The following is a 115,343-nucleotide window of genomic DNA, read 5'->3' as shown; positions in this document are numbered from 1 at the left end:
CATATCCGTATGTACCAGGTGCATTCCATACACTCTGGCTTGTAATATCGTATGGTAATTCACTTTGATACATATAACATTTTCCGCCGTTACCATTCCATACAGTCTGGTATTTCTGGAAATGCTCAACCATTAATCCATAAGTTGTAATGTTATCACCATTGAAGATTACACCTGTATCTGCAGTATTCTTGTCCCACGCTACGCCTGTACCATGGTCAGCTCTCCAAATCCAGAAGTTATCACCGATAACATTATTGCTGTTAATTACAACACAATTTGTTGTTTTACCTGGTGTGCTGTCAGCTCCACCAACTCTATAGAAAGTATCAATTAAGCAAATTGGATTATCAGAATTATCATTAGTATTCTTTTCTGTACCAACTGTTAATAAAGTACTTGATTTATTTCTTCCTGCATCAAATAAAACACCTGCAACCTTAACGCCTTTAACGTCAGCAATAGTCATACACTGATTTCCTTTAGTTGGTTTGAGAGTTGCATAACCAAGACCTAATACAACTGTATTTTCATTTGTAATTGTAATAGGTTCACTGATTTCATAAATACCAGGTGTTAAAATTAAATTCTTTCCGTCTTTAATTTCAGCATTAATTTTTGCTGCTGTATCACCAGGTTTTGCAACATAAAATTTATCTAAGCTAATTGTTTCACCTTTGATTTCATCTCCATCCCATGAAACACCTGTTGCATCCTTGCGTAACTCAGGAACAAATACTCTATATTCACCGTTTTTGTCAACAGTTAAGAATGGTTTTTCCTGAACTTCCGGAGTCTTTGTAACTTTTGTGTAAGCTAAATATGGCCATTCACCATCAGGACCGTTTTTAACTTCTGCGTTTGTACCAAGTAATGGCTTAACTTCACAACCAACGAAAACATAGTTCCAAACGCTTCCATCCCACTTGTTCATTTCAACGTTTCTTGATAACCATTGCTGCTGTGATCCACCTGCTACACCAGCTTCTGCAACTACATCTTTTCCTGTTTTACGGTCTTTATATGTGTACTTTCTACCTGCGATTTTTGAATCTGCAAGAAAACCACCACTGGCATATCCACCTTCATGATGTAAGTTTAAATTGCCTTTAATATTCATTCTTCTCATTGATGTTGCCTGAGAAACAGCCCACATTGTTGTCTGATTTGTAGTTGTTAAGTTTTCAACAGATCTCCAGAAATTACATAAAGCATTGTAATTAACTGAACCATCATATTTCTTGCCCTTCATCCATTCAGCTTTACATGTAATGTTGCCTAAAGTTGTATCTTTGGGTGATATTCCCATACCTGCAACCTGTGTGTAAAAACCTACATTAACATTAAGATTGTCGCTGTATGTTCCAGGTGCAAACATCATTGCATATCTGTCAGAGATAAACTGACCTGCCTCTGTTGTCTTATAAACGTTATCAATATATTTTTGAACTTCTGTTGTATTATCAGTGTCCTCAAATATTGCTGTGTTATATCCAAACGTCTCAATTTCATAAGATGTTGGATTAGACAAAGTATATTCTTTTCCATCTTTTACAAATGAAACCTTGTAATATTCACCATTATAATCTTTGTCATTGTAACTTGAATCAGAAGATGTTCCTACTTTTTCATATTTGGCAAATCTACTGCTTGCCTTGTAAATATTATAAGAACCACCATCTAATTTGTTCCATGTAATTGTACATGAACCGTCATCATTTTTTGCAAATTTCAAATTTGAAATAGTTGTAACATTAGTTGCTCCGCTAACCGGCATAACCGTTACACTTGTTAATACTAATGCCATAACTAAAACAAACGAAATTACATTTTTCTTAATTGTGTTCATTCTCTTCGCTCCTTTTTCCAAAATTTAATGTAATTTTATCATAATAGTTTTACTATTCCAAACAAAAAAACGTTTTTAAACAATGTGTACAAATAATGTTTTTTATATTATTAAAAATCACCAAAAATTTTTATCTATTTTCGAAAAAGATCACATATACTCTTTTTAATTTGGATTATTAAAGTTGGTAAAAACGCTAAAGCTAAAATCTTCACTAATTCCATTATATCTAAATTTTCAATCATAAACATTGTCTTTAATGGCGGAATAGTTAAAACTCCCAGTAGTAAAATTACACCTATTGCAAATGCTCCAATAATCCATTTATTTGTTCCTAATTTTATTTTTACAATTGATAAATCACTTCTACAGTTAAACCCATGAAATAATCTTGCCAATGTTAATACTGCAAATGCCATTGTACTTGCCTTTAACGACGAAGTCCTATCCCCCATTAAAAAGCCAGCAAAAGTTACTATAGAAATTAAACAACCATAAAGTAAAAGTTCCTTTGTAAATTTCTGCGTAAAAATTCCCTTTTTAGGATTTCTTGGTTTACTTTTTAATAATGATTCATCTACTTTTTCCATACCAATTGCCAATGCCGGTAGGGAATCTGTCAACAAATTAATAAACAATAAATGAACCGGCTTAAATGGTACATCTAAATTAAGCAATGAACATATTAATACAACAATAATTGCAGCTAAGTTTCCTGACAAAAGGAACAATATTGAATTAATAATATTTCTATAAACACTTCTACCATTAGAAACAGCTTTGATAATTGTGGCAAAGTTATCATCTGCAAGAATCATTGATGATGCATCTTTTGAAACTTCAGTGCCGGTAATTCCCATTGCAATTCCGATATCTGCTTTTTTTAACGCAGGTGCGTCATTTACACCGTCACCTGTCATTGCCACAATATTCCCCTGTCTTTGCCAAGCGTCAACAATTCTGATTTTATTTTCAGGTGATACCCTTGCATATACTGATACTTTTTTGATTTTATCATTTAGTTCTTTGTCATTAATTCTGTCAAGTTCTTCCCCTGTCATAACCAAATCATTTTCATTATAAATACCGATTTTCTCTGCAATGGCTCTTGCTGTTTCTTTATGGTCACCGGTAATCATTATTGGTTGTATGCCGGCTTCTTTTGCATGCTTTACAGCTTCCTTTGATTCTGTTCTTGGTGGATCCATCATTGAAATCAAACCTAAAAATACAAAATCTTCTTCATTCTCAAAACTTAAGTTCTCTTCCTTGTAAATTTCTTTATATCCAAAAGCTAAAACTCTGTAACCATTTTTTGAAAAATTATAATTAGTTTCCATTATATTTTTTATGTCTGAATCTTTTATTTCTCTTACTTCACCATTCAAACTTATACTTTTAATTTTATTAATCAAAACATCTACAGCACCTTTTGTAAAAACAATCTTTTTATTATCAATCTCATACTGAGAACTCATTATTTTTCTTGTAGAGTCAAAAGGATTTTCTTCTTCTCTTAGAAATTTTTTTCTAAGATTTACATAAGTTTCATTTTTTAAAACATTAGCTCTTTCAACCATTTCTAATAAACAGGTTTCTGTTGGATCACCAATATTTTTTTCAGTTGAAATTTCTGAGTCATTGTTAAGTATTGCATTATAAATTAAAAATCTTTCTGTTAAATTATCACAGGAACAATTTTCAGGTTTTAGGATTTTATTATTTACATAAATATCTTCTACTGTCATTTTATTCTGTGTTAAAGTACCTGTTTTATCTGAACAGATAACAGACACGCAACCTAAACTTTCAACAGCTTTTAAATCCTTTATTATTGCATTTTCTTTTGCCATTCTGCTTGTTCCCATTGCCTGAACAATTGTAATAATAGATGTTAGTGCCTCTGGAATCGCTGCTACTGCAAGTGCTACAGCAAACATAAGCGAGTCAAGTAATGCCTGCCCTCTAATTAAACTAAGAAGTAAAACAAAACCACATATTCCCATAATTACAAGTGCTAGTTTTTTGCTAAAATTATCCATGCTTATCTGTAAAGGCGTTTTCTTATTTTTGGTGTCATTCATAAGGGAAGCAATGTTACCAATTTCTGTGTCCATGGCTGTATTTGTGACAATAACTTTTGCCCTACCATAAGTTACCAATGTTCCTGAATACACCATGTTCACTCTATCTGCAAGTGGAGTTTCATCCTGTAAAACTATATCTGCCTTATCCACATTTAAAGATTCGCCTGTAAGAGAACTTTCATTTACCTGTAAAGAATAATTCTCTATTATTCTGCCATCAGCAGGCACCATATCTCCTGCTTCCAATATTAAAATATCACCAGGCACAATCTTTTTTGATGGAATTTCCATTTTCGCACCATTTCTAATTACTTTAGACACAGGTGATGATAATTCTCGTAAGGCATCAAGAGATTTCTCAGCTTTAAAATATTGAACAGTACCTAAAATTGCATTTAAAATTATTACTACCAAAATTACAATAGTGCTTTCCACATTACCCGATGCTAATGAAATAAGCGCCGAAATAATCAGAATAATAACAAGTAAATCTTTAAACTGGTCGAAAAATATTTGAAAAAATGTTTTCTTTTCTGTTTGTTCTAAAATATTTTCTCCGAAAGAGTTTAATTTTTCTTCTGCTTCTTTTGATGTTAGACCATTTAGAGTTCCAAATTGTTCTTTTAGCTGTTGTTTTGTTTTTTTATAATTTTCCATGGGAACCTCCTTGCTAATATTTGCATTTTTCTTTTTTATTTACAATGAATTCCCTTGGAATTCATTGTAAATAAAAAAGAACGAGATTTTTGTGCATCAAAAATAATGCACAAAAAGTCTCGTTCAACTAAATCTTGTTAGTTCTCTGGTCTCCGGTTCAATTATGAACGTACTGACGAAAACCAGAACATGTAAAACATGCAACTACTCCCCTTTTGTTGTAAAGGTTTATAATTTTTGATTATTATATCACACTGCAATCGAAAATACTAGTACAATTTCTAATAAAAATTCCAGACCTAAAATTTTCAGGGGCAAATTTCACAAATTACATGCCCATTCCCATACCAGGGTTAGCTGGCATAGCAGGAACATCTTCTTTTATGTTTGCAACAACGGATTCTGTTGTAAGTAATGTACTTGCCACACTTGTTGCGTTCTGTAAAGCGCTTCTTGTAACCTTAGCAGGATCAAGGATTCCGGCATCAACCATCTTAACGTATTTTCCGTTAAGTGCATCAAAACCTATTCCTGGTTCAGATTCTCTTACTTTATTTACAATAACTGAACCTTCAAGTCCTGCATTCTTTGAAATTGTAAATAATGGCGCTTCAAGAGCCTTAAGAATAATTGAAGCTCCTGTCTTTTCATCACCTTCAAGTGAATCAACTAATTCTGCTACTTTCTTTGAAGCGTGGATATAAGCAGATCCGCCACCTGCAATAATTCCTTCTTCTACAGCTGCTCTTGTTGCGTTTAAAGCATCTTCCATTCTTAACTTGTTTTCCTGCATTTCTGGTTCTGTAGCAGCACCTACTCTTATTACTGCAACACCACCGGCTAATTTTGCAAGTCTTTCCTGTAATTTCTCTTTATCGAAATCCGATGTTGTTTCTTCAAGCTGAGCCTTAATCTGACCAACTCTTCCTTCGATTTCTTCTGATGCTCCAAGGCCATCAACAATAATTGTATTTTCTTTTGTTACCTTAACAGATTTTGCTCTACCTAAATCTTCAATTTTAGTTTCTGCAAGAGATAAACCAAGTTCATCTGAAATAACCTGACCACCTGTTAAAATAGCAATATCTTTTAACATTTCCTTACGTCTGTCACCATATCCAGGTGCCTTAACAGCTACTACATTAAATGTACCACGTAACTTGTTTACGATAAGTGTTGTAAGAGCTTCACCTTCAACATCTTCAGCAATAATTAAAAGTTTTGCACCAGACTGTACAATCTGTTCAAGTACAGGAAGGATTTCCTGAATGTTAGAAATCTTCTTATCTGTAATTAAAATATAAGGATCTTCTAATGTTGCTTCCATCTTTTCCATATCTGTTGCCATGTAAGCTGAAATATATCCTCTGTCAAACTGCATACCTTCAACTAAATCAAGTTCAGTTTTCATTGTCTTTGACTCTTCAATTGTAATAACACCGTCGTTTGAAACTTTTTCCATTGCATCTGCAACCATGTTACCAACTTCTTCGTCACCTGCTGAAATTGCAGCAACCTTTGCAATCTGTTCTTTTCCTGTTACAACACTGCTCATGTCAGCGATTGCTTCAACTGCACAATTTGTAGCTTTCTTCATTCCTTTTCTAAGAATAATTGGGTTAGCACCTGCAGCTAAATTCTTCATACCTGCGTTAATCATTGCCTGTGCTAAAACTGTAGCTGTTGTTGTACCATCACCTGCAACATCATTTGTCTTTGTTGCAACTTCTTTTACAATCTGTGCTCCCATATTTTCAAAAGCATCTTCTAATTCAACTTCTTTTGCAATTGTTACACCATCGTTTGTAATAAGTGGTGCCCCAAATGATTTATCTAAAACTACGTTTCTTCCTTTTGGTCCAAGTGTTACCTTTACTGTATCTGCTAACTGATTTACACCTGCTTCAAGAGCCTTTCTTGCTTCTGCTCCATATTTAATTTCCTTTGCCATAATAAATGCCTCCTATAAAAATTATTCAACTATTGCAAGTATGTCTGACTGTTTTACAATAATGTATTCTTCATCATCTAATTTAACTTCATTGCCTGCATATTTTGAAAAGATAACAACATCCCCAACTTTAACATGCATTGTTACTTCTTTTCCATCAACTAATCCACCGGGACCAACTGCAACAACTTCTGCCTGCTGTGGTTTTTCCTGTGTCTGACTTGTTAAAATAATTCCTGACTTTGTTTTTTCTTCAGGAGTAGACTGTTTTAATACTACTCTGTCTGCTAATGGTACTAATTTCATTTTGTTACCTCCATATGTTATATTCATAGGTTCTAGACCTGCTTTTTTATATTTTGTTAGCACTCTTTAATTATGAGTGCTAATCACTAATACATATATTATCACTTTTCTTATTAAATGCAACCCAAATAATAAAAAATTAACAAAACTGTTACATTTTTATTTTCCTACCTTGTTATCTCTGCCAAAACAGAATAAATATTGTTGGGCATAGCCACCGTATTCTCCGTATTTTTCTCTGGCAAATTCAGCAATCCTTTCCTTAGATGTATCTTCACCATTGAAATAAACTGACTCCATAATTCTTTTTATCCATACATCAATTGGAAAAGCATCTCTGTAGCCAAGTGAGAAAAGCATTACACAATTGGCGACCTTTTCACCAACACCTTTAATTTCTATTAGTTTTTTTCGTGCCTGCTCTTCATTTAAATTCTTAAAAGTTTTCTCACATAAATAGCCACTACTAAGTTTTTCCACTGCATCAGCCAAATATGGTGCCCTGAAACCTGTTTTCATTTCTCTAAATCTTTCTTCCGTTATTGTTCCAAGAACCTTTGGTGATGGGAATGAATAATATTTTTCATTGTTTATAGTACCCAGATAATTTCCATATTTTTCGCTAATTTTTTTTACAAGCTGTTTAATATGGGGGATTTGTTTATTTTGGGAAATAATAAAAGATATAAGCATTTCATGAAACTGTTGATTTAAAATTCTAACGCCATATTTTTCCTTTATTGCAGGTTCCAGTTTTTTGTCATTTCGCAATAAAAAATTTTTAATTTTTCCATAATCACGTTTTAAATCAAAATAATGAATCCAAATATTTTCGACTTCTTCTATAGAATTATTGAAGAAAATCAAATTATCATCTTCCTGTTTTACATGTATTAATTTCTCATAGGCAACAACTACATATTCATTATCATTTTGCTTATAAAATCTAAAACACTGACCACATTCTAAAGTCTGTTCCAAATTAAAATCATTTATTCCCTCTATAATTGTATTATTTTTTTGCTGGTATATTCTCATTTTTTTCTCCTATTGTATTTCATAATAACACTAGCCTAACATTTTTAATTATCAGATTCAATAGAATCATTTGCCAATTAATATATCATGAAAAAAAGCTTATACTAAATATATATTCTTACTTTATTTTATAGCAGTTTCGTATTATAATTAAAGAAAATTTGTAACGACTAATACAAATATATTTAGAATAATAATTGGAGGTTTAGATATGGGATTTTTAAAAAAATTATTTGGAACAGCAGCAGTTACCGGAGCCGCTGTTGGTGGTGCATTATATGTGAAGAAACGCAAGGAAGAAAAAGATATTGACGAAGATATTTTTGAAGATTTTGACGATTCAAAAGCATTTGATGTTGCAACTGATGACAACGGAGATTCTACTAAGGTTATAATTACAATTAACAAACGAAAAGTTAAGAATTTTGCTGATAGTGCAGCAGATAAGATTATTGACACTTCTGAAAAGATTAAGGATACCGTATCTGAAAAGCTTGGAGAAGACAATGTTAATATTATTAAAGATAAAGCTAGTCAGGTAAAGGAAAAAGCTTACGAAGCTGCTGACATTGCAAGTGAAAAGGCAAAAGATTTTCGCGAAATGGCTGTAAGCAAAGTTGGCGAAGATAAAATCGATGCTACAAAAGAAAAGATTAGCAATGTTGCAACTAAAGTAACAGATACAATTAACAATACAATCGACAAGATGACTTCTACTTCTTCATCACATCTCAACGATATTGATGATAATCTTTTTGATGAAGACGATTTGGAAGATGCCTTTACTGATCAGGATGTAACAGAAGACGATTTCGTTACTGAAGATGATGTTACAGTTGACTCAAAAGAACAGGGCGACTTATATGAAGAAGATTCTGATGGCGATGATTTAGATGATGATTTGCTTACAGATGAATTAAATGATCTATAAAACATAATTAGAAAATTTGTTTTTAGATTCACCTGCTTTTTCTTTTTATTTTTGATACTTTTTAAGGTTTCAGACTTTTATATAAAGTTTGGAACCTTTCCTATTACACAAAAAGAAGTCTTTATTGATATACGATTTTTGCTTTCCAAATATCTATCTTAATAAAAACTTCTTTTTAATTTATATTCTTTTTATATTAATCTTAATACCAATTCCATTCTATTTCTTTGGCAACTTAAATGAGCTCTTAAGTGATACAATTCTGTTAAATACAGGATGCTCAGCTGTATAGTCTTTTAAATCTGCACAGAAATATCCCTGTCTTACAAACTGGAATTTATCTTCAGGCTTAACATCTGCAATGTTTGGTTCAACATAACAATCTGTTAATACTGTCTTTGAGTTAGGATTTAAGTTAAGAGTTCCATCTTCATTTAACTTACCTTTTTCTTCATCAACAATGTTTTCATAAAGACGTACTTCTGACTTAACACCATGACGTGCTGAAACCCAATGGATAGTTCCTTTTACTTTTCTACCTGTAAATCCACTGCCACTTCTTGTTTCAGGATCGTAAGTTACATGTATTTCTGTTACCTTACCGTTCTCATCCTTCTTGTAATCCACACATTTAACAAAGTAAGCATTCATTAATCTTACTTCATTACCAGGGAATAATCTAAAATATTTCTTAGGTGGCTCTTCCATAAAATCATCGCGGTCAATATAAATTTCCTTACAGAATGGTACTTTTCTTGTTCCAAGTTCAGGACATTCAACATTATTTGCAACGTCAAACCATTCAACCTGATCTTCAGGATAGTTGTCAATTATAACTTTAATTGGATCTAAAACAGCCATTAATCTTGGTTTCTTAGCTTTTAAATCTTCTCTGATGCAGTATTCTAACATTGCATAGTCAACTGAGCTGTTACTCTTTGAAATACCACATAATTCAACAAACATCTTAATTGATTCAGGTGTAAAACCTCTTCTACGCAAAGCTGCAATAGAAACAAGTCTTGGATCATCCCAACCGTCAACAATTCCATCTTCAACTAACTGTTTAATATATCTCTTACCTGTTACAACATTTGTAACATATAACTTAGCAAACTCAATCTGTCTAGGTGGATTTGGATACTCTAATTCTCTTACTACCCAGTCATATAATGGTCTATGGTCTTCGAATTCCAATGTACAAATTGAATGAGTAACCCCTTCGATTGCATCTTCAATTGGATGAGCAAAATCATACATAGGATAAATGCACCATTTATCTCCTGTGTTATGGTGTGTCATGTGAGCAACCCTATAAATAATAGGATCTCTCATATTAATATTAGGGCTTGCCATGTCAATTTTGGCTCTTAATACTTTTTCACCATCTTTATATACACCGTTCTTCATGTTTTCAAACAGTTCAAGATTCTCTTCGACAGTTCTGTCTCTGTAAGGGCTGTCCTTACCGGGTTCTGTTAAAGTACCTCTGTATTCTCTAATTTCTTCAGGTGACAAATCACAAACATAAGCCTTGCCTTTTTTTATAAGCTTAACTGCAGCTTCATACATTTGTTCAAAATAATTTGACGCAAAAAATAGTCTGTCTTCCCAATCTGCACCTAACCACTTTATATCTTTTAATATTGATTCAACAAACTCTTCCTTCTCTTTTGTAGGGTTTGTGTCATCAAATCTCATATTAAACTTTCCGTTATATTCTTTTGCTAATCCGTAATTTAATAATATTGATTTAGCATGTCCTATATGAAGATATCCATTTGGTTCAGGTGGAAATCTTGTCTGAACATGGTCGAATCTTCCTTCTTCTAAATCTTTGTCAATAATCATTTCAATGAAGTTTCTTGACTCAACTTTTTCATTATTTTCTGTATTAATGTGTTCCTTATCCATTTTTGCCTCCAGTATTATTACTTCATCATATCCATTTAATAAAATATGTAATTAATTAGAATATAATTGTTTTTAACCCATAGTGTAGAAAATTATACACTAAATACAATATGTTTTCAAGAATAAATGGGCTGTGCATAATAAAAAGTTTATCTTCACCTTGTTTACTAATTTAACCGAAATTTGAGAAAATACTCACTCAACAGTTAATTATGTATTCAATGTAAAAATAAACTTTTTATAATTATATATTTAGTGTTCTATCTTGCAACAAATACTTCTACGTATCTAACGCCCCACTGTAATGCAGCTGAATGTGAGCTGAAGAACATATCAATATGATTCCCTCTTACTCCACCACCTACATCTTCAACAGTGTAAGTATGACCGTTAATAACTACCTTTGTTCCCATTGGTAACTTTGATGTATCAGCGGCAATTGTTCTGCCTGCTGTTGCTCTCTTACCTGATGCAGTAATACCATTGCTCTTACCGCAACATGATGAACATGGGCAGTAACCTGTAATTTTAAAAGTACCTAAACTTCTTAATTTTGTTTTCTTCTTTGTTACCTTTTTCTTTGCTTTAAGCTTCTTAGCCTTCTTAGCTTTTAATCTATTAGCCTTAGCTCTCTTTGCTTTAAGTTTTTTAGCCTTTTTAGCTTTCTTCGCCTGTGCTTTAGTAGCTGTCTGTTTGCTAACACCTGTATTTGGTGAAATAATAACCTTTTCTGTTTCCTGTGTATTTAAAAATAGTTTTGTTTCTTGTGTGTTTAAGAAATTTGCAGAAAGTTTTGAGTTTTCATTTAATTCTTTAACAACTTTCCCCTCTTCGTTCTGTGTAATTACTTCAGTATGGTTATTTGCCTGCTTATCACTTTTATTACCTGTTAATGTCGGTGCCTGTATTGCTACAATTGCCAAACTAAATATTATAAGTGCTGTACAAGTAACAACTTTTACTCTGTTCATAATATAACTCCTTTTCTGCGCAATTTGGTTGCGCAAGGAGTATATTACAGCATTTGTTACAGTTTGTCAATAAAATATTACATTTTTATTACAAACTCTTTTCTCTTTTTAACTTTTTTGACGTTTTTTGTACTTTATTTATTACATTTTGTAAATATGGATTTTATAATATATTTTCTAAAATTCTCTGAATAATTGTCTCATAACCACATACAACAACCGTATTTTCATTAATTATTACAAAAGCTGTTTTTCTAAAGTTAAGACCTACTCCCAATTCCATACCAGCTGACATTTCTGCCCTTCTGACAATTTTATCTATTTCCCTTTTATTGTCCTTTTTTAACTTGTTTTTTTCGAATTCAATCATAGGAAAACCACCTCGGTAACCTACAAGTTTCAAATCCTTTAGTTCAAATTCTTTCTTCCACTGTTCAATCTTCTCGTCCATAATTTATCTCCATTATCAATTTTCTTTGCTTTATAATACAACATTTTTATATTTTTTTCACTTTATTTTTTAATCTGCATAGTTTATACCATGGAGGTGAATATGAAACCTATTGCTGTTTTATCCGGTGACAAACGTCAAAAGTATATTTTAAATTACCTTAAAACTCATGGCTATAACGCCTATTTAAAAAGTACAATGGATTTTAATAACGATGATATACTTGTATGTTCTACTCCTTTTTGCAAAAACAAAAAATTCATTAACTGTGACTTTTACTCCAGCTTTCCACTAAGAACATTTTTATCACTTTTAAAACCGAACCAAATTGTTTTTGGTGGAAATATTCCTACAGCCTGTAAAAAAATAACCAGCATCAAATTCGTAGACACACTTCAATTAGATGATATAGTTTGGAAAAATGCTATTTTAACGGCTGAAGGACTAATAATGCATATCATAAAAAATACTGATTTTGCCATTGAGAATTCCGAAATTCTTGTTCTAGGTTACGGTAACTGTGGTACAAATATTGGCAAAAAATTAAATGCCTTAGGTGGCAAAGTCACCTTTTATGACCATACGGAAATTCACTTAATTGGTGCTAGGGCTAATGGTTTTAAAACTGTACAATTAGAGGATTTTGATACACATCTAAATAAATTTGACATAATAATAAATACAGTTCCACAGCCTATACTTTCAGATAAACATTACTCTTTACTTTCAAAAAACACCGTTCTTTTCGATGTTTCTTCTCAGCCTTTTGGGTTTAATAAAGATTTAGCATGTAAAAATCATTTATCTTTAATTACATGCCCTGGCATTCCAGGTGTTACAGCGTCAAAGAATGCCGGGGAATTAATTGCAAAAAGCATTATTTCATATTTAGAAAGGACTGAGATAAATGAGTCATAACTTTGTTGGTAAAAACATTGGTATAGGTATTACCGGTTCTTACTGCACTTACAAAAAAGTTTTTGAAGAACTTAGAAGGCTTGCCGACACTAAAGCCAATATTTTTACAATTTTTTCTGATAACGCTTCAACTACAGACACCCGCTTTGGAAAATCAAAGGATTTTCTTAAACTTGCAAAAGAAATCAGCAATAAAGAACCAATTACAACCATCCCCGCTGCCGAACCAATCGGACCAAAATCAATGCTTGATATACTTGTAATTGCCCCTTGTACCGGTAATACACTATCAAAACTTGCAAACGGTATTAGCGATACACCGGTTTTAATGGCAGCTAAAGCACATCTTAGAAACAACAGACCTTTAGTTATTTTCTTAAGCACTAACGATGCTCTTGGTATGAATTTGAAAAACATAGGAATATTATTAAATACGAAAAATATTTATTTTGTGCCTTTTGGCCAGGATGATTATATAAAGAAACCAAATTCAATGATTGCGCATGTGGACTTAATTGAAGACACAATTGAAAAGGCATTAATTGGACGCCAAATCCAGCCTGTTATCAAAAGTCCACATGTTACTATTTTATAAAAAGGGAGAATTATATGTGCGGTATTGCTGGTTTTTATCAACTAAAGCATAATGTTTTTAAAGACTATTCTTACAAGCTTCTCACAGGTAAGCTAAAAAACATGAGGGACTCCATCAAACATAGAGGTCCTAATGATGATGAAATATTTATGGAAGGTTTTTGCGGTTTGGCTCATACCCGTTTATCCATTCGTGATATTAAAGGTGGTGCCCAGCCTATGACGAGAAAATATAACGGAAAACGTGCAACCATAGCTTATAACGGAGAAATCTATAACACTGATCAATTAAAAAATAAACTGGCTGCTTATGACATTGACTTAAGAACAACTAGCGATACCGAAATAATTCTTTACTGCTATCTTGTATTTGGGCCCAAGATTTTCAAAGAATTAAACGGCATTTTCGCCTTTGCAATATATGAAAACAATAAACTAACCATTGTAAGAGATCATGTTGGTGTTAAGCCATTATTCTATTATTTTGACGGTTCTCAGTTTGTTTTTTCATCAGAAATAAAAGGGATTTTCGCCTATGGTATCACACCCCGTTTAAATAAAAGCAGTTGGTGTGAGATTATCGGTTTAGGTCCGGCTCATACTCCGGGCAATGGTGTTTTTGAAAATATACATGAGGTATTATCAGGACATTATTTAACCATAAATTTAACACCAGATAAAAAGATTATTCTTGAAGATTATTGTTACTGGAAACTTAGAAGCAAAATCCATAAGGATGACTACAATGCCACTGTTATGCATACAAACTTTTTAATAGAAGACAGTATAAAAAATCAAATGGTTTCTGATATACCTATTTGTACTTTTTTGTCAGGTGGCTTGGACTCCAGCTTAGTTTCTTCTATTGTAAGTAAACATCTTGGTGAAAAAAGCCTTGCTACTTACTCATTTGATTTTGTAGACAACAACATTAATTTCAAGGCAAATTCTTTCCAAACAACAAGAGACAGACCTTATGTGGATATTATGAAGGACTATCTTCACAGTAAACACCACTATTTAGAATGTAATAATAAGAATCAGATAGAATGTCTTTTTAAAGCAGTTGATGCCAGAGATATGCCTTGTATGGCTGATGTGGAATCTTCCATGTTATATTTTTGTAATCTTGTTTCCAGAGAATGTAAAGTTACCTTAACCGGTGAATGTGCTGACGAAATATTTGGTGGCTATCCCTGGTTTCACCGTAAAGAAATGCTTGAGCAAAATTCTTTCCCATGGTCATACGATTTGTCTGCACGAACTTTTTTATTTAAAGATGATTTTATAAATGAGCTTAATATTGATGAATATGTGGCAACCGCCTACCAAAATTCAGTAAATGAATGTGAATTTTTAGAAGAAGAAAACGAAACAGAAACTTTAAGACGAAAGGTAACTTGGCTTAATATTAAATGGTTTATGATGACACTTCTTAACCGAATGGACAGATGTAGCATGTATTCAGGTCTTGAGGCAAGAGTTCCTTTTGCTGATTACCGAATACTTGAATATGTATTCAATGTTCCATGGGAATATAAATGTTACAAAAATCAGCCTAAAAGTCTGTTAGTAGAATGTGGAAAAAAATATCTACCTAACGAAATTCTTTACAGGAAAAAAACACCTTACCCTAAAACCTATGATCCTAATTACGAAAAACTCTTAGGGCAAATGGTAATGGAGGAGTTTGATTCTAATTCAGCTCTTCGTGATATTATTGACAAAGAAAAGCTTTCTTCTTTCATTAAAAGTCCAAAGGACTACGGCAAACCTTGGTACGGTCAGTTAATGGCAGGTCCACAGATGCTTGCTTACGTTCTACAAATTGGCTACTGGTTACGAAAATATAGTATGCAGCCGTAATGCATGTTGCCGCGTAACTATTTTCATTTCGTGGGAGCATGCGTTCCTAGTTGAACTTTTTAATAAGAAATTCTAAAGTCTTTTCTTATTAAAATATAAAGAGATAAATCAATCCAAAATCGGTGATTTATCTCTTTTGTCAAACTTTACTTAATCACTATAACTTTACTTAATCAATATTAATGTCTTTCAGCAAATAATTGTCTAACTTTGATTCTTTATTAATGCTCTCAGAAATCTTCTTATTTACCAAGTCTACTTCTTCCTTAAAATTCATAGCTGACATTCTAAGGGCGCCATGCCCCATAATAATTAACTGTTCTAAGGCATCAGAAGTTGCAACTGTAACCCTGTATTTATTAGCCATTTTATGGGTAGTTTTCGCAATATACATATCTGCAGTTTCAGCAGCTTTTGTAAAGATAACATAAACATTATTATGTTTATAAACTGTTTCCTTGTGTCTGTTCACATTATATGCGTCAAATACAACAATAACCGTATTATCCTTATAGCCCTGATAGTTTGACATAATATCAAGGAGTCTGTCTCTGGCACCATCTATGTTTTTCGAGGCAATATTTTTCAGTTCATCCCATGCAAAAATAATATTATAGCCGTCAACCAAAACACATTCAGGCAAATTATTATTTTCCTTGCCCTTATATTTTTTTGTATGTTTATTGTATGTTTTAACTTTGGTTTCTGAATATTTTTTACGTTTAATCGGCCCAAAAGTTTTCTCGAAAATAGCCTCTAATTCCTTATCAGTTGCATAGGAATCTGACTTTTTCCTGTGTGTAACATTTACTTTGACGTTATCTTCTACCTGATTACTTTCATCTAAAACGTCATTTAAGTTAATTGAAGATTTTACGTGCATGTAATTTTCAACTTCATTCCAAGGCACATTAAAACCTGCACCATGGGCACAAAAGACTGAACCTGTAGGATTTGCCAAGTCACTTTCACTATCATAGCCTATGTTTTCAATTGCTTCATCTGCATTATGACATGGTGCATAACCTTTAAATTTCAATGTTAAAGAACCTAAACCATGAGTATATTCATTTACATCATTTATATAGTTCCACATTGTAGATACCGGTCCATAACCTGTAAGAATACACTTATCTCCCTTGGTTTCAGGGGGATTTACGTTGCCTTCCATATTGCTAATATCAGTCATGGCTTTACCTACATTCTCCTGTGGAACTGTTAAAACAAAATCATAATATGGTTCTAACAAAACTGATTTTGCCTTCTTTAAGCCCTGTCTCACAGCCCTGTAAGTTGCCTGTCTGAAATCGCCACCTTCTGTGTGTTTTAAATGAGCTTTTCCACCTATTAAAGTAATGGAAATATCTGTTATTGGTGAACCTGTTAAAACACCTCTATGATTCTTTTCCTGTAAATGTGTAAGAATTAATCTTTGCCAGTTTTTACTTAATAAATTTTCACTTACGGCTGTGTTAAAGGCTAAACCACTACCTGGAAGTCCCGGCTCTAATAGAAGATGTACTTCTGCATAATGCTTCAGTGGTTCAAAATGACCAATTCCCTCTACAGCTTCCATAATTGTTTCTTTATACAAAATACTGCCGGCACCAAATTCTATGTCTAAGTCGAAACGCTCTTTTACTATATTTTTCAGAACCTCTATTTGAATTGCTCCCATTACATTAGCTGTTAATTCCTGTTTTTCTTCATTCCAAGTGATTTTTAAAGTTGGCTCTTCTTCCTCAATTTCCTTAAGCTGTTTATAAACCTGATTAATGTTTATTCCACTTGGTACTATTATTTTATAAGCCAATACGGGTATAAGACTTGGTTCAATAAACTCATGTTCAAAGCCTAATCCCTCTCCCTGATATGTTTCATTAAGACCTGTAACGGCAACAATATCACCCGGTAAAGCCTCTCCTATTGCGTCATATTTTTCTCCTGAGTAAACACGAATTTCATTTACTTTTTCACTCCACTCTTTTGCACCGTTTTGCCCTGTCAAAAGATCCTTTACCTTTAAACTACCACCTGTTATCTTCATGTGGGTAAGTCTGTTATTATTGTTGTCTTTGGTTATTTTATAAATTTTTGCCCCAAAGCTTTCATTATATATAGGCTCATAAGTGTAACTATATAAGCCTTCCATCAACTGCTCTATACCGTCAAGTTGCAGGGCCGAGCCAAAATAGCATGGAAACAACTCTCTGTTACAAACAAGCTCAGATATAGTATTGTCTGTAAATTCCACTCCATTCATGTAATCTTCCAGCAAATCTTCATTGCACATTGCTATGTCTTCGTATGTTCCCACACCTATTGGAAATCTTACAATTTCATCTCCAAATTTATCTTTTAACTCGTGCAAAAGAAAATCTCCACTTACATTTGGCATGTCCATCTTGTTTACAAAAATAAAGGTAGGCACTTGATACTTGTCCAATAATTTCCATAAGGTTTCAGTATGTCCCTGAACACCCTCGCTTCCACTAACAACTAAAACTGCATAATCAAGAACAGATAAAGTTCTCTCCATTTCCGCTGAAAAGTCCACATGCCCCGGTGTATCAAGGAGAACCAGTCTCATGTCTTTGTATTCCATAACTGCCTGCTTAGAAAAAATAGTAATCCCTCTGTCACGTTCCATTTGAAATGTATCAAGATACGCGTCCTTATGGTCTACTCTTCCAAGCTTGCGGATTTTTCCTGTTGTATATAAAAGTGCCTCCGACAATGTTGTTTTTCCACCATCTACGTGAGCCACAATTCCAATTGTAATTTTTTTCATGTATTAATTCCTCGTTTTATTTTTCATATAATTATTTGTGCTATTTTTCTATATGATTCTTATTTACTTTTTTATATTTCAGTATTTTTTAATATTTCAGTATTTTCTGATATTTTCCTATAACATTTTAGCATAAAAACTTTGTTTTTTGCATATTTTTACTTTGTTTAGTTTTGCATTGACTTAATTTATTTAACAAATTTCCCAATAGAAACTTTAAATGTAAAATTTATGATAGTATATTGAAAACTAAAAAATATAAGGGGGAGATAATTTGACAATTTACATTATTTTTGTAGCCATAATTCTATTTCTATGTATTTTAGCAGATAAATTTTCAGGGTGTTTTGGCTTACCGGCACTTATTCTTTTTATGGGAATAGGAATGTTGTTTGGTTGCGATGGGTTATTTAAAATTCAGTTTTCTAATTACACTGTAGTTGAAGGGATTTGTACAGTGGCTCTTAGTTTTATAATGTTTTACGGTGGTTTTAACAATAGGCATAACTTTGCTTAATTCTAATGGATTATCTAAAATTCCAAGTTTATTATTTTCACAACTTATTTTTGGTATTTTAATTGGTGTTGGCACTTCTATATTTGCCATATATATTTTGTCAAAAACTAATTTTGTCTCAAAAAATTTCTATGCTGTATTTATTATAAGTATTATTGCTTTTACATTAGGCATATCTCTATTGGTAAACGGCAACGGATTTTTAAGTGTCTATTTACTTGGAATTATTTTAGGAAATGCAAAAATCGAAAACAAAAAAATCCTCATACACTTTTTTGATGGTATAACAGGTCTAGCTCAAATACTTATTTTCTTTTTGTTAGGGCTACTGTCATTCCCACATAATTTCCCACAAATAGTTATTCCTGCTCTTTTAATAGCACTTTTTATTACTTTAATTGCCAGACCTATAGCAGTTTTTGCAGTTTTAAAACCTTTTAAATGTAAGTTAAATCAGTGTATGTTAATTTCCTTTGCCGGTTTAAGAGGTGCAGCTTCCATTGTATTCTCAATAATGGTTGTTGCGAATAGTCGGGATATATCTTTTGATATTTTTCATATAGTTTTCATGGTTGCTCTCTTTTCTGTGTCAATTCAGGGAAGCTTGCTTCCTTTGGTAGCAAATAAACTAAATATGGTGGACAACAGGGAAGATGTAAGAAAAACCTTCAACGACTATCAGGAAGAGTCTTCCATTACCTTAATGAGATTTTTTATTCCTGAAGGTCATAATTGGATTGGCAAAAAAATAAGTGATGTACATATGCCAACCAATTCTTTGGCTATAATGATAAAACGTGCCGGCGATACTATTGTTCCAAATGGAGATACTGTAATCTGTGTACAGGATAGCGTTATACTAAGCGTGCCATCTTACGAACCATCAGGCAATGAGAATCTAATGGAAATATTAATTACGAATTCTAATAAATGGAGTAATAAAAAAATTTAAACATTGAATCTACCTAATAATGTTTTGATTGCTCTAATTAAACGTGGCAGCGAAAATTTAATTCCTGACGGTGAAACCATGCTTCTTCCCGGAGATAAAATTGTATTATTTAAATAAATAACAAAAGCCGATTCATACTGTACCGACCTCCAATCGTTAGATTTTTAGGTCTAACTTTTGGGGGTCGGTACACATACTGTCATCGGCTTTTACTATTTATATTATATAATTATTTAGTGTATCTAAAATTATGCAATTATTTGCTGTATCTTAAATTATGTAATTATTTAGTGTATCCAATAATGTCTACACCTTCATCATATTTAAAAATTTCTAATTTAGTATTGTTAGTTACATCAATTGAGCTTAATTTATTGTTATTACAATATAAAGTTGTTAAGTCCTTGCTATTTGAAACATTAATATTTGTCAGCTGGTTGTTGTAACAATAAACCTCTGTTAAATTACTATTATTGCTCAAATGTAAATTAGTTAATTGATTGTCATTTATAACAAGCATTGCCAACTCTCCATTCTTTGACAAATCAATTTGATTTAACTGATTATTGTAGCAGACTAACTTTGTCAATTTTTCATTGTTTGTAACATCTAAAACTGTTAAATTATTATTGCCTAAATCAATGTACTCTAACTGCTTATTATTTGAAATATCCAACGCTGCCAATTTATTATTGTTACAATACAAATGAGTTAATTTCACAAGATTACCTATGTTAAGGGTTGTAATCTGGTTATTATAACAATAAAACTCTGTTAAATTCTCACTGTCAGTAATATCAAGAGTTTCTATTTTGTTGTCACCACAGCTTAATTTTGATAAATTCTTGTTTCCTGAAATTTTCAAATCTGTAATTTCATTATTTGAACAGGATAACTCTTTTAAATTTTCATTGTTTGAAACATCTAATTTTTCTAATTTGTTAGAATCACAAGATAGTTCTTCTAAACTTGCATTTCCTGAAACCTTAATATCTGTCAACTGATTATTGTTACAATTAACGTCTTTAAGGGAATCTAAACCTGATAAATCTAATGTGCCCTTTAACTCTTTGTCTGTCCAATCTATACCAACCAGATTGCCACTTTCATCCCATGTGTAATCACTATCACCCATATTGTCGCTAACATCTACACCATTTGATTTGATATTATCAATTATATTCTTTAAAGCGTTTTTATCTTTTTCATTAAGCTTTGCCTCATCAATTGTAGGCTGTTCCGGTTTTGTTGTAGGTTCAGAAGTTGTTGTTTCCGGAACTGTTGTTGTAGTCTGCTCCGATTTTGTTGTAGGTTCAACTGTAGTCTCAGACTCTGCTGGCTTAATAACAGGCTTCTTGATATTAGATTTTTTGTTTGTCTTTTTCTTTACTGTGATTTTGCACTTATAAGCTTTCTTACCAACTTTAGCGGTAATTGTTGCTTTTCCTGCCTTAATTCCTTTTACTTTACCTTTTTTACTTACCTTTGCTACTTTCTTGTTTGATGTTGACCACTTAACCTTTTTCTTATTATTTTTCACTTTCAATTTAATTGTTTTGCCAACATAAATTGTTGCCTTTGTTTTGCTAATTTTTGCTTTTTTTGCTGCAAAAACACTGTCAGGTGTAACAGAAAATGCCAAAACAATCACCAAAACAATAGCACATAGTTTCTTTAGCTTAACCATTTTACTTCCCTCCGTTTTTTATTAATAGCATAATGCCCTGTTTATTATGATAGTAAATTGCTATTATAGGTGTAAAGTGTCATTTTTATAGAGGTTTCAGAATTTTATAGGGGTTCTTACATTGGGATATGAATTACAAATTGTAAAAAAAATCTGTATAATTTAACAAATATTAAAGTATACTCAAAAAGCATCTAACAATAGCTAGATGCTTTTACTTTTCTGCAACATCTGTCTTAAATCATCAAATGTTTCAGCTATTGGTGCTGTTCTTTTATTATTTACGTCATTCTCGGCTTCTGCAAGAATTTCCTAAAGTTCAATTCTAGATTTCATTCTTTTATATTCTTCATAGAAAAAAAATAATATTATCACCTTGTTCATTTAACATTGTCGGATTATATATTAATTTTCATTAATATCAATTATAATCTTGTTACACTCTCTACACATATATGCTTCAACATATGTTTTTGTTAGTAAACTGGTAAGTTTTACACTTTTCACACTACGATTTTCAGATTTCCATTTCAAAGGATATCTGTCTTGATTTATTTCACCTTTCTCCATTTTTGAATTACAATAAGGACATTTCATTTTTTTTACTCCTTGTATTTAAATAGTATCTAGTTTCATCTTTTAAAATGTTTATTAGTAATTATAGCATCATTTTACCACTTGTAAAAGATAACAAAAAAAGAGGTATCCGAAGATACCTCTAATAATAAACATTATTTATGTTGATTTGCTAGAAACCCTTTATTTATGGACTATTCTAACTAAAACTTACCTTCATCAGCAGCCTGCTGTACACTAACTGCAACAGCAACTGTCATACCAACCATTGGGTTGTTTCCAGCACCGATTAAGCCCATCATTTCTACGTGAGCTGGTACTGATGATGAACCTGCGAACTGTGCATCTGAGTGCATACGTCCTAATGTATCTGTCATACCATATGAAGCAGGACCTGCAGCCATGTTATCTGGATGAAGTGTACGTCCTGTACCACCACCTGATGCTACTGAGAAGTACTTCTTACCCTGTTCGATACATTCTTTCTTGTATGTACCTGCAACTGGATGCTGGAATCTTGTAGGGTTAGTTGAGTTACCTGTAATAGATACACCAACGTTTTCGTGATGCATGATTGCAACACCTTCCTGAACATCATCAGCACCGTAGCACTTAACTGTTGCACGAAGACCATCTGAGTAAGCCTTTTCGTATACGATGTTTAATTTTGCTTCTTTATAATCATACTTTGTTTCAACATATGTGAAACCGTTGATTCTTGAAATAATCTGAGCTGCATCTTTTCCAAGACCGTTTAAGATAACTCTTAAAGGTTTCTTACGAACCTTGTTAGCCTTTTCAGCGATACCGATAGCACCTTCAGCAGCAGCGAATGATTCGTGTCCTGCAAGGAAAGCAAAACATTCTGTTTCTTCTTCAAGTAACATCTTTCCAAGGTTACCATGTCCTAAACCTACTTTTCTGTGGTCAGCAACAGAACCTGGAATACAGAAAGCCTGAAGACCTTCACCAATTGCAGCAGCAGCGTCAGCAGCCCTTCTACAACCTTTCTTAATAGCAATTGCAGCACCTACAGTGTAAGCCCAGCATGCATTTTCAAAACAAATTGGCTGAATTCCCTTAATCATATCATATACATTAAGCCCAGCGTCCTTTGTAATCTTTTCAGCTTCTTCAATAGAAGCAATACCATAACTATTTAAAACAGAATTAATCTGATCAATTCTTCTTTCATATGATTCAAATAATGCCATTGTTGTTACCTCCTATTCCTTTCTTGGGTCGATAATCTTAACAGCGTCATCAACACGACCATACTGACCTTTTGCCTTTTCCCAAGCTGTTGTAGGATCATCACCATTTTTGATAAAGTCTGTCATCTTTCCTAAGCTAACAAACTGGTAACCAATAACTTCATTATCAGCATCAAGAGCGATACCTGTAACATAACCTTCTGCCATTTCAAGGTATCTAACACCTTTTGCCTTTGTAGCGTACATTGTACCAACCTGTGAACGAAGACCTTTTCCTAAATCTTCAAGTCCGGCACCTACTACTAAACCATCATCTGAGAAAGCACTCTGCGTTCTACCATAAACAATCTGTAAGAATAATTCTCTCATAGCTGTGTTGATAGCATCACATACTAAGTCAGTGTTTAAAGCTTCAAGAATTGTCTTTCCCTGAAGGATTTCAGCTGCCATAGCTGCTGAATGTGTCATACCTGAACATCCAATTGTTTCGATTAATGCTTCTTCAATGATACCTTCTTTAACATTTAATGTAAGCTTACAAGCACCCTGCTGTGGAGCACACCAGCCAACACCATGTGTAAAACCTGAAATATCTTTGATTTCTTTTGAGTGAACCCATTTTCCTTCTTCTGGAATTGGAGCAGGTTCATGCTTTGCACCCTTAGCTACTGGGCACATCATTTCAACTTCTTTTGAATAAATCATTTGAATAAATACTCCTTTCGAAATATAAACTATGGAATATTTCCATGTTATTGCAGTTGTAATATTAGAATTACTTCTGCTTGCCCTGTGGGTTGATAGTATTACCCACACTTGTTTTTATTCTCTCATAAAATAACAAAATAGTCCATACTTTAATTTAAATTTAACAAAAAAAATACAAGAACTACGAACTGCCGACAATTTAACCGACAGTCCATAGTTTTTGTAAAAATTATATTTTATTATTTAATTTTAACTTTCTTTGCTGAAGAATATGCACCCTACACTTTTGTCTTTCCATTCATTGAGAATGCTCTGATTTCCATGTAATTCCTTTGTTTGCTGTATTAGAAGGATTTAATTTTCAGTTATTTTGACGAAAATCGTAATGTGAATTTAAAAATTCACCCTTCTATATTAAACTCACAATTAATTATACATAAAAAAATAGAAGCATTCTGATATATTTATCTCATACCAAAATACTTCTATCTTTCATATTTCTCTTAAATGATTTTCTAAGAATCTATATTATTTTGCTTCAATATATCCTTTTGCAACTAAAAGCTCTGCTGATAAAACAGCTCCACCTGCAGCGCCTCTAAGAGTATTATGTGATAAGCCTACAAACTTGTAGTCATATACTGTATCTTCTCTTAAACGTCCTACAGATACGCCCATACCGTTTTCAAAATTAACATCTAATGAAACCTGTGGTCTGTTATCTTCTTCTAAGTACTGGATAAACTGCTTTGGAGCACTTGGAAGTTCTAATTTCTGTGGTTCGCCACTGAAGTTTTCTAATGCTTCAATAAGCTGTTCCTTAGTTGGCTTCTTAGCAAACTTAACAAATACAGCTGCTGTATGTCCATCTAAAACAGGTACTCTGATGCACTGTGTTGTAATAACAGGTGATGTAGCCTTAACGATTTCTCCGTTTTCAACTTTACCCCAAAGTCTAAGTGGTTCCTGTTCTGACTTTTCTTCTTCACCACCAATAAAAGGAATAATATTTCCTACCATTTCAGGCCAGTCTTTAAATGTCTTTCCTGCACCTGAAATTGCCTGGTATGTTGTTGCAACAACTTCTGTTGGTTCAAATTTCTTCCAAGCTGTAAGTACAGGAGCATAACTCTGAATTGAACAGTTAGGTTTTACTGCAACGAAGCCTTTCTTTGTTCCAAGTCTCTTCTTCTGTGACTCAATTACTTCATAATGTTCAGGGTTAATTTCAGGAACAACCATAGGAACATCAGGTGTCCATCTGTGTGCGCTGTTATTTGAAACAACAGGTGTTTCAGTTTTTGCGTAATCTTCTTCTATTTTCTTAATTTCTTCCTTTGTCATATCAACTGCACTGAAAACAAAATCAACAGTTTCAGCAACTGCTTCAACTTCATTTACATTGTGTACAATCATTTTCTTAACTTTTTCAGGCATTGGAACAGTCATTTTCCATCTGTCACCAACTGCTTCTTCATAAGTTTTTCCAGCAGAACGTGGACTAGCTGCTAATGTAACAACTTCAAACCATGGATGGTTATCTAATAAAGTAATAAATCTCTGTCCTACCATACCTGTTGCTCCAAGTACGCCTACTTTTAACTTTTTGTCTAATTTAATCATTTTTCTATCCTCTCTATATAATTAAAATAAATTGTTAACTAATTAATTATCGGACTGTGCCGAAATGGTAGTTTCTACAACGGTAACCGTTTCAGTAACTGACTCTTTCGCCTTATTCTTTTTTATATTTTCTTCTCTTTCAAGTTGTATCTGCTTAGTATATACATCTCTACTTTGTACCCATGTATCGGACATATTCATAATGCACACCTGAGCCATAAAGTAACAAAACATCCATACAATTATCATTCCTGACAAAGAAGAACCAAATGTATGCTTCTTAAAAAAAGGCAACTTTTCTCGATATTTAAAGTCTGATAAAAAAAGCAACGGACTAAAAAATAAAATTGCAAAGAACAGATATTTTTCAATCATTAATATATAATCTATTGTTTCAAACTTATAATGAAGTAATTCTCCTACAATAGATGCGCCAATAAAATAAGCCATGGCAGCATAATACAAAAGTGCCGGAATCATTTTATACGCCTTTGCAGACCTTAATCCGAATATTTTTACACCATCTTTCATGAAGTTTCTCCTTTTCAAAGCTTCTGGCGCGACTCGAACGCGTGACCCATTGCTTACGAGGCAATTGCTCTACCAACTGAGCTACAGAAGCATATTGATAATAAATCAATAAATGTATCATTCAACTATATTTATATAATGTAGTTAATTCACATCAAAACTGTCATTTATTATAATCTAAAATAAACATTATTGCAATTAGCAATTACTAACTATTATTCATTGAACATATAAATTTACTTTGTTATAATATACATTATGATAAGTTTAAAAATAAATGATATAAATAATTTTATGCAAAAACTATTAATTGGCAATGCTTTTGACAGTTTTTTACTTTGCGAAGGCGAAGTTGATACGTCTAATACTTTTGCAATTAACGGACGTATTAATCAAAAGTTTTACAATGCTGATGAGCTGGAAGCAATTCCTGATGAATTTGTATATTGGAGGGACATTAAGCACATATTCTTCGAAATGATAAAAGGACACAAAGTTCCCAGCAAGATGAAACTTGTTTTTGCATTATCCAAAACTAAATATTCTGATATTTTAATGAAATCCCAGATGGCTATATCTGAAAGTGAAATTGGTGGGCTATACATACATGTTATGTTCGAAGACAACTCCCTACATATTATAACAGGAACTTCAATTAACACTTTCACCATGGACAAAACCCTTGATAAATATTGGGATAAGACTATCAGCAACTTCCTTAGCGAACATTTTAACTGTGATTTACTATAAGTTTTAATGATTTTTTATTAAAATATGAACAAATAGTAAATTTTTAGCACTCTTCTCTGTAGAGTGCTAATTTTTTATTGACTTTTGTTTTTTGTGCGTTAAAATTAATTTTGTTGATAAAAAATCAATGTATAAATACAAAATTTAATTTTCTACAGTAGTTTTATTATTTTAAGACTACTTATTTTAAAATAATTAATTTAAAGGAGTGATTTTGTTATGGCAAAAAACGGAAGTTTATCAATTAACAGCGAAAATATTTTTCCAATTATAAAGAAATGGTTATATTCAGACCACGATATTTTCTTTAGAGAATTGGTTTCTAATGGATGTGATGCTATCACTAAATTAAAGAAGTTAGACATGATTGGCGAAGCTAACGTCCCTAGCGATGAAGAATTCAAAATACAGGTATTAGCAAACCCTGAACTAAAAACTCTTACATTCATTGATAATGGTATCGGTATGACTGAAGATGAAGTTGACGAATACATTAACCAGATTGCTTTTTCAGGTGCTGAAGCCTTTTTAGAGCAGTACAAAGATAAAACATCTGAAGACCAGATTATCGGTCATTTTGGTTTAGGTTTCTACTCTGCCTTTATGGTTGCTGACAGAGTAACAATTAACACTTTATCATACAAAGATGGTGCTAAGGCTGTTCTTTGGGATTGTGAAGACGGCATGGACTTTACAATGTCTGATTCAGACAAAACTACAAGAGGTACAGAAATTACTCTTTATTTAAATGAAGACAGCGTTGAGTTCTGTAACTTATATCGAGCTGAAGAAGTTTTAAATAAATACTGCTCATTTATGCCTATAGAAATTTTCTTATCAGATCCAACTAAGGAACCTGAATACGAAACAATTTTAGAGGAAGAAGTTACAGACAAAGATACTGTTGTTGAACATATTGTAGAACCTGCAAAAACTGAAGAAAAAGAAAACGAAGACGGCACAAAGGAAACTGTTGAAGTTGAGCCTGAAAAGAAAAAAGCCAAAGTATTAAAACGTCCTGTAAGCATTAGTGACACTACTCCTCTTTGGACTAAACATCCTAATGAATGTTCAGATGAAGAATACAAAGCTTTTTATCATAAAGTATTTATGGACTATAAGGAACCTTTATTCTGGATTCATTTAAATATGGATTATCCATTTAACTTAAAAGGTATTCTTTACTTCCCTAAAATTAATACAGAATACGAATCAATCGAAGGAACAATTAAATTATATAACAATCAGGTATTTATTGCCGATAACATCAAGGAAGTTATACCTGAATTCCTTATGTTATTAAAGGGTGTTATTGATTGTCCTGATTTACCTTTAAACGTATCACGTTCTGCTCTTCAGAATGATGGTTTTGTTAAAAAGATTTCTGATTACATTACTAAAAAGGTTGCTGATAAATTATCAGGCATGTGTAAGACAGACAAAGAAAACTACGAGAAATATTGGGATGATATTAGCCCATTCATCAAGTTTGGTTGCTTAAAAGATGAAAAGTTCTGCGATAAAATGTCAGACTATGTTCTCTTTAAGAATTTAGACAATAAATATCTTACATTTAAAGAAGCTTTAGAAGAAAATAAGGAAAAACACGAAAACACTATTTTCTACACAAATGATCCTGTACAGCAAAGCCAGTATGTAAATATGTTTAAGGATCAGGGTATTGATGCTATTATTTTAAAAGACAACATCGACCAGCCTTTCATTTCACAGCTTGAAGCCAAAAATGAAGGTGTTAAGTTTAAACGTATTGATGATGAACTTAATGATTCTTTCACAGAAGAATTAAGCGAAGATGAGTCAAAAGATTTAACAGACAAGCTTACTGATGCATTCAAGAAAGCACTTGGACGTGATATTACTATTAAGGTTCAGAAATTAAAAGACGAAAATATTTCTTCAATGATTACTGTTTCTGAAGAAACACGTCGTATGCAGGATATGATGAAAATGTATGGTATGGCAGGTATGGATCCTTCAATGTTTGGCGGTGCCGGAGAAACATTAACTCTTAACGCTAACAACGATTTAGTTAAATACATTGTTGCAAATCCTGAAGGTGAGAACACTGAACTTATTTGCAAGCAGCTTTATGATTTAGCTTTAATCAGTCATACTCCATTAAATCCTGACAGCATGACAGCATTTATTGAACGTAGCAATAAAATTCTTAAGATTTTAACTAAATAATTTGAGTCAGATAATTTGGGATGAATAAAATTTATACCAAATAATTTGAGTCGAATAATTTGGGCTGAATAAAATTTATATCAAATAATTTGAGTCGAATAATTTTAGCTAAATAAAATTTATATATTAATTTATACAACAAAAAATCCATTACTTCCATTTGTTAAGTAATGGATTTTTTATTATGTCTATACTATTAAATCTTTATTTTTTGATTTCTATTGCATTTACGGTTCTTTAACAAATATAGAAATCCAATATTATTTTTAATTAATCGTTTTTTATATTCTATACCACATACTCATTAAAAATCTGTTCTACTGCCTTCTCGTATTTAAATGTACTTTGAGACTTTCTTATCATTTTGGCTGTTTTATGTGGGTCTGTTGTTGCATAGGACAAATAGTTCCACATTTCAATCATCTTATTTAACAGATGTTTGTCAGCACTCATTTCCGCAGCAAAATCCCCGTACAACTTATCGTGAAACTGGCGTAAAGTTTCTTTGGAAATCTTCTCTCCACCTTTGATTTCATTAACAAGATTTGGATTTCTCAACAACCCTCTTCCTAACATTACAGAATCAACATCATAATTTGATACAATATCATTATAATCTTCCACCGAAAATACATTTCCGTTGTAACATAATTTATTTTTGCTTACTTTGTAGGCATAATCAAAACTCTCCATGTTGGGAAGTCCGTTATAAAGCTGAACTCTGGTCCTTGGATGCACAATTACTTCCTCAAAAGGAAACTTATTGTACACTTCCATTATCTCAGGAAATTCACTTTCATCAAAGATTCCAATTCTTGTTTTTACAGAAATTTTCATATCAAGCTTGATAAAAACTTCATCAAAAAACTTTTCCATTAAATGTGTGTCTTTTAAGAAGCCTGCTCCTCTTCCTTTTGGCACAACCGTCCCTGAGGGACAGCCGGCATTTAAGTTAACTTCGTTATAGCCCATTTCCTGAAGCTGCTTTGCCCCTTTTATAAAATATTCAGGATTATTTGCCATAATTTGTGGGACAAGATTAATATTTTCATTGTTTTCGGGAAGTAACTCACGAATTTCTTTTCCTTTTAATTTTGGATTATGACAGGGAGAAATAAAAGGTGCAAAATATTTGTCCGGTGAGACAAAAAACTTTGTAAATGCATTTCTATATATACGACCTGTCACTCCATCTATCGGTGCAAAATATAATTTCATATCTATCTCCATTTTTACTTTTTATCTTTAGCCTGCTCTAGTATAACAAAAGTTTTTTCCAAAGTACACTGCCATTATTTATTCAATTTTAAAGGACAATTTAACAATTATAAAAAGTACCTACTAACACCCATTAATATAAAACATAACTAACATCCACTAATAAAAAAGAATATTTGAAAAACAACATTCAAAATGATATACTTTTATAGTTGTAGCTTAATATATCTTTATGATATTAGCTACTAAAAATAAGAGAAATAAGCGAGGTATACATATGAAATTATGGGGTGGTCGTTTTACTAAAGAAGAGAATCAGTTAGTTCACAATTTTAACGAGTCTCTTTCTTTTGATCAGAAATTCTATGCACAGGACATTCGTGGAAGTATTGCCCATGTTAAGATGCTTGGAAAACAAAATATAATTTCTGAGGATGAAATGAACCAGATTATTAAAGGATTAGAAGGTATCAAGAATGATATAGATAATGGAAATCTTGTTTTCACAAAGGAAAGCGAAGATATTCACAGTTTTGTTGAGGCAAACTTAATCGAAAGAATTGGAGATGCCGGCAAGAAACTTCATACAGGACGTAGCCGTAATGATCAGGTTGCACTTGATATGAAACTTTATACAAGAGATGAAGTTGTTGAAATTAACCAGTTGTTAAAAGACCTTCTCTCTTCACTTTTAAAAGTTATTGACGCAAACACAAATACATTTATGCCTGGTTTTACACATTTGCAGAAAGCTCAGCCTATTACTTTGGCTCATCATTTTGGAGCTTACTTTGAAATGTTTAAAAGAGACAGAGACAGACTTGATGATATTTACGATAGAATGAACTACTGTCCTTTAGGTTCAGGTGCTTTAGCCGGTACTACTTATCCTTTAGACAGAGAATATACTGCCAGTCTTCTTGACTTTGCAGGCCCTACTCTTAACAGTATGGATTCCGTATCTGACAGAGATTACATTATTGAATTATTAAGTGCTTTATCTACAGTAATGATGCATTTAAGCCGTTTCTGCGAAGAAATCTGCATTTGGAATTCAAACGAATATAGATTTGTAAATATTGATGATTCTTACAGCACAGGTTCAAGTATTATGCCACAGAAAAAGAACCCTGACATTGCAGAATTAATCAGAGGTAAGACAGGTCGTGTTTACGGTGCCTTAACATCAATTCTTACAACCATGAAAGGTCTACCACTTGCTTACAACAAAGATATGCAGGAAGATAAGGAACTTACATTTGATGCTATTGATACTGTAAAAGGATGTATTCTTTTATTTACAGGAATGATTGACACAATGACATTTAACAAAGATGTTATGGAAGCAAGCACAAAGCATGGCTTTACTAATGCTACAGATGCTGCTGACTATCTTGTAAATCATGGGGTACCATTTAGAGATGCTCATGGTATTGTTGGTCAGTTAGTTTTATTCTGTGAAGAAAAAGGCATCGCCCTTGATGATATGACTTTGGAAGAATATAAGGCAATCAGCCCTGTATTTGAAGACGATATATATGAAGCTATTAGCTTAGAAACATGCGTTAATAAGCGAATGACTATCGGTGCTCCGGGACCTGAAGCCATGGAAAAAGTCATTAAAATTTACAAGGAATATTTAAGCAAATAATATTCATGCTAAAATTTATAATAACACATTATATTATTATGAATCTGAGCATAAAAAAAAATTACAAATAAACACACTCTAAAAGTTATACTTACAACTTATAACTATAACTTTTAAGTTAAAACTATTAATAATGATTTTTATATAAGTTTTTAAAAAGGTTATAAAAAAGGTTGTTTAAACAAAGTGATAACTGTAAAAAACAGTTCACCTAAAAGTTTAAACAACCTTTTTATTATGTTATTTATAAGCTTATTGCTTTTAGAATTTCTCTTATGCATTTTCAAATTATTTTTTATGGAATTCCTGCTATATCTTATAAGTCTTTAAAATGGAACTGTTTCTTTCCTTTTGCATAATCATCAACAACATTTCCATTTCCAAATAATTTGTACTTGTAACTTACAAGACCTTCCAATCCAACAGGACCTCTTGCATGAATTTTACTTGTGCTAATTCCAACTTCAGCACCAAATCCATATCTATAACCATCAGCAAATCTTGTTGAACAGTTCTGATAAACTCCGGCAGAATCCACGTATCTCATAAATTCATTTGCAGTTTCACTGTTTTCTGTAATGATACAGTCTGTGTGATGGGAGCCAAAATAATTAATATGTTCAATGGCTTCATCTAATGAATTGATAACCTTTGCTGATACTATGTAATCCAAGTATTCTTTTCTGTTGTCTTCTTCTGTTCCCTGATTGCAACCTGTTAATTTGACGATTTCTTCTGTGCCTCGTAATTCAACATTGTTTTCTTTTAATGCTTCATAAAGCTTTGGTACAAATTCGTCAACTATATCTTTGTGAATCAATAATGTTTCTACAGAATTGCACGCTGAAACATACTGAGTTTTCGCATCTATTATAATTGGAATGGCTTTCTTAAAATCTGCCTCTTTATCTACATAAATATGACAAATTCCATCTGCATGTCCCATTACAGGAATTTTTGTATTATTCATAATATACTGCACAAAAGCATTAGAACCTCTAGGAATAAGCAAATCTACAGATTCGTTGCATGTTAAAAGGTCTGTAATTTCTGATCTTGCTTCTAACTGAAGCATGCAGTTTTCAGGCATACCTGACTTTATAACAGCCTCGTAAATTATGTTAAACAACACTCTGTTGCTGTTCATTGTTTCACTACCACCCTTTAAAATAACGCAGTTTCCACTTTTTATGCAAAGGGATGAAATCTGTATTAAGGCATCAGGTCTCGCCTCAAAAATAACGCCAATTACACCTATAGGACAGGTTTCTCTATAAAGAGTCAAGCCCTCATCTAACTGTCTGTGCATATCCTGTTTAAACAAAGGATCTTCCAGTTTAACTAAGTCTTCAATGCCTGCAATTACATCTCTTAATTTTGTTTCATCAAACTTTAGTCGCTTAATAATAGGTGCTGCAACCTTATCAATTTCAGCCTGTTTTAAGTCCATTGCGTTTGCTTCAAAAATTTCCTGTCGTCTTGCCTTTAATTGTTTTACTACTTCCAGCAACGCCTTATTTCTGGCTTCTTCACTTGTTCCTGCCATTTTAGGTGAAGCCAATTTGACTGCCTTTGCCTCTTCCTTTATATTCATTCTCAACTCCTAACTTGCAATAAATGCATTATATTTAAGGATTACATATTTTACATGGATCATAGCCCTGATTTATAACATCTTCTCTTGTACCTGTATATATACCCTTATTTGACTCACTCATTCGCTTAACACTGCTACATGATGGTAAATGGAATTTGTGAGTATTCATATTTAAAACATATTCAACTTTTCCACTGCTTGATGTGGATTTCTTTGAACCTGATGTACCTGAATTTTTATTTCCGATATTATTTGAATATTTCTTATTATTTTCATTGTCTTCTGTGTTAGCATATTTACCTGTTGATTTGCTATCACCTGTTTTGTAAGTGATACTTACTCCAGGCTGTGCATTGTAACAATACACATTAAATTCAATGCCTGCACCTGAATCCTCAACAGAGTAACCTTCCATCAAGACACCACGTGCAACAATTTCAGAACCGCTAAATATAGGTGTCACTCTATACATTACGTGGTTGTTTGTTTCCTTCACATAATCGGCTACCATATTTTCAAAAGGTAACATACCATCAACATTCAAATATCTTGTTCCCGTAATCAGATTTCTTTCGTTGGCATTTTCACCTGTTAATTGATAGCCAATTAAATGACATCTGTTATACAAATATTTTCCGTCAACAAAAGAATATTTTATTGTATGCCAACCTGTAGGTCTTACAGAACCAATTGCACCACGCTTCTGTGTGGGCATAATATCTCTACCAACTGAAGCAACTGCCACGCCACATCTACCAAGATAATCTAATGAAGAATATGACTCAAAGGATTTTTTTGTTATTTCCTCCTTGGTAAAATATGGTTTGTTGTTATTTATAACTGTGTAAGCCTTGCCTTTAAATTTGAGACTTTTTACATTTATATTTTTATAGCTGGTCTTTTTGACAGTTATACTCTTTTTATTAGATGATGTTTTATTCTTACTACTTTTGCTTTTGCTACTTTTATTCTTACTTTTGCTACTATTGTTTGTTTTATTTTTTGCTTTTGTATTTTGGGTACTAACATTTTCAATATTCTTTGCTACAAATTTTGTTGTCTGTTTTGTTGTAGCTACTGTTGTTTCTGCTTTATCATTGTAATTTGGGTCTGTTTCATGAACAGCCCCCACAACAACAAAACATATAAACAGTGTAATTAGAATCTTTTTTAATTTACTTTTTGATTGTTTCATTTCTCTCATATACCTCTTTTACAATCTTATCATGAGAATATCCCTGAAACTCCAATGTACTAACAAGCTTATATTGTCTTAATGGCAGCTTGTAGTCAGCCGGATAAACTTTATCCCATCTGTATACAACAACTTTTTTTGCCTTCAAAATATCAACAATTTGATTTTCAATAAAACAATACTCATTGTCTGACACCTGATTAAAATAATCTTCAGAAATCTGAATGTTTGCCGGTGTATTTTTAAATAATTCCTTTGAATATTCGTTAATATATAATGTGTTATTTTCTACCATGTGCACAATGTCTCTAATAACATATCTGTCCTTACTCTGTCTTCTTTCATTAAAGAACATACCGTTATTTTCATCTAAACATACTATTGCTATCATATAAATCCACCCCTTATCCTAGTTTTAAATTATCCCTACTAACTATATTTTGAATAATTTTTCAGTTTAAATTCTTTATGTTATATCATTATTCAATCTAATTTACTATTTACAAAACTTACATATTGTCAGCATTATTGTCATTTTTATTATTTATATGAACTTCTAACTGATTATATGGAATTTCTATATTATTCTTTTCAAGCTCAGCTTTTATATTTTCTATTAAATAAAAATATGCATCCCAGTAATCATCGGGTTTTACCCATGCTCTTGTTTCCATATCTATACCACTGTCAGCAAGTTTCATTACAACTACATTGTTTTCTCGTTCTTTATCAACATATTTACAATTTCTTATAACATCCATAACTATTTTTTTTGCTTTATTTATGTCGCTGTCATAATGAACTGAAAACTTAACATCAACACGTTTTCCGTTTTCATTTGAGTAATTTATAATCACTTTTTTTGCCACGTCGCCATTTGGGCATTTAATTATGGTATTATCAAACTTCACAATTGTTGTATAAATAATATCCACCTTTTTTACTATACCTTCATGACCTTCAATTACAACATAGTCTCCCACTTTAAAAGGTCTTGTAAGAAGTAATAAAACACCACCTGCAAAATTTGATAAGCTACCCTGCAATGCCAAACCAATTGCAACACCGGCACTACCTAATACTGTTATAAATGATGTTGTCTCAATTCCAAGTTCTGAACAAATTACAATGAATACAATAAAATATCCTGTTATTTTAATTATTGAATCGACAAATTTTACTACTGCTTCGTCTGCACTTGTTCTGCCGATAATTTTTTTAGAAAGTTTACGCAATAATTTTATAATTATTTTTCCAATAATAAAGATTATTACAGCATTTATAATATTTATTCCTAAACTTATCATTTTAGATGAGAATCCATCAAATAACTTTGAAAGCTCTGAAACTTTTTCAGTGCTATTCTCACTTACTTTTTCACTTATTTCTTCTCCAATATCTGTTGCTAAAAAAAAGTTCATATTACTCTCCATTTTCAGATTATTTCACTCAAATTTTCCTATAACCTTAATTATAAAAAAGAGACTATTCTAATCAATAGTCTCTTTTTTAGTATATAACCTAATTGATTAGTTCTACTTTACTACTCTAACCTTAATTACGCCATCTACAGCATTTAATTTTTCAATTAAAGTATCTGTTGCACTATGGTCTAAATCAATGATTGCGTAAGCAAAATCACCCTTTGACTTATCTACCATGTCTGCAACGTTCACTCCTTCAGCAGCAATTGTTGATGAAAGCTGTCCAATCATGTTTGGTATGTTCTTATGACAAACTGTAACACGACTTGCCTTATCACATACACCTAATGTTGCTGCAGGATAGTTTACTGAATTTTTAATATTTCCGTTTTCAACAAAATCAACGATTTCTTCTACTGCCATAATTGCACAGTTATCTTCTGATTCTGCTGTTGAAGCTCCAAGATGAGGTGTAGCAATAACACCATCTACGTTAGCTAACTTTGGATTAGGGAAATCAGTTACATATCTCTTAACCTTTCCGCTGCTAAGTGCTTCAACAATATCATCATCACAAACTAATAAATCTCTTGCAAAGTTTAAGATTACAACACCATCTTTCATCATGGCAATTGTATCTTTGTTAATCATTTCCTTTGTATCATCTAAAAGTGGTGTGTGAACTGTAATGTAATCACATTCCTTGAAGATTTCTTCTCTTGTCTTAACTACATTAACGGCTCTCTTTAAGCTTAAAGCTCCTTCTACTGAAAGATATGGATCTGTACCATACACTTCCATTCCCATTGATACGGCTGTATTTGCAACTAATCTACCAATTGCTCCTAAACCGATAATACCAAGTTTCTTTCCCTTGATTTCGTTTCCTGCAAAGTTCTTCTTAGCCTTTTCCATATCTTTGCTAATATTTGCATTTTCCTTGTTGTCAACAACCCATCTGTTTCCACCGATGATGTCTCTTGAACCAAGAAGTAAACCACACATTACTAATTCTTTAACACCATTTGCATTTGCACCAGGTGTGTTAAATACAACAACACCATTTTCAGCGCACTTATCAAGGGGAATATTATTTACACCTGCACCGGCTCTTGCTACTGCTAATAAGCTTGCTGGTAAATCTAAGTCATGCATTGCAGCACTTCTTACAAGTGCCACATCTGCCTCATTAAAATCATCTACGATTTCATAGTTATCATTTAATTTGTTAAGTCCTAATTTTGAAATAGGATTTAAGCAATTTACTTTTGTCATTTTTTATGTACCTCCATAAATGTTTTTAATAAGATATTATTTTAAATATTTTAAATTATTTGTAATAACTCTTATTAAACGTAAATTAAGCGTTTTCCTTTTCGAATTTTTCCATAAATTCTACTAAGGCCTTAACACCTTCAATTGGCATAGCATTGTAAATACTTGCTCTCATACCACCAACTGTTCTATGTCCTTTTAAGTTTTCAAGACCGGCAGCCTTAGCTTCTGCAACAAATTTTGCATCTAATTCTTCATCACCTGTAACGAACGGTACGTTCATAAGTGATCTGTCTTCTTTTACAACAGTTCCCTTAAACAACTTGCTGTTATCTAAGAAGTCATAAAGAATCTTAGCTTTTTCTTCATTGTGCTTCTTCATTGCATCGAGTCCACCCATCTTCTTAATCCACTTAAATACTTTTCCACAAATATAAATTCCATAGCATGGAGGTGTATTGTAAAGTGAACCTGCATCTGCCTGTGTTTTCCATGCAAGCATTGTTGGTACTGTGCTGTCAACTTCTTCAGGAATTAAATCTTCTCTAACGATAGCAATTACAACACCTGCAGGACCAACATTCTTCTGAACACCACCGTAAATTACTCCGTATTTTTCTACGTCAACTGGTTCTGATAGGAAACATGAAGATACGTCAGCAACTAAAGTATGTCCTTTTGTATTTGGTAATGTATGATATTTTGTACCATAAATTGTATTGTTTTCACAAATGTATACATAATCAACATCATCATCAATATCTAAATCACTGCAATCTGGAATATAAGAGAAAGTCTTATCTGCTGATGATGCAACTCTCTGTACATCAACATACTTTTCTGCTTCCTGAGCAGCTTTCTTTGCCCACTGTCCTGTAATAATGTAGGCAGCTTTTCCATTCTTCTTTAAGTTCATTGGTACAGCTGCAAACTGCTGTGAAGCTCCACCCTGAAGGAATAATACCTTGTAATTATCAGGAATGTTCATTAAATCTCTAATATCCTGTTCTGCTTCATCAATAATCTGTTGGAAAGCTTTTGAACGATGGCTCATTTCCATTACGCTCATCCCTGTTCCTCTATAATCAAGCATCTCTTCCGCTGCTTCTTTTAATACTTCTTCCGGTAACACTGCCGGACCTGCTGAGAAATTATATACTCTAGCCATTTCTAATCATACCTCCATATATCTTCTATCTTTTTGGGGCTAATTCATTATCATAAATTAACCACTATAACATTATAATTAAAGTCAGTAATTAACTGGCAATATTAACAATCATATCCTAATTCTGCTAAATCTTCTTCTGAGAAAGCTTCACTAATAGCTGTATTAGCAGGAACCATTGGAAATACCTTGTCGTCCTGATCAATCTGAGCATCAATTACGCAAGGGATATTCATTTCAATTGCGTCTTTAAGAGCTGCTTCAAATTCTTCTACAGTTGTAACTCTATATGCTTTTGCTCCCATACCTTCAGCGATTTTAACAAAATCAACTGCATCATTTAATACAGTGTTTGAATATCTCTTTCCATAGAACAATGTCTGCCACTGTCTAACCATACCAAGTACATGGTTGTTAATTACAATCTGAATAATTGGTATATTGTATCTTGTTGCAGTTGCAATTTCATTCATGTTCATTCTAAAGCAACCATCACCTGCGATATTTACGCAAATCTTATCTTTGTTGCCCATCTTGGCACCGATACAAGCTCCAACACCATATCCCATTGTTCCAAGTCCACCTGATGTAATAAGCTGTCTTGATTTCTTATATTTATAGAACTGTGCAGCCCACATCTGATGCTGTCCTACGTCTGTTGTTACAATTGCATCACCGTTTGTAATATTGTAAAGTGAATCAATTACTGCAGGACCTGTTAATTTTGACTTATCTAAGTCTAATGGATACTGCTTCTTTAATTCTTCAATATGAGCCATCCACTGACTGTTGTCTTTCTTTTCAACTTTCTTATTAAGTCTTAATAATACTTCTTTAATATCACCAATAATGCTTGCGTCAGCCTTGATGTTTTTATTAATTTCTGATGGATCAACATCAATATGTACAATGTTTGCATTCTTTGCAAATTCTTTTGCATTACCGATAACTCTGTCACTAAATCTTGCACCTAATACAATAAGTAAATCTGATTCTGTAACACCGAAGTTTGATGCCTTTGTACCATGCATACCAATCATACCTGTGTATCTCTTGTTTGTACCATCAAAAGCACCTTTACCCATAAGTGAATCACATACCGGTGCATCAACTAATTCTGCAAACTCTCTTACTTCCTTGTCCGCTTCTGAAATAACAGCACCACCACCAACTAAGATAAATGGCTTTTCTGATGCCTTAATCATATCTGCAACAGTATTAAGGTCATCTTCTGTAATACTGTCTGAATATCTCTTAATTTCTTCAGGTTCTTTACTTGTAAATTCAATCTTATTAGCTGTAACGTCCTTTGTAATATCTACTAAAACAGGACCAGGTCTGCCACTTTTTGCAATCTTGAAAGCCTTTCTAAGTGTTGGGGCTAAATTTTCGATTTCTTTTACAATAAAATTATGTTTTGTAATAGGCATTGTAGCTCCAACAATATCAATTTCCTGGAATGAATCTTTTCCTAAACCTGACTTTGCAACGTTGGCTGTAATTGCAACAAGTGGTACTGAATCCATATATGCTGTGGCAATACCTGTAACAAGATTTGTTGCTCCAGGTCCTGATGTTGCCATACAAACTCCAACTTTTCCTGTTGAACGTGCATATCCGTCAGCTGCATGAGCAGCTCCCTGTTCATGTGAAACAAGGATATGTGTAATATCGTCTGAATTCTTGTATAATTCATCATAAATATTTAAAATTGTTCCTCCCGGGTATCCGAATACTGTGTCAACACCCTGTTCTTTTAAACATTCAATAACTATTTGTGAACCGTTTAATATCATAGCGTTTCCCTCTTTCCCTTATTTATTTGTTTCTAATATAGCTCCTCTGTTACCTGATGTAACCATTGAAGCGTATCTTGCTAAATAACCTGTTGTAACCTTTGGTGTTCTAGGTTTCCAAGCTTCTTTTCTCTTAGCCATTTCTTCATCTGACACATCAATGTGTAATGTCATTTCAGGAATGTTAATCTTAATAATATCGCCTTCTTCAACTAAAGCAATAGGTCCACCTACTGCAGCTTCAGGAGATACATGACCAATTGAAGCTCCTCTTGAAGCACCTGAGAATCTACCATCTGTTATAAGGGCTACTGTTTCGCCAAGTCCCATACCTGCAATTGCTGATGTAGGGTTAAGCATTTCTCTCATACCAGGGCCACCCTTTGGTCCTTCATATCTAATTACAACAACATCACCGGGAACAATCTTTCCACCCTTAATTGCTGCAATAGCATCTTCTTCACAGTCAAATACTCTTGCAGGACCTTCATGTACCATCATTGATTCTGCTACTGCTGAACGCTTTACAACTGAACCGTCAGGTGCAAGATTTCCTTTAAGCACTGCAAGACCACCTGTCTTACTATATGGGTTATCTGTTGGTCTGATAACTTCAGGATTTCTGTTTACACAACCCTTAATGTTCTCACCAATAGTCTTTCCTGTTACTGTCATACAGTCTTCATTTAATAAGCCAAGTTCACTTAACTCATTCATTACTGCATATACACCGCCGGCTTCATTTAAATCTTCCATGTATGTAGGACCTGCCGGTGCTAAATGACATAAGTTAGGTGTCTTTTCACTAATTTCATTTGCAAATGAAATATCAAAATCAAATCCAACTTCATGTGCAATAGCTGGTAAATGAAGCATACTGTTTGTTGAACAACCAAGTGCCATGTCAACTGTTAATGCATTAAGAATTGCATCTTTTGTCATAATATCTCTTGGTCTTATGTTCTTTCTGTATAAATCCATTACAGCCATACCTGCATGTTTTGCAAGCTTAATTCTTTCAGAGTAAACAGCCGGGATTGTACCATTTCCTTTAAGTCCCATACCTAATGCTTCTGTTAAACAGTTCATTGAGTTAGCTGTATACATACCTGAACATGAACCACATGTTGGACAAACCTTTTCTTCAAATTCTCTAACATCATCTAATGTCATCTTACCTGCTGCATTTGCACCAACAGCTTCAAACATTGATGATAAACTTCTCTTTCTACCATGTACGTGACCTGCAAGCATTGGACCACCTGATACGAAAACAGTTGGCACGTTAACTCTTGCTGCTGCCATTAAAAGTCCTGGTACATTCTTATCGCAGTTTGGAATCATAACTAAAGCATCAAACTGATGTGCCAAAGCCATACATTCTGTTGAATCTGCTATTAAATCTCTTGTTACTAATGAATATTTCATTCCTTCATGTCCCATTGCGATACCATCACATACTGCAATGGCCGGGAACATAATTGGTGTACCACCTGCCATGGCTACACCCATCTTTACTGCCTGTGCAATCTTGTCCAGGTTCATGTGTCCCGGAACAATTTCATTATATGAACAAACAATACCAACTAATGGTTTTGCAAGTTCTTCTTCAGTCATCCCAAGAGCATTAAATAATGATCTATGAGGTGCCTGCTGTATACCTGTTTTTACTGCGTCACTCTTCATAATAATAACCTCCGTCAATATAAATATGTATTATATACGTTTTGCTATTTCATCACCCATTTCCTTACAACCAACTAATGTCATTCCTTCTGACATAATATCAATTGTACGAATGTTATCCTCTAGAACCTTCTGAACTGCTGCTTCTACAGCATCAGCCTCTTTATCTAAATCAAATGAATATCTAAGCATCATGGCTGCTGATAAAATTGTAGCAATTGGATTTGCCTTATTCTGTCCTGCAATATCAGGAGCTGCACCATGACTTGGTTCATACATACCAAACTTATCTTCTCTAAGAGATGCTGATGAAAGCATACCAATTGAACCTGTTACCATACTTGCTTCATCTGATAAAATATCACCAAACATATTTTCAGTTACTACAACGTCAAACTGTGCAGGATCTTTTACAAGCTGCATTGCGCAATTATCAACAAGCATATGTGTAAGAGTAACTTCAGGATAATCCTTTGCTACTTCATTTACAACCTTGTCCCATAATCTTGAACTGTCTAAAACATTTGACTTGTCAACGCTGATTACGCTCTTACGTCTCTTCATTGCTATTTCAAATGCCTTAATTGCAATTCTTCTAATTTCGTTTTCATTATATGTTAATGTATCTGTTGCTGTAAGGACTCCGTTAACTTCCTCTGTCTTTCTTTCTCCAAAGTAAAGGCCACCTGTTAACTCTCTTACAATAATCATGTCAAATCCAGCATCTGCCACTGATTCTTTAAGTGGACATGCATCCTTTAACTCCTTGTAAAGATATGCAGGTCTGAGATTTGCAAAAAGATTTAATCCTTTTCTAATTGCAAGAAGTCCAGCTTCCGGTCTAAGATTAGGTGGTAATTCATACCAACTGTCTTTACCAACTACACCTCCTACGGCTCCTAATAACACAGCATCATTTGACTTTGCTGTTTCAAGTGCCTCATCAGTAAGTGGAACGCCATGTTTATCAATGGAAATACCGCCCATGTCCACTTCTGTGTAGTTAAAGCTGTGTCCAAATTTATTACCGACGACGTCAAGCACTTTTCTTGCCTCTGCTACGATTTCAGGGCCAATTCCGTCACCGGGAATAACTGCAACGTTAAAATTCATTGTAATTCCTTCTTTCTATCTAGTTTAAATTAATATGCTATTAAAGATATACCGTGCCATATTAACTCGTAAAATTATACCTTAAAATCCGTCATATTTCAACCATACATATATAATGTATTTCTTGATTATATTTAACATAAGAAAACTGTCACAATAATTTTTACGATTACTGTGACAGTTATTTTAAACATTATATTTAATTATATTTCTTTTTCTTAATCACTCCAAATACTCCTGCAGCCCCTGCAACAGCAGACATAGCTATTCCTGCAACAATTCCTTTCCATGTTGATTCATATCCTGTCTTTGGAGATATTGTACTTGTAGATACATAACTTGAAGGTGCCTTATATCCATTTCCATCTGAAGTGTAATTATTTTTCTTTATCTGATAATCCACATATTTAGTAATCTTATTTTCACTTGTAGTTTCTTCATCTGCATTTTCTGTCGTCTGTTCTTCCGTTGTTGGCTCTTCTGTTGTAGCCTCTTCCGTTATAGTTTCTTCTGTTGTTGGCTGTTCCGTTGTTGGTTCCTCTGTTGTTGTCTCAGGTGGTGTTTCTATTTCTTTTTGTTTGTATACAAATATAATCAAATTATCTTTAGTCTTAATTTTAATTGTTTTTGCTTTGTCAGATTTTTCGTAACCTTCAATTTCTACAGGTTCTTCTGTAACATCTGTTTTGTATTTTGCCTTTTTTGTAACATCATTAATTAATGAGTTTCCATTTTCATCTACATATCTGACTGTATAGTCATATTCATTAATTACATAATGTGCTATAAAAACTGTGTCCTCCTTAATGTGTTCCTTTGAAGGATCCTCAACTGCTATTTCTTCATTTTTTGTTTTTTTAGTCCAGCCGTTAAAAGTATAACCTTCATTTGCGATTTCATTTGGAGTTTTCTCTACTGTTTCATCGTATTTAACTTTATAGTCTTTTTTGCCATCAATAACTCCATTGCCATCTGTTGTAAATTTTACATTATAGATTTTTTTCTTATAAACAAATACTATTTCATTGTTTTCAACATCAATAGTAATTTCTTTCTTATTACTGTCTACAGCATAACCTTCTATTTCTTCTGCCATTTCTACTACAGGCTCACCGTATTTCTTTTTATCAGCATGCTTTTCAGGCAACAACGGATTTCCTTCTTCATCAACATATTTTACAATATAGTTGTATGATAAAGGACCAAATTTTGCTGTAAAAAGTGTATCCTCCAAAATAATTTCACTGGAAGGATTTTCAGATATAGACACGCCTTGTGAAACTGTTTTCTCCCAGCCTAAGAATTCATAGCCTTTATCAGAAATTGGCGTAGGAACTGATGATACACTACTTTCATATTCAACTTCCTGATTCACATCTCCCCTAACGATACCATGTTTGTCAGCAATGAATTTAACATTAAGCAATTTTAACGGAGAGAGCTGGTCTCTGTCTTTTAAAGTTACCTTTTTCCATTCCACACTAAGTTTGTTATTGTTTTTATCGTAGTTTGGAATCGGACCACTTAAAGTTGCCGTTGCATCTGCCTCAACTCCACTATTATCCATTTCCTTATACATACCTGAAATTACAATTGAATCCCCATTATTCATAATCCACTGATTATTTCCATAAAGTTTTTCAAAAACAGCTGATGCATTTCCATTTTTCAAATCAGCTTTTGAAATTGAAACTTTATCTATTTCTTTATTGTTTTTGTCTACCAAAGAAAATGTTAAACTGTCCTCAACAAAATATCCTTCAGGTATAATTAAACCTTCCTTTGTGATTTTAAATCCGTTTTTATCTACAATAGTCATGTCTTTCATGTTGTCTGATTTTGCAGTTACATTATATTCTTCAAAAACTTTTGTGCCACGTTTTAAGTTTCCTTCAAATGCTTTTCCATTACTGTCTACAAATTTTAAATCAAAATCTGCAGCTATTTCATTTCTTGGAATCACAATATTTGTAGAAGGTGTAACCGGTATGTCAGTTGGTGTTTCTTCAATGGTTCCATTATCTGTGTATTTTTTCAAATCAGCAGTAATTTCAACATTTAAATTAGACTGAGCAACTGAATCATAATTTATTTTTTTTGAAATACCCGAAACGGTAATTTTATCCTCCTTATTTAACTTTACACCGTTAAATTTATCTAGAAATTCTTTTACTTTTTTATTATCAGTTAAATCCTGTTTATCAATAAAAAAGCTGTCCTTAACATTTCCGTTTTTGTCTTTTACTTCCACCTTGATTTTATCAGAAACATTTAAATCCTTTCCATTAAGAGATAATGTATCTTTTCCGATTGTCACTCCCAATGTATCATCAACAAACTTCATGTTCCCCATTTTATCGTTACCTGCTGTAAGAATATATTCAACGTCTATATTTTCTCCAACATTAAGACTATCATACTGCGTTAATGTTTTTCCGTTATTTTTGTATACAACTTCAGTTTTTGCATCTGCCTGTTCTAAAATCATATTAGTTTCAATCATTATGTTGCTGTCTGTTGTATGTCTTTCCATATAAAAGAAATCAAAAGAATAAACTTCTCCATCTATTAAACCTAGTTTTTTAGCAACCTCGTTTACATTTAGAACTTCTGACCTTTTTAAATGTGCACCACCAATGTCTAAGGCTAACTTATTGTCAATAAATAAGTACACATCATCATCTCCACTAAATTTAAATTTAAGATTATCTGATTTTTTATATAAAAACTGACATTTTGCTTTCATTGAGAAATGATAATTGTGATTTTTCTTATCATACTTATTGTACATTTCTGTTCCAAATGGAGCAGTTAAATCACTGTGATTTTTGAGAACATTTTTGTCTAATGGATAAAATCCAACTTCCTGACTTAAAAGATTATTAGAATTTTGAGATATTAATTTGTTTTCAGGATCATAGTTTATTTCGTAATCATTGCTAAATCTGTAAAGATTATTAATCAGGTCAAGCTGTAATGTTGAATATGCATTGGTTTTCTTTGATACCTGATTATTTGTTTCGCACCAGAAATTGTTAAGTCTGTAGTATGCATAATCCATACATGATTTGATATCATCCACTCCTGCACCTTTGTCAAACTTTGCCTTTGTGCTGTTGTAGTCCCCTAAGGTTGCCACTGTTTTCTTGTTTTGTTTCTTAGTTATTTGAGTATATATTTTTTTGTATAAATCCGTTCCGTTTGAATAATAAGTATTCTCCATATAACTTTTTACAAGACTTGCAACTTTTTCGACTACCTTTTGTTTATAAACCGGTCTTCCGTTTTCACCCAGAGTATCTTCCACCAGCCCCTTGCCTGCATCTTGTTCTAACAATTCTGTAATATTTTCCAAACTCAAGTTATTTGAAAACTGATTGTTTAAATCATATTCAAATAACAGATTATCTGACAAATGATCATAAATTATTATAGGCATCTTAAGTGTTTTTGGAGCCTGCGCAGCAGAAACATTTTTATCTTTCGATACAACCCCTGACAATACTGTAGTTATAATCATAACCACAACAAGTCCTAATGAAATAGTTTTCTTTTTCATACTTCCCCCTGTTTCCAACTTTTTGCGAAAGCATCTCCCGTAATGCCCTCACCTTATCCATTATATACACAAGGTTTACAATTTATTCCAATTATTTATATTAATTTAGCTTATTTTCTTAAATAGAAAAGACCTTCAGTGGCATCACTACCACCAAAGGTCTTTAAAATACTCAACATCTATACAAAATGTTTATTAAGCGTTTGCTTTTTCAATATCAACAATTGCTGTCTTCTGCATTGGAATACGGCAGTTCTTGTTTCCACCAAATTCTACAATAACAGTATCTTCAGTTACATCAATAACCATTCCATAGAAACCACTTGTTGTAAGAATACTATCTCCAATTTCTACGCTTTCCATTAATGCCTTCTGTTTCTTTTCCTGCTTCTTCTGTGGCTTAATAGCTAAGAAATACATAAATCCAATAATGATTACTACATATACTACTATGATAACCCAGCTTTCGCCTGCACTAGCTGCTGCTAATAAATTCATTATAAATCCTCCTCATAATATGTTTTTGATACAAAGATGTATCTATTTTTTGTCATTTTCTTTGAAACCTTCCAGTTTTTTTGCTTTATATTCTGCAAAATTTCCTGCCTCTATGGCATATCTGATTTCCTCCATCATTGTATTATAAAAATACAAATTATGCAATACACATAAACGCATACCAAGCATTTCTTTTGCCTTTAACAAATGTCTTATGTACGCTCTGCTGTGATATTTACATGCAGGACACTGACAGCCTTCTTCAATAGGTGATGGATCTGTTTCATATTTTGCATTAAATAAATTTAACTTACCCTTATTTGTGTAAACATGACCATGACGACCGTTTCTTGCAGGATATACACAGTCAAAGAAATCTACACCTCTTTCCACTGCTTCCAAAATATTTGAAGGTGTACCAACACCCATTAAATAAATTGGCTTGTCCTTTGGAAGATGTGGTTCAACACTTTCGATAATTCTATACATTTCTTCATGCGTTTCACCTACTGCAAGTCCACCAATTGCATAACCGTCCAAGTCTAATTCTGAAATCTGTTTAGCATGTTCAATACGAATATCATCGTAGATTCCACCCTGATTAATACCAAATAACATTTGATTTTTGTTAATTGTATCTTCTAAAGTGTTAAGTCTGTCCATTTCTACTTTACATCTTTTAAGCCATCTTGTTGTTCTGTCAACAGAATTCTGCATATATTCTCTTGATGCCACACTTGATGGACATTCATCAAAGGCCATTGCTATTGTTGATGCTAAGTTTGACTGAATCTGCATACTCTCTTCAGGTCCCATAAAAATCTTACGGCCATCTATATGAGATCTAAAATGTACGCCTTCTTCTTTAATACTTCTAAGACCTGCAAGTGAAAATACCTGAAATCCACCTGAATCTGTAAGAATAGGTTTGTTCCAATTCATAAATTTATGAATTCCACCCATTTTCTTTACAACCAAATCTCCCGGTCTTACATGTAAATGATATGTGTTTGATAATTCAACCTGTGTTTTTATCTGATATAAATCTTCTGCGGCTACCGCTCCTTTAATAGCTGCCGCTGTTCCAACATTCATAAACACCGGTGTCTGAATAGTGCCATGAACTGTTGTAAATTCTCCTCTTTTGGCATTGCCATCTTTTGCTAATACTTTAAACATAATTAACCTCATTTTTTTACAAACTTTATTAATTATATTATTTATGACAATTTAAAGCAAGAATATATTTTATTATTTTACTTATATTAATTTGATATTATTTTATTTCCTTGTTATAATTGGACAAGAATTTAACAAAAGGGAGGCTATTATGGCTGGTTCAACATATGGAAATATATTTAAAATCAGTACCTGGGGCGAATCTCATGGCAAAGCTTTGGGGGTTGTTGTAGATGGATGCCCTGCAGGTATTAATTTATGTGAAGAGGATATTCAGAAGTTTTTAAATAGAAGAAAACCGGGTCAGTCAAAATTCACTACACAGCGTAATGAAGATGACAAGGTTGAAATTTTATCAGGAGTATTTGACGGAAAAACTACCGGTACCCCTGTTTCCATGGTTGTAAAAAACAAAGATCATCATTCAGCGGACTATACTGACATTGCTTCATACTACAGACCAGGGCATGCGGATTTTACTTTTGACGAAAAATATGGTTTTAGAGATTACAGAGGCGGTGGCCGTTCTTCAGGAAGAGAAACTATCGGTCGAGTAGCTGCCGGAGCTATTGCATCAAAGATTCTTGAATCTCTTGGCATCGAAATTACAACATATTCAAAATCTATTGGTAATGTGGAAATTGACTATAGTAAATTCAAAAAAGATGAAATTCCAAATAATCCAATGTACATGCCTGATAATGATGCCGCAACAAAAGCTGCCGAATTATTAAAAGAAAAAATGAAAGAAATGGATTCTGTTGGTGGCATAATTGAATGTTTAGTTGATGGCATGCCTGCAGGTGTTGGAGAAACTGTATTTGACAAATTAGATGCAAATCTTGCAAAAGCTGTTATGTCAATTGGTGCCATTAAAGGTATTGAGTTCGGTGACGGTTTTAAAGTTACAGAACTAACAGGTTCAACAGATAATGATGGTTTTAAAATTGAAAATGACACTATAGAAAAAACTTCAAACCATGCAGGTGGTATTCTTGGTGGTATGAGCGATGGTTCACAAATTGTTTTACGCGCAGCAGTTAAACCTACCCCTTCTATTGCAAGAAGTCAGGATACAATTAACAAAGCCGGTGAAAACATAAGCATCAACATAAAAGGTCGTCATGATCCTATTATTGTACCTAGAGCTGTAGTCGTTGTAGAATCCATGGTTGCTGTTACTTTAGTGGATATGCTATTTACTAATATGACAGCTAGAATTGACAAGATTGTTGATTTTTATAAGTAAATTTTACAAATACTTCAATTTAAAATATTTAAGAGATAGTTAACTTAGTTTTACTATCTCTTATTTTTTGACTCTTTATTTAATACATTTTCATAAAATAGACCAACTATAAACCATATTGGTGCATAATCAAGTCTAATTACTCCTTTAATATTATATTTACACTTGCTATAATCCCAAGGACACTTAAACGCTTTTTTTAACATACAGCCACTTATAAATTCTGCACTAAATATCCCGAGTGTATACAGTAGCCCACGCTCGGTTCTTTTTACATGATGTTTTTTCAATTCAAAACTGATGGGCTTAATTATTGATGCCATGCCATAAATTGGAAACATCCATATAGATGTATGCCCCATTAGTCGGTAATCTTTTTTTCTGAAGCTATGAATCGATGTGAAAACAACTTCCATGCACCAACCAATAATTCCACATTTTAAAAAATTATAAAATATATTTTTCTTCATATAGTTAATTATTTCCAACTAATTAATATCTATACACAAAAGAAACTGCAAAGAATTTCTTCACAGTTTCCTTTTCACAATTTATTTGATTTTTACCTTCTTAGGTTTTGACCAGACTTTTTATTCATATAAAGGATATTTGTCTGTTAATCCCTTTACTTTTGCTTTTACAGCTTCACAATTACCCTGTGGATCTTCTGCTATCATTGCCATGCATTCAGCAATAACATCCATGTCTTCTGTGTTTAATCCTCTTGTTGTTACGGCAGGTGTACCAATTCTTACACCGCTTGTAATACCAGGTTTCTGTGGATCATTTGGAATTGCATTTTTGTTACATGTAATATTTGCTGCATCAAGTGCAATTTCAAATTCTTTACCTGTTATATTTTTGCTTCTTAAATCTACTAACATAAGATGATTATCTGTACCACCTGATACAAGATCAAATCCTCTGTCTGTAAGTCCTTTTGCTAAAGCCTGTGCGTTATCCACAATGTTCTTTGCGTATGCCTTAAAATCATCTGATAATGCTTCTTTAAAACATACAGCCTTTCCTGCTATAACATGCATTAATGGACCACCCTGAATTCCAGGGAATACTGCTTTGTTTAATTTGTGTTCTAAGGCAAATTCTTCACTTGAAAGAATAAGACCACCTCTAGGTCCTCTTAATGTTTTATGTGTTGTAGTTGTTGTAACATGTGCGTATGGAATTGGACTCATATGCTGTCCACCTGCTACAAGACCTGCGATATGTGCCATATCTACCATAAGATATGCACCAACTTCGTCAGCAATTTCTCTAAACTTCTTAAAGTCAATCTTTCTTGCATAAGCACTTGCACCTGCTACAATTAATTTTGGCTTGTTTTCAACAGCTATTTTTCTTACCTGATCATAATCTATATAACCGTCTTCATTTACACCATAAGATACAATGTTAAAATATGTTCCTGAAATATTAACCTTTGAACCATGTGTTAAATGTCCACCTGCATCAAGACTCATTCCCATTACTGTATCTCCCGGTTTAACTAAAGCAAAAAATACAGCTAAGTTTGCCTGTGCTCCTGAATGTGGCTGAACATTTGCGTATGTACATCCAAACAATTCCTTTGCTCTGTCAATTGCTAACTGTTCTACAACGTCTACATATTCACATCCACCATAATATCTTTTTCCAGGATATCCTTCTGCATACTTATTTGTAAGATGACTACCCATAGCAGCCATAACGCCTTTACTTACTAAATTCTCAGATGCAATAAGTTCAAGATGAGAACGCTGTCTTCCCATTTCGTCTGCCATTGCAGCATAAATTTCCGCATCTGCATTTTTTACTTCATCAAATGAAAACATATATCTACCTCCTAATGTCCTTAAGACCGGCTGCATCTTCCGATGCAACTTTAATCTTATATTACTTTACCATAATACAGTGTATTTTTAAATTATTTTTTTGGAATTTGTAGTAATTTGTTAAAAAAATAACTATTTTCTTAATCTTTTTCGTCTTCTTCATCTACAAAATCTTTTTTTGGTCTTTTTTCATCACATGGATTCTTGATTTGTAATTTACAGTCATTATAACAGCATTTCTCTTTTTCTTTCTTTAGTCTGCCCTCACATTTTGGTGGTGCAAGTTCTAATGGTTTTATTTCTTTTGACAAAAGTCCACTTTCAACGAATTTAATGCATGCGTTTTCTGAATTGTCTCTTAAATTTACCTTTACAGGTTTTGACTTGCCAATATAGGGGATTTCATATACTTCGTAGTATAGAGTTCTGACAAATAAAGAAAGTCCTGCTGAAAATACACCTGTCACTTCATCAAAGTTCATAGCTTTAGCTGTTCCGCTTAAGTTTACTCCATTTACTACAGTATTATTATCCTCATACATACCAACAATGTTGAAATAATAATCTCCACCCTCGTTTATGCCAACACCGTAAGGTGCAAACAACTCAAAGGTTACATTTGAAGGATTTGTTTTTTCGCTATAATAATCGTAATCCGTACTTGTTGTGCTACCTGGTAAATAATTTACTGTAATTGTAGTTGAACCTAAATATTTATGGCACTTGTCGTATAATTTGATTTTTAAAGTAACTGAAATATTAGTTAAGGTAATTTTGAAACAATTTGGTCTCAATGAGTCATCTATTGTAGATACTGCATCATCTGTGTCTGCTAAGTCAATATTTATTACATCAACGGAAACACATTCTGTAGTTGGGAAATTAGCTAATACATCTGCCGGAACAGTTACTTCCCTACAAACATTCACTCCCACTTCATCATACACAACCGGTGCGTATATTGATAGAAATTCAGGCATTCCACAAATAGCATCATTACAAACATCTCTGCGGCATCCACATTTGTGCTCACAACAACATTTTTCTTTTTCCATGTTTATCTCCTTTTTTAGTCTTTCTCTATATATTTTATGCGTTTCATTTTTTATTGTTCTAAAAAACAAAGCTAATAAATATATATACAATAACGGGATTCACCTGTATTTTAATTACATCTGTGTACTAACCTTTAACCATACTAATATTTCAAAAAAGGAGTAATTCATTGTATAAAATTTTAGCATTTGAAAACGGACAACCAATTATTTTGTACATAGAAAACGAAAAAGTTTATATGTATACTGCGGCAAGAGGGAAAATTATTCCAAGAGGACTTTTATTTAATGATGTTGGAAGAGATTTTGACGTTTTTTCCTGTAATAAGCAATATGTGTATTATATTTCTACAGATAATAAAATGAAACTTGCGGTTTTAAACAGGGACAGATTTACGGAATTTTTGTCTATCCCCCTAGGGGACTCTTCACATCAAATGGAAATAGTAAATATTTCACCTTTAATGTGCCAAAACGAGCTTTATATTTTCTACTGTAATCACAATAAAAGTAATAATAAGTATGAAATTTATTATATATTATCAAGTTGTCCTAAAAAAAGTTGTCTCATAAAACGTAATGTTTCCACCAACAAGGGCTTCGATGTTTTTAAGGCTAATAAAAAAATAGGTATTGTTCTAAATGACAGTTATTACTACTTAAGTCCTGAGGAAAAATTAGTAAGTACCGACACTTCTCATAAGGACAAAGAAAAAATCAATACTTTAACTGAAAACATTAATTATTTAAAATCAGTTATATCAGAAAAAAGCAACTGCTTAATTGATGTGCAAAATCTTTTGTCAGAAAAAGAAAACGCAATTCAAAATTTGAAAGAAACTCAGGAAAATATAGTGAAACAGTATAATGAGCTTGCTGAATATGCCGGCAAGCTTCAGGATGAGCTTAGAAAATTTCGCTATATGTAATAAAATGTGCATACATAGCGGGACCTCATTCATATACTAAGAAATTTCGAATTAAATTATTATTCCAAAAAATACCGATAATTCTCTTTAGCACATATTTAATATGCGCCTAGGAAAACTATCGGTATTCTATATATTTTAGCTATATAATTTCTATCTGCTAAATCTAGAATTGATTTCGATTATTAAAACATTACTGCTCTTTGTAATAATCTTCCACAATTATTCTTCTTCCGGCTTAACAATGTCAATTGCTAATTCTTCTAACTGTTTTGAATCAACAGGGCTTGGTGCATTAGTCATTAAACATGAAGCATCTTTTACCTTAGGGAAAGCAATTACTTCTCTAATGTTATCTTCTTTTGCCATGTGCATAACTAATCTGTCAAGTCCGTAAGCAAGTCCTGCGTGTGGTGGAACACCATACTTAAATGCATCAAGTAAGAAGCCAAACTGTTCATGAGCTTCCTCATTTGTGAAGCCTAATGCCTTAAACATTCTTTCCTGAATGTCTTCCTGATGGATTCTAACACTACCACCACCAAGTTCTGTACCGTTTAACACAATATCGTAAGCCTTAGCTCTAACCTTTCCTAAGTCTGTATCAAGATACTGTAAATCTTCTTCCATAGGCATTGTAAATGGATGATGCATTGCAAGATATCTGTTCTGTTCATCTGACCATTCAAACTGTGGGAACTCTACAACCCATAAGAAATTCCATTTATCTTCCGGAATTAATTCAAGTTGCTGTGCAAGTTCTAAACGAAGTGCGCCTAATACGTTCCATACAATCTTGTTCTTGTCAGCTGCAAACAAAAGTAAATCTCCAGGTTCACCTTCCATTGCTTTTACTAAATTATCTAATTCTTCTTCTGTCATGAATTTTGCAAATGACGACTTATAAGTACCATCTTCGTTAATGCAAAGATAAGCAAGACCTTTTGCTCCATTTCCTTTTGCATGGTCAACTAACTTGTCAATCTTCTTTCTTGGCATATGTCCCTGACCTTTAACGTTAATACCTCTAACAGTACCACCGTTTTCAATAGCACCTGTAAATACGCCAAAGCCACAACCTTCAACTACTTTTGTAACGTCAATTAATTCCATGCCAAAACGTGTATCAGGCTTATCCGAACCAAATCTGTCCATAGCTTCCTGCCATGTCATTCTTGGCATTGGAAGTGGGATATCCACGCCTAAAATTTCCTTAAACATAGCCTGTAATAATCTTTCATTTACATCAATAACATCATCAATGTCAACAAATGATAATTCCATATCAACCTGTGTAAATTCAGGCTGTCTGTCGGCTCTTAAATCCTCGTCTCTGTAGCATCTTGCAATCTGCATATATCTGTCAAATCCTGAGCACATTAGTAACTGCTTGTAAAGCTGTGGAGACTGTGGAAGTGCATAGAACTCTCCCGGATGTACTCTACTTGGCACTAAATAGTCTCTAGCTCCCTCAGGAGTGCTTTTACACAAAGTTGGTGTTTCGATTTCAAGGAAACCTTCACCCTGCATGAACTTTCTAATAAAAGTTGTAACATCACTACGCAACTTAATATTTTTCTGTAATGATGGTCTTCTTAAATCAAGATATCTGTACTGTAATCTTAATTCTTCTCTTGTGTTAATATTTTCTTCAACAGGAAATGGTGGTGTATCAGATTCTGATAAAATGCGAAGTGTATTAACTGTAACTTCAATATCACCTGTTGCTAAATCTTCGTTAATTGCGCCGCCACGCTTTCTAACTACACCTTCTACTGCAATTACGAACTCACTTCTAAGATTTTTAGCTTTTTCAAAAACTTCTCTATCATTTTCGTCAAATACTAACTGAAGAATTCCTGATCTATCTCTTAAATCAATAAAAATAAGACTTCCTAAATTTCTTCTTTTCTGAACCCAGCCCATAACTGTAACTGTTTCACCAATATTTTTATTACTTACTTCTGTACATCTGTGACTTCTGTGAAGTCCCTGCATTGACTCTGCCATAACTTTTCCTCCTATTTTAACGGATTTTTATAAAATTCCTTAAAGTTCTCAAAGCCCTGTGTCTTTAACTGCTCTTTTTGGAATTTTTTATTCTTGTTCATTCTTGTTACAAGAACCTGTGTACCTGTTTTTCTTTCTTCCTGTGCTTGTGCAATAACTTCACAAAGTCTGTCGCCTTCAACACCTTTTTCAATAAGGTATACAACCTTGTCATAATCTTCAGGGATTTTGAAGCCCTGTTCCATTAATAATAAAACAATTCTTTCAAATCCAATTGAAAAACCACATGCCGGTACATCATGACCTGTGAACTTACCAACCATCTTGTCATAACGACCACCGCCACCGCAGCTTCCGCCAAATTCAGGAATTGCTATTTCAAAAATTGTTCCTGTATAATATGACATACCTCTAACCAATGTTGGATCAAATACAATTTCAAAATCAGATGACTTTGTAGCCTTAACACTGTCTATAATTTCATCCATCCACTGTTTTACATCATCACCCATGAAATCTCCAAGCTTATCTGCTAGGTATCCAATAGGATCTGCCTGATTTTCAATCTTTTCAAATAACTGTATATATTTTTCAACTGATTCAGGGGCGAAATCGTATTTAATTAATTCTTCCTTAACGCCTTCTAAACCAATCTTGTCCATCTTATCAAGAATAATGAAAACGCTGTCAAATGACTCTTCAGGGAAACCACTGTATGAAGCCATTGCCTTTAAAATTCTTCTTTCATTAATTCTAATCTGGAAATTCTTAAATCCTAACTTTCCAAGTGTAGTTGTTGTTGCTAAAATAAGTTCAATTTCAGCTAAGTTACTTGGATCACCTAATATATCAATATCGCACTGCATAAACTGGCGATATCTTCCCCTTTGTGGTCTGTCTGCACGCCAAACATTTCCCATCTGTAATGCCTTAAATGGTGATGGTAAATCGTTGGCATTTTTTGAATAATATCTAACAAGAGGAACTGTTAAGTCATATCTTAAACCATTATCAACTACATCCATTTCTTCCGTAGCTGTTTCTAAGTTTAACTTTTCTCCTCTTTTTAAAATCTTAAAAATTAACTTTTCGTTTTCTCCACCCTGTTTGCTTGTCAGGTTTGTAATGTGTTCCACGCAAGGTGTCTCAATCTGAGTAAATCCAAATGCATTATAAGTTTCCTTAATTACATTCTGTACATAATTTCTTATTTTCATTTCTTCAGGAAGAATATCCTTCATTCCTGTAACCGGTTTCTTACTTAAAGCCATGTTTTTGCTCCTTATATTTTTCTAACTTGTATATTTTACTATTAAATAGAAAAGAACACAAGTGTTGTATCTTTTATTAATTTACAAAATAACTTCTTTTTCTGTCAATCATTTCGTCAATTCTGTCAATATACTGGTCTACATTTTTCAATGTATCAATTCTAGTGGCACTTTTTCTGTCAGAAGAAAGTAGTTTTGTAACTGCTCCTGCTCCACATGCCCATACATTCTGATAGTCTCCCATCATAAGTATGTTGTAAATTCCTTCTTTACCGGGCAATGAATAACCTACATTTTCCTGATTACCTGCCATATTTTTTTGTCTGTACAAATAGTATGGCTTCATACCCATTTCATAAGCATATTCTTTTGTAATATCCATTAACTTTGTATTGTTATCAAAATTTAAATCTGAATATTTTTGTCTGTTCATGTTAAGTCTTGAACCACGTTTTAATGCCAGGGAATGTACTGTAATACCATCTGGTGCCAGCTTCAAAGCCTGTTCCATTGAATATTTAACCATGTCCTCTGTTTCATTTGGTAGACCGATTATAAAATCCATATTTATGTTATCCATGCCACAATCTCTTGCCAAATTAAAAGCCTGTATTACCTGTTTGACTGAATGTTTTCTACCTATAATGTCTAGAGTTTCCTGATTCATTGTCTGTGGATTAATGGAAATTCTTGAAACATTTTGTTTTTTTAAAGTCATTAATTTATCTCTTGTAATGCTGTCCGGTCTGCCTGCTTCAACAGTAAACTCCTTTACATTACTGAAATCAAAATTATCTTTTAATGCATTTACTAATCTGTCTAACTGCGCAGGTTCAAGTGTGGTTGGCGTACCACCACCAATATATACTGAATTAAGTTCTTTATCCTGTAATTGCTTACCTAGGAATCTCAATTCCTTAATAACTGAATCCACATAAGCATCTACTTTTTCCTTATATCTGTTTAAAGGATAGGATGTAAATGAACAATAAAGACAAGTTGTTGGGCAAAATGGTATACCCACATATAAACTATAATTGCCCTTGTAATTAACATTTGAAAGTACCTTATGTTCCATGTTTGAAACATCCATTGCCAGGTCCAACTTGTTATCAGAAATAAAATATGTTTCTTTCATTTCTTTTCTTATTGCTTCATCTGAAAGTCCCTGTTCTTTTAACATACCCGGAATTTTTGCCGGTCTGATACCTGTTAAATTACCCCAAGGCAGGTCCTGTCCTATATCTTTTCTCATTAAACAGTACAAAAGCTTTTTAAGAGCGTTTTTTGTCTCCCTTCTATCCTGAAAGTCACAACAAATTTCGTCTTCAAAAAGCTTCTTGGCCTCATCGTACAATGATGCAGTAATTTTTTCTTCCTGAAAAATCACTTTTAGTGTTCTGTATGACTCCTCTAAATCTTCATTAATTTTAAAAGGCTGTCCCACATAAAAAGCCTGCACCATTGACTGAATATCATATTCAAATTGTTTAGGTTCTATCTGAATGTCTATCATTAATAATATACCTTTTCGTTATCTATAGTTGTCATATCCATATGTCCCGGATAAACAGTTGTTTCGCCTGGAAGCACTAACAATTTTTCTTTAATTGATCTGATAATTGCCGCTTCACTTCCCCCTGGAAAATCTGTTCTACCTCTGCTCTGATGGAAAAGTGTGTCACCACTAAACAAAACTTCATCTTCTGCTATATAATAACAACCACTTCCCTGCGTATGACCAGGCGTTAAAATAAACTTAATTTCCTTATCTGCAATAGTAAACTTATCACCATCTCTTAAATATTTGTCTGCACAAATGCTTACAGGATTTCCAAACATTGATGATAAATTTGCTCTTGTATCTACTAAAAGCCTGTCTTCTTCTTCAGAAGCATATACGGGAATATTGTATTTTTCCTTTAATTCCGTTACAGCACTAATGTGGTCTGCATGACCATGTGTAAGCAAAATTGCTTTTGGAATCATTTCTATGTTACTAACATTAACACTGATTTTTAAAGCATCATCACCGGGATCAACAATAAATCCCTCTTTTGTATCTGTGTTCATACATAAATAACAGTTAGTATAACATTCACTAACTAATACGCTTCTAATTTTGATATTTCCCATCTATTTCTCCTTTTCAAAAATGGAAGACAATTGTTATCCACTACACTATACCCACTGTGCCACCTGACAAATTAACGAAAGCACGCTCCCGCTGCCAAACGCTCGTAGCGGTTCTATCAAGCCGACTACGCTGCCTTGATGAACCCACGGCGTTAGAGCACTTTCTTCTAATTTTGTCAGTTGCCACAGTGAAGAAATTAATTTCCATAACATAACAATTGTCTTCATTTTTTCACATTACAAAATGTCAATTACAACGTTTAACTGCTTGTTCGCTCAATATCAATGATACTGTCAATTGTTCGAATTTTTGCAATTAAACTGTTTAATTCTTCTGTACCCTGTATTGCAAATGTCATTGTAATTGTGGCAATGTCAGACTTGCTTGTTCTACTATTGATGCTATTTACATCAATATTTCTTTCTGTAAATATTCTTGACAAGTCTGTCAAAATACCGACTCTGTTGTTTGCATAAATAACAATTTCTGTCATATATTTGCCGTCCTGCTTGCCTTCGTCAGCAGCCCAGCTTGCCTCAATTAATCTACCTCTTTCAATATCAGGAAGATTCATAATATTGATACAGTCTGTTCTATGAATCGAAACACCACGTCCTCTTGTTACAAAGCCCACAATTTCATCACCCGGTACAGGACTACAACATTTAGAAAATCTAACTGCTACGTCATCCATACCTTCAACAATAATACCGCTCTTAGAATTACTTTTTCTTGGAACATTTGCCTTATTATTGTTTGTGTCTTTTAATACATCATCGTCTGTTATTTCAACCTTGTGTTCCTTCTCGTATTCATCAAGAAGTTTATTTACAATCTGACCTTCTTTTAAGCCACCATGACCAATTGAAGCAATAAGAGAATCCCACTCTTTGTAACTGTATTTCAACCGAACTTTTTCCATATATGCAGGCTTTAATATTTCTGATAAATTAATATTCTTTGCCTTGCAATATTTTTCAATAAGTTCTTTACCTTTTACTATATTTTCTTCTTTATTTTGCTGTTTAAACCAAACATTAATTTTATTTTTTGCCTGTGTGCTCTGAACAACCTTCAACCAGTCTCTACTTGGACCTGTAGAGTTATTAGATGTAATAATTTCCACTCTGTCACCGTTTTGGAGCTTGTAGTCGATATTAACCATCTTGCCATTAACTCTTGCACCAACCATCTTATTACCTACTGCACTATGAATACTGTATGCAAAATCAATTGGTGTAGAACCGCTTGGTAAATTCTTTACATCACCATTTGGTGTGAAACAGTACACTCTTTCAGAGAACATGTTCAAATCATCTTTTAAAAGATTAATAAATTCATGGTTATCTGACATGTCTCTCTGCCATTCGAGAATCTGTCTTAACCAGGCAATTTTCTGCTCTTCATTATCGCCGTCACCTGTAATATTTTCCTTATACTTCCAATGAGCTGCGATACCATATTCAGCAGTTTTATGCATTTCGTATGTTCTAATCTGAATTTCAAATGGTTGCCCATTTGGTCCAATTAATGTTGTATGAAGTGACTGATACATATTCTGCTTTGGCATTGCAATATAGTCTTTGAATCTTCCCGGCACAGGAGTGTATTTCTCGTGTATTATACCTAACGCCCCATAACATTCCATTACACTGTCAACAATAATTCTTACTGCAAAAACATCATAAATCTGATCCAAAGTCTTGTGTTGCATAGTCATTTTCTTGTAAATACTAAAATAATGCTTTACACGACCATCTATTGTTGCTTTAATACCTGCCTTTTCAATATAGCCTGCCACCTCAGCAATTAAGTTACTCATAAACTCTTCACGATGTTCTAATCTTTCATGAACACCGTCAACTAATTCTTTGTATTTTTCAGGCTCTAAATATCTTAAAGCTAAGTCATCTAATTCAATCTTAATTTTAGAAATACCTAGTCTGTCAGCAATTGGTGCATAAATGTCCATTGTCTCTTTTGACTTTTCTTTCTGTTTTTCAGGTGTCATATACATAAGCGTACGCATGTTATGTAATCTATCCGCAAGCTTAATCAATATAACTCGAATGTCCTTTGCCATTGCCAAAAACATTTTACGCAAGTTTTCTGCCTGCTCTTCCACCTTATCAACATCGTAATCTAATTTAGTAAGTTTTGTTACGCCATCAACCAGGTCTGTTACTTCTTCGCCAAATTCCTTAATCATTATTTCACGGGTTGCGGCCGTATCTTCCATTACATCGTGAAGAAGACCTGCCATAATTGATTCTTTATCCAACTCTAAATCAGCTAATATTAAAGCTGTATGAATTGGATGAATAATGTATGGTTCTCCTGACTTTCTTTTCTGGTCTCCATGTGATTTTTTTGCAAAATTATATGCCTTATCAATCATCCTTAAATCGTCTGCTGATGGATGATAATGCTTTATTTTTTCAATTAATCTTGCATATAATTCTTCAGGAGTTGCCTGTTCTTCTTCTTTTGGGATTACTCCATGATTTTCAATTTTAATGTTTTTGTTTAAATCTGTCATATCTCAATCCTTTTTATTTTCCATCGTATGTTACTACTGCATCTACTCTATATTTTGAAAGTTTTTCTCTTCCTTTAAGTCCTGCAAGTTCAACTAAAAACAGGTTATCTACAACTTCTCCTCCTAATTTTTCAACTAACTTAATAGCTGCTTCAATTGTACCACCTGTGGCAATTAAGTCATCGACTAAAATAACTTTCTGACCGGGTTTAATTGAATCTATATGCATCTCAATTTCAGCTTTTCCATATTCTAAATCATAGCTTTCTGAAATTGTCTCACATGGTAATTTACCTTTTTTTCTAACTAATACAAATGATTTTCCAAGTAAGTAAGCTAAAGGCATTCCAAATATAAAACCTCTTGCCTCTAAACCAACAATTACGTCAAAATCTATATCTTTAATCTTGTCCAACATTGAATCTATAGCAATCTTTAATCCCTTTGGATCCTGTGTTACTGTTGTAATATCTCTAAAGATAATTCCAGGTTCAGGGAAATCCGGTATACTTCTAATATATTTTTCTACTTCATTCATTCTTCTTGTCCTCCTTATGAATGCTTTTAGCAAAATCTGTCAATTACGATTTGTATTTGGCTATTACCGTTAAATTCGTTTATTGTCGGGTAATATGTAGCCATTATCTCAATGTTGTTTTTCTCCCCTACTAAAGCCTTGTTAATTTCTTCCTGACCGAATTTATTTTTCAAAAATTCCATAAAATCAATAACACGGCTAAAAATCATTGCAGTCATTGTATATGAACTGCTATTTGTAATGGTAAGTTTCAATACGTTACCATTCTTACCCAATATTTGTAATTTATTTATTTTTAAATGCTTTTCAGCAAATATTGGCTTTTCATTACCTTTACCAAATGGTTTGATAATACTTAACTCCTGTATCATATTCATTGTAACATATTCAAGGGGGAGTTGCATATCAATCCATACCTTTAAATATAAATCTTCTTGAGTTAAATTACAATTTTCATTTAGTTTTTTTCGTAAAATATCTATATTTTCTTTTGGAAGGGACACACCTGCAGCCATTTTATGGCCACCAAATTTAGTAAATAATTCTTTTACCTTAGTAAGCTCAGCATACATGTCATATTCTTCAATGGAACGTCCAGAACCCTTTACGCCTTCTACAGCATCTGTTAAAACAATGGTTGGTTTATTATATTTTTCCCTTACACGACCTGCAATAATTCCAGCAATACTTTCATGGCAATGTTCCAAATATATAACCAAAACTGAATCATCTAATTGTTCTGCTTTTTCAATAGCTTCTTTAGTTCCTTTTTCTGTTAAATCTTTTCTTTCATCATTTAATTTTTTCAAAGCCCCGGCTAAAACTTCTGCGTGTTTTTCATCTTCACATTCAAGCAAATCCATTGCTTTTTTAGCAGTGTCAAGTCTGCCACTGGCATTTAAACATGGTCCAAGCACAAAGCCAAAATGATAGGAATCAAGATTTTTTTTATTCAACTTACACTGATTAATTAAAGCATTAATTCCTATATCATTACTTGTTTTTAAAGCTTCCAGACCTTCCTTAACAATTATTCTGTTTTCTCCCTTTAATTCTACCACATCGCATACAGTTGCCATAGCACCATAAGGTAATAATTTTAATATAAATCTTTCGCTTACATGCATATTTTCAAATAGGGCACGCATAAACTGAAATGCCACCATCGCTCCACATAATTCTTTAAAAGGATATTGACAATCTTTTTGCTTATGATTAACTATTGCATCTGCCATTGGTAAAATATATTCTTTTTTACCATTATTTTCTTCAAAAACAACTTCATGATGGTCTGTTACAACAACAGTCATTCCCAATTCTTTTGCATATTCTATTTGTTTTATGGCAGCAATACCATTATCACATGTAACAATAGTATCAACACCCTGGTCGTATGCCTGTTGTATTAATCTTTCATTAATTCCATAGCCATCTTCAATTCTATGTGGTACAACCACATCCACATCAGCGCCTAAATACTTCAAACAGGTATGTAAAATATAGCCGGAACATATACCATCAACATCATAGTCGCATATAATTCTGATTTTACTTTCATTATTTATTTTTATACTCAAAATATTAACTGCCTTGTCCATGTCCTTAAACAACCATGGAGAACTTATTTCATTTATAGTTCCGTTAAGATATTGCTCTATTTCCTTTTCTGAGACAACGTCCCTGTTTCTCATTAATCTTGCAGTAATAGGACTAATATTATATTTTTTTGCAATACCATTAAAATCTGCTTTTTTTGTTTGTAAAAACCACTTTTCATTCATAGTTAATCACCATTTTAAAGAAGAAAAGCGGCACCATCAATAGATGATACCGCTCAATAAAATCTTAATTATTTATCGTATTTCTTACCTTTCATAATGTACCATAAAGAACCAGTAACAAATACTGATGAGTAAGCACCAGCTACAATACCTACCATTAATGGTAATGTAAATTCTCTAATAGATGATACACCCATTACAAAAATCATAAATACCATTATAAATGTTGTAAGTGAAGTATAAATACTTCTTGTAAGTGTTTGTGTAATACTCTGATTAATAATATCAATCATTGTATCTTCACGTTTCATTATAGCCTTGTTTTCTCTAATTCTATCGAAGATTACGATTGTAGCGTTAATTGAGTAACCTACAATTGTAAGCAAACATGCAATAAATGTTGTTCCTACTGTTACTCTTGATAAGCCGTAGAAGCCTACAACAATAAGTACGTCATGTAATAAAGCTATAACAGCTGCTAAAGCAAAATGTACATTCTTAAATCTGAACCAAATATAAATTAACATACAAATTGTTGCTATAACTGTTGCAACAACAGCATCTGTTTTCATTTCAGAACTGATTGTATCTGAAATTTCTGTATCATTAAAGTTCTGCTTGTCATCCTTAGCCTGATATTTGCTAATTAATAAATCTTTAAATTTATCCATTTGTTCACCTTCAAGTTTCTTTGTCTTGATTGTGAATAATCCCTTATTATTTGTATCCTTCTGAGCCTGTATGTCATTTGTTGAAAGTAAATCTGCAATTGCAGGTTTTACTTCTTTATTAAATTCATCAATTGTATAGTCTTTATCAAACTGTACCTGAATTGATGTACCACCCTTAAATTCAATGCTAAAGTCAAATGGGCCATTACCCTTAGCAGTGTTAAAGATAATTCCGCCAATTCCTATTACTATAACAGCAATTGATATAACAAACCATACAGCTCTCTTTTCAACAAATTTAATTGTTTTCTTAACTCTTTCTTTACCGTAGAATACAGGCTTCTGGAATCCCATGTAGTAAAGCATCCATACAAGACCTCTTGAAATTACAAGAGATGTAAATAACTGGATAAAAATACCAATCATAAGAGTTGTTGCAAATCCCTGAACTGTACCTGAACCCTTAATCCATAATACTAATGCAGCAATAAATGTTGTAACGTTACCGTCAACGATTGCTGATGTTGCTTTCTTAAATCCTATTCCAATAGCACTCTTAACATTCTTACCTGCGGCAATTTCCTCTCTAATACGTGCATAAATAATTACGTTAGCATCAACTGCCATACCAATATTAAGAATAATACCTGCAATACCAGGTAATGTAAGTGTTAAGTCAAATCCGTTAAGTGCTAAAAGCATTAACTCAATGTATGATATTAAAGCCAAGCCTGCAGCTAAACCTGGAATTCTATATACCAATAATAAGAATAAAATAATTATAATAAAACCAACAATACCTGCCTGAATACTCTTTGATAAAGCATCACTACCTAAGTTAGCACTCTGAACGCTATGGCTTAATTCATCAAGCTGTACTTCCAAAGAACCAATACCGATGTTTGTAGCAAGTGTCTGAGCTTCTTTTAATGTGAAATCACCTGTAATCTGTGCCTGTCCACCTGTAATGACAGCCTGAATTTTTGGAGCACTTAAAACTTCATCATCATAAATGATAAATGACTGTTCGCCAACATGAGAACTTGTCATTTCACCAAAAGCCTTTGTTCCTTCTGAGTTGAACTGTAAATTTACGATGTTTTCATTTACACCTTTATCGTTTGTTGTAGCCTGTCCTTCAGCACTGGCTACTGTATCACCTGTTAACCATACCTGATAATAACTCTTATCTACCTTAATGTATTTCTTATTCTTTAATTCAGCCTTTGTTGGTGTGTACCCACTCTTTGCCGCTGTACAGAAATATAAAATACCCGGTTTTCCTAATTCATTTAATACTTCATCAGCATCGTATGCACCTGGAATTTCAACAGTAATTCTGTCTTCACCAGCCTTATATGCTGTTGCTTCTGTACTAAATGCAGCAATTCTCTTTTCAAGTTTTGCTCTTGTTTTTTCTAAAGTATCTGCTGTTAAATTACTTTTATCAGATTCTGCTACCTGATATGTAATACTTACACCACCCTTTAAGTCAAGACCCTGAGTAATGTATTTTGCCTGGCCACGATCCCCTATACCAAACATAATAACGTAACCTGCAAAAGCAAGTACGGCAAGAGAAATAATAAATGCTATTATTCCCTTTGTTTTGTTCATCTTAATTTTCATCTTTTACCTCTTTCTTAGTCAGCATCCGCTAAAGCTGCCTTTATCATTATTGAGCATTCCACTCTTTTTTTCTGCATTTCACAACCTATGTCATAGGCATCATTTATTGTACCGTGGAAATTGTATGAGTTTGCTGCACATCCACCACTACAATAAAATTTTGAAAAACAGTTTTTGCACTTTTCTTTTGAATATACGTTGCAATCACCAAATGTTTCAACTATATCGTTTCTAACGATTCCGTCATTTACATTCCCCATTAAGAAATCTTCATTGCCAACAAACTGATGACATGGATAAAAATCTCCCCAAGGTGTAACTGCTAAGTATTCCGTACCTGAACCACATCCTGATAATCTCTTATAAACACATGGTCCCTGATTTAAATCAATCATAAAATGGAAAAAGTTAAAGCCATTACCTTCTTTTTCCCTCTTAATATATTCAAGAGCTAATTTATCGTACTCTTCCATAATTTTAGGTAAATCTTCTTCTCTTATAGAGTATGGATCTTCCTCCGGTCCAACAACCGGTTCAATAGACATTTGTTTAAATCCTAAGTCTGCAAAATGCTTCACATCTTCAGAAAAATCTAAATTATCTCTTGTAAATGTACCTCTTACATAATAGTTTGTCTGATTTCGGCTATCTGCAAGTTTCTGAAACTTTGGAACAATAAGGTCATAACTACCCTTACCTGTTCTAAAAGGTCTCATTCTGTCATTTACTTCTTTTCTACCATCTAAACTTAAAACTACATTTGACATTTCTTTATTAAGATATTCCATTATCTCGTCATTTAATAAAACACCATTTGTAGTTAATGTAAATCTGAATTTCTTATTATTTGGTTCTTCAAGTGAACGACCGTATTCAACTAACTGCTTTACAACATCCCAGTTCATTAATGGTTCGCCACCAAAAAAGTCAACTTCCAGATTAACTCTGTTTCCTGAATTTGCAACTAAAAAGTCTAAAGCTTTCTTACCCACTTCAAAACTCATTAATTCTCTACGGCCATGGTATTCACCTTCTTCTGCAAAACAATACTTGCATGCTAAGTTACAATCATGAGCTATATGTAAACATAGAGCCTTAACTACTGTCTGACGTGTTTCCTTAAACTTTTCTACGAAAGGCTGATATATATCCTCAGTAAACAACTGTCCATCTTTCTTCAACTGTTCAACTTCGTCAATAACTTCTCTTATCTCTTCTTCTTTGTACTTTGAGCTAAGTTTTGAAATTATAGCTTCAGCATCAAGTTTTTCAAACAATTCTATAACATCGTATGTAACATCATCAACAACATGAACCGCTCCACTGTTGACATCTAATACAATGTTGTACCCATTGCTTTTATATTGATGAATCACTGTAATTTTCCTCCCTTTTTAACGCACTATAACAGAGTTGAGTGCTCAACTCTGTTATAGTGTAAATTAATCAATATTAAATTATTTGTTTTCGCAAGTCTGGTTTCCTACTGTACATGATGTCTTGCAAGCTGACTGACATGATGTCTGACATTCACCACAACCGCCTTTTTTCATTGTGTCCTTTAATGTTTTCTGATTTAATGTTTTGATATGTTTCATGGTTTTCCTCCAATACTTATTTGCGTAAAAAGATACTTACGCATAATTCTTATGGTATTATAACACATAAAACGTTTTTTTCAAACGTTTTTTTAACTAACCATTCCTCCGATGGTTCCACCCCCTACAGATGCCAGTAATAATTTTATAATTTCTATTGTTTCACTATTAATTTGACCGTTCACTATTATCGAAACTAAAACTATGACAACAGCATATATGAGACCTGATATGGCTCCCCACATAAACTTCCCTTTATCCATAACTTTTCCTATTACATAACCGCCTGCAAAGGTAGCTATGACATATGTAGCAAGAATTAAAATTTGTATGGTGCTATAGGCTGGTGAGATTTTTAAAACAATAAATGCAACTGCTACTATTAGCACAAAACTTACAATCATTTCTAAAAGTAAGTCTTTTAAAAAAGATAAAATAATTTTGCCCATTTTACTCCTTTTTTCATTTTTTCTTTATTTTATTACAGTGTCAAAATGCCTTATTCTACCTGTACTTTTTTAATAATGGTATTGACATTGAAAGACCGTAATCAGAATTTAGGTATTCTCCTCCCCAAATATTTTTATAATAAATTATATTTGTGGGCAATATAATTTATTACAATTCTTGACTTTAACAGGTTCATTATGTAAAATCTTCCTTAACAAGTCAGGGACTTGAAATATTATTAATTTATAAGGAGAAAGTTATGGGACCCAGTGACATAGCTCTGCTATGCGTATTACTTATTTTATTATTATTCTCGGCGTTTTTTTCTTCAGCCGAAACAGCTCTTACCACTACTAACAAGGTAAGACTTAGAATGCTTGTGGAGGAAGGCAACAAACAGGCCATTATTCTTGATAAGATTTTAGGTAATTCAAGAAAAATGCTTAGTACAATTTTAATTGGAAATAATATTGTAAATATTGCCGCTTCTTCTTTAACAACAATTTTTATGCAAAGTGTTTTTAACGTAAGTTGGATTGTTAGTATTGGCGTTGGTATTCTTACACTTGTAATTATTATTTTCGGAGAAATTATTCCTAAGACAGTTGCATCAATTCATGCAGAATCAATTGCGCTAGCTTATGCTAAACCAATTAATTTCTTTATGGTTGTACTTACACCTATTATTTTTGTTTTAAATTTATTCTCAAGTTTATTCTTAAAACTTTTTAGGGTTAATGTTAATTTAAATTCTAAATCAATTACTGAGGATGAACTTAGAACTTTAGTTGGTGTCAGTCAGGAGGAAGGCATAATTGAAGAAGACGAAATGGATATGATTAACAACGTTTTCGATTTTGGTGATACATGTGCTAAAGATATTATGATACCAAAAGTTGACATTACAATGGTTCCTTTAGATATTACCTATAATGATTTATTAAACGTCATTAGAAAAGACAAATTCACAAGAATGCCTGTTTACAAGGAAGATTCAGATAACGTAATCGGCATTATAAATATTAAAGATATGATGTTAATGGGTGTAAACCCAAACAATTTTGATATAACAAAGATTATGCGCGAGCCATACTTCACTCACGAAAAAGAAGAATTAAATGACCTTCTTATGGAAATGAGAAATAAAGAACCGGGCATGTGTATTGTTTTAGATGAATACGGTCAGACTGAAGGTCTTATTACTTTAGAAGATATTGTTGAAGAAATTATCGGCGATATACATGATGAATTTGACGAAGCTGAGGAACAGGTTATCAGACCTGTTGGCGAAAACGAATATATTGTTGAAGGTTCTATTAATCTTGATGATTTTAACGACCAGTTAGGCACTGAAATTGATTCAGAAGATTATGAATCATTAGGTGGTCTTATTATTGAACATCTTGACCGTCTTCCTAATAAGGGTGACAGTGTTGTAATTGACAATTGCAAATTAACAGTTATAAAAATGGACGAAAAACGAATTGACTTAGTAAAGGTTGTTGTCACTCCTAAAGAAGACGAAACAACTGAATACGATACGGAAAATGAGGAATAAACAATAAACATTTGCTTCTTGAAGGGTACCATTATATTTTTTTCTATTTGAACAAATATAATGGTACCCTTTTATGCAATAATAGACTATCATTACACAAAAAAAGAATTGGCGATTGCCAATTCCTTTTTTCTTTTTATAGTATCTTGAAACTTTCAAAACACCTCATTCTTTTATCTTAATTTTCTGCCGTATTCAAATCCTATCATTAGGCAATATTTTGTTGAAACAATAAATATCATCATTAATGCTATTCCAAACAAAAAACCTGTTATTACACGTCTTGTATTTGTACTTTCGTATTTTGTTTTTGCCTGAATAACGCCGTCAATTATTAGTGGGCATAAAAGTGCAACCCAAACACATATATGAATATTTATTAGAAAATAACATCCAAATATTGCACATATCATACCAGTAAGTTCACCTGTACATCTTGCGCATATTGGAAACTGTTTTCCTTTATAGAAAAAAGAACGATCTGAACGTCTATGACAGCCAAAAATAATTGGTAGCCATTTATAAAACCACTGTTTCATTTTATACGCCAAAAGCTACTCCTGCTCCAACTCCAACAACAATCATTAATACGTACCATAATACTGAAACGCAAACACTAACTAATGCTCCGATTCCTGCTGCTTTTGAATTTTTAGGCTTAGTATCTCTCCATACCAAAAACAAAATCAATCCTACAATTGGAATACAACATCCTAACAATCCCCATCCTATGCTTCCTGTATCATCAGAAGCCGGCTGATTATTACCTGTTGCCACTCCACAATTAGGACATACAACTGCCAAATCATCAATTTCTTTTCCACAATTTTTGCAATACATTTCTTCATCCTCCGTATTTCATAATTTTCTCATTTAGTATATCAACATATTATTTTAGTGGCAATACATTTTAAACTTTTTGTCATTTTTTATTACATTTTTACAAACAATGTAATAAATATTTTTATAAATAAAAGTCTTAGTATAATATACTATGTAAATCGCTACAAACAGTTTATTTAACTATTACTTTGCACTTGGCTTTTTTCCCACCGTCTTTTGTTCTTACCACAATGTAGCATTTTCCTTTTTTTAGTGCCTTTACTTTTCCCTTTGACACTTTTGCGATTTTTTTATTTATAGTTTTCCATGTCACCTTTTTATTTGTAGCCTTGCTAGGTGTAATAGTATATTTAAGTTTATATTTTTTGCCCTTCTTTAATACTAATTTCTTTTTGTTAAGTTTTATTTTTTTTACAGAACGAACAGGTGTAGGCATACCAATGCATGTTCTACGTGGCTCAATGTACTCTTGCTTTTTGTATAAATTATAGTTGCTCCAACTATTTTTGTATTTGTTGGAATACCATATTACAACATCATCTTTACCTAAAACAAATTTGCCTAAATCATTTGGTTTATTTCCGCAAAAAGTAACTTTTTCTAAATTACTGCAATTATTAACTGCTCCATCTTCAACTTTTGTAACAGTTATTGGGAATTTTATTCGTTGTATGTTTTTATTTTCGCAAAAAGTATTTTTTGCAATTGTTTTAACACCTGTTTTTACTATAACTTCTATGCCTTGCATTGCAGCTGGATAGCATAAAAGATGTGTTTTGTCCTTATTAAAAAGCATACCATTTTCACTGGCATATTTTTTATTTTTACTGTCTAATGTTATCTTTTCCAAAGATGTGCAGCCTGCAAAACAAGAACTAACACTTGCATTTTTGCCATTAATTCCTTCAACCATATTTCCGTCATTTATTTCTGCAAGGGATTCAACAGTTGATGGAATTGCTATTTCTTTAAGGCTTTTACAATTAGAAAATGCATATATGCCTATACTTTTTGTTCCATTAGGAATTACAATTTCCTTCAAACTTTTACAGCCACTAAAGGCACCTACACCAATGCTTTCAAGGCTTTCAGGTATATTAATGCTTTCAAGGCTACTACAGCCTTCAAAGACTCCATCACTTAAATCTTTAATACTATTAGCAATGCTTACCTTTTTCAAATTTTCGCATTGACCAAACGCTTTTCTGCCTAAATATTTTACATGTTCAGGTATAACAAATTCTGCTACGTTTTTACCTCTTGGATACAAAAAAATCACTTCTTTGTTTTTGCTATATAAAACTCCATCTTCGCTGGAAAATTCACTGTTATTGTCATCAACAATAATATTTTCCAAGTTGTCGCATCCATTAAAACAAGGAAATGCTTCCCTTGAATTGCTTTCAATATTTTTTATATTCTCAGATAGTGTAATATTCTTTAATGTTTTGCAGTCTGTAAATGTATCTTCTCCAATGGATACAACTTTCTTTCCATCGATTACTGCTGGTACAACCACATCTTCTTCTGTGCCTGTGTACTTCATTATGTATACATTTTCGCCATTTACTCCATACTCCCAATTTGATGATGTTAAGGTTTCATTCTCTGTAGCCCTAACTCCTGATAGCAACATTACTATCATTGAAAAAGATAATAACGCACTAATTAAAATTTTTGAATTTAATTTTGTCTTCATATTCTTACCTCCTGCTTTGCTTTTTATACTTATATTCATTGCATTAATGCTTAATAAACACAATGTCATTTTATAATTTTAGTATTTTTATCCTCAATCCCAATTTATTTTATAAGCAACTGTCACAATAAATTATATCAGTATAAAATAACACTTAATTAATTTTTTTTCATAAATATTATAACATACTTTCACCTGTTTTTTCACTTCTGCGATAAACGGTACTTTTTTTGTAATGAACGACACTTTTTTCTCTAAAAAAAGAAATCACCGTCAGAAACGGTGATTTCTTCTTGAAATAGTTTATATTAAATTCTATTTACTTTTAATATTCTCCCATAACTTACCCTGCTGCTCTTCACAATACTGGCAACTATAGAGACCATTCTTCTTGTCTGTTAAAATAAATACGTCATCAAGTTCCTGCTCAATTGATGTGATGCATCTTGGGTTCTTGCAATGTAAAACATTTACGATTTTTTCAGGAAGCTTAACTTCTCTTTTTTCAACTAGCTTTCCATCCTTGATAATATCAATTGTAATGTTATGGTCTACAAATCCTAATACGTCAAAATCAACAATGTCATCTAATGAACCTTCAACCTTGATAATGTCTTTTCTGCCCATTTTTCCACTGCGGGCATTTTTTATAATTGCCACCTGACAATCTAACTCATCTAAATTCAAATAATGACAAATTGCCATTGCTCTTCCTGCCTGAATGTGGTCTAATACAAAACCGTTGTTTATTGAATCAATGTTAAGCATCCTTTACCTCCAATAATGTTAAAATAAGCGCCATTCTTACATACACTCCATATTGTGCCTGTTTAAAATATACTGCTCTAGGATCCTTGTCCACTTCAACAGAAATTTCATTTACTCTAGGCAATGGATGAAGTACAAGCATGTCTTCTTTTGCCATTTTCATTTTCTTCTTATCCAGCACAAAGCTATCTTTTAATCTAATATAATCTTCTTCGTTAAAAAATCTTTCTCTTTGTACTCTTGTCATATATAGTAAATCTAACTCGCCAATAACATCTTCTAACTTGGTAACTTCCTTATATTCTGCTCCAGCTGCCTCAATTCTCTCAATGATGTATTTTGGTACTTTTAATTCCGGTGGAGAAATAAGAACAAACTTCACATTGTCATATCTTAATAATGCGTTAATTAATGAATGTACTGTTCTACCAAATTTCAAGTCACCACACAATCCAATAGTAATGTTGTCTAACCTTCCCTTTAAAGACTTAATTGTTAATAAATCAGTTAATGTCTGTGTTGGATGCTGATGTCCACCATCCCCTGCATTAATTACAGGTATTGAAGAATTGTTTGCTGCTACTAAAGCTGCTCCTTCCTTTGGATGTCTCATTGCTGCAATATCTGCATAGCATGAAATAATTCTAATTGTGTCTGCCACGCTTTCGCCTTTTGAAGCTGAACTTGATGTTGCTTCTGAGAATCCAAGAACGCTACCGCCTAAATTAAGCATTGCCGCTTCAAAACTTAAACGTGTTCTTGTACTTGGTTCATAGAACAATGTTGCTAACTTTTTACCTTTACATGCTTCTTTGTACTTTTCTGGGTTTTTCTCAATGTCATTGGCAAGACTTAATAACTTGTCTATTTCTTCTACTGAAAAATCCAGAGGATTAATTAAATGTCTCATTTCACCCTCCAAAACTATTTATTTTTCGCTATTAAGATGATACATTATAGACAATGAATATTCAAGGTTATACACAATATTTTTAGACATTTTTTTGCACTTTTTATGGAGGATATTATGATGAATGATTTAGACATATTAGAAACTTATACCAACATTATTAAGGAACAGACTTCCCTAGTACCAGACATAGCAATTATATTAGGTTCAGGTCTTAATTCTTTTGTAAATATGGTTAATATAGATGCTGAGATTTCCTACTCTTCTTTACCTGATTTTCCTACCTGCACTAACCAAATGCATAAAGGGCGTTTTATTATAGGAACTATAGAGAACAAAAATGTAATTATTGCAGATGGGAGATTACACTACTACGAAGGTTATACTCCTAAGCAGGTTATTATGCCTGTTCGTATAATGAAACTTCTAGGGGCAAAAACACTTGTTATTACAAATGCTGCCGGTGGAATAAATGAGAATTTTGAACCAGGGGATTTTATGGTTATAGAAGACCAGATTTCTTCATTTGTACCTTCTCCATTACGTGGATATAACATTGACGAATTAGGACCTCGTTTTCCAGACTGTTCAAACATATACGACACTGACTTAAGAAATCTCCTTAAGGAATGTGCAGCTAATCTTAATATTCCTATAAAAGAAGGAGTTTATCTTCAAACTCAGGGGCCAAACTACGAAACTCCTGCAGAAATAAAAATGTACAAACTTCTTGGAGCTGATGCTGTGGGTATGAGCACCTCAATGGAGGCAATATGTGGAAGTCATTGTGGATTAAAAATTTGTGGGTTAAGTTGTATCACCAACAAAGCTGCCGGTCTTTCTGATAATAAACTTTCTGACCATGAGGTAATTGAAATAGCTTCAAAATCCGCTAACAATTTCTGCAGACTTTTGTTTGATTTCATAAAAAAATTAGATTAACAATAAAACAAAAACTTATTAAATATAAAAAATATAATAAGTTGAATAATATACTCTATAAATAATTGAAATAATATCCAAATAAAAATGAGTAAGGCTGTAAGCCGGGTTATGTCTTGGATAATCATCTATCTAGGCTAAATGTTGCCACTTAGCTCAAGCAACCTACCCGAAAGCTGGCGGGCAACCAATACTTTCTGCTCGGTCTTGCTTCGGATGGGGTTTACACTGACCTTTAATGTTACCATTAAAGCGGTAGTCTCTTACACTACCATTTCATCCTTACCATTGCTGGCGGTTTAATTTCTGTTGCACTTTCCTGGGAGTCACCTCCACCGGCCGTTAGCCGGCATCCTGCCCTGCGAAGCCCGGACTTTCCTCTCCTGCGTCCTTTCGGCAATAGCAGCAGCGATTATCTACCTTACTCACAATTATCTAAATTATCATACTTTAAAAATTAATTCAATACTTATCTAAACAGGAAATACACTTCCTCCAACAAATTCACTTAATATTGAATTACTTGGAACATTTTCTTTTGGTATTCCCAAAATATAATCTAAGAACTTAAGAAGTCTCTTTGCCTCTAAATATTCCTCTGTATCTTTTGGTACGCCAAACAATTTAGGTTCTGCAAAAACTTTTAACACTGATAATTCATAAACCATTGCAGAATTAAATATTGCATCGGCACTATCCTGAAATGGAAAAATATATTTTTCCTCTCCTAGTCTTACCTTGTTCCATCTTTCAATAGATGTTTTAGCTGATATATTTCTTGTTCTGCTGTCTCTTACAATTCTTCTAAGTAATCTTAAATCAGAAGATGAAATTCTATTATGTTCATCAACATTTATAGGTGTTAATGCGCTAACTCCTATTCTGTATTTTTTCTCTTCAGGAATACTGTAAGATAACTTGTCATTTAAACAGTGTATGCCCTCAATTATTAAAACCGAATCGTCTGTGAGAGTTATTGTCTTTCCGTTAAACTCTCTCTTTCCTGTTACAAAATTAAACTCGGGCATCTCTACTGTCTCACCATTTGCAAGCTTAGTTATATGGTCATTAAATAACTCAATATCAACAGCTTCTAAAGCTTCAAAATTAAGTTCACCATTTTCATCCTTTGGAGACTCTTCTCTGTTTACAAAATAGTTATCTGTAGATATTATTTGTGCCTGAAGTCCCTGCGCCATAAGCTGTATTGCAAGTCTATGAGCAAAAGAAGTTTTGCCTGAAGATGAAGGGCCTGCAATTAGCACAACCTTAGCTTCTTCCCTTGACGCAATATCTGATGCGATATCTGCAATTTTCTTTTCCTGTAAAGCTTCCTGCATCATCATAATATCGTTAATTGAACCATCTACTATTTTGTCGTTAATTTCTCCTATTGTTGAAACACCTAACTTTTCCGCCCACTTTTCTGATTCCTCTAAAGCTTTGACAACTTTGTTTTGAGGTGTAAACTCTGGCACATGTTTTGGAGATTCTTTTACCGGCATTTGAAGTACAAAACCTTCGTTATATGGGATTAATTTATAATATTTAAGAATACCTGTAGAATATGCCATATAACCGTAAAAATAATCCTCAAAACCTTCCATTTTGTAAATTTTTACAGATGAAGCTCTTCTGTATTTAAACAAATTAACCTTATCCTTCATTCTGTATCTTTTAAACTTACTGATGGCTCTGCCTGTTGACATAACCTCTTTTGTTATAAGCATGTCACGTTTAGCCAGACTATCCATTTCAGTTTTTAATTTTCTTAAAAACTCGTTGTTAATCTGTATGCCACCATTTATTTTACAGTAATAGCCTTTGCTGACAGAATACTCTACCGAAATATCATCAAAGGCACTATGGTCTGCTATTTTGTAAAAGGCTTTTATCATCATAAAAACCATGCTTCTTCTATAACATTCCATACCAATATGATTTGCTGTTGTAATAAAAGATACCTTGCAGTTATCAATTAAAACTTTTGACAATTCACAAAGTTTTCCATTGCACACTGCAAGTATAATGTCATTTTCATAATAGTCACCAAAATCCTTTGCTATTTCGTACAAAGTGGTTCCGTCTTCATATTCGTATACAACATTTGAAATTTCCACATCAATCATAATATTTTCTACCTTCCTGATTCATTTCTAAAATTTCCTCAACCTTGTGCAAATTATCACTTTTTTCTTTTTTCATATTTTCTGCAATTTTAGAAAACTTTTTATACTCTTTTTCCAAATATTCTTTTAAAACAGGATTTCTATTTTCCAAAAGTAATTTGCCATATTCTAATTGAACTTTTGAATAATCATTTTCTGTTTTATCACATTTCAGAGCTTTTATTACCGTATAATATTTTCCAACATCAAATACCATGGCTTCATCAACAATCTGCCAGTTATTTTCTAACAGATATTTTCTTACCAAATCGACTCTTTTATGGGGAGATAGGACTAATTCTTTTATTCCTTTTATGCTCTTTCCATTTTCAAGTATTGATACAATCAAATCGCCACCCATACCGGCTATGACTGCGGTATCAATCATATTGTCCTTTAGCTTTTCCATGCCATTTGAAAGAATTGTTATTATTTTTCCCTCGAGACCTTTTTCCTTAATATGTTTGTTTGCAATGTCTAAAGGTCCCTGATTGATGTCCATGGCATACGCCTTATCTGTTATGTTTTCTTCCACCAGATAAATAGGCACATACCCATGGTCTGTGCCTATATCTGCAATTATATTTCCTTTTGTAACCATACCGGCTACTGTCTGTAATCTTTTTGATAACATATATTTTCCTAACTTAATGTAATGTGTATTTTTTGTAACATACTTTGTTCTTTTATAATATTCTGAAGGTCAGAAATATCTGTAGCGTTTCTTGCCCTGTAATCAAGACTTTCTTTTTTTATTTTATGAACAGCATCATTAATTGCTCTCTCCTGCTCATCAAGGCTTAAATTAGCCCTAATTGGAGAAACAAATAACTGGGCAACCTTCTTATGTTCTTCTTCATCTTCAAAATAATTCATTATCTGTGCAGGTTTTCCCTGGCCGCTCTCCATCTGTTCCCAAAACAGTGATGCCACCTTATTGTAAAAAGGGTCTACAAAATCTTTTGGCGAGATAACCTGAGCCACTTTCATAAACCAATTATTTTTATCAAGTAAATATGCCAGCAAAATTCTTTGAGCACTTATTGATGCATCTTCTTTCTTTGTCTGCTTTGAAACTGCAGGCTCCTTTTCAACTTTTTCTTCTTTTCCAACATAAGTAAGACCAATCTTTTTAACTAATTTAGACAAACCTTCTTTTGGAATTTTGAAAATAGAACAAACAGAATCTAAATAATTGTCTCTTTCTATTTCGTCTTTAAATTCCAACAGCATTTCAGCTACCTGCTTGTGGAAAGCTGTTTTTTCCTGTGGATCATTTAAATTGTATTTCTTCTGTTCCTGCTCAACCTGGAATATAAAGAAATTAGTTGCATTCTTAATTCTTTCTTCGTAAGCATCCCTGCCTAATGCCTTTATAAACTCATCAGGATCTTTGTAGGGTTTCATGTTAAGAACTTTTATTGCAAGCCCTGCATCCCTTAAATAAGGAATTGCTCTTAATGCTGCCTTAATACCTGCCTCGTCACTGTCAAAAGTTAAAACAACTTCCTTGACGTATCTTTTTATTAAAGTTGCATGTCTTTGTGTAAAAGCTGTTCCAAGGGCTGCAACTGCATTGTTAAAACCTGCCTGATGTAAACTAATAACATCCATGTAGCCTTCACAAATTAAGAAATAATCTTTTCTGGAAGACCTGGCAACATTTAGTCCATAAAGGTTTCTGCTCTTATCAAAAACTTTGGTTTCCGGAGAATTTAAGTATTTTGGCTTTGCATCTCCCATAACTCTTCCACCAAAAGCAATAACCCTGTTATTTGCATCCATAATCGGAAACATTACACGATTCCAAAACTTGTCTGTAACACCTCTTTTTTCATCGTAAGTAAACAAGCCTGTTTCACGTAATTCATTATCATTATAGCCTTTTTTCTTTAAATACATATAGAGATTGTTACTGTATTTATCAGAATAGCCTAAGCCAAATTTGACAATAATCTCATCTGATAACTGACGTCCCTTTAAGTAATTATATGCAAGTTTTCCTCTGTCTGATTTTAAAAGATAGTGAAAATACTTGGCTGCTTCTGTGTTAATTTCTATTATTTTTGTTTTTAAATCTTTTTCTCTTCTCTGCTCTTTTGAGTATTCCATCTTCGGAAGTTCAACTCCGGCTCTGTTAGCCAAAACTTCCATTGCCTCAATAAAGGTGTAATTTTCATATTTCATCAAAAAAGATATTACATTTCCACCTTCACCACATCCAAAACAATAATACATCTGTTTATTAGGAGACACAGAAAAAGAAGGTGATTTTTCGTTATGAAAAGGGCAAAGTCCAAAATATGAGCTTCCCTTTTTTTGTAATTTTACATAATCACCTATTACTTCTACTATATCATTTTCAGTTCTTACCTGCTCTATAATATCTTCTGAATAAAACAATTTTTCCTCCGTAAGCTATTTTAAAGTTCCCAAGACTTTGGAATAAATATTTTCTTAAAAGCAGCAACAGAATACTGGTCACTCATTCCTGCTATGTAATCACACACCACCTGCTCTTTGTTCTCACCTTTTTCATTAATAAGGTATTTATATTCAGGTGGTAAATATTCTATATTGTCTAAGTAATAATAAAATAGTTGTTTTAACATTTCTTTTACTTTTATTTCTTCTATTTTTGCAACCGGATTGGTATATACACTCTCAAACATGTATTGTCTAAGCCCCATCATTGCTTCCTCTATCTCTTGGGACATTAATATATCCGGCTTATTATAACTATTTTTCACTATATCGTGAACTAAAGTGTTTAATCGTTCTTTTGTAGACTTTCCTAAAATCTCTGTATAAGCCTTAGGAATATCATTTTCAGTTATGATTTTGCCTCTTATGGCATCATCTATGTCGTGATTAATATAGGCAATCTTATCTGACAGTCTTACAACTTTGCCTTCTAAAGTATGTGGAGTACCTGACGTTCTGTGATTAAGTATTCCATCACGAACTTCTTTTGTAAGATTAAGTCCTAAACCATTATTTTCTAAAACTTCAACCACTCTGATACTTTGCTTTGCATGTGCAAAACCTAATGAACAAACTTTATTTAAAGTTCTCTCTCCTGCATGACCAAATGGTGTATGACCCAAATCATGTCCCAAAGCAATTGCTTCAGTTAAATCCTCATTTAAATCTAAGGACTTTGAAATAGTTCTTGCAATCTGAGAAACTTCCAATGTGTGGGTTAATCTTGTTCTATAATGATCTCCCATTGGTGCCAGAAAAACCTGTGTTTTGTGTTTCAGTCTTCTAAAAGCCTTACAATGTATAATTCTGTCCCTATCTCTTTGATAGACAGTTCTTATGTCACATTGAGCCTCTTCTCTGTCCCTACCCATACTCTCACAGCTCTTCGCTGCGTAAATACTTAAATATTCCATTTCCATTTTTTCATTTTTCTCTCTGATATTCATAATATACCTCCGAAAAATGTGCCATCCTTAAACAATACTTAATTTGAATCATTAAATTTCCGTTATAAGCCTGCTTCCCAAAAAATTCCCTAATTAATAGTAATTATACAACAAAAACACACTTTATAAAAGAGCTGCTTCAAAGCCTTAATAAAATCTTTTTCTCATTTTTTTCATCTTTTTTGTAAAAAATTGTTGACACACTTAAAAACACATGGTATTATATGTCTTGCGTTTGAAACGTATGCGGAAGTGTCGGAACTGGCAGACGAGCAAGACTAAGGATCTTGTGATCAATGCGATCGTGTGGGTTCAAGTCCCATCTTCCGCATTTTATTTTTTGTTACCTTGAGTTGTCAAGGTATTTTTTTTGTTTATTTTTAAGTATATTAACATATTTGTACTTGCTTTTATAAATATTTACTCTTGATATTTTCTCTAAAATGTAGTAAATATTTATATGAATCAAACACTAATATGCTTGGCAGCTATGGCGGAATTGGCATACGCGCATGATTCAGGTTCATGTCCATATTACCTTGGGTGTGGGTTCAAGTCCCACTAGCTGCATAATAAGAGTTGTTATTACTCAAAAAGCCACAGCTATTTTTTAGCTGTGGCTTTCGTTGTTTCTTCAATGTCATCCACTGTTTTACTAAATGCTTCTATTAAATCAGAAGATACAGTATACACATTATCGTCTCCCTTAACCATCATATAATAAAGCGTTGAATCATACGGATTGACACTTCCAAAATGAATTTCGTAGTTTTTACCATTTGAATCTGTTACAGTAATGTTATTTGTACTTCCTGTAATTTCTTCGTTCTTTTTGATAAAGCCATAATCCTTTATATCACTTGGACTGCTTATTTTATCAGAAGCATCAATTTCCACTAATTTTGATAGCATTTCAGAGTTTATTGTACTTCTGCTTACATTTACTGATGAATCACTTTCTATGGTCCATTTTCCACCATTATTTAAATACTTCTTAATGATACTTGCTTCGTCTTTCTTAACCATTTTAATTGTGTCATCTGATAATGTATATAAAGATATTGATGTCATATCAATACTTGCCCAGGCTTCATTAGATGTAACAACTCCGGCAAGTAAATTAACAAAAATCGTAATAACAACTATAATTGCTATAAAGCTGCCGCTGAAGTTTCGTTTCAATCAATAATGTTATTGTATTGTTCTTTTGTGTTAATAATTGGAATATTCTGTGTTCAAAATATGGGGAGCAACATTTTTCCATTCGTGCAAGCATGCATCCATAGTGGAACGTTTTTTGTGTAATAAGAAATTCTGAAGTAATTTTTTATTACACAAAAAGAAGACCTTTCGGTCTTCTTTTTATAAGAATAATAAAACTTATGCTAATTTTTCTTTAGCTACATCTACTAATTTTGCAAATCCTTCTGCATCATTAACAGCCATTTCAGCTAACATTTTTCTGTTCATTTCAACTCCAGCAAGCTTAAGTCCATACATGAACTTGCTGTATGAAAGACCATTGATTCTAGCTGCAGCATTGATTCTTGCAATCCATAACTGTCTGAACTGTCTCTTTCTCTGCTTTCTACCTGCGTATGAGCTTGTTAATGCTCTCATAACAGACTGCTTAGCTACTCTGTACTGTTTTGATCTAGCTCCTCTATAACCTTTAGCTAGCTTTAATACTCTATTATGTTTCTTTTTAGCGTTCATTCCGCCTTTAATTCTTGCCATTTCTTCTTCCTCCTACTTCAGATTATAAATAAGGTAAAATCTTCTTCATATTCTTTACATTTGTAGCATCAGTTGTTGTTGCTTTTCTAAGATTTCTCTTTCTCTTAGCTGTCTTCTTTGTTAAGATATGTGATTTGTAAGCTTTATTTCTTTTAAGCTTTCCTGTTCCTGTCTTTTTAAAACGTTTTGCAGCTGCTCTGTTTGTCTTAATTTTTGGCATGATTAATTCCTCCTTAAATATGTTAAAAGCTTAACGCTTTTTTTCTAAAAACATTGTCATGTTTCTGCCTTCAAGTTTTGCCGCCTTGCTTACCTGAGCAATATCCTCAAGCATCTTTGCAAAGTCGTCTAAAACATGTGCACTACTACTTATATGAGCCATTTCTCTTCCTCTAAAGCGTAAAGTTACTTTGACCTTATCACCTTTTGTGATAAATTTTCTAGCATTGTTTGCCTTAGTCTTTAAATCATTCATTTCAACGTTTGGTGAAAGTCTGATTTCCTTAGTTTCAACAACATGCTGTTTCTTTTTTGCTTCTTTTTCTCTCTTCTGTTGCTCATATCTGAACTTACCATAGTCCATGATTTTGCATACAGGAGGTTTCGCCTTTGGAGCAATTTTGATGAGATCAAGTTCTGCTTCGTCAGCTAACTTCTGAGCATCCCTGGCAGACATAACTCCCAACTGTTCTCCATCTGTTCCAATTACGCGGACTTCTCTGTCTCTAATCTGTCCGTTGATCATTAACTCGCTAATAGTATTGCACCTCCATAAATAATTCTTTATGATAGCAGACTATCAAAAAAGTGGATAATCTGCACAGACTATCCACTAAATAATTTCAAAATTAATATTAAACCTCGATTCGCCTTTGCGTCTGGGTGAGAGTGGATAACTCTGCTTTCTTTTCTCAACAGACAATATGTTATCATTTATGAATAACATTGTCAACAACTTTTTAAAAAAATTACAACTTTTATGAAAATTCTAACTTTTTAGATATTTCTAATTAATTTACAATTTCCAAAATTTATATTTTTTATTTTACCTGACCTAGATTATAGCACTATTTATCAAAAAATTATAGGTAAAACATTATAGAAATAATCTTTTTAAAATATTTTTTTAACTTAGCAGGTACATTCAAAACTACAACATTCTGTCTGGCTCTGGTGTGTTGCACCATTTCCATCAATTGTAATTTCCTTTGCGTGACACATACAATTATCATTATAAGTGCAATGTACCGCATCGCATTTTACGTCCATTTTTGTTTCCGGACCGCAGTTACAATGCTCAACTGTATTTGTCATACTGTTAGTTTTTTCTCTAAAATCTTCACAATATGTGGCATCCATAATTGTGGCATCTGTACCTCCAATTTGTATACCATCCTTGCAGCATTTTGAACTTTTGTTAAAATAACAATTTTTAACATCACAATTTAAAACAGTCATAAAAAACCTCCATACTATTTATTTTCGGAAAACCGATTATTAATAGTATGGAGATTTCTTTTACTTCTATTCAAAAAGCCTAAATACTTTTTTTAACAAAAATATTATTTTTCTATTTTTGTTTATTATTTTTGATTTTCTTTGTGCTCTTCTTTTCTGATTTCTTTTGTATCAATTTCCTTGCAAATCTGATTAATGAAATCATCAAGAGGTTTTACACCTTCATCGCCTGCAAATCTGCTTCTTACTGAAACAGTACCGTCTTCTTCTTCCTGCTGTCCAACAACTAACATGTATGGAAGTTTATCAAGACGTGCTTCACGAATCTTGTAACCAATCTTTTCTGAACGTGAATCTACAGTTACATCTACATGTCTTTCCTTTAATGCCTTTGCTACTGACTGAGCATATTCTTCATATTTTTCTGAAATAGGAAGAACTCTTACCTGTTCAGGGCATAACCATGTTGGGAACTTACCTGCATATTTTTCAATTAACCATGCTAAAGTTCTTTCATAACATCCCATAGATGTTCTGTGAATAATGTATGGTCTAACTTTTTCACCGTTCTGATCTACATAGTACATATCAAACTGTTCAGCTAATAAAGCATCCCACTGAATTGTAATCATTGTATCTTCTTTTCCATATACATTCTTTGCATTAATATCTACCTTAGGTCCATAGAAAGCTGCTTCTCCAACGTCTTCTGTGTAGTTTATACCAAGTTCGTCTAAGATATTTCTAATATCCTGTTCTGTTTCATTCCAAACATCTGCATCACCAATGTATTTTTCTTTGTTTTCAGGGTCCCATTTTGAAAGATGATATGTTACATCTTCCTCAACACCCAATATTTCCAAACAATATTTTGCAAGTGCAAGACATCCCTTAAACTCTTCTACCATCTGGTCAGGACGTACAATCAAATGTCCTTCTGAAATTGTAAACTGACGTACACGAGTCAAACCATGCATTTCACCTGAATCTTCATTTCTGAACAATGTAGATGTTTCACTATATCTACATGGTAAATCTCTGTATGATTTCTGACTTGCCTTATATACATAATACTGGAATGGACATGTCATAGGACGAAGGGCTAATACTTCTTTATCATTATCCTTATCACCTAATACAAACATTCCGTCTGTGTAATGATCCCAGTGACCTGAAATCTTATATAAATCTGACTTAGCCATAAGTGGAGTCTTTGTTCTAATGTAACCCCATTCGTTGTCCTCTAAGTCTTCAATCCATCTCTGCATTTTCTGAATCATCTTTGCACCCTTTGGAAGTAACAAAGGTAATCCCTGACCAATAACATCTACAGTTGTAAATAATTCCATTTCACGACCAAGCTTGTTATGATCTCTGTTTTTCTGGTCTTCTAACATTTCAAGATATTCATTTAAAGCATCTTTGTTGTCAAATGCTGTTCCATAAATTCTCTGAAGTCTTGCATTGTCTGAATCACCTCTCCAATACGCCATTGATGACGATGTAAGTTTAAACGCTTTAATTGGCTTTGTGCTCATAAGATGTGGTCCTGCACAAAGGTCTACAAACTCACCCTGACTATAAAATGAAATTGTTGAATCTTCAGGTAAATCTTTAATTAACTCTACCTTGTATGGTTCATTTCTATCTTCCATATATTTAATTGCATCTTCTCTTGGAAGTGTAAATCTTTCAAGTCTTGCTCCTGACTTGATAATTTTCTTCATTTCTTTTTCGATTTTATCTAAATCTTCTCTTGAAAATGGTTCACTGTCAAAATCATAATAGAAACCATCATCAATTGAAGGTCCAATTGCTAATTTAGCTTCAGGGAAAAGATTTTTAACAGCTTCTGCTAATACATGTGATGCTGTATGTCTATAAGCTGCCTTACCTGCTTCATCTTTAAATGTTAAAATATTTAATGTACAGTCCTTATCAATAGTTGTTCTTAAATCTACAACTTCTCCATCTACTTCTCCTGCACATGCAGCTCTTCCTAATCCTCCTGCAATATCAAAAGCTATATCGTTTACTGTCATTGCTTCTGAATATTCTCTTACTGATCCATCTTTTAATGTGATTTTCATGTTTCCTACTTATGGCCTTGCCATATTTCTCCTTTCTGTTTTGACGTAAAACATAAACATTTTTTTCAAAAAGAAAAGTCCCTGTTTATGTTTCCATAAACAGGGACGTATTATACGCGGTTCCACCCTGATTGCTTTCAAAACAAAAGCCTCTCATTTGGACTATAACGGAGTCACCGGGCTTGATTAGAGCCACTCCAAGGTAGTCTTCAATTATCTTTCTGTAAGATGTTTCCAGCCAAGACATCTCTCTCTGTAACCCTCCGGATAACCTACTGTCCTCTTCAACGTTTTGTTTAGTATAAGTATCTTACTTTGATACCCTTTACTTTTCTCATTATAACATTCATTAATAGGTTGTCAAGAAAAGTTTTTATTAATTTTCAAAAATCTTTTTCTTTGTTTTTTCTTTATAGGAAAATCTCTTTCCACGACTTTTTTACATTAATTTTGGCAGGCTTTTACACCTGCCAAAATCAATATATATTACCAATACCCTTTGGATTTTAAGAATTTCCGATGATTTTCATATTACATAAAATTATTTTCTTACTTTATAAGAATATTTAATTTTTGCATTTTTGAAAACGTAATTCTGTGCTTTATCTAATAAAACAACTTTTTTGATTTCCTCTTTAGTATAAAGCTTTTTCATCTCTTCTACACTATCCAAATTTGCATCTGCGTATGAATTCTCGTACTGTTCTTCAATTTCGTCGTTACTAGCAGTTAATTTTAAGTCCTTTACAAGTTGCCACATTAATAATTCAGACTTTAATTCTGTCTTATAATTCTCCTGCATAGTCTTGTCATCTAAACCTTCTCTCTTCTTATATTCATCAAGAGAAAGGCTTTCATATTCAGCCTGAGCTTCTGCATCACCATTCATTGAATCAATTACTTCCTGCTGTAATTTTGATGGAATAGCTTTCAAATTAACTTTTTTCAAAGCCTTCTGCCATAATTCCGGCTTGATAATTTCTTCTTTGATGTATTCCAAAATCCATTCGTTGTATTCTTTTACAGTTGAAATTCCACGTTCTTCGTAATAATTGTCTTTTACCCATTTATCAGTAATTTTGTTTCTTGTCAACTTATTAACTGATGTAATTTTCAACTTAAATACAACTGTTTTACTGCTATAATCTTTATTTGCTAACGAAAAATCATTAACTTCCTTATTATTTTTTACTTCAACAGTAACTGTTTCGCCACTCTTATGACCTGTAAGTTTGTCTGAAAAAGTCTTTGTAAGTCCTTCATTTGAACTTAAAATATTAATATCCTGCTCTTCTCCTGACAAATCATCTACTTTCTTGTTGTCAACATAAGCTACTCTGTTATATTCTACCTGATCAGTTTCTTTTGCAGCTCTATTAACAACTTCATATTCATCTGTATCTTCATATACAGATTCATCCCACATGTCCTGTGTTAATTCATATGTAAGCCCCTTAACATCGCCAACTGAAATGTAATCTTCAGTTTTTATTCCAAGGTCCTTATCCACATCTGACTTTGGTTTCATAACCTTTGCCCAATAAACAACAACTGCAAAAACAATAAGAATAACAACAATTATACCAGGTACCAACAATCTTTTAGATATAGGTTTCTTTTCTACCTGTTCAGTTTCTGCTGTTTTCACTTTTAATGTTTTTTTCTTTTCTGTTGTAGTATTTTCGTTATTAACAATTTCATCTTTTTTTTCGTTCTTGTTTTCCACCGTCTTCTCTCCTTTATGCATAATAAAAAAGAATCTTTATTATAAAGATTCTTTTTTATTCTATCACATATTTAAAAAATAATATACGTTTTTATTAATTTTCTGTTGTGTAGTTTGGTGCTTCCTTTGTAATATGAATGTCATGTGGATGACTTTCTTTCAATGAAGCTGCTGAAATCTTAACAAACTTACCTGTTTCTTTTAAAGTTTCAACATCCTTTGCACCACAATATCCCATACCTGAACGAAGTCCACCCATAAGCTGGAATACTGTATCTTCAATACTTCCCTTATAAGCAACACGGCCTTCAACACCTTCAGGTACAAGTTTCTTTGCATTAGACTGGAAATATCTGTCTTTGCTACCATTTTCCATAGCAGCGATACTTCCCATTCCTCTATATACTTTGTATTTACGTCCCTGGAATATTTCAAAGTCTCCAGGTGCTTCATCACAACCTGCAAACATTGAACCCATCATACAAACGCTACCACCTGCAGCGATTGCCTTAACAATGTCACCTGAGAACTTAATACCACCATCAGCGATAATTGGAACACCATATTCCTTAGCTGCTTCATAACAATCCATAATTGCTGTAACCTGTGGTACACCAATACCTGCAACTACACGAGTTGTGCAAATTGAGCCAGGTCCGATACCAACCTTAACTGCATCAGCTCCTGCTTCAATAAGATCTCTTGTAGCAGCACCTGTTGCAACGTTTCCTGCAATTACCTGTAAATCAGGGAATTCTGATTTAATCATCTTTAATGTTTTGAAAATATTTGCTGAATGACCATGAGCTGAGTCAATTACAACAACGTCAACCTTAGCGTCAACTAAAGCTCTAACTCTATCCATAACGTTTGCAGTGATACCTACAGCAGCCCCACAAAGTAATCTTCCCTGTGCATCTTTTGCTGATAAAGGATACTTAATCTGCTTTTCAATATCTTTAATTGTAATTAAACCAACTAAGTTAAAATCATCATCTACTAATGGTAATTTTTCTTTTCTTGATTTTGCCAAAATTGCCTTTGCTTCTTCAAGAGTTACTCCGGCCTTTGCTGTAATAAGACCTTCTGTTGTCATTGAATCCTTAATAAGCTTTGTTTCATCTGTTTCAAATTTAAGATCACGGTTAGTAATAATACCTACTAACTTCTTTCCTACTACAATTGGAACACCTGAAATTCTGAATTTTGCCATTAATTCATTTGCATCCTTTAGTGTATGTTCCGGAGATAAATAGAACGGATCAGTGATGACACCGTTTTCAGAACGTTTAACCTTATCTACCTCGTCTGCCTGCTGTTCAATAGTCATATTCTTATGAATGATACCAATTCCACCTTGTCTCGCCATTGCAATTGCCATTCTGTGTTCTGTAACTGTGTCCATTCCGGCACTCATCATAGGAATGTTTAATTTGATCTTCTTTGTTAAATGTGTAGATAAATCTACCATATTAGGTGTCACTTCTGAATACTGTGGTACCAAAAGCACATCATCAAATGTAATTCCTTCGCCAATAATTTTACCCACTGATTCTTTCCTCCTTATTCTATCGTATAATTAAATTAAAGCGCAAATTTCTTCACGCTATTTTAACGAAAATAGTAACATAAAAAAGAGACATCGTCAATGACCATATCTCTTTTTCCTGACATTTTTTATTATTTTTTGCACGCATAAAAATTAAATGTTTATACGTTTTTTACAACAATATTAGGCCTGCAGTGATATAGTGCATCAATTACTTTTTCATTAGGTTCAATAACAACTTTAGTTTTTCCATCGTTATTACTAATAATCATGGCATATACACCTTCACTTTTTCTTCCTGTTGAATAATCTTTTACGATTGCATTCATGGAACCTCTTATAACCTGCTCTGAATTAATTGGTGCAATTACTTCTGCATCCTTAATTTCATAATTTGCAATATTTTTTCTTTTTCTCTGGCCCATTATCTTATCAACAGAAAATTCTCCATTTACCAAAGAATATTCATATTCAATGCTTGTATAGCACCATAACATGTATTCTCCGTATATAAGCAGTATTTCAATTGTAAAAGCTAAAATTCCTAAATTAAGCATAATCATTAAAAGAAACACCATTATTAATACAATAATAGAAAATACTCGCATTAATACAACAGAAATACCTGTTTTTCTTTTTACAATCTGCTCTACAAAAATCTCGTCCATACTTTGTCCTTTCTATTCTACAGAAACAATGTAGTAATATACAGGCTGACCACCTGGATATACTTCTACTTCCAAGTCAGGAAGTTCTTCTGTTATTTTTGAAGCAAGGACATCAGCATCTTCTTTTGTTATGCCTTCACCAAAGTAAACGCTAACGATTTCAGAATCCTCATCCTGCATTTCCTTAATCATGTCAACTGTTGTTGCCACAATATCTTCGCCAACTGCAAGCATTCCTTCATCGCCAATACCCATAATATTGCCTTCTCTAATTTCTTTATCATCAATTACTGTATCTCTTACAGCGTATGTTACTTCGCCTGTCTTAACGTATGACATACTGTCAATCATGGCTTCTTTGTTTTCTTCCGGTGAACAGTCATCTACAAAACCAATCATGGCTGAAATTCCCTGAGGAATTGTCTTTGATGGAATTACAATTAAATTCTTATCTTCAACTAAACTTTCTGCCTGATTTGCTGCAAGAATAATGTTCTTGTTATTTGGAAGAACAAAAATATTTTCTGCATTAACTTCATTTACCGCATTTAAAATATCTTCTGTACTTGGATTCATTGTCTGACCACCTGAAATAATATAGTCAACATTTAATCCCTTAAATATTTCATCTAAGCCTTCACCTACTGATACCGCAATAAAACCATATTTTTTCTTAGGTTCATTCTTTTTAGCTTCTGCTTCTTCCTGCTTCTGCTTTTCTGCCATCTTTTCAGCATTCTTAATGAGTCTTTCATGATGTTCTTCTCTCATATTATCAATCTTCATTCTTGATAATGAACCGTATGTTAAAGCTCTTGTGAAAGCCTCACCCGGCTGATTTGTATGAACATGAACCTTTACAATCTCATCATCTGCTACAAGAACAATTGAATCTCCAATTGACTCTAAGAAATCCTTAAATAATTTCTCTTCTTTATCATCCATTGGCTTGTCTAAATTAATAATAAATTCAGTACAATATCCAAACTTAATATCTGCTTCGTCCATTGGTAAATCGTCTGTAGATACTGAAGTTGATGAAGCTTTTGATACATTCTCAAGTGTATAATCAACTTCTTTTCCTAAGAAAGCATCATATGCTCCCTGTAAAACAACCATAAGTCCCTGTCCGCCTGAGTCAACCACTCCTGCCTGTTTCAGTACAGGTAGCATTTCAGGTGTCTGACTTAAAACATATTCACCATGTTTTATGATTTCGTCAATTACAACTGTTAAATCGTCGCTTTGACCTAGCATCTCACAAGCTTTGTCTGACATTCCTTTTGCTACAGTTAAAATTGTTCCTTCTTTTGGTTTCATAACAGCCTTATATGCTGTTTCAACCGCTCTTACACATGCCTTTGATAAAATCTCAACGTTAATTTCATCATATTTCTTGATTTCTCTTGTAAAACCTCTGAAAAGCTGTGATAAAATTACACCTGAGTTTCCTCTTGCTCCTCTAAGAGAACCTGTAGAAATAGCCTTTGCTACTGTTTCCATTGTTGGGTCAGCAATTGCACCAACTTCATTAGCAGCTGACATTATTGTAAGTGTCATATTAGTTCCAGTGTCTCCATCAGGAACAGGAAATACATTTAATTCGTTAATCCATTCTTTCTTTGCTTCAAGATTCTTTGCACCTGCAATAAACATTTTTTGTAGCATCTGTGCGTCAATTACATTAATTTCCAAAACTTTATCCTCCTAAGCATAAGACACATTAGTCAATTGTTCTTACACCTTCAACATAAATATTTACTTTCTTTACAGTCATTCCTGTAAATTCTTCTATTTTATATTTTACACTTGAAATAATATTTTCTGCTATTGTTGCAATATTAACACCATAAGCAACAATAATATGAAAATCTATTGTTATTTCGTTATTTTCATCTATAACAACATTAATTCCTTTTGTAGAGCTGTCTCTCTTTAATAATCTAACAATTCCGTCTTTTACACTAACCATAGCCATACCAACAATGCCAAAACATTCATAAGCTGTTTCACCGGCATACTTTGCAATAACTTCCTGGCTGATTAATATTTGTCCCATGTCAGTATTCATCTTACCCTTCATATGTTATCCTCCTTTACAAGTGTATTTGCATACTTGCTTACACAGTTACGGATATTATACCCTTTTTGGTATAAAAAGACAAGAAAAAAGACACTACCAAATGCAGCGTCTTTTTATCTAATAACATATACTATGCTCTTTCTACTTTTCCTGATTTTAAACAAGATGTGCAAACGTACATTTTCTTTGCTCCGCCTTCAGTCTTAACTTTAACAGACTTTACGTTTGACTTCCACATTTTATTAGACTTTCTATGTGAATGACTCACTGCGTTTCCAAAATGAGCACCCTTACCGCAAATACTACATTTAGCCATAATAGCACCTCCCTTGTATAAATTAAGTCGAACCTTCTTCGACCTGACACAAAGGCTATCTTAACAGACTATTCAAAAAATTGCAAGCACTTTCGCATATTTTTTCTTTAGCCAAGCACTTCTTTGGCAATATCGGCGCTCATTTTCGCATCTTTTGCATAATAATCAGCCCCAATTTTCATTGCATAATCTTCTGTTAAAACAGCTCCTCCTACCATTATCTTACAATCAACATTGTTGTGGTGTAATAATTTAATAGTATCTTCCATAGAACCCAATGTAGTTGTCATCAAAGCTGACAGACCAACTAATTTAACATCATTTTCTACGGTAGCTTTCAAAACTGCTTCAGGATCCACGTCCCTGCCTAAATCAAGAACATCAAATCCATAGTTTTCTAAAATTACTTTTACGATATTTTTTCCAATATCATGTATATCACCTTTTACAGTGGCAATAACAATCTTTCCTTTGGATTCTGATGCTGCCCCCTTATTTGCCATAAACGTTTTTATTTCCTCAAAACATTCCTTGGCAACATCAGCAGCTAAAATTAACTGTGGCAGGAAAATCTTTCCCTTCTCAAACTTATCACCAATTACATCAAGTGCAGGAATAAGCATTTCATTAATAATTATCATTGAATCCTGTGTTTCAAGATATTTTTTAGTTAATTGTCTGCCATCGCTTTTCATTCCTGTTTCCATTGCGTGTAGAATAGCTTTTGCCTCATCAGACTTTAAGTTATTATTTCCCTGTGAAGTTGCTGTCTGAGCAACAGCTCCTGACTTTGCACCGGCAGATGTTTCAGGTTCATGAGTATTTGAATACTCAATAAAATCCATTGAGTTTTTATCAATGTTTGCAAGAACTTTATACGACTTAACAGCCCAAACCATAGATGATACATTAGGGTTAATAATTGGCAAATCAAGTCCGCTGTGAAGTGCCATTGTTAAGAAATATTTATTTATGATTTCTCTGTTTGGAAGACCAAAGGAAATATTCGATACTCCAAGAACTGTTCTTAACCCTAATTTATTTTTTACAATGTTAAGGGCTTCAAGAGTTTCAAAGCATGCTTTCTGCTCTGCTGAAACCGTTAAAGTTAAACAGTCAATAATTATATCTTCTTTTGGGATGCCATAAGACATTGCTCTATTCATTATTTTTTCAGCAATGGCTACTCTTCCTTCTGCACTGTCTGGTATACCATTTTCGTCCAATGCAAGTCCAATAACTGCAGCTCCGTATTTTGCTACTACAGGTAAAATCGTATCTAAAACTGCATCTTCCCCGTTTACGGAGTTAATAATCGGCTTACCATTATAAACTCTAAGTGCAGCCTCAATTACTTCAGGTTTTGTGGAGTCAATCTGTAAAGGAACGTCAACAATGCCCTGCAACGCCTTTACAGTCTTTATCATCATTTTCTTTTCATCAATTTCAGGTAAACCTACATTTACATCTAAAATTTCTGCCCCTGCTTCTACCTGTTCTATTGCCTGCCCAAGAATGTAATCCATATCATCTTCTATAAGCGCCTGTTTAAATCTTTTCTTACCTGTTGGATTAATTCTTTCACCTACAATACGAGGCTGGTCCACTATAACAGTTTTTGTTGGAGAACATACTGCAAGATGTTTCTTTGTATTATTATCATTAAAGGCCCCTTCTTTTTCTGCTTCAACAAGCATAGCCTTAACTGCTTTAATATAGTCAGGCTTTGTACCACAACAGCCACCTAAGGTTCTAACACCGTATTTAAGCATTTCTCTATATATTAATGCGAACTCGTCTGCATCAACATCGTATGTGTTTGTTACAGGATCAGGCAAGCCGGCATTTGCTTTTACCACAATTGGTAAACTTGTCCACTTAGATATTTCCTCAACAATAGGAATTAAATCTTTTGGTCCCAAAGAGCAGTTTACACCCATTGCATCTACGCCCAAACCTTCCAGTGTAAGACACATGGCTGAAACTGAACATCCTGTAAATGTACGTTTATTTTCTTCAAATGTCATTGTTGTAATAACAGGCAGATTAGAATTTTCTTTTGCAGCTAAAACCGCTGCCTTTGTTTCCAATAAGTCAGTCATTGTTTCAATAACAATAATATCTGCATCTTTTGCCGCAACAACTTCTTCTTTGAAAATATCATAAGCCTCTTCAAAAGAAAGATTTCCTGTTGGTTCTAAAAGTTGTCCAATAGGTCCCATATCTAAGGCAACCATTGCATCTGTTCCTTTTGCTGCTTCCTTTGCATTAGTAATGGCAGCATTTATTAACTCATCAACAGTGTAACCTGTATTTTTCATCTTGTAACGGTTGGCACCAAATGTATTAGCATATACAACATCTGCTCCCGCCTCTATATATTGCTTATGAATATCTACAATCCAATCACTTTTTGTTATATTTAAAGTTTCTGGAACAGTTCCTAATTCCATTCCTTTTTGCTGAAGCATTGTTCCCATTGCTCCATCTAATACAACATAATTTTTGTCAAATAATTTATTGTTCATTTATAGATTATCTCCTGTTTTTACTTGGGTGTTATTTTAATCTTTATTTAACTACAGGTAGTACCCTGTTTTCTAAACTGACATTTATCCTTAAAATTACAGAAATCACAATTCTTTTTGCTTGAAACTTTTAAATTATGTCCCAAACCTATAACACATGTAACAGACTTAGTTGGCGTAAGCATCATGCTACTGTTTACACACACACCGATTCTTTTAGGTGCATCCAATATATCCAAAAACTGTCCCTGCAATTCAAGTGGAAAATCTCCATATCCCAGGCCAAATCTCCACGTATGCTCGTATTCTTTAAAATCTTTTAATATAATTTCTTCTGCCTTGTCACATACCTGTTCAATTACTGCAGAAGCCAAACTGTCTGTAACCATTGCCTCTGCCATACTTACAATCTGCTTTTTTCTAATTAAAGAATCCACTCCGCCTGATAAGGTTGCACACATAAAAACCGCCTTTTCGCAGTTTTCTAAATGTTTCTTAATTGAATTGCCCTTTAATTCAAAATTAGTACCTTCTACCATGCCATCAGCAATAGGGAAAACCTTGTATATAAATTTCCCCTCCATGTTTGCTTTTAATTCTTTTGCACATTTTGAAAGCATCTTCTCTGTCTGTTCATCAGGCTTGTTATTTCCATATCCTAAATATCTTAAAGCTTCACCAAAATTAACATTGTCAATTTCAATAATTCTCTGACCATTCATTTAACCAACTTGTCCTTTTTATTTATTCTTTACAAGATTAGTCACACTGTCACTAATTCTTTTTGCCACATAAGGATCGTTCATTGTATAAATGTGAACACCGTCCACACCATTGGCAACAAGGTCAACAATCTGGTCAATAGCGTATGATATACCGGCATCACGCATTGCAACCGGATCATCTCCAAACCTCTGTAAAACCTTAGATAATTTGGCTGGTATGCTGGCACCACACATTGAAACCATTCTTTCAATCTGTTTTTTATTTGTAACAGGCATAATTCCTGCTTCAACAGGAACATCAATTCCTGCAACTCTTACTTTTTCAATAAAATCATAGAAAACATTGTTATCAAAGAATAACTGAGAAATCAAATGATCTGCACCTGCTTCTACTTTGATTTTTAAATTTTTAATATCTTCTACAATATTTGTTGCTTCCTGATGTGTTTCCGGATAACAGGCACCTGAAACATGAAAGCCCATATTTTTTGACATAATATATTCTGTTAAATCAGATGCGTATTTAAAATCATGTTTTACTTCATAATCAGGATTAGCGTCACCACGTAATGCCAAAATATTCTTAACACCTTTTTCATTTAAGTCATTTAAAATTCTGTCAATATCTCCTTTGGAATTATATAAGCATGATAAATGAGCAATTGTTTCTGTGTTCAATTCATTTTTGATTTTTGCACATAAATCAACTGTTGTTGCCTTGGCAATTCCTGAGCCGCCGGCACCATATGTTACACTAATAAAATCAGGGTTTAAATCCTTTAATTCTCTTAATGTATTGTACACTGTTTCTACTCCACTTTCTTTCTTAGGTGGGAACACCTCAAAAGAAAACACTGTTTTTTTCTTAAAAATATCTGCTATATTCATCTTATTTTCACTTTCCTTATTTGCATTTTTCTAACTTATCTATTTATATTAGTTTTATTTAATTCCTGCAATTGTATTAGTTCTAATTATATTAATTTTCATATCATACCAATATATTTCAATACATTACTTTTATTAACACATTAATTTTTGCAAAACAAATTAAATCCAACTATTAAACACGTAATAATAATGCATACCGCAAAGAATGTACTCTCTATAAGCATAGAGAAAATCATTCCCACTGCAAACCAAAATAACGCAAATCCAAATAACCTATGCATACAACTCCTGTTTTATCTTCCTGTTTTACTAACAGTATATGCATGTATTATATTTTATTTGCTACTATTCCTTTTATTTTGTGTAATCCCTATTCAACTACATCTTCATCATCAATAGTGTCATCTTCTTTGTTTGTAAACTTGTTTACAATATCAGGTACCATGTCAATTATTCTTGCAAAGCCATCCTGATCCTTAACACTTATAAGTTTTGATGAGCCATCCTTTATAACTAAAACAGCACTTGGTGTAATCTTACCGCCAACACCGCCTGTTCCATTATCGCCTTTTGAAAATGTACCTAGTGCCATTCCAAAAGATACATCTGCCATTGGTAAAATTATAGTTTCACCAATTACAATTGGTTCTCCAACCACAGACTTAGTTGTTATAAAATTTTCCATTGCCTTAAGCAAATCTTCTGAATTTTTCTTATTATCAGCCATAATCAAAGCCTCCTTATACTAACCGATTTTTTTAATTATACGGTGAATTTCTTTATTAAAATAAAATCTCAAGCCGTAATAAAGAACAACACCTAACATTATATGTCCACTTAATTTAACATTTCCATTAAATATTTCATTTTGAAAATCCGGTGTGATTTTTATTTTTTTAGGATTCACATTAAAAACCGAATAGCCCATGGCTATATAGCCTAATGTCTTTCCTGTTAAATCAGGACTTTCAAAACCAATTTCGATATTTCCTTTTATTTTTTTAGGAAAAATATGCCTTAATGTTTTTATAATAATTTCTTTTCCAAACTTAAATGCTTTTTTAGTAGTTGGACTGTTTATAAATGCCTTTACGGCTCTTACCTTCGCGCATTTTTCTTTGAATTTGGAATAAATATTCTTTATATTTTTTCTAGCACCAAGTATAAAACCTTTTATATCTTTAATTTTTTCTTTCAGAAAATTAAAGATATAGTTTATATTAATGTGCGTTTTTTTTCGTTCTTTATTATCTGATTCTTGTTTTTTCACAATTAAGCGATTTGTTTCTTCTGTTTTTCCGATATCTTCTGAAATTTTCTGTTCAAATGTTTTTTCAGAATTTGTATTTTCAGAATCATTTTTATTATTGCCCTGAGTTTTTTGTTGTTTTAATTCTGTAGTCTCACAACTTTCTAATACTTTTTTGTCAGAAGTATCTTTTAATGAATCCTGTTTTTGTGAACCCTGTTTCTTCAAATCAGTTTTCTCAGATTTATCTTTTTTATCTTTTTTTTGCTTTTTTTTCAAAAAATCAATTGGCACAAAAAATATTCTAAGTTTTGATACATTACCGTCATTGCTGATTACTCCCTTGTAACTTACAAAACGAAGTAACCAGTGAGCTTTTATGGATAATTGATAATCTTTGTCAGATTTACTTCCCTGAATCTTATATGCGATAGGATAAAACAGGATTAACAAAGCCAGTGCAATAATCACCAGCAAAAGTATTCCAATTATTTTTAATATTAATAAAAAAATATGTAACATAGGCTAATTCATTTGCTCCATAATATATTTCTTAACATTTACATTTCCTGTTTTTTCAAGGCATTCCATTATAATAAGTGTCATCATGTCAAGTGCCTCTTCCCTACCTTTTGCAATTCCAATTACAACCATATCAGACTTATGATACCATTTTTGAATCAAAACGTTAGAAGGATATATTTCCAATGTATCATAATCATTTCTTGGCAGAGTGATTACATATGTATCAAACATTGGTTTTCTATTTTTAATTTTTCTTATAACCTTTCTTTTTTTGTCTAAAAGATTATAGCCTACATATAAATCCTCATACCAAATCATAATTATCCTGCCATTATTCCGTTAATAATTTCTATACAAGCCAGTTTTTCTGCCTTATCGTTGCAAATTGACAAGGTATTATATATATAATCCTGCAATTCGCTTATGTTATTAAAGAAGATTGGAAGTTCACTTAAAGCCTGCGCCATAACTGCCCTTGTAATCATTTTATCTGTATCTTTAAATAATTCTCTGTAGTCGTTTATTAACTGTTCTTTTTGGTTTTCTAAATAAGCTTCATCAACCACATCGTTGTTTTCTACCTTATCAAGTTTTACAAACATACTGTCAGAGTTTAGTTTAGGAAGCTTAAATACAATATTATATTCTTCCACCAAATCTAACTGTTTAATCTTATCTGCGTAACTTTCTTTTATCTGGTCTGTTATGTCATAAGCTGAAAGATGCGGATATATTTTCTCCTGTTCACCTTCAAGCATAACAAACATGTCCTCTATTTCCTCAAGTGATTTTGAAGAAAATTTATTTAAAAATAACAAGTTGGTATTTTTTATTATTTCATCACAGCCTTTTACAACATTGTCCTCTTCTTTTTCATCATTAGTATATAAAATTAATAAAAGGTCATTTAGTATTTCCTGAACTCTCATAAGGTTGTCCATTTCATCATCTATATACATGGTTATATCCGATAATCTGTCCTTAAACTCATCATATCCCTTAGAATCCATTTCTTTAAACTTAACATTTTTCAGATTGTCAAATTCTTCATATAAATGGGGATAGTTAGTTGCCATTGTATCCGTCTTATCAAGCATGGAGCATGTTTTAATCATGTACAAAAAGTCGTCTAAAGCTTCCTTTGTGCCGCCGTTGTAAATTGACAAGCCGTTAGAGAGCATTTCGAAAAACTTCTTTTTTGTAAGTCTTACCGGAAGTTGTCCAATAACATCTTTAATCTTACTGTTAATCATCATGTTATCTTCATCTTCTAAAATAAACTGCATAATTGTTCTTGTGAAATTTTCATCACTGTAACCACTAGGATAATCTTCTTCTCTGAATCTATACTCCACTCTGTTTACTGCGTGCTCGTATACGTTATATTTGTCCACATAACATGTAATATCAGCTACCTTTTCAATAATAATATTTCTAATTGACTCTAATTCTGCAATATTTTCTGAAAAATCTTCTGCCCCATTGGCATATTTTTCAATTGTTTCATTGATAGTTTTAACATATTCATTAAAACCGGGAGCTACCATGCCACCATCCTCTGAAACAGACACATAATATGTGTAATAATTCATCGCAAGACGAATTAAAGCATACTTGTTATTTATTTTCATAAATCCACCGGTATACTTTTTCAAACTTTCTTCAATGTTTCTATTTTTTAATAAATCTCCAACTATTTTCTTCATATACACTCTCTTTTAACATATAGAGTGCCTAATACAAGCACTCTATGTTTTATTCTTTATTTGTAATTCCTATAATTTTCATATAGATATTTTATTTTAAAATGTCAGAAAAATCAAATGTAGCAAAATAATCCTTTGGAGTTTCTGCTCTTCTTATAAGTTCAACTTCTCCATTTTCTTTAAGCAATAATTCTGCCGACTTTAATCTTCCGTTATAGTTATATCCCATTGCAAAACCATGTGCTCCTGTATCATGGATATATAAATAATCACCCATTTCAATCTTAGGAAGTTTTCTGTCTATAGCGAACTTATCGTTGTTTTCGCATAAACTTCCAACAACATCATATGTTTCAGTGCATGGTGCATTTTCTTTGCCAAGAACTGTAATATGATGATATGCACCGTACATTGCAGGTCTCATTAAATTAACTGCACAGGCATCAACCCCAATATATTCTTTGTAAATATGTTTTTCATGAACAGCCTTTGTTACTAATGCACCGTAAGGTCCCATCATAAATCTTCCCATTTCTGTAAAAATTGCCACATCACCCATTCCTGCAGGAGTTAAAATTTCATCATAAACTTTGTGTACTCCTTCTCCAATAACCATAATGTCATTTGGTGTCTGATCAGGTGTATAAGGGATTCCAACTCCACCTGATAAATTAATGAACTTAATGTCTGCTCCTGTTTCTTTTTCAAGTTCAACAGCCAACTGGAAAATTGTCTTAGCAAGCATTGGATAATATTCGTTTGTTACTGTGTTTGATGCTAAAAATGCATGTATACCAAAATTCTTAACACCTTTTGATTTTAAAATCTTGAAGGCTTCAGTTATCTGTTCTCTTGTCATACCATATTTTGAATCACCAGGGTTATCCATGATTCCGTTACAAACTTCAAAAATTCCACCTGGATTAAATCTGCAGCTTACTGTTTCAGGTATTCCACATTCCTTTTCCATGTAATCAATCATTGTAATGTCATCTAAGTTAATAATGCCACCTAATTCATTACAATACTTGAACTCTCCTTCTGGTGTTTCATTTGAAGAAAACATGATTTCATCGTTTCTAAAGCCTAACTTATCAGCAATCATAAGTTCTGTTGCAGATGAGCAGTCAACTCCACAGCCTGCTTCTTTTAATTTTTTAATAATAAATGGATTTGGAGTTGCCTTTACTGCAAAATATTCTCTAAATCCTTTATTCCATGAAAAAGCTTCATTTACTTTTCTTGCATTTTCCATAAATCCTTTTTCATCATAAATATGAAATGGTGTAGGATATTTTTTTACAATTTCTTCTACCTGTTCTTTTGTTACAAATGGTTTCTTATTCATTATTTTCAGTCCTCCTAAATATTTATCTACCATAGATATCACAAAGATATCTTAGTCTTTCAATTTCTTTTGCACCAAACTGGCCGTCTAACATTCGCCATCTCCAGTTTGTCCCCATTGATGATGGAAGATTCATTCTTCCTATATATCCAATCTTTAAAATGTCCTGTATTTGAAAAATCACCAAATTGGCAACACTTTCATAAGCCACTTTAAAAATCTTATCAGCTAAATCTTCTACTGAGCCTTCTCTACACTCAACATACTCTCTTATGTAGCCAAGCTCCCATTTTTCAATGCTTGTAAAATACCCAACTAATGTGTCATTGTCATGAGTACCACCATAAGCTACAGTATTAGGCACCCAATTGTATGGCAAATGATCATTACGTCTGTTACCATCAAAAGCAAATTCCAGAACTTTCATGCCGGGATAACCTGATTTTTCAAGTACCTCTACAACTTCAGGCATTTTTATACCTAAATCTTCAGCAATAATGTGTTTGTCACCTATGGACTCGTTAATTGCATTAATAAGTTTAAGTCCCGGTCCTTTTTGCCACTGACCGTTTCTTGCATCACTGTCTTCTGCAGGAATTGCATAATATTTGACAGTGCCTATAAAATGGTCAATTCTTATTACATCATATATTTTAGCTGAATGTTCCATTCGTTTTCTCCACCATGAAAAATCATCAGCTTCCATTTTGTCCCAGTCATAAAGTGGATTGCCCCATCTCTGACCTAAATCAGAAAACGCATCAGGGGGTACACCTGCAACTTTTTTAGGATTTAATTCTTCATCTAATTGGAACATGCCTGTATTCTGCCAAACATCAGCAGAATCCATTGCCACATATATTGGTATATCACCAATAATCAGGATTCCATTTTCATTAGCATATTCTTTTAATTTGCACCACTGCTCATTAAACTTAAACTGTATGAACTTGTAAAAGTCCATATCATCCTTTAGTTCTTCTTTAAAAGCCCCTACTGTTTCGCCTTCTCTAAACTTTATTTTCTTATCCCACTCACTCCAAGGTCTGCCTTCATATTTATCTTTGCAGGCTCTATACAAACTATAATCTTCAAGCCAGAATTCATTTTCTGTAAAAAACTCTTTATATTCATTTAATTCCTTATGATTACTATTCTCATAAGCCACTCTTAAAACTTCAAATCTTGAATTATAAACCAAGCCATAGTCAACATACTGGTCTTCAATATTCCATCTTTTACTGTCAACAAATTCTTTAGTCAAAAGTCCTTCTTCTATCAACATATCTAAATCTATAAAATATGGATTTCCTGCAAAAGCAGAAAAAGAAGCATAAGGGCTGTCTCCAAAACTTGTAGGTCCAAGAGGTAACACCTGCCAATATTTCTGTCTTGCTTTAACTAAGTTATCTACAAACTCATAAGCTTTTTTCCCAAAAGTTCCAATTCCGTATGGACCCGGTAAACTACTAACAGGCATTAACACACCTGCACTTCTGCTAAATTGTTCCTGCATATTTTTTATTCCTTTAATATTTTTTACGTTTCATTTTTGCATTTCCTTCTGTTACATTTCAACACAATGTAGCATTAATTTCTATTTGCCACACTCGAAATCACACTTCATACAAATTCTAAGCCATAGTTCCTATTTATGTTCATGTGTAAATAAATGTTCCTGACAATATTCCTTATTTCCTGAACATTTTGAGCAATATCTAAATGTTAATGTAGGATCATCTAATTCTGTTCTGCCACATATAGCACATTTATGTCTTGCACCATTTGCATAAACATTAGGCTTTGCTTTTTTAATAGACTTATTATATTGTGCTTTTCTCTTTATTGAGGAAGGTCTTCTTCCTGATTTTTTATCTAAAATAACATATATAACAACATTAAGTAATGATGCGGCAATTAACACAAGCACTATTAAACCTAAATTCATACTTGTTCTAAACGCACTGATAATGTCATAAATAATATATGCTACATATAGGAATCCAAACCATTTAATCTTAATTGGAATTATGAAATATAACAGTAATTCCTGTTCCGGATAAGTAAAAGCGTATGCTAAAAATATAGACATGTTAATGTAATATGTGCTTACATAGCCACCAATAATTACTCCAAATATACTGCCCATGGCTGTTCCATAAATAACTGTAAGAACTACATATAAAATAAGTCCTGCTATTACTGTAAATATAATTCCTGAAAAAATATACTTTGTGAAGCGTTCACTTCCCCATGTATGTTCAAGTTCACGTCCCAATGAATAATATAGGAATAACATAATAATAGTAAAAATTCCTAAACTTTCAGGTGGTACTAAAATCCATGTAACCACTCTCCATATCTGTCCCTGAAAAATCTCGTATGGATTAAACTGTAAAAACTGATATAGTTCAGGAGTTGTCAACTGAATAACATATCCTATTACATAAGCAATGATTAAATACAATGGTAAATTTGGAATTGAAAAACTCTGTTTTCTTCTATTAAATTCTGACATTCTAATCTCCTTATTTTCCTAATATAACAATCCCATCTAATTTCTAGAGGGTTATAAGTCACATTCTTTGTTCTAAATAACCATATTACAGTATAATTTCTACAGGGTACTTTGTCAAACAACTTCAGCGTTTTCTTTTAGTTTGTAAACAAACTTTTTTCACATCTTTTTCTGTTGTTTTTTTTTCCTATTTATAATATAATAATAAGTCGATTTTGATATTTTTATGTCAAAAGCATTTTAATAGGTAATAAAACATATATTTAATATACGTTACTCGTATTAATAAGGGTAATTAGGAGGCAAATATGAACGAGAATGCAAATTATAGTTTAGGTATTGATATTGGTTCTACTACTGTAAAAATTGCAATACTTGACCAAGATAACAATCTTGTTTTTTCAGATTACGAAAGACATTATGCAAATATTCAGGAAACTTTAGCTTTACTTTTAGATAAGGCACGTAAACAGTTAGGTTCAATTGAATTAAGTCCTATGATTACAGGTTCAGGTGGTTTAGCACTTTCTGAACATTTGAAAGTGCCATTTGTACAGGAAGTTGTGGCAGTATCTACTGCTCTTGAAGATTATGCACCACAAACTGATGTAGCAATCGAATTAGGTGGCGAAGATGCCAAAATTATTTATTTTACAAATGGTATCGAACAAAGAATGAATGGTATCTGTGCTGGTGGTACAGGTTCTTTTATTGACCAGATGGCTTCACTTTTACAGACAGACGCTTCAGGTCTTAATGAATATGCAAAAAACTATCAGGAAATATATCCTATTGCAGCCCGTTGTGGTGTATTTGCGAAAACAGATATACAGCCACTTATTAACGAAGGTGCCACAAAAGAAGATTTGGCAGCTTCAATTTTTCAGGCTGTTGTAAATCAGACTATTTCAGGTTTAGCCTGCGGTAAACCAATTAGAGGGACAGTTGCCTTCCTAGGTGGTCCACTTCACTTCTTACCTGAATTAAAAAATGCATTTATCAGGACTTTAAAATTAGACGACGAACATGTTGTTGCACCGGAACATTCTCATTTATTTGCCGCTACAGGTGCAGCATTAAATCATAAAGAAAATATTAAAGTAGACATTGATGACTTATACGAACAGTTATCTCATGGTGTGCAAATGTCAATGGAAATCAAGAGACTGGAGCCATTATTCCAGAATCAGGAAGCTTATGACAAGTTTACTGAAAGACATAATAAGGCAAAAGTTAAAAAAGGTGACTTGGCATCTTACAGTGGTAACTGCTACCTTGGTATTGACTCAGGTTCTACTACAACTAAGGCAGCTTTAGTTGGCGAAGACGGTACATTACTCTACTCTTTCTATAGTGGAAACAACGGTAATCCGTTAAAAACAATTATTGATTCAATTAAAGATATTTACGCAAAGCTTCCAAAAGACGCTCACATTGTCCGTTCCTGTTCAACAGGTTATGGTGAAGCTTTAATAAAAAATGCCCTTCTTTTAGATGAAGGCGAAGTTGAAACTGTTGCCCATTATAATGCGGCTGCATTTTTTGAGCCACAGGTAGACTGCATTCTTGATATCGGTGGTCAGGACATGAAGTGTATCAAGATTAAAAACAATTCTGTTGACAGTGTTCAGTTAAACGAAGCCTGCTCTTCAGGATGTGGTTCATTTATTGAAACTTTCGCAAAATCTCTTAACTATTCTGTTGAAGATTTTGCCAAAGAAGCTTTATTCGCTTCTAATCCAACTGACCTTGGTACAAGATGTACAGTATTTATGAATTCAAATGTTAAACAGGCTCAAAAGGAAGGGGCCAGCGTTGCAGACATTTCTGCCGGTTTGGCATACTCAGTTATAAAAAATGCTTTATATAAAGTTATTAAAATATCAGATGCCAGAGACCTTGGTAGAAAAATTGTTGTTCAGGGTGGTACATTTTACAATGACGCCGTTTTAAGAAGTTTGGAAAAAGTTGCCCACATCCACGCAATCAGACCTGACATTGCAGGTATTATGGGTGCTTTCGGTGCTGCTCTTATTGCAAGAGACAGATATAAAGGCGAGCCTACAACAATGTTGAATCTTAAGCAGTTAGAAGAATTTACATACACAACTTCAATGACTAGATGCAAAGGTTGTACAAACTCATGTTTACTTACAATCAACAAATTCTCTGATGGCAGAAGATTTATAAGTGGTAACAGATGTGAAAAAGGTATTGGTGGTCAGAAAAACAAAGATAACATACCAAACCTTTTTGAATATAAACTTAAAAGAATGTTTGATTATGAGCCATTGTCACCTGACAATGCGCCTAGAGGAATTGTAGGTATTCCAAGAGTTCTTAATATGTATGAAAATTTTCCATTCTGGGCTACATTCTTTAAGAAACTTGGCTATAGTGTTGTTCTTTCACCAGAATCATCACATAAACTTTACGAAATGGGTATTGAATCAATACCTAGTGAATCGGAATGTTATCCTGCAAAACTTGTACACGGACACATTACATGGTTAATTAAACAGGGTGTTAAATTTATTTTCTATCCTTGTATACCATACGAGAGAAACGAAACGCCTGATGCAAACAACCATTATAACTGTCCTATTGTTACATCTTATGCAGAAAATATAAAGAACAACGTTGAAGAATTAGAAGATCCTTCAATGAAGTTTATGAATCCTTTCATGGCTCTCACAAATGAAGAAACAATTACTTCAAGACTTGTTGAAGAGTTTGGAAAAGAATTTGGAATTAATGCCGGCGAGGTTAAGGAAGCCGCTCACTTAGCTTGGGAAGAACTTCTTAACTCAAGAAACGATATGGCAAAAAAAGGTGAAGAAACTCTTAAATACATGGAAGAAAACGGAAAGCGTGGTATTGTTCTTGCAGGCCGTCCATACCATGTTGACCCTGAAATAAACCATGGTATACCTGAAATGATTAATTCATACGGTCTTGCTGTTTTAACTGAAGACTCAATTTCTCATTTGGCAGAAGTTGAACGGCCGTTGATTGTATCTGACCAGTGGATGTATCACTCAAGATTATATCGTGCAGCTAACTATGTAAAAACAAGAGACGATTTAGATCTTGTTCAGTTAAACTCTTTTGGATGTGGTTTAGATGCTGTAACTACTGACTGCGTTAGTGATATTTTAACTAAGTCAGGAAAAATCTACACTGTACTTAAAATTGATGAAGTAAATAACTTAGGTGCCGCAAGAATCCGTATTCGTTCACTTCTTGCAGCAATTAGAGTTCGTTCAGAAAATCATTTTGAAAGAACAATTCAGCCTTCTTCAATTAACAAGGTTGAATTTACAAAACAAATGTATGAGGATAAATACACAATTCTTACACCACAGATGAGTCCAATTCATTTCAAAATGCTTCAGGCTGCTTTAAACTCATGTGGTTACAACTTTGAAGTAATGGACAGTAAACCATCATGCGTAGATGTAGGTTTAAAATATGTAAACAATGACGCCTGCTACCCTTCTTTAATTGTTGTTGGTCAGATTATGGAAGCTTTGCTTTCAGGTAAATATGACTTAAACAAAACAGCAGTTATTATTACTCAGACAGGTGGCGGTTGTCGTGCAACTAACTACATTGGTTTCATTAGACGTGCTCTTGAAAAAGCAGGTATGTCACATATTCCTGTTCTTTCTCTTTCACTACAGGGCTTAGAGAAAAACAGTGGCTTTAAGATTACACCAAAGTTTGCTATTAAGGCTGTTGAAGCTGCAATGTACGGTGACTTATTTATGAGAGTTGTTTACAGAACAAGACCTTATGAAGTAAACGAAGGCGAAACTGATGCTTTACATAAAAAATGGGAATATAAATTATGTAAAGAACTTGCCGATAATAAATTTGGTATCAGACGTTTTAAGAAAAACATGAAAAAAATCGTTGAAGAATTTGATGTCATTCCTGTAAAAGATATTAAGAAACCTAGAGTTGGTATTGTAGGTGAAATTCTTGTTAAATTCTCTCCTACTGCTAACAATAACTTAGTTGAATTATTAGAGTCAGAAGGTGCTGAAGCTGTAATGCCTGACTTGGTAGACTTCTTCCTATATGGATTTAGAAATGCTACTTTTAAATACGAGAATTTAGGTTTTGATAAAAAATCAGTTCGTATTAACAATTTAGGTATCAAAGCTATTGAATGGTTTAGAAATTCAGCCAAAAAGGCACTTATTGAGAGCAAGCACTTCACTCCTACTTCCGATATATGGGAAATGAGCGAAATGGCTGAAAAAGTTGTTTCTATAGGTAACCAGACAGGTGAAGGTTGGTTCTTAACAGGTGAAATGCTTCATTTGCTACATGATGGCGTTCCAAATATTATTTGTACTCAGCCTTTTGCATGTTTACCAAACCACATTGTAGGTAAAGGTGTAATTAAAAAATTAAGAGCCATGAATCCTGATGCAAATATTGTAGCCGTTGACTATGATCCCGGTGCCAGCGAAGTAAACCAGCTTAACCGAATTAAGTTAATGCTTGCAACTGCAAACAAACGACTAAATCAGGAAAAAAATAGATAATTAGATAATTTCAAAATTATAAAGTAAAACAAAAAACCGGTTAATAGTTGTAATCTACTATTAACCGGTTTTTATTTAGGTTTAACATTCTTTTTTGTATTTAGATATTACTACCCCTGCAATCCATTTGCCTGTCTAATCATATCTTCCACAACAATGTCGAAGATTTCACCAACAGTATTACAGTATTCTAATATTTTCCAAGGTTCATTTGTATGGAAATGAATTTTTACTAAATCTTCATCTCCTGCTGCAATTAAACTGTTTCCTTCAAAATTATCTGTTATGTAATCAGAAATTTCATCCTCATCTAAATCTTTATCTCTTCTTTCGATTAATAACTGTGTGTCATAACGATATGCAAACTGATCGTCTTCCGCATCAATTGAATTTACTGCCATTTCTTCTCTCCTTTATATATTTTCTATTTGCCAATCTATTGGCTCTACGCCACTTGCCTTTAAGAACTCATTTGCCTTGCTGAAATGTTTACATCCTAAAAAACCTCTGTAAGCTGATAAAGGGCTTGGATGTGGTGCTTCTAAAATCAAATGTTTTGGGTTAGTGAGCATTGCTTTTTTTCTTCTTGCAGGCGCTCCCCACAACATATACACAATTGGTCTGTCCTGTGCATTAACTGCCTGAATTACCGCATCAGTAAACTGTTCCCAACCATGTCCCTGATGAGAATTTGCCTGATGTGCTCTAACAGTCAAAACTGTGTTTAGTAATAAAACTCCCTGGTCTGCCCATTTTTTCAAATAACCGTTATTTGGAATATAGCATCCTAAATCATCATGTAATTCCTTGTAAATATTTACAAGAGATGGCGGAATATCCTGTCCCGGCTGAACTGAAAAAGACAACCCATGTGCCTGGTGTTCATTATGGTAAGGATCCTGCCCTAATAATAAAACTTTTACATCTTTTAAAGGTGTAAAATGAAATGCATTGAAAATATCCTCTGCGGGAGGATATACAACTGTTTTACTGTATTCATCTTTTACAAAATTGTATAACTGACTGTAATATTCTTTTCTAAACTCACTGCTTAAAGGCTCAAGCCAGTCATTTGTTATCATTGACATAAAAACTCCCTCTTGTACTAATTTATATACCAATCCGTTGGTACTCATTTATAAACCGAATCATTTATAAAATAAATTATTTGTACTCATTTATCTGATAAACTATTTTTTCTCTTCCTTCTGCAAAATTTCATCAATAAAATTTCTGTCGTTATATACTTTTATGCCACCTGGAATATTAATGATTTCAAAATGATTTGACGTCATTTTTTCTCCATCAACATTAAAAGTACATAACTCATCAGTATCTATTATAATCTTATTTTCTGAAAATCTTGTAACGTACTCTGAATTTTCGTGTTTTCCTCTTAACAGTTTAATTAAAATTGGAATAATCTTAGGTTTAGGCAATTTTTCAACAAAATATATGTCAAACATACCATCTTCCAATAAAGCATGAGGTGCGATTCTAAAACCGCCACCATAATACTGTCCATTTCCAACTGCAAGAATTGTGCATGAATTTTCTACCTGAGTTTCTCCCATTGTTATTTTTAAGTCCTTAAACTTATATTTAAAATAAGAGTATACAAGACTTGCATTGTATCTTTGAGAAACCGGAATCCATTTTTTCTTTCTTATAAATGATATGTTATTTGCCACATCTGCATCCAGTCCAAGACACGCCACATTTATAAAAAATCTGTTATTGATTTTTCCTAAGTCAATATTCAGTATTCCATTTTGATACTGCTTTAGGGTTTTATCAAAATCATTTCCACTGCCTGTTGGAATATTTCCAAGAATCTTGTTTTCAGATTTTGCAATTCCGTTAAGTACTTCGTTTAAATTACCGTCACCACCAACGGAAAAAACTACACATTCCTCATCAGGTATTTTTTTTGCCAGATACTGTGCATCACCTGTTTTCTTTGTGTACATAACTTTGTAAGGCACCTGTCTTTTAAGACATGCCTCTCTTATATTCTTTTCTAATAATTGTTTGTTAATTTTTCCACTTATAGGATTAATTATAAAATAATACTTCATTTGTATCACTCTCTTCTGTAATTAACTATTTTTCTGTCTGATTAACTATTACTATTTTCTTTTTTAACTATTACTATTTTTTTTTAATTATAGCTAATTGAGTATAGTTATAATCTAACAGAAACCCCATTTTTGTTTAGATATTTCTTTAAATCGCTTATTTCCAATTCCTTATAATGGAACAATGATGCAGCAAGAGCTGCGTCTGCTTTACCATCTGTTAATGCTTCTAAGAAATGTTCTTCCTTTCCTGCGCCACCTGATGCAATTACAGGAATTGAAACATTCTCTGCAATTGTTCTTGTTAATTCAAGGTCATAACCCTGCTTAATGCCGTCACAATCCATACTTGTAAGAAGAATCTCTCCTGCTCCAAGTTCATTTGCCTTCATTGCCCACTCAACGGCATCAATTCCCATATCGATTCTGCCACCGTTTTTGAAAATGTTCCAGCCACTTCCATCCTCACGTCTCTTTGCATCAATTGCCACAACTACGCACTGACTTCCAAACTTGTCCGCTGCTTCACTTATTAAATTAGGATTCATTATAGCTGATGAATTAATTGAAATCTTGTCAGCTCCCTCACGTAAAAGCGCCTTAAAGTCATCAACAGTTCTAATTCCTCCACCAACTGTAAAAGGAATAAATACCTGTTCTGCAACCTTTCTAACTAATTCCGTAACAGTGGCTCTATGGTCAGATGTTGCTGTTATATCCAAAAAAACAAGCTCATCTGCCCCTGCTTTGTTGTAAGCCTTAGCTACTTCAACAGGATCTCCGGCATCCCTTAAATTGACGAAATTAGTCCCTTTAACTACTCTGTTGTTATTTATATCCAAACATGGAATAATTCTCTTTGTATGCATATTCTGTCTCCATTCTTACTTTAAATCTTTGCAAAATTGTCCAGTATCTTCAAGCCAACATCACCACTTTTTTCAGGATGAAACTGGCACGCAAAAACATTGTCTTTTTCTACTGATGAATGAAAATCAGTAATGTAGTTTGTTTTTGCCTTTACTATTTCCTCTTCTCTTGCTTTTAAATAATAAGAATGAACAAAATAAACATACGCCTGCTGGTCAATATCTTTAAATAGGCGGCCATTGTTTGTAAGTTCTAGGGAATTCCAGCCAATATGTGGAATTTTAAAGCCCGGTGTTTCAGGGAATTTAACAATCTCTCCCGGTAAAATTCCAAGACCTGCCACTCCCGGTGTCTCCTCACTACTTTCAAACAATAACTGAAGTCCAAGACATATTCCCAAAAAAGGAATCTTCTTATCCACAACATCATATATTGTGTTCACTAAATTGTATTCTTTTAATTTTTTCATTGCATCACCAAAAGAACCAACTCCCGGTAATACAACCTTGTCTGCTGAAAGTATTTCATCTCTGTCTCTTGATAAAATAGTATCCTGACCTAAAAACTGAAATGCCTTTTCAACACTCTTAATGTTTCCTGCATCATAATCAATAATTGCTATCATTAATCAAGTCTCTCCTCTGAATTATTGCAGTCTAACCGGAACCAAAATTCCACTCCATTTTCTTTATTTACAACACCACATTCTTTATTATGTCTGTCCATTATTGCCTTAACAATAGAAAGTCCAATACCGTTTCCACCGTAGGCTCTTGTTCTTGCTTTGTCAACTTTATAGAATTTAATCCAAATATTTTCCAGTTCATTTTCCGGAATGTTTTTTCCAGTGTTAAAAACCGCTACTCTTACTATACCATTTTTTTCAGTAATTTCTACTTTAATTATTTTGTTTTCGTCAACATGATTGATTGCATTGTTCAAATAATTAGTAATTACTTCCTCAATTTGGAACTCATCTGCGTATACATATAAAGGTTCATTATAATCAAACGTTACATTAATATCCTTTTCTTCCAACTTAATCTTAAGGGAAGCAATAACACCTTTAATTACTGATACAATATCAAATCTTTCCAGATTAACATGTGTGTCACCAAACTCTAACTGGTTTAACGTAAGAAGGTTCTTAACCATCTTATTCATTTTGGAAGCCTCATCAATAATAACATTACAATAATACTTCATATCTTCCGGATCTTCTGTAATTCCGTCCTGAAGCCCCTCAGCATAACCCTGTATTAAAGCAATTGGTGTTTTTAATTCATGAGATACGTTTGAGATAAACTCTTTTCGCATTTCATCTATTTCATTTTTCTTTTCAATATCTTTTTGAAGTTCAATATTAGCAGACTTCAAATCAGTAATGGCTTTCTCCAATTTATCCGACATATCATTCATGCTGTTTCCAAGAACACCTAACTCGTCATTATGATGCCCCTTGTACTTAACATCAAAATCCAAATTCGACATTCTCTTTGAAATATCTGCCAACTCCAACAGTGGTTTAGTATATCTGCTGGTTACAATTAAAATAATTATTGTTGCCACTAATATTGCAACAACTCCTATACCTAAATAAAATTTATTAGAAATACTTATACTTTCCTTAAAGCTTTCCACTGACATTCGAATCATTATTGTATAACCGTTAGACAAAGTGCTGGTTAATTCATAATATTTATCAGAAGACTCCTTATCTACTGTGGAATGAATTTTATACCCATTGCCTTTTTCCACAAGAGTAGGTGTCTTGTTTTGCATAATATTTCGACCAAAAATAATGTCACGCCATCTGTCTTCAAGCATTTTACCGGCACCATAGTCGTAAACAACATTACCAGAGTCATCTACTACAATAGATGTAGCCCCTGCCTTTTCACAGGTCTTATTTACCGACTTAGTGCTTGAATCATCAGAAAATGTACTGTCTTCTTTTACAACCTGCTTTATTTTGTAATAAACTTCCTTTATGGAATCCTGTTTTGTTTTCGTATAATATTTCTCCATAAAAAGACTGCTATATATTACAAGTGATGCCATTGACAATGTCATAATAATAACTATTAAAGCAGCCATTTTATATCTTATTGATTTTTTCATTAATTTACCTCGAACTTGTATCCCATTCCCCAAATAGTAAGAATGTATTTTCCACAGTCGCCTAATTTGCTTCTAAGTTTCTTTACGTGAGTATCGATTGTTCTAGCATCGCCAAAATAATCGTAATTCCAAACATTATTTAAGATTTTTTCTCTTGATAAGGCTATACCTTCATTTTCAACAAAGTATGTAAGAAGTTCAAACTCCTTGAAACTTAAGTCTACAATTTCTCCATGAACTTTTACTAAATGTGCAGCCTTATTAATTTCAATATCTCCTGCCTGCTCAATTTCATTTTGGTCAATCTTATTAGTTCTTCTAAGAATTGCGTCAACTCTTGCCACCAAAATCCTTGGACTGAAAGGTTTTGAAATATATTCATCCACACCTAATTCAAATCCTAATAATTCATCACTTTCCTCACTTTTTGCAGTAAGCATAATAATTGGAATCTTTGAGAATTTTCTAATTTCCCTGCATACTTCCCAGCCATCCATCTTTGGCATCATTACATCCAATATAATTAAATCAAAATCATTATGTTCAACAAATAAGTCAATAGCCTCTTCCCCATCAGCCGCTTCTATTACTTCATAGTCTTTTCTAACAAGGAAATCTTTCACTAATTTTCTCATTCTTGCTTCATCATCTACAACTAATATTTTCAACTTTGACATATCCATTATTCCTCCTGCTATACTTTTAGTTATTGTATCATAATAATTTTAAATTAACAAAAAGTTGTGTTTATTATGTGTATTAGAATGAAAAACTTAATGCTAATGCCATTCCCAATATTGATAGCCAACCGTAAATGCCATTTGTTTCTCCTATGTGTGGAGCATTTGATGCAGCACTATTTTTTGAATTACCTGTGGCTTTTACTGAACCGTTGTTGTTTGTATTTGGAGTATTCTTTGAAGACTCAGTTATCTTTTCTCCTTTCTCCCTGTGCTATTATTTTTTCCTATATGTTCTTAAATTTATTAATATTTCTTATTTTTCTTTATTGTTTACAGGGTTTTTTACCTGGCTTTCCTTTTTTTTTATTAGACAAATATTTGTTTTTTTACAATTTGGTAACTTTTTTATTATTGACTTTTATGCCTTAAAAGTTTAACATAATACTTGCACAATTTAATATTTATGGGCTAGTACTGGTTTCGACAGGGATTTGGAATCTGGTGAAGCTATCCGTAGGTGATACGTTAAATCACAACTTTAAAATTAAACGCTGAAGATAATTTAGCTTACGCTGCCTAGTTGCAGCTGTCACTAATAAGTCTCCTACAGCTTGTTAGTTGGCATCGACTTTCGTAGGGAACCCTAATTACAAAGCTTTGAGTAATTAGGAGCATTATGAAGCTACTAAGAGGTAAAGGGTGTTAGTTCCCGTTATCTTAAGGGAATGTCAAATAACTGACTATGATAGTAGAAGAACGGTGGAAGGATTTTTGGACAGGGGTTCGACTCCCCTCTAGTCCACTCTATTTTTTACTCTATCTTATCTTTAGTATATTTCCCTTATTTCTACATACACTGTTAATATGAATTTAATTGAAGGTGGCTTTATGTATAAAAATTTCAAAAAATATATTATCAGTGGCATTATTTTTACAATTGTTTTCGGCTCTCTTCTCCACTTCTTTTATGACTGGTCGGGAAAAAATGTAATTGTAGGTTTATTCTCCCCTATTAATGAAAGTGTTTTTGAACATTTAAAACTTTTATATTTTCCTATGTTATTGTGGATTGTTCCGGGATATTTTATTTACGGAAAGAAAAACCGCAACTACTTCCTATCTTCATTCATAGGATTAGTTTGCGGTTTAATCTTAACACCTGTTCTATTTTATTTATATACGTCATACACCAAAACATCTATTCTTCCGGTTGATATAGGAATTTTTGTAATTAGTGTTGTTGTATCTTTCGCCTTGTTTGCGTATATATTTTTAAATTATAATTTTAATTTCTTCTCCGTAAAAATGGGAATACTTCTTTGGGAACTTGTTTTTGCAATGTTTATTATTTCTTATCTCTTGCAGTAAACCAAAACATAAATCCAATAAACAAGCCACCAACAATATTTGATGTGACCCCAAAAAGTTAGACTTTTATTGCGTAACAGGTTTTAATATCTG

The 115,343-nt window shown here is 33.0% G+C and carries 96 protein-coding genes, 3 tRNA genes, 2 other RNA genes and 1 other annotated feature (1 of these 102 running past the window's edge); of the genes, 19 read left to right on the top strand and 82 right to left on the bottom strand.

The annotated features are described in order from the left end of the window. From DWZ69_RS09970 to DWZ69_RS09950, 5 genes are all read right to left on the bottom strand, one after another. Nucleotides 1–1,849 carry the 5' portion of a hypothetical protein gene (locus tag DWZ69_RS09970; protein WP_118436921.1) on the bottom strand. 821 nt of this gene lie to the left of the window's left edge, so only the first 1,849 of its 2,670 coding nucleotides appear in the window; the start codon lies at nt 1,847–1,849; its stop codon lies off the left edge, out of view. Between the two features lie 134 nt (nt 1,850–1,983). Further along, the gene (locus tag DWZ69_RS09965; protein WP_117998996.1) at nt 1,984–4,593 is read right to left on the bottom strand and encodes a cation-translocating P-type ATPase; all 2,610 of its coding nucleotides are present in this window, start codon (nt 4,591–4,593) and stop codon (nt 1,984–1,986) included. A 328-nt stretch (nt 4,594–4,921) separates the two neighbouring features. Further along, nucleotides 4,922–6,544, bottom strand: coding sequence for a chaperonin GroEL (gene groL / locus DWZ69_RS09960; protein ID WP_117998997.1), 1,623 nt, complete (start codon nt 6,542–6,544; stop codon nt 4,922–4,924). A 21-nt stretch (nt 6,545–6,565) separates the two neighbouring features. After that, nucleotides 6,566–6,850, bottom strand: coding sequence for a co-chaperone GroES (locus tag DWZ69_RS09955; protein WP_117998998.1), 285 nt, complete (start codon nt 6,848–6,850; stop codon nt 6,566–6,568). 159 nt (nt 6,851–7,009) lie between these two features. After that, a complete protein-coding gene (locus tag DWZ69_RS09950) occupies nt 7,010–7,888 on the bottom strand; it encodes a DNA glycosylase (protein WP_117998999.1) in 879 nt (292 codons plus the stop codon). 211 nt (nt 7,889–8,099) lie between these two features. On the opposite strand from DWZ69_RS09950, the gene DWZ69_RS09945 reads away from it, so the two are divergent. After that, entirely contained in the window at nt 8,100–8,819 is a 720-nt protein-coding gene (locus DWZ69_RS09945) for a hypothetical protein (protein ID WP_117999000.1), read from the top strand. Nucleotides 8,820–9,038: 219 nt separating this feature from the next. Here DWZ69_RS09945 and DWZ69_RS09940 read toward each other — a convergent pair whose 3' ends face one another. The 3 genes from DWZ69_RS09940 to DWZ69_RS09930 form a co-directional block, all read right to left on the bottom strand. Then, nucleotides 9,039–10,733, bottom strand: coding sequence for a glutamine--tRNA ligase/YqeY domain fusion protein (locus DWZ69_RS09940; RefSeq protein ID WP_117999001.1), 1,695 nt, complete (start codon nt 10,731–10,733; stop codon nt 9,039–9,041). A gap of 260 nt (nt 10,734–10,993) precedes the next feature. Further along, nucleotides 10,994–11,704 (bottom strand): 3D domain-containing protein, encoded by a 711-nt coding sequence (locus DWZ69_RS09935; RefSeq protein ID WP_117999002.1) that lies wholly within the window; start codon nt 11,702–11,704, stop codon nt 10,994–10,996. A gap of 163 nt (nt 11,705–11,867) precedes the next feature. Beyond that, on the bottom strand, nt 11,868–12,155 hold the full coding sequence (locus DWZ69_RS09930) for a hypothetical protein (RefSeq protein WP_117999003.1): 288 nt from the start codon (nt 12,153–12,155) through the stop codon (nt 11,868–11,870). 102 nt (nt 12,156–12,257) lie between these two features. Here DWZ69_RS09930 and DWZ69_RS09925 point away from each other — a divergent pair, with 102 nt between their 5' ends. Genes DWZ69_RS09925 through asnB form a run of 3 tightly spaced genes read left to right on the top strand, consistent with a single transcriptional unit; the run spans nt 12,258 to nt 15,533 of the window. After that, a complete protein-coding gene (locus DWZ69_RS09925; RefSeq protein ID WP_158561054.1) occupies nt 12,258–13,073 on the top strand; it encodes an NAD(P)-dependent oxidoreductase in 816 nt (271 codons plus the stop codon). Next, nucleotides 13,063–13,668 (top strand): dipicolinate synthase subunit B, encoded by a 606-nt coding sequence (locus DWZ69_RS09920; RefSeq protein ID WP_117999005.1) that lies wholly within the window; start codon nt 13,063–13,065, stop codon nt 13,666–13,668. The genes DWZ69_RS09925 and DWZ69_RS09920 overlap by 11 nt, the downstream gene beginning before the upstream one ends. Before the next feature lie 14 nt (nt 13,669–13,682). Then, on the top strand, nt 13,683–15,533 hold the full coding sequence (gene asnB / locus DWZ69_RS09915) for an asparagine synthase (glutamine-hydrolyzing) (RefSeq protein ID WP_117999006.1): 1,851 nt from the start codon (nt 13,683–13,685) through the stop codon (nt 15,531–15,533). Between the two features lie 169 nt (nt 15,534–15,702). Here asnB and DWZ69_RS09910 read toward each other — a convergent pair whose 3' ends face one another. Further along, a complete protein-coding gene (locus tag DWZ69_RS09910) occupies nt 15,703–18,324 on the bottom strand; it encodes a TetM/TetW/TetO/TetS family tetracycline resistance ribosomal protection protein (RefSeq protein WP_117999007.1) in 2,622 nt (873 codons plus the stop codon). A 274-nt stretch (nt 18,325–18,598) separates the two neighbouring features. Here DWZ69_RS09910 and DWZ69_RS12285 point away from each other — a divergent pair, with 274 nt between their 5' ends. Genes DWZ69_RS12285 through DWZ69_RS12280 form a run of 3 tightly spaced genes read left to right on the top strand, consistent with a single transcriptional unit; the run spans nt 18,599 to nt 19,910 of the window. Next, nucleotides 18,599–18,841: a hypothetical protein gene (locus DWZ69_RS12285; RefSeq protein WP_243002566.1), complete on the top strand. Its 243-nt coding sequence runs from the start codon at nt 18,599–18,601 to the stop codon at nt 18,839–18,841. Beyond that, entirely contained in the window at nt 18,834–19,793 is a 960-nt protein-coding gene (locus tag DWZ69_RS09905) for a cation:proton antiporter (protein ID WP_243002567.1), read from the top strand. Before DWZ69_RS12285 ends, DWZ69_RS09905 begins: the two co-directional genes overlap by 8 nt. A gap of 3 nt (nt 19,794–19,796) precedes the next feature. Then, the gene (locus tag DWZ69_RS12280; RefSeq protein ID WP_347497524.1) at nt 19,797–19,910 is read left to right on the top strand and encodes a TrkA C-terminal domain-containing protein; all 114 of its coding nucleotides are present in this window, start codon (nt 19,797–19,799) and stop codon (nt 19,908–19,910) included. A gap of 166 nt (nt 19,911–20,076) precedes the next feature. On the opposite strand, the gene DWZ69_RS09900 is transcribed toward DWZ69_RS12280, so the two are convergent. The 7 genes from DWZ69_RS09900 to DWZ69_RS09870 form a co-directional block, all read right to left on the bottom strand. Then, on the bottom strand, nt 20,077–21,480 hold the full coding sequence (locus DWZ69_RS09900; protein WP_117999008.1) for a leucine-rich repeat domain-containing protein: 1,404 nt from the start codon (nt 21,478–21,480) through the stop codon (nt 20,077–20,079). 405 nt (nt 21,481–21,885) lie between these two features. Then, a complete protein-coding gene (locus tag DWZ69_RS09895; RefSeq protein ID WP_117999009.1) occupies nt 21,886–22,077 on the bottom strand; it encodes a PF20097 family protein in 192 nt (63 codons plus the stop codon). A gap of 182 nt (nt 22,078–22,259) precedes the next feature. Continuing rightward, nucleotides 22,260–23,270, bottom strand: coding sequence for a GGGtGRT protein (locus tag DWZ69_RS09890; RefSeq protein WP_117999010.1), 1,011 nt, complete (start codon nt 23,268–23,270; stop codon nt 22,260–22,262). Between the two features lie 12 nt (nt 23,271–23,282). Then, nucleotides 23,283–23,975, bottom strand: coding sequence for an iron-sulfur cluster assembly scaffold protein (locus DWZ69_RS09885; protein WP_005359486.1), 693 nt, complete (start codon nt 23,973–23,975; stop codon nt 23,283–23,285). 531 nt (nt 23,976–24,506) lie between these two features. After that, entirely contained in the window at nt 24,507–25,601 is a 1,095-nt protein-coding gene (gene asd / locus DWZ69_RS09880; RefSeq protein ID WP_117999011.1) for an aspartate-semialdehyde dehydrogenase, read from the bottom strand. Nucleotides 25,602–25,643: 42 nt separating this feature from the next. After that, entirely contained in the window at nt 25,644–26,132 is a 489-nt protein-coding gene (locus DWZ69_RS09875) for a hypothetical protein (protein ID WP_117999012.1), read from the bottom strand. Nucleotides 26,133–26,150: 18 nt separating this feature from the next. Beyond that, nucleotides 26,151–26,223, bottom strand: a tRNA-Thr gene (locus DWZ69_RS09870). A gap of 203 nt (nt 26,224–26,426) precedes the next feature. On the opposite strand from DWZ69_RS09870, the gene DWZ69_RS09865 reads away from it, so the two are divergent. Next, nucleotides 26,427–26,882, top strand: a complete 456-nt coding sequence (locus DWZ69_RS09865; protein ID WP_117999013.1) for a DUF5721 family protein — start codon at nt 26,427–26,429, stop codon at nt 26,880–26,882. 219 nt (nt 26,883–27,101) lie between these two features. Continuing rightward, on the top strand, nt 27,102–29,090 hold the full coding sequence (gene htpG, locus DWZ69_RS09860; protein WP_117999014.1) for a molecular chaperone HtpG: 1,989 nt from the start codon (nt 27,102–27,104) through the stop codon (nt 29,088–29,090). A gap of 288 nt (nt 29,091–29,378) precedes the next feature. Here the strand turns inward: htpG and DWZ69_RS09855 are convergent, their stop codons facing one another. Continuing rightward, complete coding sequence (locus tag DWZ69_RS09855) at nt 29,379–30,308, bottom strand: tRNA-dihydrouridine synthase family protein (RefSeq protein WP_117999015.1); 930 nt, start codon at nt 30,306–30,308, stop codon at nt 29,379–29,381. Nucleotides 30,309–30,585: 277 nt separating this feature from the next. Between DWZ69_RS09855 and argH the strand changes: the two genes are divergently transcribed. Further along, nucleotides 30,586–31,959: an argininosuccinate lyase gene (argH, locus tag DWZ69_RS09850; protein ID WP_117999016.1), complete on the top strand. Its 1,374-nt coding sequence runs from the start codon at nt 30,586–30,588 to the stop codon at nt 31,957–31,959. 316 nt (nt 31,960–32,275) lie between these two features. Here argH and DWZ69_RS09845 read toward each other — a convergent pair whose 3' ends face one another. The 12 genes from DWZ69_RS09845 to tgt form a co-directional block, all read right to left on the bottom strand. Next, on the bottom strand, nt 32,276–33,553 hold the full coding sequence (locus tag DWZ69_RS09845; protein WP_117999017.1) for a glutamate-5-semialdehyde dehydrogenase: 1,278 nt from the start codon (nt 33,551–33,553) through the stop codon (nt 32,276–32,278). Between the two features lie 34 nt (nt 33,554–33,587). Then, a complete protein-coding gene (locus DWZ69_RS09840) occupies nt 33,588–34,751 on the bottom strand; it encodes a DNA/RNA non-specific endonuclease (RefSeq protein WP_117999212.1) in 1,164 nt (387 codons plus the stop codon). After that, a complete protein-coding gene (locus DWZ69_RS09835) occupies nt 34,732–35,142 on the bottom strand; it encodes a hypothetical protein (RefSeq protein ID WP_117999018.1) in 411 nt (136 codons plus the stop codon). The genes DWZ69_RS09840 and DWZ69_RS09835 overlap by 20 nt, the downstream gene beginning before the upstream one ends. Before the next feature lie 118 nt (nt 35,143–35,260). Further along, the gene (locus tag DWZ69_RS09830; RefSeq protein ID WP_158561055.1) at nt 35,261–36,172 is read right to left on the bottom strand and encodes a mechanosensitive ion channel family protein; all 912 of its coding nucleotides are present in this window, start codon (nt 36,170–36,172) and stop codon (nt 35,261–35,263) included. 114 nt (nt 36,173–36,286) lie between these two features. Then, a complete protein-coding gene (locus DWZ69_RS09825; protein WP_117999020.1) occupies nt 36,287–37,450 on the bottom strand; it encodes a phosphoglycerate dehydrogenase in 1,164 nt (387 codons plus the stop codon). 85 nt (nt 37,451–37,535) lie between these two features. Further along, a complete protein-coding gene (gene serC / locus DWZ69_RS09820; RefSeq protein ID WP_117999021.1) occupies nt 37,536–38,618 on the bottom strand; it encodes a 3-phosphoserine/phosphohydroxythreonine transaminase in 1,083 nt (360 codons plus the stop codon). A 104-nt stretch (nt 38,619–38,722) separates the two neighbouring features. Continuing rightward, on the bottom strand, nt 38,723–40,414 hold the full coding sequence (ilvB, locus tag DWZ69_RS09815) for a biosynthetic-type acetolactate synthase large subunit (RefSeq protein ID WP_117999022.1): 1,692 nt from the start codon (nt 40,412–40,414) through the stop codon (nt 38,723–38,725). An 18-nt stretch (nt 40,415–40,432) separates the two neighbouring features. Continuing rightward, nucleotides 40,433–42,100, bottom strand: coding sequence for a dihydroxy-acid dehydratase (gene ilvD, locus DWZ69_RS09810; RefSeq protein ID WP_117999023.1), 1,668 nt, complete (start codon nt 42,098–42,100; stop codon nt 40,433–40,435). A gap of 30 nt (nt 42,101–42,130) precedes the next feature. Then, entirely contained in the window at nt 42,131–43,213 is a 1,083-nt protein-coding gene (leuB, locus tag DWZ69_RS09805; RefSeq protein WP_022165005.1) for a 3-isopropylmalate dehydrogenase, read from the bottom strand. 199 nt (nt 43,214–43,412) lie between these two features. Beyond that, complete coding sequence (locus DWZ69_RS09800) at nt 43,413–46,772, bottom strand: fibro-slime domain-containing protein (RefSeq protein ID WP_117999024.1); 3,360 nt, start codon at nt 46,770–46,772, stop codon at nt 43,413–43,415. A 195-nt stretch (nt 46,773–46,967) separates the two neighbouring features. Continuing rightward, nucleotides 46,968–47,270 carry a preprotein translocase subunit YajC gene (gene yajC / locus DWZ69_RS09795; RefSeq protein ID WP_117999025.1) on the bottom strand — a complete coding sequence of 101 codons (303 nt, stop codon included), beginning with the start codon at nt 47,268–47,270 and terminating at the stop codon, nt 46,968–46,970. A gap of 42 nt (nt 47,271–47,312) precedes the next feature. Next, complete coding sequence (gene tgt, locus DWZ69_RS09790; protein ID WP_117999026.1) at nt 47,313–48,449, bottom strand: tRNA guanosine(34) transglycosylase Tgt; 1,137 nt, start codon at nt 48,447–48,449, stop codon at nt 47,313–47,315. 151 nt (nt 48,450–48,600) lie between these two features. Between tgt and aroC the strand changes: the two genes are divergently transcribed. Then, nucleotides 48,601–49,698 carry a chorismate synthase gene (gene aroC, locus DWZ69_RS09785; RefSeq protein WP_117999027.1) on the top strand — a complete coding sequence of 366 codons (1,098 nt, stop codon included), beginning with the start codon at nt 48,601–48,603 and terminating at the stop codon, nt 49,696–49,698. A gap of 53 nt (nt 49,699–49,751) precedes the next feature. Here the strand turns inward: aroC and DWZ69_RS09780 are convergent, their stop codons facing one another. From DWZ69_RS09780 to DWZ69_RS09770, 3 genes are all read right to left on the bottom strand, one after another. Beyond that, nucleotides 49,752–50,168, bottom strand: coding sequence for a hypothetical protein (locus DWZ69_RS09780; protein ID WP_117999028.1), 417 nt, complete (start codon nt 50,166–50,168; stop codon nt 49,752–49,754). A gap of 120 nt (nt 50,169–50,288) precedes the next feature. Further along, entirely contained in the window at nt 50,289–51,530 is a 1,242-nt protein-coding gene (glyA, locus tag DWZ69_RS09775; RefSeq protein WP_022165010.1) for a serine hydroxymethyltransferase, read from the bottom strand. Between the two features lie 140 nt (nt 51,531–51,670). Beyond that, the gene (locus DWZ69_RS09770) at nt 51,671–52,585 is read right to left on the bottom strand and encodes a hypothetical protein (RefSeq protein WP_117999029.1); all 915 of its coding nucleotides are present in this window, start codon (nt 52,583–52,585) and stop codon (nt 51,671–51,673) included. Between the two features lie 170 nt (nt 52,586–52,755). Between DWZ69_RS09770 and DWZ69_RS09765 the strand changes: the two genes are divergently transcribed. Beyond that, a complete protein-coding gene (locus DWZ69_RS09765; protein ID WP_117999030.1) occupies nt 52,756–53,514 on the top strand; it encodes a hypothetical protein in 759 nt (252 codons plus the stop codon). 222 nt (nt 53,515–53,736) lie between these two features. Here DWZ69_RS09765 and aspS read toward each other — a convergent pair whose 3' ends face one another. The 11 genes from aspS to DWZ69_RS09705 form a co-directional block, all read right to left on the bottom strand. Next, a complete protein-coding gene (aspS, locus tag DWZ69_RS09760; protein ID WP_117999031.1) occupies nt 53,737–55,524 on the bottom strand; it encodes an aspartate--tRNA ligase in 1,788 nt (595 codons plus the stop codon). Nucleotides 55,525–55,535: 11 nt separating this feature from the next. After that, nucleotides 55,536–56,795, bottom strand: a complete 1,260-nt coding sequence (hisS, locus tag DWZ69_RS09755) for a histidine--tRNA ligase (protein ID WP_117999032.1) — start codon at nt 56,793–56,795, stop codon at nt 55,536–55,538. Between the two features lie 76 nt (nt 56,796–56,871). After that, nucleotides 56,872–58,311 carry a coproporphyrinogen dehydrogenase HemZ gene (gene hemZ / locus DWZ69_RS09750; protein ID WP_117999033.1) on the bottom strand — a complete coding sequence of 480 codons (1,440 nt, stop codon included), beginning with the start codon at nt 58,309–58,311 and terminating at the stop codon, nt 56,872–56,874. Continuing rightward, the gene (locus DWZ69_RS09745) at nt 58,311–58,931 is read right to left on the bottom strand and encodes an MBL fold metallo-hydrolase (RefSeq protein ID WP_022165016.1); all 621 of its coding nucleotides are present in this window, start codon (nt 58,929–58,931) and stop codon (nt 58,311–58,313) included. The genes hemZ and DWZ69_RS09745 overlap by 1 nt, the downstream gene beginning before the upstream one ends. Before the next feature lie 260 nt (nt 58,932–59,191). After that, entirely contained in the window at nt 59,192–61,471 is a 2,280-nt protein-coding gene (locus tag DWZ69_RS09735) for a bifunctional (p)ppGpp synthetase/guanosine-3',5'-bis(diphosphate) 3'-pyrophosphohydrolase (RefSeq protein WP_117999034.1), read from the bottom strand. A 13-nt stretch (nt 61,472–61,484) separates the two neighbouring features. After that, on the bottom strand, nt 61,485–62,009 hold the full coding sequence (locus DWZ69_RS09730) for an adenine phosphoribosyltransferase (RefSeq protein ID WP_117999035.1): 525 nt from the start codon (nt 62,007–62,009) through the stop codon (nt 61,485–61,487). Between the two features lie 26 nt (nt 62,010–62,035). Then, on the bottom strand, nt 62,036–63,790 hold the full coding sequence (recJ, locus tag DWZ69_RS09725; protein WP_117999036.1) for a single-stranded-DNA-specific exonuclease RecJ: 1,755 nt from the start codon (nt 63,788–63,790) through the stop codon (nt 62,036–62,038). Nucleotides 63,791–63,858: 68 nt separating this feature from the next. Next, the gene (gene secD / locus DWZ69_RS09720; protein ID WP_243002569.1) at nt 63,859–66,090 is read right to left on the bottom strand and encodes a protein translocase subunit SecD; all 2,232 of its coding nucleotides are present in this window, start codon (nt 66,088–66,090) and stop codon (nt 63,859–63,861) included. Between the two features lie 14 nt (nt 66,091–66,104). Then, on the bottom strand, nt 66,105–67,466 hold the full coding sequence (gene scfB, locus DWZ69_RS09715) for a thioether cross-link-forming SCIFF peptide maturase (protein ID WP_117999037.1): 1,362 nt from the start codon (nt 67,464–67,466) through the stop codon (nt 66,105–66,107). Nucleotides 67,467–67,547: 81 nt separating this feature from the next. Next, entirely contained in the window at nt 67,548–67,688 is a 141-nt protein-coding gene (scfA, locus tag DWZ69_RS09710; RefSeq protein WP_022165931.1) for a six-cysteine ranthipeptide SCIFF, read from the bottom strand. Nucleotides 67,689–67,780: 92 nt separating this feature from the next. After that, complete coding sequence (locus DWZ69_RS09705; protein ID WP_117999038.1) at nt 67,781–68,137, bottom strand: TIGR04086 family membrane protein; 357 nt, start codon at nt 68,135–68,137, stop codon at nt 67,781–67,783. A gap of 260 nt (nt 68,138–68,397) precedes the next feature. Here DWZ69_RS09705 and DWZ69_RS09700 point away from each other — a divergent pair, with 260 nt between their 5' ends. Next, nucleotides 68,398–69,696 (top strand): hemolysin family protein, encoded by a 1,299-nt coding sequence (locus DWZ69_RS09700; RefSeq protein WP_117999039.1) that lies wholly within the window; start codon nt 68,398–68,400, stop codon nt 69,694–69,696. Between the two features lie 173 nt (nt 69,697–69,869). Here DWZ69_RS09700 and DWZ69_RS09695 read toward each other — a convergent pair whose 3' ends face one another. The 5 genes from DWZ69_RS09695 to pyrB form a co-directional block, all read right to left on the bottom strand. Beyond that, nucleotides 69,870–70,247 (bottom strand): DUF2085 domain-containing protein, encoded by a 378-nt coding sequence (locus tag DWZ69_RS09695; protein WP_243002570.1) that lies wholly within the window; start codon nt 70,245–70,247, stop codon nt 69,870–69,872. Then, nucleotides 70,237–70,536 (bottom strand): zinc ribbon domain-containing protein, encoded by a 300-nt coding sequence (locus DWZ69_RS09690; RefSeq protein WP_117999041.1) that lies wholly within the window; start codon nt 70,534–70,536, stop codon nt 70,237–70,239. Before DWZ69_RS09690 ends, DWZ69_RS09695 begins: the two co-directional genes overlap by 11 nt. Nucleotides 70,537–70,711: 175 nt before the next feature. Then, the gene (locus tag DWZ69_RS09685; protein ID WP_158573382.1) at nt 70,712–72,238 is read right to left on the bottom strand and encodes a leucine-rich repeat protein; all 1,527 of its coding nucleotides are present in this window, start codon (nt 72,236–72,238) and stop codon (nt 70,712–70,714) included. 315 nt (nt 72,239–72,553) lie between these two features. After that, nucleotides 72,554–73,006: an aspartate carbamoyltransferase regulatory subunit gene (locus tag DWZ69_RS09680; RefSeq protein WP_022165927.1), complete on the bottom strand. Its 453-nt coding sequence runs from the start codon at nt 73,004–73,006 to the stop codon at nt 72,554–72,556. After that, the gene (gene pyrB / locus DWZ69_RS09675) at nt 72,999–73,916 is read right to left on the bottom strand and encodes an aspartate carbamoyltransferase (RefSeq protein ID WP_117999043.1); all 918 of its coding nucleotides are present in this window, start codon (nt 73,914–73,916) and stop codon (nt 72,999–73,001) included. Before pyrB ends, DWZ69_RS09680 begins: the two co-directional genes overlap by 8 nt. Before the next feature lie 117 nt (nt 73,917–74,033). Between pyrB and DWZ69_RS09670 the strand changes: the two genes are divergently transcribed. Continuing rightward, nucleotides 74,034–74,858, top strand: a complete 825-nt coding sequence (locus DWZ69_RS09670) for a purine-nucleoside phosphorylase (protein ID WP_243002571.1) — start codon at nt 74,034–74,036, stop codon at nt 74,856–74,858. An 84-nt stretch (nt 74,859–74,942) separates the two neighbouring features. Here DWZ69_RS09670 and rnpB read toward each other — a convergent pair. From rnpB to DWZ69_RS09645, 5 genes are all read right to left on the bottom strand, one after another. Next, nucleotides 74,943–75,286: RNase P RNA component class A (rnpB, locus tag DWZ69_RS09665), an RNA gene on the bottom strand. A 45-nt stretch (nt 75,287–75,331) separates the two neighbouring features. After that, on the bottom strand, nt 75,332–76,987 hold the full coding sequence (locus DWZ69_RS09660) for a nucleoside kinase (protein ID WP_117999044.1): 1,656 nt from the start codon (nt 76,985–76,987) through the stop codon (nt 75,332–75,334). Then, complete coding sequence (locus DWZ69_RS09655) at nt 76,980–77,660, bottom strand: class I SAM-dependent methyltransferase (protein WP_117999045.1); 681 nt, start codon at nt 77,658–77,660, stop codon at nt 76,980–76,982. Before DWZ69_RS09655 ends, DWZ69_RS09660 begins: the two co-directional genes overlap by 8 nt. Before the next feature lie 8 nt (nt 77,661–77,668). Continuing rightward, entirely contained in the window at nt 77,669–79,429 is a 1,761-nt protein-coding gene (gene dnaG / locus DWZ69_RS09650; protein ID WP_022165607.1) for a DNA primase, read from the bottom strand. 20 nt (nt 79,430–79,449) lie between these two features. Continuing rightward, nucleotides 79,450–80,457 (bottom strand): deoxyguanosinetriphosphate triphosphohydrolase, encoded by a 1,008-nt coding sequence (locus tag DWZ69_RS09645; protein WP_117999046.1) that lies wholly within the window; start codon nt 80,455–80,457, stop codon nt 79,450–79,452. Nucleotides 80,458–80,703: 246 nt separating this feature from the next. On the opposite strand from DWZ69_RS09645, the gene DWZ69_RS09640 reads away from it, so the two are divergent. Both DWZ69_RS09640 and DWZ69_RS09635 read left to right on the top strand, forming a co-directional pair. After that, nucleotides 80,704–80,788: transfer RNA gene (locus DWZ69_RS09640), tRNA-Leu, on the top strand. A 153-nt stretch (nt 80,789–80,941) separates the two neighbouring features. Next, nucleotides 80,942–81,027: transfer RNA gene (locus tag DWZ69_RS09635), tRNA-Leu, on the top strand. Nucleotides 81,028–81,060: 33 nt separating this feature from the next. Here DWZ69_RS09635 and DWZ69_RS09630 read toward each other — a convergent pair. From DWZ69_RS09630 to DWZ69_RS09525, 22 genes are all read right to left on the bottom strand, one after another. Beyond that, nucleotides 81,061–81,639, bottom strand: a complete 579-nt coding sequence (locus tag DWZ69_RS09630) for a DUF4340 domain-containing protein (protein WP_117999047.1) — start codon at nt 81,637–81,639, stop codon at nt 81,061–81,063. A 198-nt stretch (nt 81,640–81,837) separates the two neighbouring features. Then, nucleotides 81,838–82,194 (bottom strand): 50S ribosomal protein L20, encoded by a 357-nt coding sequence (gene rplT, locus DWZ69_RS09625; protein ID WP_117999048.1) that lies wholly within the window; start codon nt 82,192–82,194, stop codon nt 81,838–81,840. 22 nt (nt 82,195–82,216) lie between these two features. Beyond that, nucleotides 82,217–82,414, bottom strand: coding sequence for a 50S ribosomal protein L35 (rpmI, locus tag DWZ69_RS09620; protein ID WP_022165611.1), 198 nt, complete (start codon nt 82,412–82,414; stop codon nt 82,217–82,219). 30 nt (nt 82,415–82,444) lie between these two features. Beyond that, entirely contained in the window at nt 82,445–82,939 is a 495-nt protein-coding gene (gene infC, locus DWZ69_RS09615; protein WP_117999049.1) for a translation initiation factor IF-3, read from the bottom strand. 386 nt (nt 82,940–83,325) lie between these two features. Then, on the bottom strand, nt 83,326–83,652 hold the full coding sequence (locus DWZ69_RS09610; RefSeq protein WP_022165613.1) for a DUF1540 domain-containing protein: 327 nt from the start codon (nt 83,650–83,652) through the stop codon (nt 83,326–83,328). Nucleotides 83,653–83,777: 125 nt separating this feature from the next. Continuing rightward, nucleotides 83,778–85,742 (bottom strand): threonine--tRNA ligase, encoded by a 1,965-nt coding sequence (gene thrS, locus DWZ69_RS09605; protein WP_118436916.1) that lies wholly within the window; start codon nt 85,740–85,742, stop codon nt 83,778–83,780. A 98-nt stretch (nt 85,743–85,840) separates the two neighbouring features. Continuing rightward, nucleotides 85,841–86,039: a binding site (T-box leader), on the bottom strand. Between the two features lie 244 nt (nt 86,040–86,283). Then, nucleotides 86,284–87,468 (bottom strand): FKBP-type peptidyl-prolyl cis-trans isomerase, encoded by a 1,185-nt coding sequence (locus tag DWZ69_RS09600; RefSeq protein ID WP_158573381.1) that lies wholly within the window; start codon nt 87,466–87,468, stop codon nt 86,284–86,286. 94 nt (nt 87,469–87,562) lie between these two features. Then, nucleotides 87,563–89,017, bottom strand: a complete 1,455-nt coding sequence (gene guaB, locus DWZ69_RS09595) for an IMP dehydrogenase (RefSeq protein ID WP_117999052.1) — start codon at nt 89,015–89,017, stop codon at nt 87,563–87,565. Between the two features lie 161 nt (nt 89,018–89,178). Beyond that, nucleotides 89,179–89,685 (bottom strand): DUF6106 family protein, encoded by a 507-nt coding sequence (locus DWZ69_RS09590; protein ID WP_117999053.1) that lies wholly within the window; start codon nt 89,683–89,685, stop codon nt 89,179–89,181. Nucleotides 89,686–89,697: 12 nt separating this feature from the next. Beyond that, nucleotides 89,698–91,380 (bottom strand): DAK2 domain-containing protein, encoded by a 1,683-nt coding sequence (locus tag DWZ69_RS09585; RefSeq protein WP_117999054.1) that lies wholly within the window; start codon nt 91,378–91,380, stop codon nt 89,698–89,700. A gap of 28 nt (nt 91,381–91,408) precedes the next feature. Then, entirely contained in the window at nt 91,409–91,768 is a 360-nt protein-coding gene (locus tag DWZ69_RS09580; RefSeq protein ID WP_022165619.1) for an Asp23/Gls24 family envelope stress response protein, read from the bottom strand. A 130-nt stretch (nt 91,769–91,898) separates the two neighbouring features. Next, nucleotides 91,899–92,084 carry a 50S ribosomal protein L28 gene (rpmB, locus tag DWZ69_RS09575; protein ID WP_022165620.1) on the bottom strand — a complete coding sequence of 62 codons (186 nt, stop codon included), beginning with the start codon at nt 92,082–92,084 and terminating at the stop codon, nt 91,899–91,901. Nucleotides 92,085–92,191: 107 nt separating this feature from the next. Beyond that, on the bottom strand, nt 92,192–94,612 hold the full coding sequence (locus DWZ69_RS09570; protein ID WP_117999055.1) for a homocysteine S-methyltransferase family protein: 2,421 nt from the start codon (nt 94,610–94,612) through the stop codon (nt 92,192–92,194). 47 nt (nt 94,613–94,659) lie between these two features. After that, nucleotides 94,660–95,334, bottom strand: a complete 675-nt coding sequence (locus tag DWZ69_RS09565; RefSeq protein ID WP_117999056.1) for a methionine synthase — start codon at nt 95,332–95,334, stop codon at nt 94,660–94,662. 18 nt (nt 95,335–95,352) lie between these two features. After that, nucleotides 95,353–96,225 carry a methylenetetrahydrofolate reductase [NAD(P)H] gene (gene metF / locus DWZ69_RS09560; protein ID WP_117999057.1) on the bottom strand — a complete coding sequence of 291 codons (873 nt, stop codon included), beginning with the start codon at nt 96,223–96,225 and terminating at the stop codon, nt 95,353–95,355. A 373-nt stretch (nt 96,226–96,598) separates the two neighbouring features. Next, on the bottom strand, nt 96,599–96,955 hold the full coding sequence (locus DWZ69_RS09555) for a GerW family sporulation protein (protein WP_117999058.1): 357 nt from the start codon (nt 96,953–96,955) through the stop codon (nt 96,599–96,601). An 18-nt stretch (nt 96,956–96,973) separates the two neighbouring features. Next, nucleotides 96,974–97,771, bottom strand: a complete 798-nt coding sequence (locus tag DWZ69_RS09550) for a DUF2953 domain-containing protein (protein ID WP_158573380.1) — start codon at nt 97,769–97,771, stop codon at nt 96,974–96,976. A 231-nt stretch (nt 97,772–98,002) separates the two neighbouring features. Next, nucleotides 98,003–98,320, bottom strand: a complete 318-nt coding sequence (locus DWZ69_RS09545) for a hypothetical protein (RefSeq protein ID WP_117999060.1) — start codon at nt 98,318–98,320, stop codon at nt 98,003–98,005. Nucleotides 98,321–98,322: 2 nt separating this feature from the next. Beyond that, nucleotides 98,323–99,708, bottom strand: a complete 1,386-nt coding sequence (locus DWZ69_RS09540) for a hypothetical protein (RefSeq protein ID WP_117999061.1) — start codon at nt 99,706–99,708, stop codon at nt 98,323–98,325. 91 nt (nt 99,709–99,799) lie between these two features. Continuing rightward, on the bottom strand, nt 99,800–101,056 hold the full coding sequence (locus DWZ69_RS09535; protein ID WP_117999062.1) for a diaminopimelate decarboxylase: 1,257 nt from the start codon (nt 101,054–101,056) through the stop codon (nt 99,800–99,802). Between the two features lie 22 nt (nt 101,057–101,078). After that, nucleotides 101,079–102,572: a 4-alpha-glucanotransferase gene (gene malQ / locus DWZ69_RS09530; RefSeq protein WP_117999063.1), complete on the bottom strand. Its 1,494-nt coding sequence runs from the start codon at nt 102,570–102,572 to the stop codon at nt 101,079–101,081. A gap of 132 nt (nt 102,573–102,704) precedes the next feature. After that, entirely contained in the window at nt 102,705–103,574 is an 870-nt protein-coding gene (locus DWZ69_RS09525) for a rhomboid family intramembrane serine protease (protein WP_117999064.1), read from the bottom strand. A 308-nt stretch (nt 103,575–103,882) separates the two neighbouring features. On the opposite strand from DWZ69_RS09525, the gene DWZ69_RS09520 reads away from it, so the two are divergent. After that, nucleotides 103,883–108,130 (top strand): 2-hydroxyacyl-CoA dehydratase, encoded by a 4,248-nt coding sequence (locus tag DWZ69_RS09520; RefSeq protein WP_117999065.1) that lies wholly within the window; start codon nt 103,883–103,885, stop codon nt 108,128–108,130. Between the two features lie 110 nt (nt 108,131–108,240). Here DWZ69_RS09520 and DWZ69_RS09515 read toward each other — a convergent pair whose 3' ends face one another. The 7 genes from DWZ69_RS09515 to DWZ69_RS09485 all read right to left on the bottom strand — a co-directional run bounded on the left by DWZ69_RS09515 (nt 108,241) and on the right by DWZ69_RS09485 (nt 113,876). Next, nucleotides 108,241–108,531 carry a hypothetical protein gene (locus tag DWZ69_RS09515; protein WP_117999066.1) on the bottom strand — a complete coding sequence of 97 codons (291 nt, stop codon included), beginning with the start codon at nt 108,529–108,531 and terminating at the stop codon, nt 108,241–108,243. Between the two features lie 12 nt (nt 108,532–108,543). Beyond that, complete coding sequence (gene ung / locus DWZ69_RS09510) at nt 108,544–109,218, bottom strand: uracil-DNA glycosylase (protein WP_117999067.1); 675 nt, start codon at nt 109,216–109,218, stop codon at nt 108,544–108,546. Between the two features lie 102 nt (nt 109,219–109,320). Further along, entirely contained in the window at nt 109,321–110,208 is an 888-nt protein-coding gene (locus tag DWZ69_RS09505) for a diacylglycerol kinase family protein (RefSeq protein ID WP_117999068.1), read from the bottom strand. A gap of 107 nt (nt 110,209–110,315) precedes the next feature. Beyond that, nucleotides 110,316–111,077, bottom strand: a complete 762-nt coding sequence (gene hisF, locus DWZ69_RS09500) for an imidazole glycerol phosphate synthase subunit HisF (protein WP_117999069.1) — start codon at nt 111,075–111,077, stop codon at nt 110,316–110,318. 20 nt (nt 111,078–111,097) lie between these two features. Next, nucleotides 111,098–111,703 carry an imidazole glycerol phosphate synthase subunit HisH gene (gene hisH, locus DWZ69_RS09495; RefSeq protein ID WP_117999070.1) on the bottom strand — a complete coding sequence of 202 codons (606 nt, stop codon included), beginning with the start codon at nt 111,701–111,703 and terminating at the stop codon, nt 111,098–111,100. Beyond that, nucleotides 111,703–113,199 carry a HAMP domain-containing sensor histidine kinase gene (locus tag DWZ69_RS09490; protein WP_117999071.1) on the bottom strand — a complete coding sequence of 499 codons (1,497 nt, stop codon included), beginning with the start codon at nt 113,197–113,199 and terminating at the stop codon, nt 111,703–111,705. The genes hisH and DWZ69_RS09490 overlap by 1 nt, the downstream gene beginning before the upstream one ends. Next, on the bottom strand, nt 113,199–113,876 hold the full coding sequence (locus DWZ69_RS09485; RefSeq protein ID WP_022166209.1) for a response regulator transcription factor: 678 nt from the start codon (nt 113,874–113,876) through the stop codon (nt 113,199–113,201). Before DWZ69_RS09485 ends, DWZ69_RS09490 begins: the two co-directional genes overlap by 1 nt. Before the next feature lie 471 nt (nt 113,877–114,347). Here DWZ69_RS09485 and ssrA point away from each other — a divergent pair. Next, nucleotides 114,348–114,687: a transfer-messenger RNA gene (ssrA, locus tag DWZ69_RS09480) on the top strand. Between the two features lie 83 nt (nt 114,688–114,770). Continuing rightward, entirely contained in the window at nt 114,771–115,250 is a 480-nt protein-coding gene (locus DWZ69_RS09475) for a DUF6512 family protein (RefSeq protein WP_118436912.1), read from the top strand. Nucleotides 115,251–115,343: the final 93 nt, after the last annotated feature.

Source organism: Eubacterium sp. AF34-35BH, assembly GCF_003477765.1.
Classification (GTDB): Bacteria; Bacillota; Clostridia; order Lachnospirales; family Lachnospiraceae; genus Eubacterium_G.
This window is presented reverse-complemented; position numbering and strand designations above follow the sequence as displayed.

Coding starts and splice junctions, on each gene's coding strand:
- DWZ69_RS09965 (WP_117998996.1), bottom strand. CDS start 4,593: ATGGAAAATTATAAAAAAACAAAACAACAGCTAAAAGAACAATTTGGA.
- groL (WP_117998997.1), bottom strand. CDS start 6,544: ATGGCAAAGGAAATTAAATATGGAGCAGAAGCAAGAAAGGCTCTTGAA.
- DWZ69_RS09955 (WP_117998998.1), bottom strand. CDS start 6,850: ATGAAATTAGTACCATTAGCAGACAGAGTAGTATTAAAACAGTCTACT.
- DWZ69_RS09950 (WP_117998999.1), bottom strand. CDS start 7,888: ATGAGAATATACCAGCAAAAAAATAATACAATTATAGAGGGAATAAAT.
- DWZ69_RS09945 (WP_117999000.1), top strand. CDS start 8,100: ATGGGATTTTTAAAAAAATTATTTGGAACAGCAGCAGTTACCGGAGCC.
- DWZ69_RS09940 (WP_117999001.1), bottom strand. CDS start 10,733: ATGGATAAGGAACACATTAATACAGAAAATAATGAAAAAGTTGAGTCA.
- DWZ69_RS09935 (WP_117999002.1), bottom strand. CDS start 11,704: ATGAACAGAGTAAAAGTTGTTACTTGTACAGCACTTATAATATTTAGT.
- DWZ69_RS09930 (WP_117999003.1), bottom strand. CDS start 12,155: ATGGACGAGAAGATTGAACAGTGGAAGAAAGAATTTGAACTAAAGGAT.
- DWZ69_RS09925 (WP_158561054.1), top strand. CDS start 12,258: ATGAAACCTATTGCTGTTTTATCCGGTGACAAACGTCAAAAGTATATT.
- DWZ69_RS09920 (WP_117999005.1), top strand. CDS start 13,063: ATGAGTCATAACTTTGTTGGTAAAAACATTGGTATAGGTATTACCGGT.
- asnB (WP_117999006.1), top strand. CDS start 13,683: ATGTGCGGTATTGCTGGTTTTTATCAACTAAAGCATAATGTTTTTAAA.
- DWZ69_RS09910 (WP_117999007.1), bottom strand. CDS start 18,324: ATGAAAAAAATTACAATTGGAATTGTGGCTCACGTAGATGGTGGAAAA.
- DWZ69_RS09900 (WP_117999008.1), bottom strand. CDS start 21,480: ATGGTTAAGCTAAAGAAACTATGTGCTATTGTTTTGGTGATTGTTTTG.
- DWZ69_RS09895 (WP_117999009.1), bottom strand. CDS start 22,077: ATGAAATGTCCTTATTGTAATTCAAAAATGGAGAAAGGTGAAATAAAT.
- DWZ69_RS09890 (WP_117999010.1), bottom strand. CDS start 23,270: ATGGCATTATTTGAATCATATGAAAGAAGAATTGATCAGATTAATTCT.
- DWZ69_RS09885 (WP_005359486.1), bottom strand. CDS start 23,975: ATGATTTATTCAAAAGAAGTTGAAATGATGTGCCCAGTAGCTAAGGGT.
- asd (WP_117999011.1), bottom strand. CDS start 25,601: ATGATTAAATTAGACAAAAAGTTAAAAGTAGGCGTACTTGGAGCAACA.
- DWZ69_RS09875 (WP_117999012.1), bottom strand. CDS start 26,132: ATGAAAGATGGTGTAAAAATATTCGGATTAAGGTCTGCAAAGGCGTAT.
- DWZ69_RS09865 (WP_117999013.1), top strand. CDS start 26,427: ATGCAAAAACTATTAATTGGCAATGCTTTTGACAGTTTTTTACTTTGC.
- htpG (WP_117999014.1), top strand. CDS start 27,102: ATGGCAAAAAACGGAAGTTTATCAATTAACAGCGAAAATATTTTTCCA.
- DWZ69_RS09855 (WP_117999015.1), bottom strand. CDS start 30,308: ATGAAATTATATTTTGCACCGATAGATGGAGTGACAGGTCGTATATAT.
- argH (WP_117999016.1), top strand. CDS start 30,586: ATGAAATTATGGGGTGGTCGTTTTACTAAAGAAGAGAATCAGTTAGTT.
- DWZ69_RS09845 (WP_117999017.1), bottom strand. CDS start 33,553: ATGAATATAAAGGAAGAGGCAAAGGCAGTCAAATTGGCTTCACCTAAA.
- DWZ69_RS09840 (WP_117999212.1), bottom strand. CDS start 34,751: ATGAAACAATCAAAAAGTAAATTAAAAAAGATTCTAATTACACTGTTT.
- DWZ69_RS09835 (WP_117999018.1), bottom strand. CDS start 35,142: ATGATAGCAATAGTATGTTTAGATGAAAATAACGGTATGTTCTTTAAT.
- DWZ69_RS09830 (WP_158561055.1), bottom strand. CDS start 36,172: ATGAACTTTTTTTTAGCAACAGATATTGGAGAAGAAATAAGTGAAAAA.
- DWZ69_RS09825 (WP_117999020.1), bottom strand. CDS start 37,450: ATGACAAAAGTAAATTGCTTAAATCCTATTTCAAAATTAGGACTTAAC.
- serC (WP_117999021.1), bottom strand. CDS start 38,618: ATGGCTAGAGTATATAATTTCTCAGCAGGTCCGGCAGTGTTACCGGAA.
- ilvB (WP_117999022.1), bottom strand. CDS start 40,414: ATGATATTAAACGGTTCACAAATAGTTATTGAATGTTTAAAAGAACAG.
- ilvD (WP_117999023.1), bottom strand. CDS start 42,100: ATGAAGAGTGACGCAGTAAAAACAGGTATACAGCAGGCACCTCATAGA.
- leuB (WP_022165005.1), bottom strand. CDS start 43,213: ATGAATTTTAACGTTGCAGTTATTCCCGGTGACGGAATTGGCCCTGAA.
- DWZ69_RS09800 (WP_117999024.1), bottom strand. CDS start 46,772: ATGAAAAAGAAAACTATTTCATTAGGACTTGTTGTGGTTATGATTATA.
- yajC (WP_117999025.1), bottom strand. CDS start 47,270: ATGAATTTATTAGCAGCAGCTAGTGCAGGCGAAAGCTGGGTTATCATA.
- tgt (WP_117999026.1), bottom strand. CDS start 48,449: ATGTTTAAAGTATTAGCAAAAGATGGCAATGCCAAAAGAGGAGAATTT.
- aroC (WP_117999027.1), top strand. CDS start 48,601: ATGGCTGGTTCAACATATGGAAATATATTTAAAATCAGTACCTGGGGC.
- DWZ69_RS09780 (WP_117999028.1), bottom strand. CDS start 50,168: ATGAAGAAAAATATATTTTATAATTTTTTAAAATGTGGAATTATTGGT.
- glyA (WP_022165010.1), bottom strand. CDS start 51,530: ATGTTTTCATTTGATGAAGTAAAAAATGCAGATGCGGAAATTTATGCT.
- DWZ69_RS09770 (WP_117999029.1), bottom strand. CDS start 52,585: ATGGAAAAAGAAAAATGTTGTTGTGAGCACAAATGTGGATGCCGCAGA.
- aspS (WP_117999031.1), bottom strand. CDS start 55,524: ATGGCAGAGTCAATGCAGGGACTTCACAGAAGTCACAGATGTACAGAA.
- hisS (WP_117999032.1), bottom strand. CDS start 56,795: ATGGCTTTAAGTAAGAAACCGGTTACAGGAATGAAGGATATTCTTCCT.
- hemZ (WP_117999033.1), bottom strand. CDS start 58,311: ATGATAGACATTCAGATAGAACCTAAACAATTTGAATATGATATTCAG.
- DWZ69_RS09745 (WP_022165016.1), bottom strand. CDS start 58,931: ATGGGAAATATCAAAATTAGAAGCGTATTAGTTAGTGAATGTTATACT.
- DWZ69_RS09735 (WP_117999034.1), bottom strand. CDS start 61,471: ATGACAGATTTAAACAAAAACATTAAAATTGAAAATCATGGAGTAATC.
- DWZ69_RS09730 (WP_117999035.1), bottom strand. CDS start 62,009: ATGAATGAAGTAGAAAAATATATTAGAAGTATACCGGATTTCCCTGAA.
- recJ (WP_117999036.1), bottom strand. CDS start 63,790: ATGAATGAAAAGTGGTTTTTACAAACAAAAAAAGCAGATTTTAATGGT.
- secD (WP_243002569.1), bottom strand. CDS start 66,090: ATGAAAATTAAGATGAACAAAACAAAGGGAATAATAGCATTTATTATT.
- scfA (WP_022165931.1), bottom strand. CDS start 67,688: ATGAAACATATCAAAACATTAAATCAGAAAACATTAAAGGACACAATG.
- DWZ69_RS09705 (WP_117999038.1), bottom strand. CDS start 68,137: ATGGGCAAAATTATTTTATCTTTTTTAAAAGACTTACTTTTAGAAATG.
- DWZ69_RS09700 (WP_117999039.1), top strand. CDS start 68,398: ATGGGACCCAGTGACATAGCTCTGCTATGCGTATTACTTATTTTATTA.
- DWZ69_RS09690 (WP_117999041.1), bottom strand. CDS start 70,536: ATGTATTGCAAAAATTGTGGAAAAGAAATTGATGATTTGGCAGTTGTA.
- DWZ69_RS09685 (WP_158573382.1), bottom strand. CDS start 72,238: ATGAAGACAAAATTAAATTCAAAAATTTTAATTAGTGCGTTATTATCT.
- DWZ69_RS09680 (WP_022165927.1), bottom strand. CDS start 73,006: ATGCTTAACATTGATTCAATAAACAACGGTTTTGTATTAGACCACATT.
- pyrB (WP_117999043.1), bottom strand. CDS start 73,916: ATGAGACATTTAATTAATCCTCTGGATTTTTCAGTAGAAGAAATAGAC.
- DWZ69_RS09670 (WP_243002571.1), top strand. CDS start 74,034: ATGATGAATGATTTAGACATATTAGAAACTTATACCAACATTATTAAG.
- DWZ69_RS09660 (WP_117999044.1), bottom strand. CDS start 76,987: ATGATTGATGTGGAAATTTCAAATGTTGTATACGAATATGAAGACGGA.
- DWZ69_RS09655 (WP_117999045.1), bottom strand. CDS start 77,660: ATGTTATCAAAAAGATTACAGACAGTAGCCGGTATGGTTACAAAAGGA.
- DWZ69_RS09645 (WP_117999046.1), bottom strand. CDS start 80,457: ATGAATATCAGAGAGAAAAATGAAAAAATGGAAATGGAATATTTAAGT.
- rplT (WP_117999048.1), bottom strand. CDS start 82,194: ATGGCAAGAATTAAAGGCGGAATGAACGCTAAAAAGAAACATAATAGA.
- rpmI (WP_022165611.1), bottom strand. CDS start 82,414: ATGCCAAAAATTAAGACAAACAGAGCAGCTGCAAAACGTTTTAAAAAG.
- infC (WP_117999049.1), bottom strand. CDS start 82,939: ATGATCAACGGACAGATTAGAGACAGAGAAGTCCGCGTAATTGGAACA.
- DWZ69_RS09610 (WP_022165613.1), bottom strand. CDS start 83,652: ATGACTGTTTTAAATTGTGATGTTAAAAATTGTTATTTTAACAAAAGT.
- thrS (WP_118436916.1), bottom strand. CDS start 85,742: ATGAAAATCACATTAAAAGATGGATCAGTAAGAGAATATTCAGAAGCA.
- DWZ69_RS09590 (WP_117999053.1), bottom strand. CDS start 89,685: ATGGACGAGATTTTTGTAGAGCAGATTGTAAAAAGAAAAACAGGTATT.
- DWZ69_RS09580 (WP_022165619.1), bottom strand. CDS start 91,768: ATGAAGGGTAAGATGAATACTGACATGGGACAAATATTAATCAGCCAG.
- rpmB (WP_022165620.1), bottom strand. CDS start 92,084: ATGGCTAAATGTAGTATTTGCGGTAAGGGTGCTCATTTTGGAAACGCA.
- DWZ69_RS09570 (WP_117999055.1), bottom strand. CDS start 94,612: ATGAACAATAAATTATTTGACAAAAATTATGTTGTATTAGATGGAGCA.
- DWZ69_RS09565 (WP_117999056.1), bottom strand. CDS start 95,334: ATGAATGGTCAGAGAATTATTGAAATTGACAATGTTAATTTTGGTGAA.
- metF (WP_117999057.1), bottom strand. CDS start 96,225: ATGAATATAGCAGATATTTTTAAGAAAAAAACAGTGTTTTCTTTTGAG.
- DWZ69_RS09555 (WP_117999058.1), bottom strand. CDS start 96,955: ATGGCTGATAATAAGAAAAATTCAGAAGATTTGCTTAAGGCAATGGAA.
- DWZ69_RS09545 (WP_117999060.1), bottom strand. CDS start 98,320: ATGATTTGGTATGAGGATTTATATGTAGGCTATAATCTTTTAGACAAA.
- DWZ69_RS09540 (WP_117999061.1), bottom strand. CDS start 99,708: ATGAAGAAAATAGTTGGAGATTTATTAAAAAATAGAAACATTGAAGAA.
- DWZ69_RS09535 (WP_117999062.1), bottom strand. CDS start 101,056: ATGAATAAGAAACCATTTGTAACAAAAGAACAGGTAGAAGAAATTGTA.
- malQ (WP_117999063.1), bottom strand. CDS start 102,572: ATGCAGGAACAATTTAGCAGAAGTGCAGGTGTGTTAATGCCTGTTAGT.
- DWZ69_RS09525 (WP_117999064.1), bottom strand. CDS start 103,574: ATGTCAGAATTTAATAGAAGAAAACAGAGTTTTTCAATTCCAAATTTA.
- DWZ69_RS09520 (WP_117999065.1), top strand. CDS start 103,883: ATGAACGAGAATGCAAATTATAGTTTAGGTATTGATATTGGTTCTACT.
- DWZ69_RS09515 (WP_117999066.1), bottom strand. CDS start 108,531: ATGGCAGTAAATTCAATTGATGCGGAAGACGATCAGTTTGCATATCGT.
- ung (WP_117999067.1), bottom strand. CDS start 109,218: ATGTCAATGATAACAAATGACTGGCTTGAGCCTTTAAGCAGTGAGTTT.
- DWZ69_RS09505 (WP_117999068.1), bottom strand. CDS start 110,208: ATGAAGTATTATTTTATAATTAATCCTATAAGTGGAAAAATTAACAAA.
- hisF (WP_117999069.1), bottom strand. CDS start 111,077: ATGCATACAAAGAGAATTATTCCATGTTTGGATATAAATAACAACAGA.
- hisH (WP_117999070.1), bottom strand. CDS start 111,703: ATGATAGCAATTATTGATTATGATGCAGGAAACATTAAGAGTGTTGAA.
- DWZ69_RS09490 (WP_117999071.1), bottom strand. CDS start 113,199: ATGAAAAAATCAATAAGATATAAAATGGCTGCTTTAATAGTTATTATT.
- DWZ69_RS09485 (WP_022166209.1), bottom strand. CDS start 113,876: ATGTCAAAGTTGAAAATATTAGTTGTAGATGATGAAGCAAGAATGAGA.
- DWZ69_RS09475 (WP_118436912.1), top strand. CDS start 114,771: ATGTATAAAAATTTCAAAAAATATATTATCAGTGGCATTATTTTTACA.